Origin of the sequence: Chitinophaga sp. H8, assembly GCF_040567655.1 — a bacterium.
GTDB classification, from domain to species: Bacteria; Bacteroidota; Bacteroidia; order Chitinophagales; family Chitinophagaceae; genus Chitinophaga; species Chitinophaga defluvii.
This window is the reverse complement of sequence record NZ_JBEXAC010000002.1, coordinates 1499458-1614800: the sequence shown is the minus strand read 5'-3', so window position 1 is coordinate 1614800 and position 115343 is coordinate 1499458. Positions and strand designations below refer to the sequence as shown.

Genomic DNA, 115343 nt, shown 5'->3' with positions numbered 1-115343 from the left:
CAGGGCTTAAACCTGGAAGACCTGCTGTTTCGCTATGGCGTGCGGATCAACCAGGACCTGGTACAGGACCTGCAATGTGATATAGTACCGCTGGTAGTTGGGCATGTGGGCAACCAGCCACAGATCCAGCCAGTACCTTTCCCCTATTTTCCGTTGCTGGTTCCCACAGGAGCACATCCCATTGTTAAAAACCTGGACATGGTGCTCAGCCGCTTTACCAGCTCCATAGATACCATTAAAAGTGAAAATGTACATAAAACGATCCTCCTGACCACTTCCCGCAACAGCCGTACTGTAAAAACACCTGTGCAGATCAATTGGGATGTGGTGAAAGCAAGACCTAATCCCAGAGAGTTCCGGCAATCATTTATACCTACAGCCGTATTAATGGAAGGTAGTTTTACTTCCCTTTTCCGTAACCGGCTGGATCAGGCAGCCCAAAATGAAATACTGCGGTTATCGGGCCAGCCTTATAAAGCGGTGGCGGACACATCTAATAAGATGATTGTAGTGAGCGACGGGGAAGTCATTGCCAATGCTGTTTCCCGCAAGAATGGCCCATTGCAGATGGGAGTGAATGAATTTAACCAGGAGTTTGTATTTGCCAATAAAGAATTTTTCCTGAATTGTCTGGAATACCTGACCAATACCACCAGTATTATGGAAAGCCGCAATAAGGAACTTACCCTGCGTTTGCTGGATGCAGAAAAAGTAAAGCAGGAAAAAACCAAGTGGCAGGCTATCTGTTTCTTATTACCCATTGGCATCGTATTACTTTTTGCCATGATATTTCAATTTGTACGGCAGCGAAAATTTGGAAAGTAAGCCATAGGCCTGCCTCAAAAACCTTATCTTTGCCCCTCACCAAATCCTGACGGATTCATGATAACTGCGCAGTGGACGTATGCTACCCCCGGCATTGTGACCGTATCGGCACTGGTTTCATGCCTGAATGTAGCTGCAGAAGATCCGCCAAATGTACCCCTGAAACTGGCCGATGCTACGTTGCCCGCTTTTTTTAACAAAAAAGAAAGCATTCCCATAGACGCAAAAAACTGAAAAAGCGTTCATTAATATTTTGGTGACCAGCCAACTAATTATTCAAATCTGAGAAAAGTGTATAACGCAGAAAGTATCAACAAAATCCTGAAAGGAGAATTGTTGCAACAGACCGGATTTCCTGAAATAGAACATCTTTTATTGGATAGCCGGAAAATGAGTTTTCCGGAAACATCCCTGTTTATACCGTTGGTAAGCGCACGCCGTAATGCTCATCAGTACATGGAAGAACTGTATCGCAAAGGAGTGAGTAACTTTGTGGTAAGTGAACAGATTGCCCTGGAAAATTTCCCTAAAGCCAATATCATACTGGTAAAAGACACCTTGCAGGCATTACATGCCCTGGTGGCATATCATCGCCAGCAATTCCACATTCCGGTTATAGGTATTACGGGCAGTAATGGTAAGACCATTATTAAAGAATGGCTTTATCAGCTGCTGGAAAAAGATTATAATATTGTTCGCAGCCCTAAAAGCTACAATTCACAGATCGGTGTGCCGCTGTCTGTTTGGCAAATGAAGCCGGAGCATCAGCTGGCTATCTTTGAAGCCGGCATTTCCCAGCCTGGTGAGATGGTGAACCTGGAAAAGATCATCCGCCCCAATATTGGCATTTTTACCAATATTGGTGAGGCCCACAATGAAGGCTTCCTTAATATCCGTCAAAAAATAAATGAAAAACTGGTACTGTTTGCCAAAAGCGAACTGCTGATTTACTGTAAGGACTATCTTGTATTAAACGAATGTGTCCTTACCTTTCATGCCCAGTTTGGCAAAAAAGATAATCAGGAAGGGCACCAATTGCTCTCCTGGTCCAGGAAAACAGATGCAGACCTCCGTATTACCACCGTTGAGAAGGGAGACACTCATACCAGCATTGAGGCTTTATACAAACAAGCACATACTTTATCTATCCGCATTCCATTTGTAGACGAGGGCTCTATTGAAAATGCGATTCACTGCTGGGCTATTATGCTTCACCTGGGGATGGAAGCAACCGTGATTCAGCAACGGATGGAGTTGCTGAGCAACATTGCTATGCGCCTGGAGCTAAAACAGGGTATTAATAACTGCTCTGTTATCAATGACAGCTATAGCCTGGATTTAGGCTCACTGACTATTGCGCTCGACTTCTTACAGCAGCAGCAACAGCATCCCACCCGTACGGTGATCCTGAGTGATATTTTGCAAAGCGGTAAAGGAGAGGCCTCCCTGTATGAGGAGGTAGCCAGCCTTTTACAGAAGAAGGGGGTACAGAAGTTAATTGCCATCGGCAAAAATATTTCCCGTGAGAAAAAATGTTTTCAGCAGATCCCTGACCTGAAGACACAGTTTTTCAATACTACAGATGAATTCATTCAGCAGTTCAACTCTGCTGAATTCCAGCATGAAACCATCCTGGTGAAGGGTGCCCGCGTTTTTGAATTTGAACGTATAGGTAAACTGCTTGAACAAAAAGCGCATCAGACCATTCTTGAAATCAATCTGAGTGCCATCGCACATAATGTGCAGCAATACCAGGCATTGTTAAAACCGGGTACGCGGCTGATGGCCATGGTAAAAGCATTTTCCTATGGCAGTGGCAGCTTTGAAATTGCCAACCTGCTTCAATTCCATGGAGTGGATTACCTGGCGGTGGCGTATGCTGATGAAGGGGTAGAGCTAAGGAGAGCTGGCATCACCATGCCGATCATGGTCATGAACCCGGAGCCAAGCACCTTTGATGCCATCCTGCATTGGAACCTGGAGCCTGAAATTTATTCCATGCAGATCTTACTCCAGTTTGAAGAGGAAGTGAGTGCAGCAGGTAAAACGCAATTCCCCATCCACATTAAGCTGGATACAGGGATGCACCGGCTTGGCTTTGAGAAGAAACATATTCCTGAACTGGCAAAAATACTTACAGAAAATACCCTGCTGAAGGTGCAATCTATTTTCAGCCACCTGGCTGCCAGTGAGGATCCGGCAAAAGACAGCCTCACACAGCAACAGGGCCGTCTGTTTTTTGACATGAGCCATGAATTACAGAAAGCACTGGGCTATGCGGTGATCCGCCATATTTCCAATAGTGCTGCCATTGCGCGTCATCCTGATCTGCAGCTGGATATGGTAAGACTGGGGATTGGCATGTATGGCATTGATAGCAGCAAGGAAATGAAGGATAAGCTGCGTAATGTAAGTACACTAAAAACAACTATCGCACAGCTCAAACACCTGGAAGCAGGAGATACCGTAGGTTATGGAGCCACCTGGGAAGCCAAAGGTCCGGCTACCATCGCTACCGTTCGTATAGGCTATGCAGATGGCTATCCCCGCCGCCTGGCAAATGGAAAAGGTAAAATGCTGATACATGGAAAGCTGGCCCCTGTAGTAGGCGTTGTGGCCATGGATATGCTCATGCTGGACGTGACACATATTCCTGAAGCGATGGAAGGCGATGAGGTGATTGTATTTGGACAAGACTTATCCGTACACTTATTATCCACCTGGGCAGATACTATTCCCTATGAAATACTCACCGGCATATCCCAAAGGGTAAAGCGTGTCTATTTCCAGGAATAACCGGCTGGGGGCTACCAGAGAGGCATTATCCGGCTTTTGTTACAATATGTTAAAAGCAGATTACCAAAAGCTAAAACCTCGTTAATGGCTAGTTTCTTTCAAATAAACCATTATTTTTGACAAAATTTAAAAGACCTTGAAATATCGTCACGTAATACTGATCGTAGTACTGATTTTAGTGATAGACCAGGCTGTAAAGATCTGGGTGAAGACACATATGTACATGCAGCAGGAAATCCCTGTTTTTCCTAACTGGTTTTTTATTCATTTCATTGAGAATGAGGGGATGGCCTACGGTCTTAAGTTTGGTGGGGAATTTGGCAAGATCATACTTACCCTGTTCCGCCTAATAGCGGTAATAGTTGGTTTTGTATATATGAAGAAACTGATTGCTGAAAAGTACAGCCGGGGTTTGCTCATCTGTGGTTCCCTGATACTGGCGGGTGCGACAGGCAACCTGATAGACAGCATGTTTTATGGAATGATATTCAATGATAGCCTGGGATATAATGTTGCCCAGCTTTTCCCTAAAGAGGGTGGCTATGGAACCTTCCTGCATGGACGTGTGGTAGATATGCTCTATTTTCCCATCTACGAAGGCGTATTGCCCAAATGGATCCCGTTTAAGGGTGGAGACACTTTTATCTTTTTCAGGCCTGTATTTAATATTGCAGATGCTGCTATCTCTACAGGTGTCATTACCATTCTGCTGTTTCAAAAACGCTTTTTTGGCCGGCATATGGAACCTAAAGAATCTACGAATAGCATTGCAAGCGACACTGCAGCTTAATATTACTACTATACATTATTGCCGGGGCTGACCAAAAATGGTCAGCCCTTATTTATTCGGGCACTCCATTCCAGCCTCATAAATCATTGATTTTAAGCCTCTTTTATTCATCTACTGCTACATAGTTTCAGCATCCTGTTTGTCCTGGCCCTAATTAATCCCATCCATTACTTTGAAATAAAAGAATACCGTATTATATTTGTCTACTATTTCTATAGACTAATAGTATTATAGTATTAGTGTTACCAAATAAAATCAATATGCATAACGAGGAAATAGAACTCATAGAACGCGAAACAGCCAGTGTGGGTGCGCAGGAGGTACTGATAGACCTCGTTAATGAAGATAATAAGCAAAAGAAGGGTTTGTGGTTGCTCATCGGGTTACTGACCAGCATTACGCTGGCCGGATTATGGTATACTTATTATTACCATGTGCCGGAAGCTACACAAGGCCAGGTAAGTGCTTTTATCCAATCCGTTTTCACACAGGAACTTTTGTTTTACATCCTGGTGGGATTAGCTGCACAAACAGTAGATGGCGCATTAGGAATGGCTTATGGCGCCACTTCTTCTTCGCTCCTGTTGGGGCTGGGCATACCTCCTGCCATTACCAGTGCCAGTGTACATGTGGCAGAAGTATTTACTACCGGAGCTTCAGGCATTGCCCACTTCAAATTGGGGAACGTTAATAAAAAGCTCTTTCTCTACTTATTGATACCAGGTATGACGGGGGCTATTATCGGTGCTTATCTGTTGTCTAATAAAATAGATGGAGATGCTATCAAACCATATATCAGCGCTTACCTGATGATATTGGGCGTTATTGTTTTACGCAAGGCCTTTCAATCCAACAAGGCAAAAAGTAAAACCAAACGGTTGGGGCCGCTGGCATTCTTTGGTGGCTTCATGGATGCTATTGGTGGCGGTGGCTGGGGCCCTATTGTTACCTCTACTTTACTGAGCAAAGGCAGAACCGTTCATTATACCATCGGTTCTGTAAATGCAGCAGAGTTTTTTATTACCATAGCCAGTGCCAGTACCTTTCTGGTATTTACGGGGGTTGACAGCTGGCAGGTGATCATAGGCCTGATCATTGGCGGTGTAATAGCAGCCCCATTTGCAGCGATACTCGTGCGGAAGTTAAAACGTAAGCCTATTATGATCATTGTAGGCTTGCTGGTCATCCTCATGAGCTTACGGAATATCATTTCCACCTTTTTCTGATAACAGCAAATGACTATAATGCAAAAGCGGCTGGTACAATATGTACCAGCCGCTTTTGCATAGTAATATTTTCATCATGCTGTTACTTCATTCAGGAGCTGTTTTCCATTTATAAAACTGCTGATATTGCCCAGCGTAGTATCTGCAATCTGTGTCAATGCCTCCTGTGTAAAGAATCCCTGATGCGCAGTAATTAATACATTGGGAAAGGTCATCAGTCTGGAAATAATATCATCCAGAATAATACTACCGGAGTGATCATGAAAAAACAGCTGCTCTTCCTGCTCATACACATCAATTCCGAGGGCACCGATATGACCGTTTTTAAGTCCTTCTATCACTGCTTTTGTATCAATCAATGCCCCTCTGCTGGTATTGATCAAGGTGGCCCCACGCTTCATCGTAGCAATAGTAGCTGCATTGATCAGGTGGTGAGTGGCATCCATCAGCGGGCAATGTAGGGAGATGATATCACTGTTTGCCAGCAGGGTATCTACTGCAACATACGCTACTCCTGCGGCGACCAATGACGGATCACTTTTCACATCATAGGCCAGTACCTTACAACCAAATCCCAGCATGATTTTACAAAACACTGCCCCAATATTTCCTGTACCTATCACACCTACTGTTTTCTGGTAGAGGTCAAATCCCTCCAGTCCGTTGAGCGTAAAATTATTATCACGTATACGGCTATTGGCTTTGCATATTTTCCTGTTTAATGCCAACAACAGGGTTATTGCATGTTCTGCTACCGCATGCGGTGAATAGGCCGGCACTCTCACGACTTTGATGCCCAATGCAGCAGCTGTTTTCAGGTCTACATTATTAAAGCCTGCGCAACGAAGCGCAATCAGCTTCACGCCTTTTTTATGAAGCAGCTGTAATACGGCTGCATTCACCTGGTCATTCACAAATACACACACAATGGTTTCATCCTTTACCAATGCGGTGTTATCCTCATTTAGGGGATATTCGAGGAAGCGCAGCTCGTAATTATGTGACTGATTGGAGGCGGTAAAATAGCGCTGGTCGTAGGGCTGGGCACTATAGAAAAGTATCTTCATACGGGGTAGCGTTGACAGGTTATAAAAGAGGCTGTCCCAGATGTGCGGAACAGCCTTTGCTGGTATCTTGTTTATGATAAATGCTTATTTAATTTCACCTACCATTTTGCTTGGATCTACCCATGCATCAAACTCTTCCGGCGTAACATATCCCAGTTTCACCGCCATTTCTTTCAGGGTAGTACCTTCCTTGTGTGCCTTCTGGGCAATTTCTGCTGCTTTGTAGTAACCAATATGCGTGTTCAGTGCAGTTACCAGCATCAGGGAATTGTCCACATGTTTTTTGATATTGGCAGTAATAGGCTCTAATCCTTCTGCACATTTATCGTTAAAGCTAACACAGCCATCACCGATCAGTCTGGCAGAGTGCAGGAAATTGTAGATCATAACCGGCTTAAATACATTCAGTTCAAAATGCCCGTTTGCACCACCAACACTGATAGCTACATCGTTGCCCATTACCTGCGCCGCAATCATGGTAAGCGCTTCACATTGGGTGGGGTTTACTTTACCTGGCATGATAGAGGAGCCTGGTTCATTATCCGGAATATGTAATTCTCCGATACCTGAACGTGGGCCTGAGCTAAGCATGCGGATGTCGTTGGCTATTTTCATGAGGCTCACCGCTACTGTTTTCAGTGCCCCGTGTGTTTCTACAATCGCATCGTGTGCTGCCAGTGCTTCAAATTTATTTTCGGCAGTTGCAAATGGCAGGCCTGTTAATGCAGCGATATGTTTAGCTACATTTTCAGCATATCCCTTAGGCGTATTGATACCGGTACCTACGGCAGTACCACCCAGGGCCAATTCGCTCAGGTGTGCCAGAGTATTATTGATAGCACGCAAACCGTGATCCAGTTGAGATACATATCCGCTCAGCTCCTGTCCTACCGTAAGCGGGGTAGCATCCATAAAATGTGTACGGCCGATTTTTACCACATGCATAAATGCAGCCGCCTTTTTAGCTAATGTATCCCGCAGTTTTTTGATACCGGGAATGGTTGTTTCCACCAGCATTTTATAAGCAGCGATGTGCATAGCAGTAGGAAACGTATCATTGGATGATTGTGATTTATTCACGTCATCATTAGGGTGGATCACTTTATCTTTATCGGTCAGCTGACCTCCATTGAGCACATGAGCGCGGTAAGCCACTACTTCATTCACGTTCATGTTGGATTGGGTACCTGAGCCCGTCTGCCATACTACCAATGGAAATTCGTTATCCAGTTTACCTTCCAGTATTTCATCACACACTTTACCGATCAGGTCAGCCTTTTCTTTAGGCAACACCCCTGCATCCAGGTTAGTCAGTGCAGCCGCCTTTTTCAGGTAGGCAAAAGCACGGATAATTTCCTTAGGCATCCGGTTAATATCCTGCGCAATCCTGAAATTGTCAATGGAGCGCTGTGTTTGAGCACCATAGTACGCACTTGCAGGCACCTGCACTTCACCCATGGTATCTTTCTCTATTCTATGTTCCATATTCTTTGAACTTTTAAGACTACAAACCTACATATCAATTACGAAATATCAGCTACGAATTTCTGATATCCTCCTGTTATTCTCCGGTAAAGCGGGCGGGTCTTTTTTCAATAAAAGCGGCTGCACCTTCCTGCAGGTCTTTGGTAGCAAAGCAGGCTGCAAATTCGGCGATCTCTGTTTCATAACCATCCACGTCCTTATCCAGGGCAGCATTGGCACATTTTACCACGCGGGCTATTGCCAACGGGGCTTTCTTATGTATTTTCTGCAGCAGCGCTTTCGCTTTATCCAGGAGTTCCTCCTGTTTTACCACATGATTTACCAGCCCCCATGTTTGTGCTTCTTCTGCCGAGAGCATATCTCCCGTCATCATCAGTTCGATCGCTTTTCCTTTACCTACCAGCTGCGTTAAGCGCTGCGTACCTCCATATCCAGGGATCAGACCCAGGTTTACTTCCGGTTGTCCAAATCTGGCATTTTCACTGGCTATACGAAAATGGCAAGCCATTGCCAGTTCACATCCGCCACCCAGAGCAAAGCCGTTTACAGCTGCAATAAATGGTTTAGGACACTCTGCGATCCGCTGAAATATCACATGGCCTTTCTTGGCCAGGTCTGCCCCTTCGGCGGCCGACAGCTTTAAAAACTCCCCTATATCTGCACCTGCCACAAAGGCCTTATCCCCTGTACCTGTCAGTATTGCGCTTTTAATATCCTTCCTGGTATACACCTCATCTACCGCCAGCCCCAGTTCCTGCATCACTGTTTGATTCAGTGCATTCATCTTATCCGGCCTGTTAACAGCAATGATATAAACATCCTCAACAAGCTTTGTACTTAAAGTATGGTACATGATTTTCCGGTTTTGATTTATCCTCTAATTTAAGTGATAATCAAACGCTAACAAAAAAAGCAGGCCAGGCCTGCTTTTAACGGAATCATGTATCGGGGTGTATTAATATATTTCTACCTCTGTATGCTTTCCTTTTTTATCCTGGGTGGTGTTATATCTGAACCCATGCCTATGCCGTTTTCTGTCTTTGTAGTAATCCATCCTGCCAAAGTCGTAGCTCAGGGTAACAAAGAGCAGTTTGGCATCCAGTTGTTCATAGGGCTTTACTTTAGCTCCGCCCACTGTTTGTGAGAAATCATGGTTAAAGAAATCATTCAGGTAGTATTGTACTTTCAGGCCAAAGCCAGGGAAGGTTCTGATACCCGCGAAAACGGAGGGCATCAGTAAGGGGGTACGGTCGCTGAACCACTCATTAAACTTCTTTTTCTTCATACCATCCTGGAACTGTTTTTCCTTATAGTTAAATGCGAGGTCGCATTCAGCACCGCCAAAGAAAAAGAAGCGGCCTTTTTTCACATCGCCGATTTTAAATCCTACGGGAACGCCAAGGGTATATACCCGGCGCTTTAGTTTGATGGAATCATTTTCTTTGGTGATCAGTCCGATGTTCTTGATATTAATCCCTGTAAACAGGCCAAAGCTGTTTCCCAGGTCATAATTAAAATTGGTACCTACATTAAAAAAGACCGTAAACCGGGGAATATTACGGATATGGACATTGTTATCCTTTACATTGGCAAAGGAGAGCAGGCCACCATTTCCTCCCCAGGAGGTGTATATTCCTTTTTTGTGCTGGGGGTATTCGCCGAAGGTGTGTTTTATCCAGACGCGGCCGGGTTTTACGGTATCTTCCTGCTGTGCCCATAAGCACAGGGGGGCAAACAGGAGGGTAAGCAAAGCATGGGAAAGCTTACGTTTCATAAGTGTTATTTTTAGACGGTAGTTGATCTTATCAAGACTAAAGACGACCCGGCAGACAAAATGTTACGGCTGTATCCCTTCTTTTCTAAAAATTCCTGTTTGCAGCTACCCAGTCAGTGATATAACTGGCAATATCATGCGTATGGGTACCGGGCGGGAATAAGGTACCTACCCCCATTCCCTGCAATTCCTGCATATCTGTTTCCGGAATAATGCCGCCTCCGGTAAGCAGTACATCATTCATACCCTTTTCTTTCATGAGGGTAATAATTTTGGGGAATACTGTCATATGGGCGCCGGAAAGGATACTGACGCCGATGGCATCCACATCTTCCTGCAGCGCTGCGTTTACCACCATTTCAGGTGTCTGGCGCAGGCCGGTGTAAATCACTTCCATACCGGCATCGCGGAGGGCAGATGCAATAACTTTGGCGCCACGATCGTGACCGTCCAGTCCTACTTTAGCTACCAAAACGCGTACAGGGCGTTTTAATGGGTTGACCATACCATTCTGTTGTTAAGGTTGTAAATGTACGGAAATAGCTGTTAGCCACCCCCTAAAACCTAATAGCTGTTAGCTTCCAGCTATTTCTTACCTTTGTCGTCCTGAAAAACGTATTTTTTTTATGAGCGAAGAGAAACCTCTCAATTTTATAGAACAAATCATTGAAGAAGATGTAGCCAATGGGGTAAATGGCGGGCGGGTGCACACCCGGTTTCCACCCGAACCCAATGGTTATCTGCATATAGGCCATGCCAAATCCATTTGCCTGAACTTTGGCCTGGCCAATAAGTTCAATGGTAAAACCAACCTGCGCTTTGACGATACCAATCCGGTAACGGAGGATACAGAGTATGTAGACTCTATCAAGGCTGATATACGCTGGCTGGGGTTTGAGTGGGCTAATGAGCTGTATGCTTCTGATTATTTTGACCAATTATATGCCTTTGCCGTACAGCTGATAGAAAAAGGGCTGGCTTATGTGGAAGATGCTACTGCTGAAGAGATCGCCACCATGAAGGGTTCTCCTACCGTTCCGGGTAAGCCTACGCCTGCCCGCAGCCGTTCTGTAGCAGAGAACCTCGATCTGTTTGAGCGTATGCGCAAGGGCGAATTCCAGGACGGGGAAAAGGTGTTAAGGGCCAAGATGGACCTGGCATCTCCCAATATGCACCTGCGTGACCCGTTGATGTACCGCATTAAACATGCCCCTCATCACCGTACCGGTAACAAGTGGTGCATTTACCCTATGTATGATTTTGCGCACGGGCAAAGTGATAGTATTGAACAGATCACACACTCCGTATGTACACTGGAGTTTATACCTCACCGTCCGCTATACGACTGGTTCATTGAGCAATTGGGGATCTTCCCATCCCGTCAGTATGAATTTGCCCGCTTTAATCTTACCTATACGGTAATGAGCAAACGTAAGCTGAAACAACTGGTAGAAGAAGGTTTTGTAAATGGCTGGGATGACCCCCGTATGCCTACGCTCAGTGGATTACGCCGCCGTGGATATACTGCTACCAGCATACGTACGCTTTGCGAAGAACGTACCGGTGTACAGAAAAGGGATAATCTGATGATAGACCTGAGTCTGCTGGAATTCTGTATCCGGGAGGAACTGAATAAAACGGCCAACCGGGTAATGGCGGTACTGGATCCGGTAAAACTGGTGATCACCAACTATCCGGAAGGTAAGACCGAAGAACTGATCTCCGAAAATAATCCGGAAGATGCCAGTGCAGGTCATCGTACCCTCCCGTTCAGCAATACCCTGTATATAGAGCGGGAAGATTTTATGGAGAACCCACCTAAGAAGTTCTTCCGTTTAGGACCAGGTCTGATGGTGCGTTTGAAACATGCCTATATCGTTAAATGCGATAGCTTTGAAAAGGATGCCAACGGACAGGTAACTACTATTTATTGCAGTTATATTCCGGAGAGCAAGAGCAGTGCAGATACCAGTGGTATCAATGTAAAAGGCACCCTGCACTGGGTAAGCGTGGCACATGCTGCTACTGCCGAAGTGCGCTTATACGACCGGCTGTTTAAGGCGGAAAACCCCAGCAATGAAGAGGGCGATTTTAAAGCGTATATCAACCCTGACTCTTTGCATATAGTTGAGAAGGCTTACATTGAGCCGAGCCTGCTGCAAGCCAAGCCAGGTGACCGCTTCCAGTTCCTGCGCAAAGGATATTTCACGGTAGATCCGGATTCCAGCAATGATAAGATTGTATTTAACCGTACAGTTACCTTAAAGGATGCCTGGGCTAAGGAAACTTCCAAAGGAAGATAATAAAACCCAAAGGGGGTTCCATTGCTGGAACCCCCTTTGGGTTTTTAAGCTGTTAGCCTTTAGCTATTAGCTCTTAGCCTAATGCAGCGAATTAAGGTTATAAATGTATAAATGTGGCTGAGGGCACACAAAACCGTTACGTTATTCTGCGAATGCTTCCAGTCCTTTTTTAATGCGTTCTTGTGTTGCAGCCTTACCTAAGGTAGCAGCAATATCAAACACCGGGGGGCCAAACTTACCACCACATAACATGATGCGGAAGGGTAGCTGTAGCTCTCCCATCTTGATCCCTTTTTCAGCAGCCAGTGCTTTGAAGCTGGCTTCCAGTTCCACTGCGGTGAATGCGGACAAAGCATCCAGCTGCGCTCCCCATGCTGTGAAGAACTGTGCTTTCTCCGGTGTCCATTTAGGCTTCACGGCAGCTACATCATAGCTTTGCGGCTCCTCGAAGAAGAAGAACCCATGGTCCCAGATTTCGTTGATGAAATGACAACGTTCTTTCACCAGTCCTGCTACTGTAGCTACATAAGCCGGATCCGCCACAATATTTTTTTCCTGTAGTACCGGTAAGAACAACTGTGCCAGTGCATCATTGTCTTTCTTTACCAGGTATTGGTGATTGAACCATTTTGCTTTTTCAAAATCAAATTTGGCACCTGCTTTATGCACCCGTTCCATAGAGAATTTTTCCACCAGTTCATCCAGTGAAAATATTTCCTGTTCGGTACCATCGTTCCAGCCCAGTACTGCCAGCATATTGATGAACGCTTCCGGCAAAAATCCTATTTCCCGGAACCCCTTAGTTAATTCACCTGTTTTTGGATCTGCCCAGTTCATCGCATATACCGGGAAGCCTAAACGGTCTCCATCGCGTTTGCTCAGCTTTCCGTTACCATCCGGTTTTAAGATCAGCGGCAGATGCGCCCATTGGGGCATGTGAGCTTCCCATCCCAGGTATATCCACAATAAAATATGTACCGGCGCAGAGGGCAGCCATTCTTCCCCACGGAAAGCATGGGTGATCTTCATTAAATAATCATCTACCACTACAGCCAGGTGATAGGTAGGCATCCCATCCGCTTTCAGCAGCACTTTATCATCTACCATACCTGCATGGAAGGAAACATGCCCTCTTACCATATCCGTAAAAGCCACCTCTTCACCCACAGGCATCTTAATACGGATCACATGGGGGGTATTTTTGACCAGGAGTTCCTGTACTTCCGCATCAGGCATACTCAGGGAGTTGCGCATCTGCGCTCTTACCACATGGTTGTATTGGGGAGCAGGGTTTTCAGCCGACTTCAGCCTTTCCCGCATAGACTCCAGTTCTTCCGGTGTATCAAATGCGTAATAAGCATGGCCGGATGCTACCAGCTGTTCTGCATACTGGCGGTACAAAGGTTTTCGCTCACTTTGGCGGTAAGGACCATACGGTCCTCCTACATTCGGGCTTTCGTCCGGATTAAGGCCGCACCAACGCAAACACTCCATGATATATTCTTCCGCACCAGGTACGTAACGGGTTTGATCTGTATCTTCTATCCGCAGCACAAAATCACCTTTATGCTGTCTGGCAAACAAATAATTGAACAAAACGGTACGTACCCCTCCCAGGTGAAGACCTCCTGTAGGACTAGGTGCAAAACGTACTCTTACCTTTTTATCTTTCATAGGCGGCAAAGGTAAGAAAATTAGCTTTTAGCTGTGTGTGGAGCGCTGTAAGCCGTGAGAAGAGCTGAGAGCCATGAGCTACGAGCTTCGAGCCTCGAGCCTCGCAGGGCAGCAGACACAGCGGCTGTAAGCATCTTCGTCAATAAAGGTTTTTTACCTACCTTTATAAATGTCTTTTCCAAGCTAAAAGCTAAAAGCTAAAAGCTAAAAGCTAAAAGCTAAAAGCTAAAAGCTAAAAGCTAAACAGCCACTTATGTTCTATCTTACAAAAACGCCGGGTATCCTCAAAGCCATGTATAAAAGTTGTATCTGGAACTTTTCTCCGGCCAGCAATGCAGTATACCTGACATTTGATGACGGCCCTCATCCTACGGCTACTCCCTTTGTCCTGGAGCAATTAAAAAAGTATGAGGCAAAAGCCACCTTTTTTTGTATTGGTAAGAACGTAGTGGAATACCCTGAAATCTATCAGCAGATTTTGCAGGAGGGACATACCGTAGGCAATCATACACATAATCACCTGAACGGCTGGAAAACAAGTACTGATAAATATCTGGAAAACATAACCACCGCACAGCAATACATTCATTCACCTCTTTTCCGTCCGCCATATGGGCGGATCACGCCTTTCCAGATCAAACACCTGAAATCCAGCATGCCTGGTACTAAAATAATTATGTGGGATGTGCTGAGTGGTGATTTTGATCCGGGCATTACCGGTGATACCTGTGTACAGAATGTGGTATTCAAAATGCAACCGGGGTCCATTGTGGTGTTTCACGACAGTACCAAAGCATGGGACCGTCTGTCTTATGCACTGCCCAGGGTACTGGAATACTGCAAAAAACAAAAGCTGGAAATGCTGGCGATACCTTCCTGATTACATTATTTTTAAACAATAAGCCACCAGCATATTGCCAGTGGCTTATTTTATCAGCAGGTATAGACAGGTTAGGTTGAATCAGCTGAAATTATCTCGGTAGTTTTATCTCTTTGTGTTTATCGCCCACTGTAATGGAAGCCAGGCTATCGCATACCCCATTACCATAATCAATAATACCGGTACGGTTGTTCAGTTCTATTTTTGCCTGCCCTTTTTCTATCCAGGCGCAGCTGAGGCTTTTAATGAGCGGAGCTATCGTAGTCACCTTTGCAACATTACCATTAGGGTAAGAAAGTGTAGCCGTACCTTCTACGCTGTAAACACCTGCTTCCTCCCTTGTAATTGTTTTATCGCAGCTGTAGTTCCAGCTGATGGTATCTCTTGTTACCTTACCACCGGTGATGACAGTACTGTATTTAAATTTGCCGGCGGTACCGGAAAGATTCGTGATGCTGTCTATCCCTTCAATTTTAATATCATTCACTTTGTAGTTGTCTAACCGGATCACCACCTTAGCATTTTGCTGGGTCAAAGGGCTGGAAAGTTTTACCCATAGTATCCCGCTGCGTACCCGTCCATGATTATCCGCACAGGCAGTACCAAAGTCAATCTTTATCGTCTTAGGCCATACGTTGGGAGCCACATTATCAATCATGATGGAAGGAACGCATATGCCCGTTTCGGAAGTTCTGGCTTCCAGGCCTTCTGTTGCAATCACGCCGGCCGCTGTTTCAAACAGATCATTGTACAACGCATCGGACGCCCCTTCATGAGCGGCAGCAGCAATGGTGATATTATCCTGTTCGTCTATCACAGGCGCATCATCCCCATTATTATCTTTTTTGCAGGCAAAGAAAAGCGTGATTACTGCTATGCCCAGAATAGCAGCAGCAAGGACACGGTTAGTACTAAAGTAGCTTCTCATAGTATAGTTTTTTTTAGCAAATAGGTTTTTCTGACTTTACCTTTGCGGGAGGGCAAAGCCTTGGTATTATAATTTTTACAAATCTAATAAATTTTAACACTTTCAATAAAAATATTATGTATTGGATAGATACCCATGCTCATTTATACGGGGAAGAGTTTTCCGAGGACAGGGCAGCAATGGTAGAACGTGCGTTGGCAGCGGGTGTTGACAAAATATTCTTACCCAACATAGACCAGCAGGCCATTCCTGGCATGTTGGAGCTTGAAAACCAATACCCTGGGCATTGTTTTGCCATGATGGGGCTTCATCCCTGTTATGTCAAGGAAAATGTAGCTGAGGAAATGGCCACTGTAAAAGCGTGGCTGGCCAAGCGCCCCTTTCATGCCATCGGGGAAATAGGACTGGATTTTTACTGGGATACCACGTTCCGGGAGCAGCAATACGAAGCCTTCCGGGAGCAGTTACAGCTGGCCAAAACCTACCAGCTGCCGGTAGCCATTCATAGCCGGGAATCTACCCGCCAGTGTATAGATGAGGTAAAAGCGCTTCAGGATGGCAGTCTTACAGGGGTTTTTCATTGTTTTTCCGGAACATTGCAAGAAGCCCAGGAAGTTATTGACCTGGGTTTTTACCTGGGCATAGGCGGTGTAGTGACTTTCAAGAAGTCGGGGCTGGATAAAATTGTGGAGCAAATCCCCCTGGAACATATCCTACTGGAAACAGATGCACCTTATCTGGCCCCGGTTCCATACAGGGGAAAACGCAATGAAAGTGCCTATATCCCACTGGTGGGTGAAAAGGTGGCTGATATAAAAAATCTAAAAATTGCCGACGTAGCCGCTATTACAACAACCAATGCGCTCAAATTATTTAAAATGCTCTAAGTGTTTAGTAGATACCTTTGCAGGCAATTGGCACCAACAGAATGAGTAAGATTTTAATCATTTACACGGGCGGTACGGTAGGTATGATCTATGATGATAAGACTAAAGCGCTACGTCCGATAGGATTTAATGAGATCAGGAATAATTTACCGGAACTATACCGGATGGGAATTGACTTCTACGTATATGCGTTTAATCCTCCCATAGATTCGTCAGACATGCAACCGGAAATATGGGTAGAGCTGGCCAGTATCATTGAAGACCGGTACGACCGCTATGATGGATTTGTGATTCTTCATGGTTCTGATACCATGTCCTTTACGGCTTCTGCCCTCAGCTTTATGCTGGAAAACCTTTCCAAACCAGTTATTCTTACCGGCTCCCAGTTGCCTATTGGCAAGATACGGACGGATGCCAAGGAGAATATCATCACCGCAATGGAAATTGCTGCAACCCGTCATAACGGGACAGTAATGGTTCCGGAAGTATGTATTTACTTTGATTTTTCCCTGTTCCGTGGCAACCGCTCCAAGAAATACAATGCGGAAAAGTTTGAAGCCTTTTACTCCATGAACTATCCTGCGCTGGCAGAGGCCGGCATTGAAATAAAATATAAGAACCAGTATGTACTGCCTTCTCCGGAGCAGCCGCTGAAGGTGCATAAAGAACTGGAAACCAATGTTACTGTACTTAAAATATTCCCCGGTATTACCCGTAAAGCAGTAGAAGCCACCCTGGGTGTACCCGGTCTGAAAGGAGTGCTCCTGGAAACCTTTGGCAGTGGTAATACGACCACACAGTCCTGGTTTGTGGAAAGCCTCAAAAAAGTGATAGACAATGGGGCTATCATCGTAGACATCACCCAGTGCGATGGTGGATCTGTAGAACTAGGGAAATATGAAACCAGCCAGCACCTGCAAAAAATAGGTGTTATCAGCGGTCATGATATGACCTTTGAAGCAGCCATTACCAAACTCATGTTTGTACTTGGTCTGAACCTGCCGCTGGAAGAAACCAAACTGTTAATCGAAACTTCATTGAGGGGAGAACTGACGCCGGCTAATAGCTATTAATTATTAGCTGTTAGCCTTTAGCTATTAGCTTTTAGCCTAATGCAGCGAGTGATTGGCTTATATGTGTGGTAATAATAGCTATTAGACTTTAGCTGTTAGCTGTTAGCTGTTAGCTCAATGCAGCGGATGGTTCAATGATAGTTATATGCTAATGATCTGTTGCCTGTGTGGTAATTTTGCCCCACAGGATGGTTTTGTTAAACCCATTTCATAGCCTTTTATGCTCTATTCATACTCTATCTATGCTTTAACCATGCTTTAACTATGCTTTAACTATGCTTCAAGCATAGGGTGACTCGTCCTAAAATAGGTTTACACCCATGTTAAATAATCCGGATTAAAGTTTACATACCCGCTGCATTAGGCTAACAGCTAATAGCTAAAGGCTGACCGCTTTTTCCCCAGCGCAGGCTCCCATAAAAAAGAGGCCGACCATCACCGGCCAGCCTCCTGCATCACTCATTTTTCTTAGTTAGCGGTATCCCACCATACTCTGCTGGTTAGTTTATCACCACCAGGCACACTTTCACTTGCTTTTTTATAATTAACAGGGTTATCACTTGCTTCCGCCAGCGGATAGGTTAAACGGCGTGGTATTGTACCATTGGTTAGGTTGCCCGGATAAGCAACAGGGGTAAGTTGGGGGTAACCTGTTCTTCTCCAGTTATTCCAGGCCTCATATCCATTGAAGAGAGTAGCTGCCCAGAACTGTGTATTAATCATTTCCAGGCCCTTTGCCGCGTTATAAGGATGCGCTGCCAGGTAAGCCGCCGCCGCATTATCTTCCACCGCTGCATCCGCCCCAAAAACGCTGTATTGGGTAATCGCGGCTTTTACGCCATTATCGTAGTGTGTTTGGGCTGAACCGGCAATATTCCAGCGCTGAGCAGCATCTGCCAGCAACAATTCAGCTTCTGCGTAGGTAAGTGCCAGGGTAGGGGCGTCTAATTTCAGAAATGGAGGACTTACGAAAGAATAATCGTTCAACCCGGTAAAGCCAGGGGCATTCGTAATATTATTCGGTCCGCCCTGCTGATCATAACCATTAGGCATTCCCTTTTGGTTGGCAGGTGTTCTGTCGCCATTTCCTAATTGTGCTATCACCCCTAACCTGGGGTCATTGTTATTTTTGAGGAAATCTATATAGGTTTTAGAAAGCCTGGTGAAAGGTGCAATATCATTCAACCCGAACACAAGGCTAAAGCGGTTTACGGTAACACGACCACCGGAAGCATCGTGTTTCACCAGTGCATTATCGCTGTTATCCTGCATGGTTTTGCCAACTACCTTTTTCACATACTCCTGCGCAGTAGCTGGCGCCACTTTTGTGAGGCGCATTGCCGTACGTAACAAGAGCGTATTGCCAAAGCGTTTCCACTTTTCTACATCTCCGTTGTAATACAGATCTCCCGGAGGCTTATCTCCTGCCGGATCCAGCGCGTTCGTTGCTTCTTCGATTTCTTTCAGCAGGTCGGCATATATTTTTGACTGCTCATCATATACCGGGAAATACACCTGGGAATAAAGGCCGAGACCCGCATTAAAGTAAGGAACATCCCCATATTGGTCTGTAATACGCTGCAGGATCATAGCGCGCATGATGCGTGCCATCTGATACAGATTTTTATACTTCTCCTTTCCTTCGGTAAATTTCACTACTTCCACAATAGGGTTTACCTGTTCTATATAAGCCCCCGACACCGCCGTACCCCAATAAGCCGCAGTAAATCCTTCATTCTGTACATATTTATCACCCGGCCAGTTTGCCACCGTAGAAGTGAGTTGCTGCATCATACTGGAAGATACCCCCAGATTGGACCGCCACACTTCATACCCATTATCCCTGCTACCCGTATAGGTAAGCTGTGCAGACGTAAACAAGAAGTTAGGATCATAGTTAGCGGGCGTATAGCTGGATGGATTGGTGTTTATTTCCAGAAAATCTTTGGTACATCCTGCCAATAGTAATCCACCTGCCAGGCAGATTGCTGTATATTTTTTAGCTAAAAGTTTTTTCATCTTCATTTCAGTTTTTTTAATGCTTGTACACTTAGAATTTAACATTCAGGTTAAAACCAAAACTCCGTACAGGCGGTACGCCACCTAGTTCAAGGCCCTGGGCCACATTGGAATAAGCAGCTTCCGGATCGATATTATCTGTTTTCCGCATCAGTAAAAACAGATTACGGCCCACTGCGCTCAATGTAAGTCCCTGTATTACGTTGTTAAACATCTTAGCCGGGAAGCTATATCCCAGGGTGATCTGACGCAATTTGACAAAGCTGGCATCGTGTACAAAAAGTGCAGAAACATTATTGGACAGATCGCGGTAATAGGTTTGTGCCGTAGCATTAGAAGTGCCGTAAGTTTTCTCTCTGCCTTCCAATGTAGCCTTATGCAATCCAAACTGGTAGCCATAAAAATCCGTACCGGAAAATATTTTGCCCCCAAACTTTCCATCTATCAGCACTGATAAATTGAAGCGTTTATAAGAAAATTCATTGTTCCATCCACCTGTCCATTTATGATAACCGGATCCAAAGCTCTTCAGCTCCCCCTTTACCGGAGCGCCATTTGAATTCACTTCCAGTTTTCCAGAGGCATCATATTTATAGTCGTATGCCCTGATCTGATTTACGGGCAGGCCTACGATATTGCTCAAATTTGCATTGTCGGTTCTGGAACCCGCCACTGCTAAATCTGTTTGCCCTGCTGCCAGTGCTATTACTTTGTTGTTATTAATAGATCCATTGAGGGAGGTCGTCCATCGGAAGTTTTTACTTTCATAGGGGATACCTGTAATCAAGGCTTCAAACCCGGTGTTCCGGAGCTCACCAATATTCAGCACTACAAAAGCATATCCTGAAGTAACAGAAGCCGTTGACTGCACGATTTCATCCTTTGACTTTTTATCGTACCAGGTAAGGTCCAGTCCTAAGCGGTTGCCCAGGAAACGTACTTCTGTACCGATTTCGAGCTCGCTTGCTTTTGAAGGAAGCAATGTACCTGAAGGAATACTATTGTTGATAATACGGCCCAAAGCCTTTCCATTGATAGTATTAACAAAAGCATTGGCTTCGTTTTGCAGTCCTATACCGTAGTTCAGCAAGGTTTGATAAGGTTGTGTAGCAGCACCTACCACAGCATAACCTGCCCTTAATTTACCGAAGCTCAGCCAGGGAGCATTTACCAGTTCAGAAAACACCAGGGAGGTACTTACAGATGGATAAAACACATCCAGCTTATTGGAAGGAGCCATGGTAGAGAACCAGTCGTTACGGCCGGAAGCGTTCAGATAAAGGAATCCTTTATAGGCCAGTTCCAATGTACCATACACCGATTGTACTTCCTGGCGGGTAATGCTATAAGCGCTGCTTTGGTTTTTAGCATTAGAAATATCATAGGTAAAAGGGATATTCATATTAGCACCTCCCAGGGCGGTATTTTCCAGACTTACTTTCTGAAGGTTAGCACCCAGTGTAGGCGTGATAGTAAGATCGTTCTTTACTTTTACCGTCATACCGATTAAACCGTCTACGTTTGTTTCAGAGAAGTTGATATTCCCTTCTGTTACAGATCCATTGGGCAGATAAGCGGTACCACTTGGTACGATGAAAGTATTCCGATTGTTGTACTGATCCCTTCCCGCGCGGGCCTGCATAAAGAAGCCATTATCAAAAGTATATCTCAGACTGGCCGATCCGATAAACCGGTTACGGTTTGTATTATTGACAAACTTTTCTGCTGCAAACCAGGGGTTGGTAGCATAGGAGTTATTAGTAAAGCTCAATTCATTACCATTAGGTTGGTAGCCGGGTTTCAGCGTATTTACATCCAGGGTAGTAGGCAGGAACATTACCTGAAAACTGGAGTTACCCGGACCATCATTGAGGATGGGGCGGTTCTTTGTATCTTCCACAATGTAGTTTACCCGTGCATCTACCTGGAGTCGTTTGGTAATATTGTAATTCGCAGATACGTTAAACGTTTTGCGTTTTAAACCTGCATTAGGAATGACGGCATCGTTCTTCAGATCACTGGCTGAAAAGCGGAAGCCACCATTGTCTAATCCTTTTGAAAAGGAAATCGTGTTAGTAAAGGAGCCGCCGTTGCGGTAGAAGTTTTTCAGGTTATTCTTCTGTGCTACATAAGGCCGCTCTACCCCATCAAACTGTACTACTTTAGACCCATCTATTTTAGCGCCCCAGCTGTTATTCCCTACATTAAAAGCATTGGATCCGCTGGTGGGCTTATTTCCATTGGCACCATTGCCATATTCATACTGCCAGTCCGTAACGTTCATTACCTGCTCTACCACATAGTTGGAGTTAAATTCAATAGTACCTTTGCCGCTGCCGCTCTTGGTGGTAATTAGTATAACACCTGCTTTTGCGCGGGAGCCATACAGTGCGGAAGCCGCAGCACCTTTTAACACAGAGATAGATTCTATATCGTCCGGGTTCAGGTTGCCGATACCATCGCCCAGGTCGGTAGCATTAGACCACATACTGGTAATTGCAGTGCTCTGGTTGCTCATCGGCACCCCGTTAACCACATACAAAGGCTGGTTGGAGCCATTCAGGCTGGACACTCCACGAATGAGTACATTGGTAGAAGCACCCGGACCACCCGCTACCGCATTTACATTCACCCCTGCTACTTTACCTACCAGTGCATTTGCAACGTTTCCCTCACGGGCCTGCGTCAGTTCGCTTCCTTTTACTTCCGAAACGGAGTAGCCCAACGCTTTACGCTCTTTACGTATGCCCAGTGCCGTTACCACTACCTCGTTCAGGGCCTTGGTATCTTCGTCCAGGACTATTACAAATTGTATTTTTCCGCCGATCACCACTTCTTTACTAAGGTATCCGGTATAGGAAATCACCAGTACATCTCCCGGAGCAGCGTTGATCGTAAAGTTGCCATTTGCATTAGCGGTAACACCAATGGTGCTTCCTTTAATTTTAACGGTTGCACCTGGCAATGCCTGTCCCTGTGCATCCGTGATCCGGCCTTTCACTTCAATAGGTGCATGGAAAGGAGCCAACTTAATCCCCTTCTTATTTTTAGGCGCAATAGCTATAATACCATCAATAATCCGGAAGTTGAGTGCCGTTTGCTCGGACACTTCATTGAGCAGGTCGGTCAGTTCCCATTCCTTTTCCTGGATGGTCACTCTTTTGGAAGCATCAATATCTTCCCGGTTGTATATAAATTTGAAGGACGTAACAGATTCAATCCGCTCAAATGTTTGCATTACTTTAGCATCATTAAATCCTATTCTCAATACCTGTGTAGCGTGTGCCTTCAGGGTAGGTATCAATAATGCAATAAGGAGCATTACCAATGACCATCGTTTTATCTTTTGATAAAATGGTAGAGGTGTGATATTCATAAAGCTGGAATTTAATAAAGTACAAAATTTAGAACATAAGGATCACGGCATAAACATTAATCAATGTCATGAAAAAGGGTATTATCAGTAAAAGGTATTGTGCTTATTTTTCCGGAAAAATTATCTGAACATTTTGGTCAATCAATCGGTATTCAAACTTATGTATAAAGCTGAGCGCTTCTAATATATTCTTCAGGCTTTTATTTTTAAATTCTCCGGTAAAGTGTTTGCTGACAGCAGGCATGTTTTTCACTTCTATTTTCACGCCATACCAGTCTTCCAGTTTCATAACAATCTCATCAAATCTGGCATCCCGGAAAGTCAGTTCATCATGTTGCCACATAATGGCATCCTCAATTTTAAAATCTTTCTTTCTGATCAGCTCATTCGCTGCTTTTTTGCTGACCATGATCTGTTGTCCCGGATCCAGGTAAACGATATCTACCTGTTGTCCTGGCTGTCTGGGAGCACATTGCACTTTCACTTTACCCGTTACCAGGGATACTTTAATTTCTGATTCATGCTGATAGTAGCGAACCATAAACGAGGTACCCAGTGCAGTAGTAATTACATCTCCACATTTCACTGTAAAGGGTATGTCTTCATTCTTCGCCACATCAAAAAAAGCTTCTCCGTCTAAGATGATGGTACGGTTCTTTTTGTTGTAGCCGGCCGCCATTTTCACCTGGCTATTCGCATTAAATGTTACGATGGTCCCGTCAGGAAGGGTGATAGTACTTTTATTACCAACACTGCCTGCATCCTGTTGTTGTGATACAACAACCTTATCCTGACGGGGGCTACCGGAGAAAAACCATATTCCTGACACTATAATAATCAAAGCTACTGCCGCTGCATACCGCATTAACGGACGCAGGAAAAACTTTTTGCCGGCAGGTTTATATATTGGAACAACGTGTGAAATACCTTGTGTATGCGCATTAAACAATGCCTTGAAAGCACTTAGCTCTCCTTTATATTTTTCCTGGTTACCTACCTGCTCTACAATTGAAGCAAACATCTTTTTTGCTGCCAGCACCTTTTCTGTTGCCGCTGGATTATCTTTTATCCAATTTTCCCAGAACTGCACGTCCTGCTCATTATTGCCAAGGCAGTAATGAAGGAACGATTCATCCGTTAAAAAATCTTCAGGCTGATAATGCTCGTAAGCCATGCTTTTATTGCTTTACTATTACTAAGAGAATGGGGTATTTCATTTTTACCCGTTTTTTTCAAAATTTATTTTTAGCACTGGTATATTATACTATAGCCCCCTGCAGCACAAGATAAAAAACCACAGGATCTCTCCTTTCAGGGTTTTCAGTGCTTCATGTAGTTTATTATAGATAGTACGCATGCTCAGGGCAGTTCTGTCGGCTATTTCCTCATAGCTCAATCCTTCATAGTATTTAAGCGTGATCAGTTCCCGCTGCCTTTTCGGGAGGTTGTCTATCGCCTTTTTTACGCGGAGTTGTCTTTCCAGTTGTGACTGATCTTCAATAATATATTCCTGGCGGGAAGGCTCACACAGGTTTTCATCCAGGGTAAGTGATGTTGTTTTCCGGTGTACTTTAAGGTCATAAATCAATTTGCGCCGGAATGATACTATAATATAGGCTTTTAGATGTTCGGGAGGCTGCAGGCTGTCTCTTTTATCCCAGAGGTATAAAAAAAACTGGTTGATGGTATCTTTTACCAGGTCTTCATCCGGTGTAATGGCCAGGCCGTTTCTGCGCAGGTCGTCATACAGGAGCTCATAAATGGTAAATAATGCCCCGGCATCTCCATTTTTAAAATCTTCCCAGAGAATGCTTTCATTGCTGTTCATTGGCACGAAGGGTAAGTAACTTTGGGTTTATCCGACAGGTCCGGAATTGGATAGCGGTTTGCTAAAGATAACAAAAACTCTATATGTTATATAAAGTATAGGCTTTAAGCTGCCTTGTAGCACAAAATAGTTAAAATCAGTTTGTTTTTTGGTAGTTTCTATAAAAGTTATATCTTTGCCACCCTGAAATTAAAGCTCAACTATCCGGAAAGGTGCAGGAGTGGTTGAACTGGCTCGCCTGGAAAGCGGGTATACCGCAAGGTATCAAGGGTTCGAATCCCTTCCTTTCCGCAAAAGGGGTAAAACATCGTCAAGATGGTTTGCCCCTTTTTCTTTTTTCATATGATCATTCCCCTATAGTCAGCACATTATTGAACCGTTTAAAACATCCTTTATGATCGACGCTGCCATCCAAAGACTGGAATATTTATGCGATGTAATCCCTCCGCTTTTAACCGCCATAGATGAGTCAACATTCTCGCACAAACCTTCTCCTGCCAAATGGAGTAAGAAGGAAATCATCGGACACCTGATAGACAGTGCTACCAATAATCATCATCGTTTTATCAGAGCGCAATTTGAAGAAACGCCAACGATTGTATATGATCAGAACAAATGGAATACGTATGGCTTTTACCAACAGATCAGCGGTACTCAGATTATTGCGTTCTGGACATTGTACAATAAACAACTGGCACAACTGATGCGGCATATACCAACAGAAAGTTTACAACGGTACTGCAGGACTAATGATCAACCATTGACACTGGCATTTTTAATCAATGATTATGTGGTACATCTGGAACATCACCTGAAGCAGGTGGTTGATTATTAATATTTAAGGTCACGCAACTTCAGTGCGTATCGAAACTGCACATTTGTTATTGTAAACTATAATTAATTAAACAATTAAATTAGTTTGTAATGACAATTGAAAAAGTGGCTGACCTGAAAATGACACCCGGTACGGCGGACAAGGAAATTTGCCATCTTCTGGGCTACTATAACCGGGATGATGGCGGTGGAGGAGATTTTTACTGGGATCAATTATCCACAGAAACTTCCAACGATGGTACTATCTTTAGTGTTACTTCCCCTGTAACCAACCCTGGCAGATGGAAAAGAATTTTTAATGCGCCTATTGATATTAAATGGTTTGGGCTGATGGGCGATCCGGCACAACCGGCTACCACTACCACACCTGTTTTTCAAAGGTGTTTGAATGCAGCCGGAGCATTGAAGATACCTATCCGGATTATCGGTGGAACCTATAATATATCTTCGGTAACTATCCCTGACAATACTACTTTGCTCGGAAGTGGTACCCCCCTGATCTATTCTATAGACCAGGGATTAAACCTCAGCAATGCTGATAATGTAAGCATCGACAGGCTTACTTTTAAAGGAGAAATGGCTTCTACCCAAACGAAGTGCCTCTCTGGCAGTAATATCTCCAATCTCATTGTCGAGAATTGTGAATTTTTATCAGGTATTATTGGTGTACTGATCGAGAATGTAACCAATGGTATCATCAGGAACTGTATAGCCCATGATTTCCAGTTACAGCCATTCCAGGTATCAGGCGCCAATATATTCAGGTATGAAAGTAATACCTCCTACAATAATGGTTCAGATGGTTTGAAATTAGCGGGTACAAAGGCTGATACTCCTCCTAATCTACATAAGGATATTATTGTGTGCAATAACATCTGCTATAACAATGGAAGGGATGGATTTGATATTGCCGGCAACATGGTTGAAAACCTGGAAGTATACGGAAACATCTTTTACAACAACATAGAACGAGGGATAGACTGCAAACTGGTTTACCAGGGCGGGTATATGAAGAATGTAACGATCCGGGACAACCTACTGTTTGACAACGAAAATACTGGTATTAACTGTCAGATTGATGTAACGTCTGTTACTGATAACAATGTTTCTATAAGAGATAATACTATTATCAGGGCCTCGATTGCAGGTACAAGCTATATCGGTCTTAATATATCAAGATTTGGAATCAACACTACAGTGTTTGGCAATCACATCAAAGGATATGGTACCGGCATTCAGATAAGAGATACCAGCGATTGTTTAGTACGTAACAATTATATTGAAGATGCCTATTCTTATGGTATTTGGCTACGTACAATTGCGCTTACCACTCCCGTATCCGGGAACATCATAGACAGTAACAGTATCCATGCAAGAGGTACTGCAGCCATCGCTATTGAAGATGCTTTAATCACACAAACTATCATTAAAAACAATACGCTTTCTATTAGTTCCACTAACAAGAAGCTGTCTGACAAAGGTACCGGAACGGTAATATTCAACAACCAGACAGGGAGCTCTTCCTCCATCCCTACCGTTAATGGTACAAAGGGGGATATTATTTATAATAATGCTCCAGATGAAGGAGAACCTATTGGATGGGTATGTGTGGACAGTACTAGTGCCGGGAAATGGAAAGAATTTGGATTAATAGGATTTCCTTCCGGAGTAGTAGATACCAGTAAGGTAGGAGTACAGGCAGCTACCGGTGCCGATCTGAACACCATTACATACGATCAATGGGGATTATATGCCGGTGGCGGTACTATCGCTAATACCCCTCCGGTATCATCCGCATCCTGGTGGGTTTTCACTCAAAAACAAAATACTAATAATAGCCGGATACAGATTGCCTATCCTTACAAATCTGCTGCCGTAGGTATCTGGTACAGGCAATATGATGATTCTTCCACTTCATGGACTCCATGGCGTCAATTGCTGGATACTTTACAGAAAGGGTCGGCTAATGGCGTGGCCACATTAGATGCCAACGCTAAATTGCCCATATCCCAATTACCTGCATTAGTATTCACCAGTAAATCCGCAATGGCAAGCGCAAATAATGAATTGTTTGTAGATAGCGCCGATAATAAATTGAAATTTAAAGATACTACCGGCGCTGTACATCAGCTGTATGTGTAATTTGGCTACTTAATCAAGAGGATTGGTAACCCCTTAAATAATTGGTAAGAAAAAAGTGACATTAAAACAAAAGAGCAGTGAATATTCACTGCTCTTTGTTTTAATATAAAATAACTTCAGAAGGCTACTCATGCGGTTTCATCATCCGTAGCAGCACCCGGGGCATTACTTTTCACTGAGGCGATACCGTTATCACGGCCACCTGCAGATTCATACATTTCACTGGTTCCAATCACCTGGCCATTACTGGCTTTCAGATTGAAATAATGTTTGTTATTACTGGATACTTTTTTTTCGTACCGTTCATCTTTCTGAGAATTGTCTTTTACGGATTCAATGCCATTCTGGCAATTAGCTTTTGAAGTATATCCTTCACTAACAAGGATCACCTCTCCATTACCAGCTTTTAATTTGAACCGGAACTCTCCGTTAGCGCTTTTAGTAATTACAAATTTTCCCATGAGAAGTTGTTTTTGGTAATTGAAAGATAACAAAAAAATATATTTGTCGCAAGTATAAGTCCGTTAAACATCCGGCAAATACAAAATGAATGAAATGGATAACATTCCATTCCATGATATGCACCGTCCATTGCTAATAATAAGTAAACGTAACTTTAATACTTACCCTGGGGTCTGTTTCCTTTTCATTATATGCCAGGCCGATCAGTTTTCCCTGCCGGAAAAAATGGCTGGTACGGCTTCTGTAATGGGTAAGATCTATCTGATCCGGGCTGATCTGTTCAATAGCCAGTTCAACTGATGACGTTTCTCCCATCCCTTTGCTGGTACGTTTAAATGGTAGTTGATAACTATCATTGTTATAGCAGGTTTTACTAAGCCGTTCCGGATTGTAAGGCGGATAGGTTACTACACAGTGGTCCTCTATTTTGCTGATAGTGCTGCTCAGCATTTTATCGCCATACCTATTGAGATAATATCCATCGGTAATACCATAACTACCTGTATTTAAAAATAATCTGTCGCTCAGCTGATACCGCTCTATCTCTCTTTCATTGGTTAAGATGACCGTATCTCCGGCATAGTTAACCCAGGTATGATTCTCTCCTCTGCTGATCTTTCTGGGCATATCCTGTTCGTAGGTGATTACCGTTTCACTTTCTTTTTCTCCTCTGGATATTTCGTAAAATTTCACCAGCTGTCCCTTTGCATTGTATTCAAAGGTAAACTGGTATTTAAATTCTTCTGCAGCCCCTGTGAATGTTTTTACTCCCGACAAGTTGAGAAATATGGCAGGGTTCAGCAATTCCAGTCCAATACTAATCTGGTCATATAGCAGGGCCTGTATGTTTTTCCGGACAGCATCTGATGGCTTATATACTTGCTTATATCTGATCACAGCAAGAGAATCCTCCATAAACTTTGCGATGTAAGATGATTGTTTATGCACACCCAGACGAGCCGACAGCTGTTCGGTCAGCATAATGTTGCCGTCTATTTCTACTGCCTTATCTTCAGGATTACCTGACCAGTAAACCAGCCCGCGGTAATCTTCCAGCTGGTCCCGGAAATCAAATTGCTGTTGCTGTTTATTGGGGATCTTCAGCAGCATATTATTAAACAGTAATTGTACATCATATTGCCCGCCCCATTGTGTTTTCAGTTCTGCATACTCCCGTTTGGGCACCTCTAACAGGAATGGCTGCTTTTTCATTTCCCGGAATCGTTGTTCCGATTCGCTATAATTATTATGGATATCCAGGAAGTATATTACAGGATGTTGAAGCGTTGCCGTCAAACTATCGCAGGTTTTACAGATACGCTTCGCCTCCTTGTCGCGATTAACATAACCAGTAGGCGCCTGTGCCTGGAGACGGACGCCTGTATAAAATAATAGCACAAATGCAATAGCCCATCTCTTGTAACCGGGTCTTTTTTTGCTGGGAATGCACAGTTGGTGCAATTGCTTGTTAACTAATGGATTCAACATGGTTTATCAGATTTTTCAGGATTGAAATTGAGTAAAGTTAATCTGTAAATCAAACTTTTATGTATATTCGGCGCAAGATATTACTAAAAAGGCGCATCTATTCGAACCGTATGATCAATTTAGCAGCAGTAAATAACGCAGGTAGCAATAACATCTCCTTACAGCCAACATTACTACGCTTTATAGTTAAAAATAACACTCCTATAGATTATTTCCAGCTCGACACTGCCATTATCGGTATGGACAAGTTTGAGGTGGAGACCTTAAATATAGCATTGAATGCGGGAGAACAAATCAATGCAGCGCAACATTTTCAGACAATAGATCACCAACGCACAGAAACAATTGTATTCAATCTGCCTGTAGGTGTTGGCAAAACAACTACAGGCTATCAGCTCGCTAAAAAATATCAGCAGGATGGCTATTATGTAATCATCTGCAGTGCCAATACAGCACTGGCCCAAAAAGACCACCAGGAACTCAGCAAACATTTCAGCACACAGGAACTCAGCAGTTTCAGCCATATTCAGGCAAATGACAGCACCGACCTCTTCCATCATCAGCTGGCAACAGCAGGTGTAAAGGCTCCGGTGCAAATCATGACGATCAACTGTCTGCTGCAAAACCCTGGTGAAGATATTTACGAACAGGCATTTCACCATAGCAGCTACCTCGATAATCTGCTGCAAACCATCACTAATACCAATAAGAAAGTAGTTTTCTTTTTTGATGAAATACATGAATCTGTAATTCATTTTAAAAACGAACTACTCCCTTATTTAATGAAATGGCGCCATGTAACACACAAATGCTACATTGCTTCGGCCACACATTCTCCGGCATCTATTCCTGTAATCAGGTATATTGCTTATCTCACCAATAAGCGGATAAAGATTTATGATAGCCCACGGATAAAGGCCAATACACAGGCAAGTCTTCATCTGCATATTTCCACAGAACAATATAACAGCAAAAGACTCTTTCCTTTAAATAGAATAGCGACTTTAATTCAAAGCTATAACAGCCGGAAAATTAATATCCTGGTAGGACATAAAGCATTGGCCAAAGCACTGACGAATGAACGTAATCAGCAAAACAGGCTTATTGGGAAGATCCTGGGACTACAGCCCAATATCTGTATAGATGAAACCGCCAATATCTTCAATGAGCAGGAACATAATATCGGTACCAATTTTAAATCCGGTATCAATATAGAAGACCGCAGATCAGTACTCATCATTGTACTGCCCATCGTTTCAGCCAACAAAAATGATCATTACGGCATTTTCAACGATGGTGCAGCTGCTATTATCCAGGCCATCGCAAGGATCAGAAAAGGAGGAGAAATCCATATTTTCATGTATGCTCCCGAAACGATCATTGCACTGGCAACACAATTGGAAAGCCTGGATGATAAACTGTATGAAGGAAAGGCAGGTGTTTCGCCCATGAAATTCAATGAGGCCTATGCAAAAGTGAAAGCCCTCTACGAAAATGAAGCAGCCAGACTGGACCCTCAGATTACCTTCCTGAATGAACTGGCACATGATACTCCTGCACTGAAATATCATTACCCTACTTTTCAGGAATACCTGCTGGACAAAAGCCAGGGTATCCTCATGGAAAACTATGAGAGCCTGGGCAAAGGGTTATCTGCTTTTGTGCTTTGGGCAAGTATTAATAATCAGTTCACCAATGCTACTCTCCGGACCATTGAGCTGATCTCCAAAAACTTCCAGCATGTAGAGTTGCAGCCGGATAATATTTACCAGACGCTTTTCCATCTGCTTACGGATGAGCAACGGGTAGACCTGGCACAACAACCTTTTAAGACTGCCTTTGAAAATGTGATCACCTATATTCAAAAAAGCAAGCGCATTATTGCCAGGGAAAGGAATGAAATAGAAGAAGCCATTTATACCAACCGGTTCTTCTATGAAGGGAAAAGCATCAATATCTCCGCCCTGAGGAAAATAGCGCCCTTTAATCTGGCAATCATTACCATTATCTATTACCTGAAACAAGGAGAACATAAAGAGATCTCAAAAGAAGAATACCTGAATACCTGTATTGCTAATATTGACCATGCTAGCGGCGAAGATCCTGAATTAACAACAGCTTATTCCCGGTTCAGGGAAATGAAAGAACTGTTCCTCGTTCATTTCGAGCAAAACATGGTTACCAATCGCAGTAATGAAAAAATCATCCATCAGGGATATTACACGAACCTCCCCGACAGCTTTATCCTGGAAGCCATTGAGGTGATCAATCTGTTAAAACGTACAGACGCCTACCTTAATTGTCCCTATAGTTTCTTCCAGGATAAAAAACAGCAGCTGAATGCCGAAAATATTGCAGAAGCCAAGAGAATTATTGCTACAGAGTTTGAAAGAAACTTTACCTCTATTAAAAGGATCAGCGAAAATAAAAGAACGCATAATGGGGAGGTGAAAAAGTACTATCTGATTACCATACCCATTGTAAAAGATTATCAGCTACCCAATACAATATTTCTGTAATCGGAATAGCCATTCGCCACAGTATACCCGCAATGTATTACCTTCTTCAAAAGATGATGTATCTTGTAAGGAATACGATGGGTTATGCCAAATAAAAGTAAATCCCCCCATATATTAAACACCTCCACCAATCTGTTGGGGTTCTGCCTGATTGTACTTACCTCTATTAAAGTGGCAGGATTTAACCATGCTACGATGATTGATGACTGTACCGGAATAGCTGCTTTATTGCTGATGGCCAGCTGTCTGCTGTCTTTTCTTTCTATGAAATCAAAGAGTGAAAAACGCAGTGAGACCATTGAAGTAATAGCAGATTATATATTTCTTTTCGCCCTGATATGCGTAAGCATCACGATTGTATTCGTATCTTTCAATCTTATTAAATAACCGTACCTCCCATTTGAACATTTTATTGGTTTGCTTAATTTTATCAAAAAATAGCCTTATAACTATTGTCCATTAGTCCCATTCATAATGAATCAATATTACTGGCCCGGGTAGCCCACGGAGATGAGAAAGCCTTCACAGAACTTTTTCATGCTTACCACCACCAGCTGGGCGAATTTGTAATGTTGCTCACCGCGTCTAATGAAATGACTGCGGAAATTGTACAGGATGTATTTCTGAAGGTATGGATGAACAGACAGGAATTGGCTACGGTAGATAAATTCACCGCTTATTTGTTTATCCTCACCCGCAATTACACCCTTAACTGTTTACGTAAACTAGCCAATGATCGCAAGAAACAGGTGCAATACGGACAATATGTAACCACCACAGCAGCCACAGAGCCACAACCGGTCAATACTGATTATTTCACCCTGGTTGACAGCGCCATTGCTCAATTGCCCCCACAACAACAACAGGTATACCTGCTAAGCCGCCGTGACGGGCTGAAGCACGTCGAGATCGCCACTCAAATGGGCATTTCCCGGGAAACGGTCAAAAAATATATCCAACTGGCAGTAAAGTCTGTAGGCGACTTTATAAAAAAAGCGGGTAAATCCAGTCTGACAGGGCTTTTTCTTCTTTTCCTATAAAAAATAGAAATTTTCTTTTCTCCCAATACCCCCTTTTTCTCATTTACTGTGTCTTTATCGCAGCAACACTATCTGATAGTAAACTGTATTTTATAATGCTCAACCAAAGACTCACCGGGTTATTCCATAAGTATGTAGATAAGACGGCCACTCCGGCAGAAAGAGAGGCGTTTTTCCAGTTATTGGCGCAGGCGAGCGAGGAAGAGATTAAAGCCCTTACAGAAGAAGCCTGGGAGGAATTTACGCCTCAGCAAACTCCCTTTGAGCCTGCTCAAAGTGAAGCCATGCTGCAAAACATCCTGCATACCCAAGCCATTACAACAAGTATAAACAAACCTTCCCGTTACCGTCTTTTGATAGCAGCTGCCACTATAGGAGCTATCCTGCTCGTAGGAGGGGCCTGGTTAATCAATACTAAAAAGCAGCCTGCTCAGGTAGCTGTTATTGCACAAAGCCAGCTGAAGAATGACATTGCCCCCGGAGGTAATAAAGCACAGCTGACCCTTGCAGACGGCACAAAAATAACGCTGGATAGTAATTATAACGGAACATTAGCCAAACAGGGCAATACCAGCATCCTGCTCAATAATGGAGCGCTTGCCTATAAAGGTGTACCCTCCTCCAATGCCACAGTGCATTTTAATACCCTTACCACCCCTAATGGCGGCCAGTACCATGTAACACTACCTGATGGCACCGGTGTATGGCTCAATGCAGCCAGCTCGCTCAAATATCCTACTGCCTTTACCGGCACCCAAAGGATGGTATCCCTTACCGGTGAAGCCTATTTTGAAGTAGCACAAAATGCCTCCGCTCCTTTTATAGTAAATGCAGGTGATGCGACTGTACAGGTGCTGGGAACACATTTTAATATCAATGCCTACAGTAATGAAAAAACGATGCGCACAACGCTGCTGGAAGGTGCCATCAAAGTGATAAAGCAGCAAAATGAAGTACTACTGACGCCGGGGCAGCAAACCCAGATAAATGAGGCTACCGGAAAATTCAACGTAAAAACAGTAGATACAGAAGACGTAATTGCCTGGAAAAATGAGCAGTTTGCATTTGCCAATATGGATATACCTGCTGTAATGCGACAGATCAGCCGTTGGTATAACGTAACAATTGTATTTGCAGGGAAGCCCCCTACCGGGGAAATAAATGGTAAGATTTCCCGTAACTATAATATTTCGCAAGTGCTTAAAATGCTGGAATATACTGCTGGCATTAAGTATAGTGTGGAAGGACAACAGGTTACTATCTATTAATAGTGAAAGTCATTATACCGGCCTATTTCAATCCATTTTGTTACCCCTGATAAATAGCGAAGTCAGCCAGGAGATTACGCCCCATCAAAAGAGGCAATTAGTCAACCAATAATATTATTCAACCTTAAAATCTGTTGCTTATAAGAGATTAACTACCCGAGCTATTACAACAAAAAAAACCGGCGATGTTGGCGCATCTCCGGTCAAAGGGCAATCAATATTGTCGCGTAAACACCTATTTTCTTACCCAAAATCAAATGTATGATTTTTACTGCTTGGTACCAAAACAAGTGCGGTACCCCCTTTTTATCAACTAAAACATGGATGGTTGTGAAATTGTCTGTAGTATTCCTGCTAGTTGGTGCTCTGCACGTTAGCGCTGCAGCCTTTTCTCAAAAGGTAACGCTAAGTGGTCAACACCTCACCCTAGAACAGGTATTTAAAAAGATAGAAAAACAAACCGGTTATTTATTCCTCTACAAAAAAGAAGTATTGGAGATGGCTACCCCTTTAAGCATCAACATAAAGGAAGCGCCACTGAACGATGCTTTATCGGTAATATTCAGGGAGCAACCGCTGAATTATACCGTTATGGAAAAAAATATCCTGGTAAAGTTGAAATCAACGGAAAATGATCCACCCTTTCTGGCCATCGCAGACACTACTGCACCAAAAGCAATTACAGGCACTGTAAAAGACGTCAAAGGTGCTCCCATCCCCGGCGTGAGCGTAAGGGTAAAAGGTAAAACAACCGGCGCCATCACCGATGCAAATGGCTATTTTAAAATAAACAATATTGCAGCCGATGCCGTACTGCTTATTCAGGCATTGGGATATATTCCATCAGAGTCTAAAGCAGATGGCAAAACAGATCTTAAAGTAACCCTGCAGGAAGACCAGACCAAACTCAGCGAAATTGTTGTAACAGGTTTCGGTGAAGAACGTAAAAGACGTAATCTTGGTTATGCCGTAACGGAAGTAAAAGGTGAAGAAATCACCAAAACCAATGCGGTAAATCCTATTGCAGCCTTACAAGGACTTGTACCTGGTTTACAGGTAACACCCGGCAATGGTGGCCCTCAGGCAACGCCTCGCTTCCTTATCAGGGGAAGTTCTTCCCTCGATCCATTCAAAAATACGCCTCTCATAGTGGTAGATGGTATTACTATGGACGACCAGGTAGTATTACCTAACAGGGGTGGTGAGCAGGACTTTGGAAATATACTTAAAGATATCAACCCGGATGACATTGCTTCTATTTCTGTACTCAAAGGTGGTGCAGTAACCGCATTGTATGGCAACCGCGCTGCCAACGGGGTTATTATGATTACCACCAAGAAGGGGTATTCCAAAAAAGGATTGGGCGTAAGCTTCAGCCATACCCAATCTTATGAAAAGCCTTATGCTACCATCGCTTTTCAAAACCGTTTCGGATCAGGTACCAGTACAGATGATTTTGTAAAAGGAAGTGACGGCGTGCTGGAAATCAACCCCAACACATACGGATATGGATTTGGTCCTGAAATGACTGGTCAGTTGGTGCGGGATATCAATGGTCAAATGATTCACAACCTTCCTTCCAAAGTAGTAGACCTTTATCGTACCGGTAAATATATCAATACCAACGTAAGTGTAGAAGGTGGTAATGAGGTAACAACTTTCCGCTTCTCCTATTCCAACAACAGCAGCTCCGGTACCACTCCCAGGAATGATTTCAAGCGTAACAGCTTCAATCTGCGCGCTACACACCGCTTATCCAAAGCCATACTATTGGATGGTAATGTTACCTATGTTCGCAGTAATGCATACAATCCCAATTATGCCAGCGGGGATAATAACATGATCTACAATCTGTCATTTGGATTGCCACGTAACTACAATGCCAGCTATTGGAGCACACATTATATTGATTCTGCCAACGGAGGGATTAACAAAGCCGATCCTACCGGCAATTCCAGCATCTGGTTTACACTTAATGAAGACAATCAGCGCCAGATAGAAGACAACTTCCGTGGAGGATTGAACACCAAAGTGAATTTCACACCATGGTTATCCTTTGAAAGCAGCACCAGTGTAAACCTTTATTCTACTTCCCTGGATAGAACCAAAAGAGGCCGTGACCCAGGCTTTACAGGTGGGGAATACTCTTCCAATCTCAGCAGGGTATTGCAAACACGGTTGAAGGGTAATTTCAATGTCAATAAACAGATCAATGCTTTTGACCTCTTTTTCCAGGTAGGTGCAGAATTAAATAATTCAGAAAGTAAATCCACCTATGCAGCTACGAGAGGAGGGCTTAAACAACCTGGTGTATACCGCCTGTCTAATTCGGTTGATGTGCCTTATACATCAGAAGGCAAGCCTAATAAATACCAGACCGCTTCCGGTTTCTTCCAGGGAAGCATCTCCTGGAAAGATATGCTGACGCTGAATATCTATGGCAGAAATGACTGGAACTCTACCTTACTGTATCCGGATACACACGGAGATTATTCCTACTTCTATCCTGGTGCGGATCTCGCATGGGTGTATTCCGATGCATTTAAACTGCCGGAAGTAATCACCTTTGGTAAGCTAAGGCTCTCTTATATTATCGCAGGTAATGGTACCGGTGTATACACCACCAATACAGGTGCATACACTGCTATAGACGATTACCGTCCCCGTACCGGCAGTACTGTACCACGATACGACTTTGACTCCAAAACCCTGGGCAACCTCAATCTCATTCCTGAAAGGAGTTTTAAAACAGAGATAGGTACAGAGTTAAAAATGTTCCAGAACAGATTAGGACTGGACCTTACCTATTACAAACAGAATACCAAACAACAGATTATCGGATTGGCAGTTCCACGGGAATCAGGTGTAGAGAATGCATTGATCAATGGTGGTAATGTACAGAACCAGGGTATAGAATTAGCATTGTATGGTTCTCCTGTAAAAGGTAACAACTTCTCCTGGGACAGTTATTTCAACTATACCCGTAACCGTAGCAAGATCATAGACCTTGCCCCAGGCGTTACAGTAGTGGGATTGGAATCAGAAGATGGCATCAGAACAGTGGCCAGAGTTGGTGGTGAATATGGTACGATGGTAGCTGGTTATGGCTATGCCCGTTATCAGGCTAAAGACGCAAATGGTAAGCCTGTCGCCAGCGCACTTAATGGCAAACCTGTATTGCAGGCAAATGGCGTATTCCTCCGTGCTTCCAATGACGCAGATGCTGTAGAAAAAGAAGCGATACTCGGTTCCTCTGTACCTAAATTCATGGGAAGCTGGAGAAATGACTTTCACTACAAATCCTTCACTTTCTCCTTCATGCTGGATGCCAAATTTGGTGGATGGGTATATTCCAACAGCTACAACTATGGCTCACAACTGGGCATGATGGAAAACACTTTATTTGGCCGTACCAAAGATCTGGGAGGTATAGAATTTGTAGATGCGCAGGGAGTTACCCGTACAGACGGGATACTACCAGATGGCGTGTTTGCAGATGGCAGCGTAAGACAAGGGCTGGATGGACAGAATTACAATGTAGGAGGTATGACGTATAAAGAAGCCTATGAAAAAGGGATCGTACGGCCACAGCGCGCGTATGCCTACTATTATAATGCCTTCAGCTGGTTTGCCGGTATCAGGGAAAGATCTGCACATGAGTCTTCCTGGGTAAGCCTGCGGAGTGTATCACTGACTTATGATTTGCCAGGAGCATGGGCTAATAAGGCAAGAATGAATGGCTTAAGGTTAACGATAGGCGGCAGGAACCTGGCCTATCTGTATAACAGCCTGCCTGATAATCTGAATCCGGAAGATTATGTTTCCAGTGGTTCCGGTGCTGCTTTCCTGGGTGGAGGAACTCCATTCTCCCGCACCATGTACTTTACACTTAATGCAAGTTTCTAACCTGCTGGTAAAGTAACCTGATGATTGTAGTTGATCTAAAAAAATTAAGTATGAAAGTAAAAAATTATCTCAAAATAGTACCACCATACTCCATTGCCATACTGGCGCTGGGCATGTTCTCCATGTCCTGCAACAGGGAAAAGCTGGCAGAATACAATACCAATCCTGATCTCATTCTAAACGTATCGCCTAAACCGATATTAACGACTGCTATCGTAAAAATGCACGATAATAGCGGTGAGGCCTTCTGGGATAATATCCGTGGCATTTCTAACTGGACTCAGCAATTTGTGCGGAAGAATGGTAACAGTGTCAGCTTTGCCAGTAGCGCCAACAATACCAACGGCCGGTATGGTACATTCTATAATGGAGTAGGCCCCTTGCTGATAGATGCCCAGAAAAGAATAGAACTGATGCCAGCGGGTGAAAAAGAGAAATATGCATATATCCATGCCATTCCATCCATACTAAAGGTATACTATGCCTGGTATGTATCTGATGTTAATGGCAGCCTTGCATATATTGATGGCTTATCGGCACGCAATGGCGGCACTTTCTCACCTGCCTATCAGTCGCAGCAGGAGCTGTATGATATCTTTGATAAAGAGCTAAAAGCAGCAGTTACGGTCTTAAAAACACAGCAACCAGCAGTACAGGAAATGCTGGGCAGCCATGACCTCTATTTCGATGGCAACGATGCATCTATTCAAAAATGGATTAAAGCCGCCAATTCACTTCGTTTAAAAATAGCCATGCGCCTGACCAAGCGCGATCCCGAAAAAACAAAAGCCATTGCTGCTGAAGTACTGGCAGATAATGTAGGGGTGATCAGCTCACTGGAAGAAGAATGGTTATTTAAGGCTGGGCCATCCTTTACAGCAGATGGCAACTGGAATCCTTATCCTGACAATGGTTTTTCCGGTGAAAAAAATGTGATTGATTTCTTATGGAACACCCAGGATCCAAGACTACGGCTGTTCTTCCGTAAGAATAGCTGGACAAAAGCAAACTTTGATCTGGCAAAGGCGCAAGGCAAAATAGGTGCTAATGCTAAATGGGATCCCCGTCAGTATTATGGACAATATGCCAGCCCCGATGCGAATAAAGATGAAGATAAAAAGCGCTTTTTTGAAAGTGTAACCATCAAAGACGGTGGCAAAGATGTGGTAATTGATACCATCTCTCCTTTACAGCAGCGGTTGTTCCAGGCAGAATATAATGGCGGAAAAGGGTTTACCACCTTCCACGTCATTACCTATGCGGATGTATGCTTTATGCGTGCAGAACTGGCTGCCCGGAAGCTCACCAACGAATCTGCTGAAGATTGGTATTACAAAGGAATAGACGCTTCCATCAGGTCTTACAATGATATTGCAAATGTTGCGCAATTAGAAGAATATGAAGCTGTAGCAGGCAATGAGATCGCCACTTATATCCAGCAACCAGGTATTAAATTTAATCCTGCAAAAGCATTGGAACAAATCGTGATACAGCAGTATCTCAACTACTTCAAGTTACCTAATGAAGCATGGGCACTTATCAAAAGAACTGGTATGCCTAACGCCAATACTATCATGCCACTGGAAGTATTAAAAGGTGATGGACAATTACTGGAGATACCACGCAGATATGTAATCAATTATCCACTGGCGGGAGATCTGAACTTCACTAACAGAACACAGGCTATTGATGATATGCGGAAGGATCCGGATTTTGGATTACCCTCCGATATCTTTGGCAGGGTATGGTGGGATAAAAAGTAATATTTTCCATTAAAACAGGAGGTTTGAGCAGGTATTACTGTAGCTCAAACCTCCTGTATATCAGACATCATGCAATTCATAAAAAGCATCATCGTCACACTCCTCATTGTATTGCCAGGCTGCTTTACCATGTATGCCCAGGAGGTCACGTTCAATAAAGACATTGCCCCACTGATACATCGCAGCTGCACACCATGTCACCGCCCAGGTGAGTCAGGCCCCTTCTCCCTGATTACCTATGAAGATGTTGCCAAAAGGGCGAGCTTTATTAAGACAGTCACCCGCAACCGGTATATGCCTCCCTGGAAGCCCGATGTACATGACACCTTATTTATTAACAACAGAAAATTATCCGAAAAGGAGATTCAGGTAATCGCTACCTGGGTGAACAATAAAATGCCCCGTGGAGAAAACAGAAAAAATACAACCATCCCCATTCCTTCATTTAATACAGGTACCCAATACAACCGCCTTCCGGACCTGGTACTGAAAATGCAACGGCCTTTCCTGATAAAAGGGGATAATATGGAGCGCTTTATTGTATTTAAGATCCCTTATGAACTCCCCGATTCTGCCAACGTTGAGGCAGTTGAATTTATATCCGCCAACAAAAAGCTCGTACACCATGCCAATTTCGCCATTTGTGCTGCCCCTGAAAAGGAAGATATTCATGCAGGGGATGATTTCATTAATGTAACAGAAGATGATCGCAGTAAATACATACAATATGATGCCTTCCAAAAAAACATGGTCTATTATGGTGGATGGATTCCGGGCGCTGCTTACGAATCCTATCCAAAAGGTATGGGTTGGGTGATGCCCAGGAAAGGAGTAATCTTATTAACCATGCATTATGCACCTCAGGGAAAGGAGGAGCAAGATATTAGCGGACTGAATCTGTTTTTCACCAAATCAACTATCAAACGTAAGATCAACCTTATCAGTATCGGATCTGGTGGAATAGGGGAGAAGGATATAGATCCTTACTTTTTTATACCTGCCGAAAAGATAAAAACCTTTCAGGTAAAGGTAGTCACTCCGGGAATGGATCAATCAGTACTTTACGTTTGGCCGCATATGCATCTGCTGGGCAAAAAATTCAGGGCTTACGCCGTAAGCCCCAAAGGAGATACCATACAACTTGTTACTATCCCCGAATGGGACTTTAACTGGCAGGAGCTTTACCGGTTCAAACACCTGGTCAAAATACCGCAAGGCTCAGTGCTAACGGTAGAAGGCTCCTATGATAATACCAGCAATAACCCTAATAATCCATTTCATCCGCCACAAACCATCTATTCAAGTGGTGACATGAAGAGTACCGATGAAATGCTGACACTGGTAATGCTGACTTTTCCCTATCAAAAAGGAGATGAGACATTGGAGTTAGTACAACCATAAAGTAGTATTGGTTATACCTATCATGGATTAATCAAAAATCATTTATAAAACAGCCCACCGGGGCTATATAAGCTGTTTCTACTAACCCTCCATGGATTGTTTGCGCAATAGCATTATCCAGATAATGCATACTGGCTGTGCGACGCTTTTTCCCCAGGCCGGTTGCCCAATCATCAATGCTTCCCCTGTAAATCAGCTTTCCCTCAAAATTCAACAATACTACTTCCGGTGTTACCGTTGCCTCCAGGTAAGTGCTTATACGTTTGTCCTTATCAGCACAAACCGGAAACCTGATTCCATAATTCTGTTGATACTTTCGAATCACGCTCTTGGAATAACTTTTTCCCGGTACAATCCCCATAAACATTACCTGTGACGCATAACGCTGTGACAATTCATTCAGAACCGGGCCATAGTTTTTACACAAAGGACATTCCGGCGATAAAAAAACAAATACATACAAATAAGCAGTATCCGCTTTAGTCTTCTTTGTTTTTAATGAGGGCAAAAGATCTTGTAATTTACGATGGCTATATTCTCTCCCCGTTTGGGCTATGGCAGTTCCATTAAGTAGTATTACCAGTATGACTGTCAGCCACTTTATATATTTAGGTTGGAAGGTCATGTATAACAAAAATAATGAGTTAATTTTAAGATGCTCATTAAAAAACATGCCAATGAAATTTCCGGCAATTACCGGCATTATCGACCGGAGGATTTTAGTCAACTTCATAGCTGACCCTACAGCAATTGCAAAAATATTGCCACCTCCTTTTAAGCCAAAACTATTTAATGGTAACGCTATTGCAGGGATTTGCCTGATCCGCCTGAAAAGAGTACGGCCTCAGCAATTGCCCGCCTTTCTGGGAATTTCATCAGAAAATGGTGCGCATCGCATAGCAGTAGAATGGATGGAAGATAATATCTTAAAAGAAGGAGTATATATCCCAAGAAGAGATACTTCTTCCTGGTTTAATCACTTTGTGGGCGGCCGGGTATTTCCAGGTAAACACATGCTTGCAAAATTTGATGTCCGGGAGTCCGGTAATTCTTACAAAGTAGCCTTTAAGAGTAGCGATAATATCTCCCTCCAGGTAGAAGGCAGGACAACAGATAATTTTTCTCCTACCTCTGTATTTGAAAACCTGGGAACTGCTTCGCGGTTCTTTGAACGTGGTGCAATTGGTTATTCTCCCAACGGTAATAAATATGATGGCCTGGAATTAAGAACCCATAATTGGAAAGTAACCCCACTTGATGTATCTCATGTACAATCCAGCTTCTTTGAAAATGAAATACTTTTTCCAAAGGGAGCAGTGCAATTTGACCATGCACTTTTAATGAGAGATATACAACATGAATGGCATACAGCGACAGATATTTGCCAGACATCATAAACGGCAGATTCCTTACACCCTACCCCAAATTCATTTTATCAGAAAAAATCAAAATAACTTTTCTATTTTAGAGTTTGGACCGGTAAAATTTAAAAGACATTTTCTTTTTAATCAATAATTGTTATTTTAACACTTGATATTCAGACAATTGTCAGGACATACTACGTTATAAGCACTTGTTAGATTTCCAGACTCCTGACCCACATTACATCAATAGCAACTATTTTAAAAGGATTTAATGGCATTGCCTATGTCTGCTTTGCAGGATATAAATACTTTATATAATAAAATTTGCTGCAATAATGATCTAGCTGCTTATAAAAAGCTATTTACGTTATTGGAAAATCCGCTGATTGCCTTTCTCAAAAACTGGGTTGGCTCTGAAGTTATAGCAGAGGAATTATATTCTGATCTGTTTATTAAAATATGGGTAAAGCGCAACACTTTGCCGGCCACCGCATCTCCGCTTAGCTATATCTATACAATGGCTAAAAACCTTGCACTTGATTTTCAGAAAAAACAACGTATCGAGAACAGTATAGACTTCAATAATACAGACCACCTGTTTATCCGTGACCAGGGCCCAACGCCGGAAGAAAAGGTTATTTCCAAAGAGATGGTCCGGAAAATTGAATTTGCTGTGAATGAGCTACCGGACAGATGCAAGCTCATTTTTAAGCTGATTAAGGAAGACGGCCTTAAATACAAGGAAGTCGCTACTCTGCTGGGCATTTCTGTAAATACAGTAGAAGTCCAAATGGGCATCGCACTTAAAAAGGTGGCTGCCTCCGTTAAATTCAATACCACGCTATCTTAATCCCCATAACTGCGCTGCTATCTTTTCCTGTTTTTGCTATCAGAATGCCTGTAAATAAAAAAAATTCCTTCCCGCTTAATGGTAAATCCAATTTTGCACCGTCTATAGGTATAGTTTAAGGGCGGAACATTCATGAATAACCAGGAAACACTCTTTTATAAGCTGCTTTTCAGGAAGTTTAATGGTGAAATTACTGAAGAGGAAACAGCACAACTCACAGATATGCTAAAAACATATCCGGAGTTGTCTGAGGCCTTTGTAACTGTACAGTGGTTGTGGGAACAATCTGTTGTCAACTCAGCCAGCAGAACTCCGGAACAATCAAACAAGTTATTGGAACGCCACCTGAAAAGACTACAGGAAGCAGACCAGGAGCAAACCCCGAACTATCAGCATGAAAATGACCTGGAAGAAGCCACCTCCGAATCCCCAAAGAGGTTCTGGACCGGCGTATTAATGGGGGGTATCACCTTGTGCCTGATCATTATATCCATATTTATATATAAAAGCCGTAATACCGGTAATTATGGGCTACAGGAGCCACCCAATATAGTAATAACAAAACCTGGTTCAAGAACCAAACTGCTTTTGCCGGATGGTACTACTGTTTGGCTCAATGCGAGCAGTAAACTCTCCTATAATAATGATTTTCTTAAAAAAGGACGTCATGTGCACCTGGATGGGGAAGCTTACTTTGATGTAGCTCCTAATGCTGATCAGCCATTTATGATCACCACAGATGCTATGAATGTAAAAGTATTAGGAACTGCCTTTAACCTACGGGCTTATGCTGGCGACAAAGAAGCAGAAGCCGTTTTGATTACCGGGAAAATTGAAGTACAGGTAACCAGAAGGCCCGAAGAACGTTATTTGCTACGCCCATTTGAAAAGATTGCTGTAGTCGATAAAAAAAATACCCTCGTCAATGATATTAGTCTGAAAAAAACAGAGAAATCACTTGTTATATCTAATATCAATTTCTGTGATAAAGACAGTACCATAGCTGAAACCGCATGGGTTGACAACAAACTTGTTTTTAACGGAGAAAACTTGTCCGATCTCGCTACCAGAATGGAGCGCTGGTTTGGTACCCGCATTACCGTAAAGGACAGCAGCCTGCAGAACTTCAGGGTGAGTGGCTCCTTCAAAAATGAATCACTGGAAGATGCCCTGAAAGCACTCAGCCTGATTACCGGTTGTAAATACAAACTGGAAGATCATCACGTAACGCTGCAATACTAAAATAAAAACACAGAGAAAATCCATAGATATCCAGGCAGGAAAATCCTTAACATTCATTCTTTAAACCACGTTTATGATTAGACACAACAACGTAATTTAAAAAAAACGGGAAATGTAGGGCATTTCCCGCAAAAGAACCAAAATCTCGCGTTGCTGGTAACTACTAATTACCAGGCAGGGCTCTTTTTTTCACATCCAAACCAAATGTATGAAAAATTTTGACTTGTTGAAGGTCAGGCAATCCCATGCCTGGCAATCAATACTACTGCGTATGAAATTAACGACCTTCCTGATGCTGTATGCCTTCCTGCAGGTTTCTGCCAATGGTTATTCACAGGACAGCAGGATCACCGTAAAACAAGAAAACAAAAGCATTAAAGCGCTCTTTAAAAAAATAGAACAAAAAACCAGCTACCGGTTTATCTATCAGGATGATGCTTCTTCATTGGAAAAACCTATCAGTATTAATGTAGCAGACAAACCTGTTTCTGAAGTACTTACCATGGCATTAAGCAATACTGGCTTCGGCTTTAAATTGATGACAGATGATCTGATTGCCATCGTACCCAAAGGAAATAAGGTGCAGGAAATTACCATCAAAGGTAAAGTAACAGATAATACTGCACAGGCCATTATCGGAGCTACCATAAAAATTGATGGTACTTCTAAAGGAACTACTACAGATGTAAATGGAGATTTTACACTGTCTGTTCCGGAAGGAGCCACCATCATTATTACAGCAATTGGATATGCAGCTCAAAGCATCGTCATTAAGGATAAATCGCCTTTAAACATCGTTCTTCAGCCAGATACAAAAGGGTTAAGCGAAGTAGTGGTAGTTGGATATGGAGAACAGCGCAGAGAAGCGGTAACAGGATCTGTTGCCACCATAAAAGGAGCCGATCTGATGAAATCACCTGCTGTCAATGTTTCTAATTCAATAGCAGGCCGTATGCAAGGAGTTACTGCTATGCAAAAGACCGGTGAGCCCGGAGCAGACGGCTCTACACTCCGCATACGTGGCTCCAATACCCTGGGCAACAATGATCCGCTGGTGGTGATTGATGGGGTAGCTGCCCGTACCGGAGGGCTCGAAAGATTAAATCCTGCTGATATTGAAAGTATGTCTGTTTTGAAGGATGCTTCTGCTGCTATTTATGGTGCCCGTGCTGCAAATGGGGTTATCCTGGTTACAACCAAACGTGGTAAAAGCGGGAAAGCACAACTATCCTATTCTTTTAATCAGGGATGGGCACAAGCTACACACATTCCGGAAATGGCCAATGCGCAACAATATGCCGAAATCAGGAATGAACTCAGCATGTATAAAAATGTAGGCGGTAAAGAATGGGGAGATGCATGGAATGCCTATAAACAATCCGGCAGCTATACCTCTCCTGTTACCGGCAACAAGTGGACACCTCCCTTCAGTAAAGAAGATATACAGCAATACCAGGATGGGTCTGATCCATGGGGCCACCCCAATACCGATTGGTACGATGCGGCATTTAAAAAGTGGTCGCCCCAATCTTCTCATAATGTACAACTCTCCGGTGGTTCTGAATCACTCCGTTACCTTACCTCATTTGGCTACCAGTCGCAGGATGGTTATTATAAATCTTCTGCTACAGGCTATGATCAATACAGCCTCCGTATTAACCTGGATGGCAAAGTCAATAAATACGTAAATGTAAGTGTAGATATGAATGGCAGGCAGGAGAACCGTAATTACCCCACCAGAAGTGCCAGTAGTATCTTTAGAATGCTCATGCGTGGTAAGCCTACAGAACCAGCTTTCTGGCCTTCCGGACAAGCCGGGCCCGATATCGAATATGGTGATAACCCTGTAGTGATTACTACTGACCAAACAGGATACAGCAAGGACAGAAGATATTATCTGCAAACAACAGCACGGCTGGATATCACCATTCCATGGGTAGAAGGCCTGAAACTTAGCGGAAGCATGGCGTTTGACAAATACATCAAACGTACCAAAGACTGGCAAACACCCTGGTTCCTGTACACCTGGAATAAAGAAGACCCTTTTGAAGCGGATGGGAAAACACATAAGCTGATTAAAAGTCCAAGAGGGCCTGCCCAGCCAACTTTAAAACAGGAAGATGAAGACCAGGCAAACAAATTATTGCGTGGCCTCCTTACCTACGATCGCACCTTTGGCAGTCATACCGTAAATCTCGTATTTGGTGCCGAAAGGGAAACCGTAGGCAACGACAAATTCAATGCCTCCCGGAAATACTTCTTCTCTTCTTCCATCGATCAGATGTTTGCAGGTGGCGATAGAGAAAAAGATAATGGCGGAAGCGCCTGGAACCGTGCACGTCTTAACTACTTCGGACGTGCGGCCTACAACTATAAAGAAAAATACCTGGCCGAATTTGTATGGCGTGTGGATGGTTCTTATATGTTTCCCGCTAATACCCGATTTGGATTTTTCCCAGGTATCATGGCCGGATGGAGAATATCCGAAGAAAATTTCTGGAAAGAAAATGTACCGATTGTAAATTATCTTAAACTAAGGGGTTCCTGGGGACAATTAGGTAATGATCAGATCTATTACGATGACAATAATGACGGAGAACTAACCCTTCAGGAATATCAATACTATGCCACCTATCAATTAGGCAGCTACATTTTTGACAATCAGGTAGTAAAATCATTATTCGAACCTCGCGTACCCAATCCACTTGTTACATGGGAAGTAGCCAATAATTACAATATTGGTCTTGACGGACAATTACTCAATGGTAAAATATATTTTGAACTGGACGCCTTCCTCAATCAACGCTCCCATATTTTATGGAGAAGAAATGCATCTGTTCCGCAAACGACCGGCATGACTCTCCCTGCCGAAAATATTGGCAAGGTAGAAAACAGAGGATGGGAATTCAAAGTAGGATATACCGGACAATCCAATGATTTCAGATATGATATCAGCGTAAACGGCGGCGTTGCAAAGAATAAGATCAAATTCTGGGATGAGGCTCCCGGTGCGCCCGAATGGCAGAAATCTACCGGACATCCTATGAAAACAGATAACTACTATCAATATGATGGGGTATTTAAAGATTGGGAGGATGTTAATAAGAATACGCTCAATTATAGTGCACTCACCAACAACCTTCGTCCTGGCGATATGAAATACAAAGACATCAATGGAGATGGAAAAATAGATGGAGATGATAAAGTCAGAAATGATAAAAGTATAGAACCCACTTTTACAGGCGGTGTAAACCTGAACTTACAGTATAAGGACTTCGACCTCTCTATACTGGTACAAGGCGCAACTGGCGGAGCACTGCCAGTAAATACCGAATCAGGCGAGATAGGCAATTTCACCAAAGATTATTACGATCACCGCTGGAGCCCTGATAACCCCAGCAGTGTTCATCCCCGTGTGAGCGACAGAAACGATATGTATTGGTCTACCGGCAATACTTACTGGCTCAGGAATACCAACTATGTAAGGTTGAAAAATCTGGAGTTGGGTTACAATCTGTCAGATGTGGTAAAAAAGAAAATAGGTATTGCCGGCTTAAGAGTTTATGTCAACTGTCTTAACCTTTTTACCATAGACAACCTGAAAATTCTGGACCCTGAATCTATTAACGGAAACGGCCAATACTACCCGCAGTCCAGAGTGATCAATGCCGGTGCTACCTTAAATTTTTAAAGTTTACAGTTATGAAGTATACACTCAAAAATATATCAATAGGAATATCATTGCTTTGTGGCGTAACTTTTACTGCATGCAATACCGACTTCCTGAATACAAAGCCACTCAGTGAGGTGCCGGGTATCGATGTATGGAAAGATGCCAATCTTGCAGAGGCTTTTTTAAATGAAATATATAATGGGTTGGGAAATGGTGGATTCACAGAAGTAATGCTCTCCTCTGCTACAGATGAATCTATGTTTATTCATGGTTATAATATGAATAAAATGGTGGAGTCAAGTATCAGCGCTACAGATGGTGCATTCGTAACAGAACGCAGTCAGTTCAAATGGGACCAGATGTACAAAAGGATCAGGGCCTGTAATGTTTTCTTTTTAAACATTGATCAAACACCATTCGATAATGCAGCACTTAAGGATCGCCTGAAAGGAGAAGCATTCTTTCTACGGGGCTACTTCTATCATCAGCTGGTACGTGCTTTCGGAGGTGTGCCATTAATCACCCAAACCTATGCATTAGGTGAATCCGATTATACCGTAGCCAGGAATACCTTTGAAGAATGTGTTGCTTTTATCGAAAAGGATTGCGATAGTGCAGCATACTATCTGAAAGGTAAACAGGAAATAAAGGGACGTACCACTGAAGGTGCTGCGCTTGCCTTAAAGTCAAGAATACTGCTATATGCTGCCAGCGATCTTCATGATGTACCTACTGCTAAAGCCAAATCTACTGATATTGCAGGTTATGGCCATCCCGAGTTGCTGGGCTATGTAAGCGGCGACAGGAAAGCACGCTGGTTAAAAGCTAAAAATGCAGCTAAAGCTGTGATGAACCTAAGCCGTTACAGTATTCAAAGTCCCTCTCCCGGCTCTCAGACCGAAGCTGCGGAGAACTACCAGAATATGTTTCTGAAAGACAATACAGAAACTATCTTTTCCCGGTATTTTGTTAATGAAAAAAGCGAAGACGGAGGACAGATAGGAAAGTTCAATGGCCTGAACGGATATCATAACTGGGCAGGTAATGTGCCTATTCAAAGCATGATAGATGATTATGAAATGAACGATGGCACCCCTTTCAGCTGGAGTAATCCTGCTCATAAAGCAGCCCCCTACCAAAACAGAGACCCCCGTTTTTATGCGACCATTTTATATGATGGGGCTAACTGGCGTAAAAGGCCCAGTGATGTTACGGCAAAGGACCCTGCTAATCAGGTACAAACCGGTACCTATGAAGTAACTGATGCCAGCAACAAAGTAGTACCTGTTAAAGGCCTGGATACACGTTCCAGCCCTATTGAAGACTGGAATGGCACTTTTACAGGATATTATCTGAAAAAATTCATCGATCCTGCTGTGGATGCACAATATTTTAATCAGCAGGTACCCTATCCTTTTTTCCGTTATACTGAAATTGTATTTAATTACATAGAAGCTTGTATTGAGCTGGGAGAAGATCCGGAGGCCCGTACCTGGTTAAATAAAATTCGTGCACGTGCAGCCATGCCCGACATTACAGTGTCAGGAAATGCATTAAAGGCAAGGTATCAGCAGGAACGGCATATTGAAATGGCTTTTGAAGATCACCGGTTTTATGATGTAAGACGTTGGATGACTGCTCCGGAAACGATCGGAAGACCACTCAATGGTATTGTGATTACGGCCAAACTAAAAGCAGGGAAAACAGCTTCTATTTACAGATATGATACTAACCTGTATGATTACACTTATCTGCCGGTAGTATTAGCAGCAGAAACCCGTAAATGGTTAGATAAAATGTATTTCATGCCTATTATGCGCGATGAAATAAACAGAAATAATAAATTATTGCAGAATCCGGCTTATTAGCATAATCATTCCGGCCCCTTCATCCAATGTGATGGGACTGGCTAAGGCCCTCTTTCCATGAGGGTTTTAGCCAGTCCCTTTTTAGTGATGAGCTGCAAGCAGTAAATACTGTGTAACAATTTCCTGTAAACGCGAATAAGCAATCGGCTTTACGAGATACTCATCCACCCCGTTATGATACCCCTCATGCTGCTGGTCGGTAAATGCATCTGCAGATACAACAATTACAGGTATGTCCTGTAATACCGGTGTATTCCGGATCCTTTTTATCACCTCTTTACCATGCATGCCCGGCATTTGCATGTCCATGATGATCAGATCTGGTAATAATGTATGCGCAAGTGCAAGGCCATCAAGACCATTATCAGCCTCATACACCTCAATCCCCATTCCGCTTATAAACCGACTCATCATCACCAGATTCATTTCATTATCTTCCATGATCAACACCTTTTTATCAGGTGGAACAGCCAATGCTTTGTTTGAGGTAACCTTCTTCCCGTTTTCCCGTACTTTATCATGACTGATCTGTAATGGCAATGCTACGAGGAAAGTGGTTCCCCTATCCGCTCCGTTTTTCACGGTAATGGAGCCCCCCATGCTTACTACCAGCCTTCGGGAAATAGACAACCCCAATCCGGTACCTCCATGCTGATAAAATACCATCTTATTAGCCTGTTCAAATGGTTCAAAGATCAGGTCCAGTTTATTGTCCGGAATCCCTTCTCCCTGATCCGTGACGCTCAAATATAAGCGGGCATCTCCTGCAGCTCCATCTTGCTCGCAATAACAATGTAATTGCACCGTCTCATTTCTGGGCGAAAATTTAATCGCATTAGAAATAAGATTGTTTAATACCTGCGTCATATGCGGACGATCGCCCACAATACGGGCAGGTAATCCTTCTTCCATAGTCAGCTGCACCTTTACTGATTTTACTTCTCCTACCACCTTATAGATATCCGTCACCTCATTCAGCCAATCAGGCAGGGAAAAAGCCAGTAAAATGATCTCTTCATTCTTACCTGCTTCTATACGGGACATCTCCAGGTTGTTATTCACCATTTCCAGCAAGCCGAGGCCTATGCTATGCATACTTTCCAACAGCTTCTTCTCGCCGGATAATGTACTGCCCTGCTGGGTCTGTTCTTTGCGGAGCACATGAATAATCCCCAATAAGGCATTCAGCGGATTTCTTATCTCATGGCTGATATCCCGTAAAAAAACGGTCTTAGCATTATTCGCTTTTTCTGCTGCATCTTTTGCTTTCAACAATGCCAGCTGGGCATCCTTTAATATCGCTACATTTCTTTGCAGCTCTTCTTCCTTGAAGCGCAACTGTACATTCTTATTATTAATACTGCTAAGCGTCAGTTCCAGCTCCATTGATTTCTTAACAATAATTGCCGTACGCTCCAGCACCTCTCTTTCCAACTCCTTATTATACTCTTCCAGTTTAGTATTCATTTGGTCCAGCTGCTGTTTCTGTTCCGATATGGCAACCTTTTGCTGCTCCAGGGTATCATTACGTTCACTCACCACATTAAGAAGAGAAGCTATATTAGACTGGTAAAAACCAATAATCAATGCATTCAGCAGCAATACTACCCCCATGATCAGCCAACGGAAAATATATTGTACCTCAGCTGTAAGTGGAAAAGGTAAAACTACCCCATAGCGGTTATTCAATTCCAGCAATAATAAACTGACAACCGGCAGGGCAAGACAAACTATGCGCAGATAATATTCCTCGCTGTTACAGATCAACAAGGGAACTGCTATCAATAATAAACCCAATAACTGCACTTCTGTAGCCTCTCCCAATATAGGGCCATAATAAAGGATCACTGTACAGAATACAAGTTGCAGCAACAATTTGGCACTACTAAACTTCTGGTGCCCGTTTAATACAAAAATGACAAAGAGAAAACCCACACACAGTAATAATGCCGGATATAATATCCAGGGCTCTTTACTAATGAAATAAAATACAACACCATAGAGTGTTACCAGACAGGAAGTAAAAAAACTAAAGATATTAACAATCCTAACCTGCCGCGCCACAGCAGTTTGCGTATCTGCGGTAATCCCTGTTTCCTGTATGGTATTTAACCAGGCTATTTTCATGAATGACAATATCAGTGGGGTAATAATAAATACTGATAAAAACACAGTTAATAAATCAGGCCATTATCACCTGTCTCATACACATGGAAAGTGTATCGAAAATAGGAAAAAAAAGCGTTGGAAACTAATATGTGCGGGAGTTATGTAAAAAAATATCTCTCTATAAAACTGGGTGGTCAACCACCATTTCAAATAGATAAAAATATCATTTTATTGAAAATAATAACGCAACACAATTTGTCCATTTTATCAATAAAATATTTTCGTAGGCGCCTGTGAGTTAAAAAATAATCTTACTGACTACGGGTTACTGTTTTGAAAACAAACACCCCTGATTGGAAATAATAGGTTTCATAAAGCGTTGACAGGGGTATAAAAAACAAAAGAGCCTGATAAAAAGCAGGCTCTTTAAAGTTACCCATTAATGCACTACGTTTATCGATTTGTTGCTCAAAATAGTATTTCGGGATGCCATATTTGTTAATGACTTGTTAACGGCTTGTTTTATTCCAGCTTACACATAAAAAAAGAGCCAGATAAAAATCAAGCTCTTTTACCCATGTTAACCATTAAAGACACAACAATTTTTGATTTTTGATTCCCTTGATCCTTAACGCTGTAAAATATTTTATAGAAAAGTGAATACTAAATGGATTGGATAAGATGAAGACAGATTTATAAGTAAGTACTGATAAAATCCAGGCTATAACTATTTACTCAGGCAGTGTAACACTAATATCCGGAGAAGGCTCCTTAGTTTATTATCATTTCATTAACCTTTCAAACCGAAGATAATGTGATTCTACATTTCAATTTGCTAATCAAACGTTAACGCAACGGAATTTAATTATCCACAATTCGAACAATTCACAAAAGGCAGTGCCACAAAAGCATTCCTTTTATCCCAAGCCTTTTTTCAGCAACAAAATGGTACTAAGTATTTCTTCCCTGCTATGATTCGCTATTAAGTTAATGCAGTTTTGGGGGCTTTAGCGTTAAGCGGTTGTTAACCTGATACTCCGCTGGTAAAAGAATATAGCCGGAAACAACATACTTGCATAAAAAAACAGGCCCCCGCAAAAAATTGCAGGGGCTTACCATTTAACCTATATTCTGTACTGTAGCATTTTTATAAAAACTTACCGAATCACTGTACTCCTTCACTATTAAAAATCAACACTTTACAGGATCCTCAAGATTTTTTCTACTTACATAGACAACTTTTAAGGCGTTAAGTTTAATGTGGTTAAAGATTTTTTTCTATTATTTTATAAACCAATCGGTTGCAAATATAAATATCACTATTGTTTGCCTCATCACCAGCTTTACTTTGAGCACCGTTTCCTGTTTTTTCCTGAAAAAAATAGTAGGAGTGCCACTAATCTTACCCATATTTGCAGTGCCTATCACCCGAAACCGGCATTAATATGAATCGCATTGACAGGCTTACCGCCATTCTCATCCATTTGCAAAGCAAAAAAATTGTAAAGGCCGCTGAAGTAGCAGACAGGTTCAATATCAGCCTGCGTACCGTTTACCGCGATGTTAAGGCTTTGCAGGAGGCAGGGGTGCCGATAGGTGCAGAAGCTGGTACTGGTTACTACATTGTAGAAGGCTATCACTTGCCTCCGGTTATGTTCAGCAAAGAAGAGGCTGCCGCCCTCCTGACCGGTGAAAAGCTGATGGAGCAATTCAGTGACCAGTCCAATAAAAAGCTGTTCAGCAATGCCATGCATAAAATACGGTCTGTTCTCCGGGGTACGGAGAAAGACTTCCTGGAATCGCTCGAAGAAAATATTGCCGTGATCCGGCGCTATCGCCCTCCATATGCAGAAGAATTTCCAGACCGCTTCCTGAGCGATATCCAACAGGCACTGGCTGGCCAACGATTGATGCAAATGGAGTATTTCTCCTATCACCGGGAAGAAGTCACCAAAAGAGAGGTGGAACCAGTAGGAATTTTTCACTCAGGAGGCAACTGGCATCTGATTGCCTGGTGTAAACTACGGAAGGATTACCGCGATTTCCGGGTAGACCGTATCAAAAAAACCTCCCTGCAGACAGCTACCTTTGATAAAAGTAAACACCTCAGCCTACAGGACTATATCGCGAAAACAGAAGCCGCTCATGAAAAAACACAATTGATCAAACTAGCTTTCCATCCCGATAAGGTAAAATATTTCAACGAACAGAAATTCTACTTCGGCCATGTATCAGAAGAGGTAATAGATGGTAAAGTGGTGATGAGCTTTCTCCAGGGCTCCGTGGAAAGTTTTGGCAAATGGCTGCTCATGTGGGGCAATAACGTGGAAATAGTATATCCTGCCGAACTCAAAACCCATATGCAGCAACTGGCTGCTGAACTAAGGGATCACTATCTGTAATCTCCTGTATTTCATAAAATTGACAAAAAAAATTACGCTTCCATACTACTGACATAGGGCTGTCACTACCCCCTCGTTTCTTTGTATTAAGAATCAGTTTCACCCTTAAATCCGGTATATGAAAGAGAATATCAATTGTTATTTGTTTGTTTATAATGAGTACTCCGACTGGGAGCCTGCCCTGATTACTTATGCCCTTACCACTTTCACAACGGTAAAAGTCATTACCTTTTCTGTAGATGGCCAGCCAGTTACTTCCGGAGGTGGTATCCGGATTCAACCCCAGCTGGCACTTGCTGATGTACGCCCTGGTGCGCATGACCTGCTGCTCCTTCCTGGTGGAGAACCGATGGAAAAGGGGGCCAACAAAGAGATATTACCTCTTGTAAAGTCACATATCCAGGCACAAAAACCACTGGCTGCCATCTGTGGGGCTACTGTTTTCCTGGCCGAACATGGTTTTCTGGATAATGTCAAACATACCAGTAATGACCTGGGGCTGTTAAAAATGCTGCTCCCTGAGTATAAAGGTGCACCTAACTACATCGCTGCTCCCAGTGTTACCGATCAGCATATTATCACCGCACCAGGTACCGCTATGGTAGCATTTACCAAAGCTATCCTGGAAGAATTACAGCTGCTGCAGAATGAAAAACTGACTTTCTGGTTGCAATTTTTCCTGAAAGAAGGAGCTCCCCAGATACAGACAGTACCTCCTATGAACTTCTTCTACCGCAGCTATCAGACCGACTTTGCAGGACTGGTTCCACTGATACGTACCGTAGCACGGGATATATTCCGGGAAGCGATTGCCAACGACCTCGAAATCGTAGGTCCTCAACACTGGCATTATCATAATGTAACCGGGCAACCAGGCAATATCTTTACCCTCGAAATTGGTGTGCCTGTAACTACTGTAAAGGAAGTACCTGCACCTTATGGCTGCCGTACACTGCCTGCCTTTAACTGTGTAAGTATACAACATCCTGGGGCCTGGGCAAATATGGGTCAGACATATCACCAGTTGATCAACGGGATTATGACAGCGGGAGTCCAGATGTCCGGAAGCAACCGGGAACAATACATTCACTGCGACTTCGAAAATCCGGATGCCAATATTACCAATATACAGATAGGCATTTTGTAGTAATAACATCATTTAGCTCAATGATTACGCATGAAAACGCATATCGTATTGCCATGGTTGTTAGTACTGGGACTTTCGCTGGAATATGGGAAAGCCACCGATCAGCCTTCCTTACATCTGGAAGTAGAAAATGTAAAGAAAAGCTACCAGGTATGGTTGGCTAAAGGGATCCACTTTACCAAACCTCCTTATAAGATCACTACAGGATGGGCTGCAGAGTTGAAAGACCCTGCCGGCAATATCATTAAGATCACAGACTGCATTAAAGATTAGATAAACCACTTTATGTTCTTTATACACCTGCCGGCATATTGCTGGCAGGAAATATCACACTGTTTAGTATGGAAAAGACCGATCTCACAAAATCACTGAAAAGCTACTATACTGCTGCTCCGATACCACAATTACTTACGGTGGCAAAGGGCACTTTTATTAAGATCCCCGGACAAGGCGATCCCAATGAAAAGCCTTTTGAAGAGCGGGTCCAGGCTTTGTACACCACTGCTTATGGCATTAAAAACCTTTGCAAGCTACAGAGCCGGGATTTTACCGTTTGCAAGCTGGAAGGCCTTTGGTGGGTGGAGGATGAACGCTGGTGGCAGCATGGTATCATCAATCCGCAAAGTATCCCTAAAAGCGAATGGCGATGGGAAGTAATGATACGCATGCCTGCCTATGTTACCGATACCCATTTCAGGGAAGCAATCGCCAAAGCCATTGAAAAGAAAAAAATGGACCTGCTACAGGAAGTAACCATTGAACAATGGGAAGAAGGAAAATGTGTACAGGTCATGCATACAGGTCCATATGCCACAGAAGCATTTACCTTAGGATTGATGCATGATTTTATTGAACAGCAGGGACTGACCGCAACCGGACGGCACCATGAAATCTACTTATCCGATCCCAGAAAAGCAGCACCGGAGAAAATGAAAACTATTCTGCGGCAGCCGGTAAAGTAAAATCGTATACCATGAGCTCCAATGCAAAATTCAAAATCGTGTACCTGTTACAACCCAGGAGCAGCCCTTTTATCCTGGGAAAGAAATTCGCTCACCCTAAAAACGCAACAAACATGCAGGCATTGCCATCTCTTGTGGAGGAATATATCGCTTTACTAAAAGCATTTAAATACAGCGACGCGCTGGACCAGTTTTATGATGAAAACCTGGTAAAACATGAAAATGAAGATGCCCCGACAATAGGGCTGGCAGCACATAGGGCAGAGGTGGAACAGTTCTTTAATACCACCTCACATCACCATGCTACCGTGAAAAATGTCATCATAAGTGATGATGTGTCCGTAATAGAATGGTATTATGAATTTGACCATAAGAAGTTTGGTCATCTGAAACTAAATCAGGTATCTGTACAGCGGTGGAAAAACGGGAAGATTATCCACGAAAGGCATCATTACAACAGGTAGGCTGACCTATTCCTTACCTTCTCCAAGGCCAAGGATTTCAATAGCCTGAGAAGCAGCAATCTGACTGGCATCTTTTTTATTGAAGGCTTTACCACTGCAAATCAACTGGCCATCTACTACAGCACCTACTGTAAAGATGCGGCGGCCATTATCCATTTGCTCTTCCAGCAATTCAAACTCCAGTACTTTGCCGTTTTTATTGGCCCATCCATAAAGTTTGTTCTTGTGGTTCATTTCCACACTTTCCAGTAGCTCCATATCTATATAAGGCAGGATAATGCGCTTATATACAAATTGCTGTGTTCTGTTATAGCCCCGGTCCAGGTATACAGCACCTACCAGTGCTTCCAGTGTGTTGCCGAATATCTGGCTTATTTTGAGAAAGCTGTTGTATTTATCGTAGATCGTCAGTTTGCGAAGGCCCATTTTAATGGCAATATCATTCAGCTGTTGCCGGTTTACGATCTTAGACCGCATTTCAGTTAAATAACCTTCTGTTTTATAGGGGTATTTTTTAAAGAGGTAATCTCCCACAATGGCGCCCAGGATGGCATCACCCAGGTATTCCAGCCGTTCATTGCTTTCCAGGAATTTCTCCTTGCTGGAACGGTGGCTCAGGGCTACTTCATACAAAGAGAAGTTACCAGGCGCAAACCCCAGTAAATTGTAAAGGTCTTTGTATAGTTGCCTTTTTTTGGATACGAAACGATATAAAAAACCTGGCAGTAATTTCACACAATCAAGGAACAAATTTTTTGAAAATAACAGAAGCGTTATGGCCACCAAAACCAAAAGTATTGGTTAAAGCAGCTCTTACCTCTCTTTGTTGTGCGGTGTTAAAGGTAAAGTTTAATTTTGGGTCAAGCTGAGGATCATCCGTAAAATGGTTAATTGTAGGAGGAACTATGCCGTTCATAATAGACATAATAACTGCAACAGACTCTATGGCCCCGGCAGCACCCAATAAATGCCCCGTCATGGATTTGGTGGAGCTGATGTTCAGTTTATAAGCATGTTCACCAAAAACATGCTGAATGGCCCTTACCTCGGCCACATCACCCAATGGCGTGGATGTACCATGCACATTGATGTAGTCAATATCATCTGTTTGTAAACCGGCATCCAGTAATGCCTGCCGCATCACATTCATGGCACCTAATCCCTCCGGATGGGGGGCCGTAATATGATGTGCGTCAGCGGTAGCACCACCACCTGCCAGCTCTACCAGAATGTTTGCTCCCCGGGCTGTAGCGTGCTCATAGGATTCCAGCACGATAGCCGCCGCTCCTTCTCCCATCACAAAGCCATCTCTGTCAAGGTCGAAAGGACGTGAAGCCGTTTTAGGATCATCATTCCGTTCTGATAAGGCTTTCATAGCGTTAAATCCTCCTACGCAAGGCTCATTGATCACATTTTCCGAACCTCCGGTAATGATCATGTCTGCTTTGCCATAGCGGATATTGTACATCGCCTCAATAATAGCATTGGTAGCAGATGCACAGGCAGATACCACAGAAAAATTAGGCCCGCGGAATCCATTACGCATAGAAATATACCCTGCCGCTATATCTAATATCAGCCGGGTAATCAAAAAAGGACTGAACCTCGGGGTTCCGTCTCCTTTATAAAAATCTTTCAGCTCGTTACTGAAGTTGATCATACCACCCACGCCTGTACCCCATATCACTCCCACACGATCAGCATTGATCGTATTTTTGTCTATACCGGCATGCAGTATAGCCTCATCGGAAGCGATAACAGCGGTTTGCGTAAAGGGGTCCATTTTACGGGCCTCCTTTTTGTCCAGGTAGTTAGTTGGATCAAAATTCTTCAGTTCACAAGCAAAACGGGTTTTGAACTTGGAAGCGTCAAATTGTTTGATGAAATCTGCGCCAGATACACCGTTCGTCAATCCCTGCCAGTAATCCTGTGCGGAATTGCCGACCGGTGTAAGAGCGCCTAAACCTGTAACGACTACTCGTCTTGGTTGCATTAAAACAATTCTGATTAGTAGGATTATTTTACATGTTCTTCCAGGTAAGCTACTGCCTGGCCAACAGTGGTAATAGTTTCAGCTTGTTCGTCGGGAATAGAGATGTTGAATTCTTTTTCAAATTCCATAATCAGTTCTACCGTATCCAAAGAGTCAGCGCCTAAGTCGTTGGTAAAGCTGGCTTCAGGAGTTACCTCGGCTTCGTCAACGCCCAATTTGTCAATGATGATCTTTTTAACTCTTGATGCAATGTCTGACATAATTTTAAGTGTTTTTGGTTTAAAACTTGACTGCAAAAATATAATTTTTATTGAATTGCCAACAGCATGGCGAAATTTTAACAGGTGTTCTCACCTGCTAATCCCGCCAAACACAGTACCCGTAAGCTATTTTAATATTGTTAACAAAGCATCTTACCCCACCATTTCACCTCCCTTAAGCTAATAAATGGAAAAAATCAACACCCTTGTCAGCCAAATCTCTTAATTTGGGTGGAAAGGTAGTAAAATCAGGGTATAAAATGCTACAACACCGAAATAAACCATTTAACAGCCTTTTTCACCACTGGTGTACCCCCTTAACGCTAATTAACACTATAACCGCACATCCACCTCCCGCATTTACTAAATTTGCCCTGCTTATGGAATAGAAAGTTACTTTACAATTGCATATGTAAGCTTTTGAGCTTTGAACTTTAAATCAGGATACACAAGCTTCGGGCCAATTCCTCTTAAAGCTCATCACTAACAACTGCACTGAACAGTAAATGATAAAACGGCCCTGCCAAAACCCGGGACGTATCACCTGAAAGCTTATAACATCCGTAAAACCGTACTTAATTATAATTAATCAACAACATGGCCAGCAGTAAAAAGACATTATGGACACTAGTTATATTGGCAGTAGCAGCTATTGTTATCTTCCTGGTGTATAAAAAGGTAGCCGGCGGTAAAAAAGCCCAGGCGCCTGCACCTCAAAGTGCCCCTGGCCCTAAATCAGTGCTGGCAGATGCCTTTATAGTGAAAAGTGCCCCACTGGACGAAGTCATCGAAGCCAGTGGTACCCTCCAGAGTAATGAAGAAGTGGAAGTAAAAGCCGAAATATCCGGCCGTATTACCCACCTCTACTTTAAAGAAGGTACCAACGTTGCCAAAGGTACCCTCCTCGTTAAAATTTATGACGAAGACCTGAAAGCACAGCTGCAAAAGCTCAAACTTCAGCAGCAATTGGCTAAAACCACCCTCGAAAGACAGGAAAACCTCCTTAAAATAAACGGTATCAGCCAGCAGGATGTAGACGTAACCCGCAATCAGGTGAGTGCATACGGTGCAGATATGGAATACACGCAAACACAACTGCAAAAAACCGAACTGCGCGCGCCCTTCAGCGGAAAACTGGGCCTGCGTAATGTGAGTGAAGGGGCCATCATCTCTCCAACCGTAGTGCTGACCACCCTCCAGCAGATCGATCCGCTGAAAATAGACTTCGCTGTACCCGAAAAATACCGCAATGTGATTAAACTGCACGACCAGGTGACCTTTAAGGTATCTGGTGACAAAAATGATTACAAAGGCAGTATCTATGCCATCGATCCTAAAATTGACCTGGCTACCAGAACGGTGAAAATAAGGGCCATTGTGCCCAATTCCGGCAACAAACTGTTTCCAGGGTCCTTTGCCAAAGTAGTCATCACCTTAAAGGATATGCCGGATGCTATCATGATTCCTACTCAGGCAGTCATCCCCGGTACCCGCGATAAAAAAGTCATTATCGCCAACCAGGGTAAAGCCAAATTTGTAATCGTGGAAACAGGGATCCGTAACGAAACCAATGTACAGATCACTTCCGGCTTAAATGTAGGTGATACCGTTATCACTACCGGTATCATGCAACTTAAACCCGGTATGATCCTGAAATACAATTCGGTGAACTAAACGGCTGCCAGGAGCTGTACCTGTAACCGTACTATCTGGTTCCGGATCACTTGTTATACCGGCCCACTCCTGACAGACTGATCATTATTGGCTATTCGTCTTTTCAAATTCTTTAAAATGAGTTTACCTTCCATATCGCTCAAACGGCCCGTACTGGCAATTGTGATGAACATCATCATCGTGATCTTTGGTGTTGTGGGCTTTACCTTTTTAGGGGTAAGGGATTTTCCCGCCATCGACCCGCCCATCGTAAATGTGCGGACCTCTTACGCAGGGGCCAACTCCGATATCATTGAAACCCAGATTACCGAACCACTGGAAAAAGCCATCAATGGTATCGCGGGTATCAAAAATATCTCTTCCAGCAGCAGCCAGGGGAGTAGTAATATTACCGTGGAATTTGAACTGGGAGAAGACCTCGAAGCGGCTACCAACGACGTGCGGGATAAAGTATCCCAGGCACAACGTACCCTGCCGCCCGACCTCGATGCTCCGCCGGTAGTATCCAAACAGGATGCTAACTCTGATGCTATCATCTCCATGACGGTGCAAAGTAATACCCGCAACCAGCTGGAAGTAACAGAGTTTGGTACCAACGTACTGCTCGAAAAACTGCAAACAATACCCGGCGTAAGTGCTATTCAGATATGGGGAGAAAAGAAATATGCCATGCGCATCTGGATGGACCCGGCCAAATTATCTGCCTTCAGCCTTACGCCCTCTGATGTACAGGCTGCTCTCGTCCGGGAAAACGTAGAACTGCCCTCCGGAAAAATTGCCGGTAATGCCACAGAACTCACCGTACGTACTTTTGGCCGCCTGGTAGGGGAAGAAGAGTTCAATAACCTTATCATCAAAACCGTCAACGGTAGCGAAATTCATATCCGCGATATTGGCCAGGCCGTACTGGGGCCCGAAAACGAAGAAACCATCCTGAAAGAATCCGGGGTACCTATGATTGCACTGGCACTGATCCCACAACCGGGATCCAACTACGTGGCTATTGCAGACGAATTCTATAAACGCTTTGAACAACTGAAAAAAGATATCCCCCAGGACTTTAAGGTGGATATTGCTATGGATAATACCCGCTTCATCAAACAATCTATCGAAGAAGTGGAAGAAACACTGATCATCGCCTTAACACTTGTTATCCTGATCATCTATCTCTTTTTCCGCGACTGGCTCATGGCTTTCCGCCCATTGATAGATATTCCGGTATCCCTGATCGGTGCATTCTTTATAATGTATATGTGCGGCTTTACTATCAATATCCTTACCCTGCTGGCTATTGTACTGGCTACTGGTCTTGTGGTGGATGATGGTATTGTGGTAACGGAAAACATCTATAAAAAGATAGAGGCAGGTATGCCACGTATGAAGGCAGCCAGGGAAGGCTCCGAAGAAATCTTCTTTGCGGTAATCGCTACCTCTATTACGCTGGCTTTCGTATTCCTTCCCATCATCTTCCTGAAAGGGTTTGTAGGACAGCTGTTCCGCGAATTTGGTATCGTGGTGGCCGGTGCCGTACTGATTTCTGCTTTTGTGTCGTTAACACTGACGCCGGTACTGAACGTAAAACTGGGACGTAAAACACATACCCACTCCTGGCTGTATGAAAAAACGGAACCTTTCTTCCGCTGGATGGAAGATGGGTATAAAAACTCCCTGCAACATTTCATGAAGGTACGTTGGGTAGCCTCCGTAGTGATCGCTATCTGTCTGGCCATGATCTTCTTCCTGTTCAAATCATTGCCGTCAGAACTGGCGCCGCTGGAAGACCGCAGCACTTTCCGCCTGTCTGTTACGGCTCCGGAAGGTACTTCCTTTGATTATATGGACCATTATGTGGACCAGCTCACCCAATTCATGCAGGACTCTATCCCCGAAAAGAAAATCATACTCAGCGTAACCGCTCCGGGCTTTAGTGGTGGTGGTGCGGTAAATAGCGCTTTTGCCAACGTAATGCTCAAAGATCCGCACGATCGTACCCGCTCCCAGAAGGATATCGTGAATATGGTGAACCGCAATATGTACCGCTTTCCGGAAGGACGCGTATTTGCCATTGAGCAGCAAACCATCCAGGTAGGCCGCCGTAGCGGGCTTCCCGTGGCATTTGTACTTCAGCATATCAACTTCGACAGCCTGGCGGCGGTACTGCCCCGCTTTCTGGAAGAGGCCAATAATAACCCCGTTTTCCAGGGCGTAGACGTGGATCTGAAGTTTAATAAACCGGAACTGCGTATTCATATTAACCGCGCCAAGGCCAGTGAACTGGGCGTATCTGTAAATGATATCTCCTCTACGCTGCAACTGGCATTGAGTAATCTAAGATATGGCTACTTTATCCGGAATGGGAAACAATACCAGGTTATGGGACAGGTATTCCGCGGTAACCGCGATAAACCTATGGACCTGCAAAATCTCTATGTGCGCAATTCCAGAGGAGAAGCCATACAGCTGGATAACCTGGTTACCATCCAGGAAGAAACCAGCCCTCCCATCATCTATCACTTCAACCGGTATAAATCAGCTACCATCTCTGCCAGTCTTGCTCCAGGCAAAACGGTAGGGGATGGTATCAACGCCATGTACGGCATCTTTAATAAACTGAAGCAAGACCAGGTAATAGATGATTCCTTCTCTACTGCACTAACCGGTTCCTCCCGCGATTTTGCAGAAAGCGGCTCTAATACCATGTTTGCATTGGTACTGGCACTGGTACTCATTTACCTCGTACTGGCGGCACAGTTTGAAAGCTGGATCGACCCGCTGATCATCATGCTTACCGTACCACTGGCTTTTGCCGGGGCATTGCTCTCACTCTGGATCTTTAACCAGACCTGGAACATATTTTCACAGATAGGCGTAATTATGCTCATAGGGCTGGTTACCAAAAACGGGATCCTCATCGTGGAGTTTGCCAACCAGAAAAGGGAAGAAGGAATGGATAAGCTCAGCGCAGCAGTAGAAGCTTCTTCTATGCGCTTACGCCCCATTCTGATGACCAGTCTGGCCATGGCGCTGGGGGCATTGCCAATTGCTTTATCACTTGGTGCTGCGGCTACCAGTCGTATCCCCCTGGGTATTGTAATCGTGGGTGGTATCATCTTCTCGCTGATACTCACCCTGTTCGTAATTCCTGCAATGTATTCCTTCCTTTCCCGTAAAAGACATATATCTGAAGAGGAAGAAGAAGATAACATGATGACGCAGGGTAAAATGGAAGAGGCGGCAACAGCACATGCCTGATAACAAACCTGGACTATTACACCTTTTGCAAAGTATTTACAAGACAACTGATTAAAATGAAGTGGATCAATATAGCAATAACGTGCATATTCTTAATGGGGGGCGTAGCCAGCACCTCCGCGCAGCAAAAAATGCTTACACTGGAACAGGCACTGGATCTCACCTTGAATAACAACTTTGATATACGCCTGGCCAAAAATACCGCAGATGTAGCGGCGAATGACTATGCATACGCCAACTTTGCTTTTGCGCCCCGCCTCAATGCTACGGCTTCCAAACTATGGACCAATACGCATACCAAACAGGAATTTGCCAATGGTAATAAACGCGATACCTCCGGTATTAAAGGCAATAACCTGGCGGCTGGCCTCAACCTGAGCTGGACATTATTTGACGGGCTACGCATGTTTGCTACCCGCGAAAAACTGGAAATGATCCGCGCCCTGGGCGAAACAGGGGTAAAAAATCAGGTGGTGAATACCGTGGCTGAAGTAATCGGTGGCTACTATAATATTGTACAAGGCAAACAACAACTCCGGTCTATCGCAGAACAAATGTCTATTTCTGAAGAAAGAGTAAAACTCTCAGATGCGAAATTTCAGACCGGACTGGGACCTAAAACAGACCTCTTGCAAGCTAAAGTAGATTACAATGCACAAAAGGCGGCATTCCTCCGCCAGCAAACGGTGATCGAACAGTCGAAAGCTATACTGAACCAACTGATGGGGGTTACACCTAATAATACCTCGTATGATGTACAGGACTCTATTCCCTTCAATACCGCGCTTTCCTATGCAGAATTACAGCAAAGTATCCCCACAGGGAATACCGCACTGAAAATGGCACAACAAAACCTGGACGTATCCCGCCTGGCACTGAAAGAAGTACGTGGCGACCAGTTTCCGGTGATCTCTTTTAATTCCAACTATAATTTTACCCGTAATAATTCCAATGCGGCTACCAACTCCTTTAGCCCGGTATTTAATCAGAATGGTACTATTAACTACGGCTTTGCAGCTACCATTCCCATCTTTAACGGACTGAATGTAAGAAGGCAGATAAAAGATGCCAAGCTGAATATCGCCTGGCAACAACTATCCCTAGATAACGAAAGAGCTAAAGTAGATCTCTCCCTGGGCAACGCTTTTAAAGATTATGAATACTTTAAAAAAGCATTTGCACTGGAAGAAGAAAACCTGGACCTTGCTAAAGAAAACGTGATGGTAGCGCTGGAAAGATTCCGTCAGGGAGTGTCTACCACGCTGGAGTTAAAAGAAGCACAACAAAGCCTGGAAGATGCGAATAACCGTATTATCCAGGCACGGTATAATACCAAGCTGGCAGAAACAGAACTATTAAGATTAAAGGGAGACCTGCTGAAATAAGCCGGTGCATTATTACCGGCTGGTATGTGTACTGTCTTCTTTACGGAGGATCCCCTTGGATTGCTGATACTCCTCAAAGGTTCGCTTGATATAAAGCAAAAAGTCATATTCATTGGCTTCCTGTGCAAACTGACTGCTGGGGCGATACTTAAGCATGAAAGAATCCAGTTCCGCACCATCCAGTTTTGTCATACGGGCCACTACTTCTGGTGAATAACGGTAATCTATATACTTCTCCTTTTCCCAATACACCAGTTGCTCATGAAACTGTTCTTTTCTTTTACGGGCCTTACTGGGTACCAGGTAGGATAAGGCGGTGATAGGATTGGCAGGCAATGTTTTTAATACATCTACTGCCCCTGGCTTCTTATAATTAAAGTATTTTCCATACTCATCCCGCAGCGCAGCAGAGTCCCGCTGATAATTACGGCCCTTAACATTCACCTCCTGCAATCCGAATATCCGCTTGGTCAATGATACATTGATCGTAGCCGACATAGCCGGTGCCAGTACCTCTTTCCGCATATAACTCAACATGGAAAACTCCAGTGTATCACCTGGCATAGCTTCAATATAAAAACGCCCGCTTTCACTACTCAGCGTACCAGTGTTATTTCTCTTATTGATAATTGTTACTGCTGGCAACCCGGTTTTAGTATCTTCATCGGTTACCATACCTGCTACACGCACCTGCGCATAACCAGTCTGATGGCCAATATACAGGAAAAATGACAGTGCTCCGATATAGATAAGTAGGCGATTCATTAACATAGCGATCCTTCAAATTTAAGTTTCAAGCCGCAAATAAAAAGTTAAAATACACATACCCATGCTGTTTTATAGCTTAACATGCTGAAAAGATGGCATTTAAACATTTAGATTATCTTTGGTTAACGTACTAATAATATGCCACAAAAAATCATATTCGCTACACAGCGCTATCAATATCTGAAAGACCGCATTTTGTCCATCAGCGTTCCCTCCTGGGAAAATGGCGTAATAGAGATCCGCGATTTTCCTGACGGCGAGCACTATCACCGCATCCGCAGCAATGTGAGCAACAAGGAAGTGGTATTGATAGGTGGCACTATTGACGATAAAGAAACGCTGGAATTATTTGATATTGCCCATGGATGTATACAAAATGGGGCATTGGCGCTCAGTATTGTAATCCCTTTTTTTGGCTACTCTACAATGGAAAGGGCTGTAAAATATGGAGAGATCGTAAAAGCAAAAACACGTGCACTCCTGTTTTCCTCCCTGCCCGGTACTGCCAGCGGCAATAAAGTGATCATGATAGACCTTCATGTGGATGGGATCACTTATTACTTTGAAAGCGGGATACGTCCGGTACACCTGTATGGTAAAACCTTCGTGAAAGAAGCTGCACTGGAACTGGCAAAAGGAAAACCATTTGTGCTGGCCAGTACAGATGCCGGCCGCGCAAAGTGGGTAGAATCCCTGGCTAATGACCTCCACGTACCCGCGGCTTTTGTATTCAAACGCCGTCTTTCCGGAGAAGAAACTGCTATCACAGCTATCAGTGCGGATGTACAGGACAAACAAGTGATCATTTATGATGATATGATCCGCACCGGTGGTTCCCTTCTCCATGCAGCAGCAGCCTATCTCCAGGCCGGTGCCAGCGAAATAGCCGTAATCACCACACATGGCATCTTTGCCGGAAATGGATTTAATAAAATCAAGGACAGCGGTCTGATCACCAAAATTATCTGCACAGATACCCACCCTGCTGCGCTTACCATTCAGGATGATATGCTTGTGGTGAAATCTGTCGATAAACTGATCCTGGATTATTTCGATACCCTGCAATACCCAAAGTAGTACACCCTTGCAATGCTATTACCTGCCGGCCGCCACTGCTACCTGCCCGCATAATCTATAACATCCTCAGCACCAGGATGGCGATGAAAGGGGACAGGCATTCCCATCTTCCTGCCTGAACGAGGACTGCCTCCCCAGGGTATTTCTCTGATTCCTGCCAGCAAGCCTGTATTGGCAAGATGTTTGTGTTGTTTTCTCCAAGGGTAATATTGCCGGAATGCTATTTTAAACCGTTTTCCAAAGGATAACCTATAGTAGCTGATATCGTTTAAAATTTTTACATGCTGAATTTTCGTATGATCGAGTACGGTAGTTGTGAGTACCACGAAATGGTACAGTTGAGAGACATTGTATTACGTAAACCACTGGGGTTAACTTTTACTACGGAATATCTGCAAAAGGAAATCAACGATCTGTTAATTGGCTGTTTCGAAACAGATGGTACACAAACCATCCTGAGGGGCTGTTGTATACTTACACCGCTGGATGAAACTACGGTACAGTTGCGGCAAATGGCCGTATCACCTGTGCTACAGGGCAAGGGAATAGGCCGGGATATTATTGCATTTGCGGAACAGCAGGCCATCACCAATGGATTTAACAGGCTGGTAATGCATGCCCGCAAAGAGGCCACCGGATTTTATCAAAAGCTGGGATATGAAATCTATGGCCAGGAATTCATGGAAGTGGGCATCGCTCATTATGAAATGAAAAAGCTGTTAACCGCCACCAGCTAACATCCAGCTATCGTTACCCGTTTCAAAACCAGGCCCTTACTGGTAATTTGCTGTAACTAATTTTCGTTTTCTCAAAAAAAATAGCATCAACACCCCATTGTAGAGGGCGTTTTGATTGTATTATCATATAGACGTAAGTGTATTAACTATGGTAATAGGCAGTGATCGCGAACTTACTGCCTAAAATTTGTAACCTAATCTTGAGATGATCATGAGAAACCATGTACTAGCCTGGTTAGGGCTGTGCTGTGCCTTTTCCTGCCTGTCAAACAGCAGTAACGCCAGTACCCCCGCCAACCCATCCCTCTTCCTGCCAGCTTTAAGTGATAAGGAAAGCCAGTTAAACAACTGGTCAGCTGCCAGCCTGCAGCAGGACACGACTGTAAAACCTGCTACTGCCACTCCTGTAGTGATTAAACCTGCCAGTGGCAATAAAGATACAACGGTACCTGCAGCGCAAAAAACCACCGCTGCTCCGGTAATCATCAAACCCGCCTCCGGAGATGCTTCCGGTAAAGCCAAACAGGATACTACGCCCGCTGCACGCCCGGATACCTCCGCTAAACCGGCACAGGACACCAGCGCTAAACCTAAAAACGATACTGCCCTGATCCTGCCTCCTGACTCCGCCAGCCTGAAACAGGATATCGGCAAATTTGCGCTGAAAGGCCTGGTGAAAGATCCTGGCGGTACACCTGTCCCTGGTGCCATGGTAAAAAATAAAACGACCAAAGAAACCGTGCCTACTGATGTAGACGGCAAATTCTCCATCAAAGCCGGTATGCGGGACACCATCCTGATCGCAGCGCCTACCTTTAGCGAGCAGGCTATAGTAGTGGAAAACAGAGAACCACTGACAATAGACCTGGCAAGTGCCAATGCTACCAAAAAAACACTGTCGGAAGTAGTAGTAACAGCCCTCGGTATTAAAAAGAATACCCGCTCCGTGGGCTATGCCATACAGGAAGTAAGTGGTAATGCGGTGCAGGAAGCCAAGGAAACCAACTTCGTGAATTCCCTGTCCGGTAAAGTGGCCGGATTACAGGTAAACACGAATACCGGTTCCATGGGAGGATCTTCTAAAGTAACTATCAGGGGTACCAAATCCATCCTGGGTAATAATAATGCCCTGTTTGTGGTGGATGGAGTGCCTATTATCAATAACTCTACCAACAGTGCCGGCCAGCAAACCGGTGGTGGTGGATATGACTACGGTAGTCCTATCCAGGATCTCAACCCCGAAGATATGTCCTCCATTTCCGTATTGAAAGGGGCTGCTGCTACCGCACTCTATGGTAGCCGGGGTGCCAACGGGGTAGTACTCATCTCTACCAAAAAAGGCCCCGATACAGAAAAGGGCCTGGGTATCACCTACAGTATCAATGCACAAATGGACCAGGTGGCCGTATTACCCAAATACCAGAACCAATATGGTGGTGGATACAGCACCGCATTTGATACCCTCTATTATAATCAACATCCGGAAGGATTCCTCAACGAACAAAGCGCCACTTACGACGATAATAACGGTAAGGGCAGATACGATCTGATGCCGCAATATTATGCGGATGAATCCTGGGGACCTAAACTGGATGGCAAACTTGTACGCCATTACTGGTCATGGGATAAGGGTAAAAACAATCCGAATTTTGGACAAACAGCGCCCTGGTCTGCACATCCCAACAATGTGAAGGATTTCTACAAAACAGGGTTTACCCTCACTAACAATATCTCCATGAGCGGCTCCAATGACAATGGCTCCTTCCGCCTGTCATATGGCAACATGAAACAAAATTTCGTATTACCCAATGCCGACCTGGGTCGTAATAATGTTTCCTTCAACGGTAACTACCGTCTCGCCAAAAACCTGAATGCAGTAGCGGGCATCAATTATAGTATACTCAAAGCCAATGCTCGTCCAGGTACAGGCTTCACCGGTCCAAATGCTACGTTGCAGTTTACCATGTTTGGACAACGCCAGCTGGATAATGAAATGCAAAAACGTTATGCCTACGCAGACGGGTCACAGCTCACCTGGAACCGTAAAGCCTGGAATGACCCTACGGTAAACTTCAGTAATGGTCCCTACTGGAACCGCTACATGGACTACGAAACGGATAGCCGTACCCGTACCTATGGCTTTGCTGGACTGGACTATGAAGTATCCGACTGGCTGAACTTAAGTGGCCGGGTATTCATGGACGACTATAGCACCCTGGAAGAAGAAAGAACAGCACAGGACTACCTCCTGGGCGCTTATATCAAACGTGTACGCAGCTCCAGGGAAATGAACTACCAGTTTACGGCTAATGCCAAAAAGAATTTTGGCGAAGACTTTTTATTCAACGCTAGCCTGGGTGGTAATGTGATGCACCGGAAATGGTCTACCACCGGCGGTAGTACTGTAGGCGGTCTGATCGTTCCGGGTACTTATAACCTGAACAACTCCCTGCAAACAGCGATTCCTATCGATGAGTATTTTGAAAAACAAATCAACTCCGCTTTCGCTACGGCTTCATTAGGATATAAGAACCTCTTGTTCCTGGACCTTACCGGCCGTTCCGACTGGAGCTCTACCATTGCTAAAAACAATAACCCTTATTTCTATCCATCTGCTTCCCTCTCTTTCGTGTTCTCTGATCTGCTGAAGGAATGGAAATGGCTGGAATTTGGTAAACTCAGAGGTAGTGTAGCTGCAGTAGGTAATGATACCGATCCTTATAAGATCTACGACTCTTATAACTTCCTGCAACCTTTTGGCAGCAACCCACTCACTACCGTTCCTGATGCAAGAAACAATATTGCATTGAAAGCAGAACGTACCAATGAATATGAAGTGGGTACAGAGTTGAAGTTCCTGGATAATCATATAGGCTTAGACGTTGCATACTATAATCGTACTACCAAAGACCAGATCATTGCATTGCCGGTACCTGCACCCACAGGCTACACAGCCATACTGGTAAATGGAGGTAGTGTACAAAACCAGGGTTTTGAAATAGGACTAAGCTTAAATCCCATCAGGCTTAAAAATGGTTTCCGCTGGGATATCAACGCCAACCTGGCCCGCAATCGCAACAAGCTGCTGAACATGAATATTGATCAGTATGAAAAAGCACTGGATGCAATCACACTGGGTACAGACCGCCGTACCAATAAAGTATCCATCACTGCCCAGGTAGGAGAATCACTGGGTACCATCATGGGTACAGACTATGTATATGATAATAATGGCAACAGAGTGGTAGGAGCGGATGGTTTCTACAAGGTAACAGACAAGGTAGTGAAGATTGGTAATGTAAACCCTGACTTTATAGGAGGTATTACCAACAGCTTCAGCTATAAAGGTATCTATCTGTCAGCACTGGTAGACTTCCAGCAGGGGGGCGACTTCTTCTCCTATACTAACCTGTACGGTAACCGGTCAGGGTTATTATATACTTCTGCTGAAAACGGTATCCGCGAAAACGGAATCATCGTACCAGGTGTAACAGAAGATGGTAAGCCTAATACTACTTCTATTGCAGCACGTCCACACTTTGATCAGAATGGTGGTAACCGCATCAGTAAAGCCAATCTGTATGATGCCAGCTACATCTATCTGCGTGAGGTAAAATTAGGATACAATATTCCGGAATCGGTATATAAAAAGATAGGCGCTCAAACGGCCCGCCTATCCTTATACGGCCGTAACCTTTGGCTGATAAAATCCAATGCACCTAATGTGGATCCGTCCAATATTACCAACTCTGATGGTAATGTACAAGGCCTGGAAGGTGGTGCCTTACCATCATTGCGCTCTTTTGGTGTTAACCTGAATATTTCATTCTAATCCGGAGCAATCCTGATGCAAAATATAACTGACATGAACAAACGACTTTTTAAATATAGCAGCATTATCTTACTACTTGGATTGGTGTTTGCCGGCTGTAAAGACCTGGAAGATATGAATCATGATCCCACCAAGGCCAATAGCACCCCCACATCAACATTGCTGAGCAATGCAGAAAAAAGCGCCATGGACTTTCTCTACAACGGGTTACAAAATGGCCGCATAGGGATGCCTTATGCGCAATATTGGGCAGCCAATGATAAAGCCAATGACAGCCGTTATCTCCTGGATGAAGGCATTAATAATTCCTTATGGAATTCCTTTTATGCCAATACGCTGCGCGACCTGGAAGAAATTATCCGGCTCAATAGATCACATACAGCACAGGAAGAAACAGCTAATCAGATTGCAATCGCTTCTATCCTGAAAGTATGGATATATCAGATCCTGACAGACTGCTATGGTAATATTCCTTTTAAATCTACCATGCAGGTAGCCACTAACATCACGCCTGAATATGATGATGCTAAAACAATCTATACGGCGTTAATAGATACTCTGCAAAACCAGGTAAAACTGCTGAATGTAGCACAACCTTCCTTTAAATCCGGTGATATTATTTATGGAGGAGATGTAGCCAAATGGAAAAAACTGGGTAGCACCCTGCTGTTAAGAATGGCGATACGTATGGTAGATGCAGACCAGGCCAAAGCCAAAAGTATCATTGAAGCCAATTACATGAATGCGATCAGCAGCAATGATGATAACGCTGTATTTCAATACCTGAATACAGCACCTAACAAGTTTCCATACAATGATTCTGAAAGAGGGTTGACAGAATTTTTTGTAAGTGGCACACTGGTAGATTATATGAAGAGTGTAAGTGATCCGCGGTTGCCAATATTTGCCCGGCTCCCTGCAGATGCCAGTATCACAGATTATGTAGGCATGCCTTATGGTACAGATGCTGCTAATCCCAATAGAAAAGGGCAGGATAAATATTCTATCCCCGGCAAAAGAATATACGCTGCTGATATGCAGGGTATCCTGGTTACCTACCCTGAAGTAGCCTTTATACTGGCCGAAGCTGCAGCCCGTGGGTTTAGCGTGGGGGGTGATGCGGCAACACATTACAAAAATGGGGTAACCGCTTCGTTAAACTATTGGGGGATCACTGACCAGCCTGCTGTTGATAATTACCTGACCAAGGTACCTTATAACGCAGCTGACTGGAGAAACGTGATCGGCTCGCAAAAATGGCTGGCATTATACCCGCAAGGTTTCCAGGGATGGTTTGAACGTACCCGCCTGCACTTCAAAAAACCTGGCGGAGCGGATCTCTTTATTGCACCTGTGGACCCCTCTCTTGATCAGAATGTAACAGTAGTTCCTTACCGCCTTACTTATCCGGTGAGTGAACAGCAGCAAAATAAAGCCAATTATGATGCGGCATCACAGGCTATAGGTGGTGATACCAAAGGCACCAAACTATGGTGGAATAAGTTTTAACACGCAACAACCATACACACAAAGGCCCGTTTCAAGCTATCATGGCTGAGCGGGCCTTTTGCTTTACCCTACTTTTTGTTGTAATAAATGACCGAAACGTCTCTTTTCTGCTTCTGATTCAAAAGCACTAGTGGGAATAAGAAAGAAGGATTTTTTATCCTTATAAAGGAAAAAAAAGGTTTTGGTTTCTACCACGCGGGAAAAATTATTCCAGCTGATAGAACGCTGGTATTCACTACGGCCTGTAGAAATAACCATCCCTTCCTCTGAATATTGGAGTTGTATATTATCCTTGAAGGTGGCTGCTTTGTTATAGGTGGAAATGGGCAACATGTACCAGAATACCAGTACCAGCAGTACCACCATGATAGCGATTCCTGTTAATGCCTGTGGTGTTACTAAATGAAATACATACCCGCCAAGGGTAGCTAAGAGTAAGATAATAAGGGTGTTACGGAAAACTTTTATTTCGCCCCGTTGCATAAAATGATGGCGCAATGCATTTAATACTTCCTCCTTGTTATAACTGAACTCTAAATGCATTATGGCCTGGCATACATTTTATCTGGTTACTGAAATGGACATAGGATTTTCCATGTCATCGCGCACAGTAACGGGTGCGTCTTTCTTACGATTGGACAAAGAACGTTTTACATTGCTGAGGTCGTCTTCGCTCAATCCAGGGAAATTTTTCTTTACAAACAGAAAGTACTGCTGCAGGGTTTTAGCTTCTACTTTAAATGGAAATACCAGCTCCTTACCACCGCCTTTCAGAAAATCGTTGGTATTGATCTTGGTTTCATTTTGCAGATACCATTTGTATAAATCAACTATAGCTTTTTCCAGCTCTCCTTCGTCTACTTTTTCAACCTCACGTGGCAACATCCATACAAACTCCTCTACCTTAGTGGGCTTGGAATTATTCTTAGGATTATTCCGATGATCGGCATTGTCACCACCTTTTTCACCACTTTTAGGTCCCTTCTCATCATGATTGGGATCTATAATTATTGTGCTGGCGTAGGCTGAAGCAGCTGTGGCTATGATAACCATCAGAAGAAACAACAGCTTTTTCATAAGGTGTAAAATTTTCAAGTCTAAAAATACAAAATAGAAATTACAAATCCCAAAAAACAAAATTCTCGAGCTATCCCGCTGTTCCTCCTCATTTACCACTTGCACATGGCTATCACCGTTTGAAAAGCTTTTAATTTTAGCTGTGAGCCATTGGCTGTGAGCTTTTAGCAGAGGAGAGCTACGAGCCCTGAGCTGTAAGCTGTGAGCAAAATGCAGCGGAGAATATTGTATCATAAGATTGATTTAATACATTTTAAAAATTATTAAAATATACCATATCAATAAACGCAGGTAAAACCTTTCTGAAGTAGTCCGTATCTTGAGCAGCTGCTGTTATGCTACTACCTTAAGCATAGTAAAAGCGTTCTGAAGGTATAGCCGGTCAGCCCCTTGAAGCATGCTTGAAGCATAGTTAAAGCATGGTTAAAGCATGGTTAAAGCATAGATAGAGTATGAATAGAGCATAAAAGGCTATGAAATGGGTTTAACAAAACCATTCTGTGGGGCAAAATTACCACACAGACAACAGATCATTAGCATATAACTATCATTGAACCATCCGCTGCATTGAGCTAAAAGCTAATAGCTAAAGGCTAACAGCTCTCTTCCGCTGCATTAAGCTAAAAGCTGACAGTCAATGGCTAACAGCTGTTATTTTTGCAATTAATAACATTTACGCATATGAAACCTGCTTTTATGAACTGGAGTAGTGGCAAAGACGCTTGTTTTGCGCTTTGGCAATTGCAGCAACAACGGGAATACGATATCCGTTACCTGTTTACCACCCTGAATGCGGCACATAAGCGGGTATCTATGCATGGTGTCCGGGAATCACTGCTCGACGAACAGGCCCGGCAAATTGGTATTCCCCTGAAAAAGGCATTTTTGAACGAACATGCTGCTATGGAGGAATACAATGACCTGATGCGGCAACAGATGGCCGGCATGCTGGCCGAGGATATCCGTTATGCGGTATTTGGGGACATTTTCCTGGAAGACCTGAAACAATACCGGGAAAAGCAATTGGCACAGGCTGGTTTGCAAGGAATATTTCCTTTATGGCAGCAAAACACGCGTGAATTAGCTGAAAATATAGTATCTGCCGGATTTAAAGCGATTATAGTATGTGTAAATACCCGTCACCTGGATGAAAGTTTTGTAGGCCGGATCATAGACGCCGGCTTTCTGCGCGATTTACCTCCCCATGTAGATCCCTGTGGCGAAAATGGAGAATTCCATTCTTTTGTTTTTGATGGCCCCTTATTTAAAGCTCCGGTAAAATTTATACCAGGCGAAACAGTAGAACGCACCTATCCCGCCATCAATACCTCCCAGAAGGGGGAAACCTCACAAAAAGCACCTGCCACCTGGGATCACCGATTCTATTTTAAAGAATTGCTGGAAGTGTGATACTCCTGAAAATCCCCTCACTGACTCGCAGCGCGTTATTCCCCATTTGAATCCCCGCACCTGAAAATCCCCCCATTAGCTCGTAGCTCGTGGCTCGCAGCTCAAAGCTTTTATCCCTCCACCTGGATAACTGCCCCTAAAAAAACAAAAGCAATGGCGAACCATTGCTTTCGAGAGTCATTTACAGTGCATGATGAATCATGCGGTGTAGGAATATTTGGTTTTTCATAGGACAGTAACCATAATAAAAATTAATACAATAACAAATATAATAAAATTATATAATGACGATAATCATTTATTAAATATTCGAAATACTTAAAATAAGTGCCGGTAAATTGAAAAAGATGAAAAAAGGAACGTTTTTTTAGAAAATAATTAAACCACCCGGAAAAAAGAGGTAGGCAGCCAGGTAAATGGAGCTAAAAAACAGGGGTATTAAACCAACTTGCTAAAAAAAGTAAGGGCACCTAGAAAGGCGCCCTAAATTTGTTACTATCCTATGAAAACCCTATTTGAATACAAATGTAAGGGCACGTTATTTTTCTTTGAAATTTTAGAGGCACAATAACAAATCATTAACAAGAGTATCAATTGATTAACGCAAATGCCGCAACGGCAAAAACGCAATCAGGAATGATATTATTATCAGCTACAACCCATGCTGTTACCACAGTTCAGGCATTTATAACAAGTGCCGGAACGTACAGTAATATGACCACAAGTGTTGCAGGCTGGTGCATCACTTTGCATACTACGCATGTAATCCTGTGTACTATTTTCACTGTTATGCGCTGCAACCGGTTGTTGTTTCACTGGCTTGGAAGCCGCGCTGGTATTACCTCCTGTCAAAACTGTTACACGTACGTTTGATAACGTTGGCTTGATAACTTCTTCATCTTCCTCCTCTTCTCCGGTATTACCAGGTGCATCCAATATATGCACCAGATCAGTGCGGCCCAAGTATTCATATCCCAGCACCCTGAAAATATAATCAATTAACGATGTGGCAGATTTAATGTTAGGATGATCCACCATACCGGCAGGCTCAAAGCGTGTAAACACAAATTTGTCTACAAATTCACTGAGTGGCACCCCATACTGTAATCCTACAGACACTGCGATGGCAAAGCAGTTCATCAAACTGCGCAAAGTAGATCCTTCTTTTGCCAGGTCAATAAATATTTCTCCCAGTGTACCATCATTGTATTCTCCCGTACGCAGGAAAATTGCTTGTCCGCCTACCTTCGCTTTTTGTGTAAAGCCGCCGCGCTTGGCAGGTAAACTCTTTCTTTCCACAATGCGCGACAACTGCCGCATTAAAGTAGTATCCGGACTGGCCAGCATACGCTTGTTCACTTCTTCCAGCAATTCATCAATGGTCAGCTCATTCAGGTCAATAATCTGGGTTTGCTCTGTAGCAGCAGCCTCTGTACTGGCATCTGCTTTTTTCTTTTTATCACTCTTATTACTCAGCGGCTGGCTCAGTTTGGAACCATCACGGTACAGTGCACACGCTTTTAATCCCAATTCCCAGCTCAATTTATAGGCATCTGCAATTTCTTCTACTGTAGCCTCATTAGGCAGGTTGATCGTTTTGGAGATAGCACCGGAAATAAATGGCTGTGTAGCTGCCATCATGCGGATATGACCATGTGCGTGGATATAACGTTCTCCTTTCTTACCGCATTTATTAGCACAGTCAAATACAGGCAGGTGCTCTTCTTTCAGGTAAGGGGCGCCTTCTACCGTCATAGTACCACATACATAATCATTGGCGGCATCCATCTGATCGTCGCTGAAGCCCAATGCATGGAGTAAACTGAATTCCATGCTGAAGTATTGCTCCGGCTGGAAGCCCAGACGTTGCAAACACTCTTCCCCTAATGTATATACGTTAAATACAAAAGAAATATCAAAGGAAGAGGCTACTGCAGCATCCAGCTTTTTCAGCTCTTCTGCAATAAATCCTTTTTCGCTCAGCGTCTGATGATTAATATAAGGCGCTCCTGCAAAGCTGCCGGTTCCTTTGGCATAATCCACAATTGCTTTCATCTCATGCGCATTGTACCCCAGGTTCTTTAATGCAGTAGGGATACTCTGGTTGATGATCTTGAAATAACCACCTCCGGAAAGTTTCTTAAACTTCACCAGCGCAAAGTCAGGTTCTACACCGGTAGTATCACAATCCATTACCAGACCGATAGTGCCGGTAGGTGCAATTACCGTTGCCTGCGCATTACGGTAACCATGTTTTTCACCCATTTTAACCGCATCATCCCATGCTTTGGTGGCTGCCTTGAGCAAATAATCCGGGCAATAGCGGGCATTAATACCCTGTGGTTTTATTTCGATCCCCTCGTAGGCTTCTGCGGCATCATAAGCTGCAGCCCGGTGATTACGCATCACCCGCAGCATATCTTCCTTATTATCTGCGTACCGTGGGAAAGCTCCCAGATGTGCTGCCATCTCTGCAGAGGTCTTATAGGCTACACCGGTCATAATGGCGGTAATAGCACCTGCTATCCCTCTTGCTTCTTCACTGTCATAAGCAATACCGCTTACCATCAGCATAGAACCCAGGTTCGCAAACCCAAGGCCCAGTGTACGGTATTCATAGCTCAGCTGTGCTACTTCTTTTGAAGGGAACTGTGCCATCAGTACAGATACTTCCAGTACAACGGTCCACAGGCGAACGGTATACTCAAAGCCGCTCACATCAAAAGAATTATCTTCTTCCCGGAAAAACTGCCGCAGGTTCACAGATGCCAGATTACAGGCGGTATTGTCCAGGAACATATACTCCGAACAAGGATTGGAGGCATTGATACGCCCGCCCTGTGGGCAGGTATGCCACTCATTAATAGTAGTATCATATTGGGTACCCGGATCTGCACAACGCCAGGCTGCGTAGGAAATCTGATCCCACAATTCTTTCGCCTTTACCGTTTTCATGGTTTTACCATTAGTACGGGCTTTCAGTTCCCATTCGCCGTCTTCTTCCAGGCGATGGAAGAAACTGTTAGGAATACGAACGGAATTATTGGAGTTCTGACCAGATACGGTGCGATAAGCTTCCCCTTCATAGTCGGATGAATAACCTGCTGCGATGAGAGCACCTACTTTCTTTTCCTCTTCTACCTTCCAGTTAATAAAGTCCATCACTTCCGGATGGTCCAGGTCCAGGCATACCATTTTAGCAGCCCGGCGGGTAGTACCACCTGATTTAATAGCGCCTGCTGCGCGGTCCCCGATTTTCAGGAAACTCATCAATCCACTGGAAGTGCCGCCACCACTCAGCTTTTCACCTTCCCCGCGGATATGGGAGAAGTTGGTACCAACGCCCGATCCGTATTTGAAGATGCGCGCTTCCCGCATCCAAAGGTCCATAATACCACCATCGTTTACCAGGTCATCATTTACACTTAATATAAAACAGGCATGTGGTTGCGGACGTTCATAGGCCGAAGTAGATTTTTCCAGCTGGCCGCTTTTGGGGTCTACATAGTAGTGCCCCTGTGGCTTCCCTTTAATGCCATAACTCTCGTACAATCCCGAATTGAACCATTGTGGGGAATTAGGTACACAGGCCTGGTTCAGCATACAATAAGACAACTCCTCATAAAATACCTGTGCATCTTTTGCAGAAGCAAAATAATTATATCGTTCTCCCCATGCTCTCCAACAATTGGCCATCCGGTGCACCACCTGTTTTACGGAAGTTTCTCTTCCAAGAGAACCATCTTCCTGGGGTACGCCGGCTTTCCGGAAATATTTTTGGGCAAGTATATCTGTGGCTATCTGCGACCATGCTTTAGGCACCTCCACATTGTTCATCTCAAACACCACATCCCCTCCCGGATTACGGATCACCGACGAACGTAACTCATATTCAAATTGCTCATAAGGACTAACACCTTCTTTAGTAAACTGGCGGGAAAATGCGAGGCCGCCTTGCTTATTGACTGGATTTTTCATGCCCAAGATTTTTCGAGGATTAGACAAAAAGATTTAATTGCGGGTGTGGCCACTAAAGTAAAATTTTATACGTCTGTTGTACCACTTTTATTATACACAGTTTGTGGATAATTGCGCAAACATTTCAGGAGAACGGGTATGAAAATTGAACTAACAAAATGAGGCAAAAAAGGAGCCATTGGCCCCCTTCATAGTTATTAAATAACCGTGTCATATAACAAGGTCAATATCATGGAATTCACGAATGAAAAATGGATCACATGCATATTTATTTAACAATGTGACTTATTACCAAAAAATTTATACATTTGCGACAACCGGAACAATGCAAATTAATGTATAAAAAAATATACAATTCCATTATCGAAAGAAAGGCAAAAGGTGTAAAATCATTCGCAGTTCTGATTGATCCGGACAAGGTAACACCTGCTGGAATCGTTGATGTGGCCGCAAAATGCACTGCTGCCAAGGTGGATTACATCTTTTTGGGAGGGAGTCTTGTGATTACCCAACATCTGGATGAATGTGTGCAACAACTGAAAAGCTGTTGTGACATTCCTGTTATATTATTTCCCGGAAGCCCCTCACAGGTTTCCCCTTTTGCAGATTCCCTGCTCTACCTGTCACTCATTTCCGGCAGAAATCCGGAATTACTGATCGGTCAGCATGTGGTATCTGCTGCGGTAGTGAAAAAAAGCGGTCTGGAAGTGATTTCTACCGGTTATATGGTGATAGACGGTGGTGCCCCTACTACTGTATCTTATATTAGTAATGCTTCTCCCATTCCTGCGGATAAAGACGATATCGCACTTTGTACGGCCATGGCAGGCGAAATGCTGGGTATGAAAGTGATTTTTATGGATGCCGGCAGTGGTGCCCGTAAACCCATTACTGAAAGCATGATCAGCCGGGTATCCAGCATGGTGGAAATACCTATTATCGTAGGGGGAGGAATCAAAGATGCTGAAAAAGCTTACCTCAATTGTAAAGCCGGAGCCGATATCATTGTAGTTGGCAACGCGATTGAAAAAGACCTTTCTCTGATCAAGGAGATCGCAGACGCGGTACATTCTGTACCCGTTAATGCATAATTCAGTGACTTACCAGAGCCATTTTCCCCATTTTACCTGCTGAAAATGGCAGGGGAGGTGATTTCTAAGGATATTTCTGTACAGATACCTTTTCGTTTGTGGTTAGCCATAAACTCACTGCTTACGGCTAACCATCTCAATATCAGCCCCTTACAGGCTCATCATTTCCTTGAACTTAACGGCCTGCCGGCGACTTACCTCAATCTTTTCTCCACCTCTCATCTCCAGTAATAATCCGCCATTAAAGTACGTATCAATTTTTTCAATCATCCGTAGATTGACAATATGCTTGCGGTTGGCCCGGAAAAAAGTCCTTTCATCCAGTCTTTCTTCCAGTGCATTGAGTGACTTCAGAATCAATGGTTTATTCCCCTCAAAATACACCCGTGCATAATTGCCCACACTTTCAAACAGGCGGATTTCCTGCAATTTTACAAACCAGCAGCGATCACCGTCCTTTACAAACACCTGGTCCATTTCCGACAAAGTGGTACGCATGCCCCCGGCTGCTGCCAGCCGCTCCTTTTCGTCCTGCTGATGCAATTTGTGAATCGCATCTGCCAGCCGCTTAGGTTCAATAGGCTTTAACAGGTAATCCAGCGCATTATACTCAAATGCCTTCAACGCATATTCATCATATGCAGTGGTGAAAATTACCTGCGGTGTTTTTTCCAGTTCTGCAAGCAGGTCAAATCCCGTTTTATCCGGCATCTGAATATCCAGGAAAAGCAAGTCAGGATGTAAAGTCTCGATTTTCTCAATACCATCCTTGGCATTCACCGCTTCACCTACTATCACAATCTCCGGATGGTCTGCCAGTAGTTTTTTCAGTTCACTCCGGGCAAGGCGCTCATCATCTATTATCAATGCTTTTTTCATTGGCAATGTGAAGTTTGGTTGATGATAAATTTATTTTTACGATTATTTTTCATGATTATGTCCACGGTGCTCTTCCGGTTTGCGCTTAAAACAGCGGCATCAATACTTTTGCCTCCACTGTTTGCTCATTCATATTATGAATATCAAAAGATGCCCGCTTACCAAATAACAAGCTCAAACGTTGGCGGGTACTCTGTAATCCAAATCCATCCTCATTCATGTGCTCTCCGATCTGACCGGTATTTTCAATGGTAATTTCGTGCTGTAATTCTTTCATCCGCGAGGTAATCCTGACCACCCCTCCGTTTACCTGCCGCGAAATACCATGTTTAATGGCATTTTCCACCAATGTTTGTAACATCATTGGCGGAATAGGCAATCCCAGCGTATCCTGTTCTATATCATACTGTACTTTTAAACGCTCCTCAAACCGGATATGTTCTAAAGCCAGGTAATCCTTTACAATGTTTAACTCATTTTCCAGACTCACCATTTCTACCTTTTCTGCCTGCATGGAGCTACGCAGGATGTTGGACAGCTCTGTAATAGCGGTACGCGCACGCTGCGGATTTTCATCCACCAACGCCCGTATACTGTTCAATGCATTAAAGATAAAATGTGGGTTCAGCTGCGACTTAATCGTTTTCAGCTCCAACTCCTTTACAGTAGACTCCAGCTTGAGCTTATCCACCTCTGTATTCTGATTCCGGGCGATGTAGTGCCAGATGAAGTAAATGAGCCACCAGATCCCGGATAGCAGGGAAGTACTCATAATTTCCAGCACTGACCTTTCCGAAAGGGTCTTCTTCCCACCGGGCTCCCGTAGCAGATTCGTAATAGAAGCAGACCCCAGGTATAGGATAATCCCCGTACTTAATACCAACGCCAGAAACAACAACACCTGCTTCTCAAAACTAAATAATAACCAGTTGTGTGTGTTGATGATTCCACGGAGCAAATGTGTAGAAACGATCCCGACAGCTATGAAAATCAATAGGTTTACAATCAGCAGCCCACTCAATTTACCTTCTATAGCATAGGAAAAGTAAATAGTTCCACCAAAATATGCCATCCACCCCATTGCCTGACACCACCAATATTTTGATATATGTTTAAACATTCATCTTAAATTAGGAAACTTCTGCTATAATTCAAAAATACCATATGGCCCTGCCCGTCTGAACGTAAATGTTATCAATGGTGCTAAAGACCGGATAAATGGAAAGATAGGAAATAGCCGGAGGTTTTTGACGGGTGCCCCAAACCATCAGATTCACTTAAATATGTTAATTTTTCCTGTTTTAACAAGGCATAAGCTGCCTGGTATCAGCTGATAGCCAAAAGCCAATCGTTAAAAAACCAGCTATTTAATAATTATGCAGTATTTTTGACCATTAAAACCCTGAGCCAGATATGAATATTACGGCAGGTCAATTGTTGGGCCAGATAGCATACCCCTCCGATTTGCGCAAACTGAGCAAAGAGCAACTACACCAGGTGTGTGAAGAACTGCGGCAGTACATTATTGATGTAGTGAGTGTACATGGCGGTCATTTCGCTGCCAGCCTGGGTGTGATAGAGCTGACGGTGGCATTACATTATGTGTTCAATACACCTTATGACCAGTTGGTATGGGATGTAGGCCACCAGGCCTATGGCCATAAAATATTGACGGGCCGTAGGGAGGCTTTTCCAACCAACCGTAAATACAAAGGGCTTAGCGGCTTCCCTAAAAGGGATGAAAGCCCCTATGATACTTTTGGCGTAGGGCATTCCTCTACTTCTATCTCTGCGGCACTGGGGATGGCCATGGCCTCCCACTATAAAGGAGAATTTGACCGGCAGCATATTGCTGTGATCGGTGATGGCGCCATGACAGCCGGTATGGCCTTCGAAGCACTTAACCATGCTGGTGTGGCCAATGCCAATGTGCTGATTATCCTGAACGATAACTGCATGTCTATTGATCCCAATGTAGGTGCACTGAAAGAATATCTTACCGATATTACCACATCGCCTACTTATAATAAGATCCGGGACGATGTATGGCACCTCCTCGGCAAATTGCCCGTAGGCAAACGGTTTACCAGAGAAATGGCCTCCAAGCTGGAAGCCAGCCTGAAAGGGGTGGTATCCCGCTCCAGCAACCTGTTTGAAGCACTTAAACTGCGCTATTTTGGCCCTATAGATGGCCATAATATCACCAAACTGACAGATACCCTCCAGGATCTGAAAGACATTCCAGGCCCTAAACTGCTGCATATCGTTACCACCAAAGGTAAAGGCTATGCACTGGCAGAAAAGGATCAGACCACCTGGCATGCACCAGGGCTGTTTGACAAAATCACCGGCGAAATATTCAAAAAGCAGGTGGAAAAACCTCAGCCTCCAAAATATCAGGACGTATTCGGACATACCATCATTGAACTGGCTGAACAGAACGACAAGATAATGGGGATCACCCCCGCCATGCCTTCCGGTTCTTCCCTGAAATTCATGATGGAAAAAATGCCCGACCGCGCTTTTGATGTGGGTATTTGCGAACAACATGCCGTGACCCTTTCGGCCGGACTGGCTACCCAGGGTATGCGCGTGTTCTGCACCATTTACTCTTCCTTCATGCAGCGGGCTTTTGACCAGGCAGTACATGATGTAGCTATCCAGCAACTGCCGGTAGTTTTTTGCCTGGACCGGGCAGGACTGGTAGGAGAGGACGGCCCTACCCACCACGGTGCATATGATATCGCTTACATGCGCAGCATTCCGAATGTAATTGTGAGTGCTCCGATGAATGAGGAAGAATTACGCAACCTCATGTATACAGCCCAGCTGCCTTCCAACCAACAACCTTTTGTGATCAGATACCCAAGGGGACAAGGTGTAATGCCCGAATGGCGTACGCCCTTCCGTGAAATAAAGCCCGGTACCGGTCGTAAAATACGGGATGGAAAAGATGTGGCTATCCTCTCTTTCGGACATCCGGGCAACTTTGTCGTGGAAGCCTGCAAAGAACTGGCTAATGATGACCTGCAACCTGCGCATTATGATATGCGTTTTACCAAACCGCTGGATGAAGCAATGCTGCACGAAGTGTTCAGCAAATTCAACAAAGTGATCACGGTAGAAGACGGGGCTGTTCAGGGTGGATTCGGTAGTGCTGTACTCGAATTTATGGCAGCACATAACTATACTGCGCAAATAAAAATGCTGGGTATTCCTGACAGGATCATTGAACATGGTAAACCGGAAGAACTGTACCGCGAATGTGGTTACGATGCTGCCGGTATTGCTCGTACTGCCAGGGAAATGCTCAAAAGTAAAATAACTGTAATCGCATAAAAATACCGCGCACTTATAAAAGGAACGCCTGACACGGAACGCGTCAGGCGTTCCTTTTATAAGCCTAATCATTTGTATATAATATAATGGCTGATCTGTTTCTTCAACTAAGGATAATAAAAGTTATTAAGGAAGCGCCTGGTACGCTCACTTATCAACTGGAAAACACTACTGCACAACCAGTCGTTTACCAGCCAGGACAATTCCTGACTTTCGTAATACAACTGCACGGCACTGAATACCGCCGTTCCTATTCTTTCAGCTCTACCCCCGGTATTGATCCATATATGTCTGTGACAGTACGTGAAAAGGAAAACGGGGAAATATCCCGGCATATCCTGCGTACCTGGAAAGCAGGCGATATCATTACCACCCTGCTGCCAAGTGGCCGGTTTACGCTGGATAATATTGCCCGTCAACCAAGGGACATATTCCTCTTTGCTGCCGGTAGCGGTATCACCCCCTTGTTTTCCCTGCTAAAACACCTGCTGTATCGTGAGCCCACTGCACAGATTATACTCGTTTACAGCAGTACGGATATCGCAAGAACTATCTTTTACGAACAGATACAGCAACTGCAAGAAAAATTTGGCGCACAGCTTACCTGTCTTTACTATTTCAGTAATGAACCCCTGCCTTCCAACCCATACCGCCGCCTCAGCAATATTTTGCTGGAGCCAATGGTCCGGGCACAAATGCAGCATAACCCGGCAGATGCGCAATTCTTCCTTTGCGGCCCACCAGATTATATGCGTATGATCACACTTACGCTGATCTTCATGGGCTTCACACAAGAACAACTGCATAAGGAAAACTTTGTGGTAAATACAGATGCCAGAATTGCTAAAACCCCTGTTCCGAAAGACAGTACCCCCAGACAGGTACGTATTCATTTCCATCAGCAGGAACACCTGTTACATATTCCTGGTAACCAGAATATCCTTAGCAGTGCACAGCAGCAAGGTCTTGCACTACCTTACAGCTGTAAAGGTGGGGTATGCGGTTCCTGTACTGCCAAATGCACGGAAGGAAAGGTATGGATGGCAGTAAATGAAGTACTAACCGACAAGGAAATAACCCAGGGATTTATTCTTACCTGTGTAGGCTATGTAACCAGTGAGCAGGCTACTATTGAATTGTAATTAATCATAATGCACATATTATTATCAATCATTACAGCATAAAGTTATTTGTCCATTTTTGTTTTTTAACCTAAATTCTGCAAAATTGTAGCAATGCGCCATACCCCATTGAGGATCACCTATATCTGTCTGTTATTTGCAGCAATATGGGTGAGCGGGCACTACTCAATACGGCAGATGGCCCATATTAGCCCAGATTCCAACTACCGCCTGCCCGTTGTTATCTTTGATATAGCATTTATCATTATCTCCATACTCCTCATTTACCTGCTGTTTCAGAAAACCTACAGATACCGGCAATATGAACAATTGTTTAAGCACCATCCTATTCCAATATGGATATACGAAAAGAGTACTTTAAAGTTCCTGTCCGTTAATCAGGCTGCTATAGATAAATACGGATATAGTAAAAAGGAGTTCTTAAATCTTACTATCACAGATATCAGGGACGAAACGGAGATAGCACAACTGATGGAAAATATCCGGCTAAAATGTGATGGCGTAGAATACCGGGGTAAATGGAAACACCGCAAAAAGAACGGAGAAAATTTTTATGTAGAGATATACGCGCATTCCGGTAAATACTATGGTAAGGAAGTGCGCATTATTATGGCCAAAGATATTGATGCACAGATACAAGCAAACCGGAGGACAAAAGAACTGCAGGCACTGCAGCAACAGGAAATAAATAAACTTTCCCTGGTAGCAAGTAAAACAAAAAATGCAGTGCTTATTACTAATGCCTACCAGGAAATAGAATGGGTGAATGAAGGCTTTATTGCCCAGTTTGGATTTACAATGGAAGAAATACTGGGTAAAAGACCCCGGCACTTTTTATTGGGAGATCATGCAGATGCATCTACACTCAGTGGAATAGAAGAGCTGATGCAAAAGAAAGAAGCCTTTACAAGTGAGCTGCTTACTTATCATAAAAACGGGCACCCCTTCTGGGTAAGGGTAGATGTATCTCCTGTGCTCAATGAAAAAAATGAAATTGAAAAATTTGTAGCCATCATCACGGATGTTACAGAACGTAAAAAGTTTGTACACCAGCTGGAAGAGCAAAACCAGGCGCTGCGCCAGATAGCCTGGATTATTTCGCATGAGGTAAGAAGACCGGTGGTATCTATTCTGAGTATTACAGATCTGTTTGACAAGAGTAATACAGACAAGGCATTAAACGGCCAACTGATGGACTGGCTAAAGATATCCACCACACAACTGGACGAAATCATCCACAAAATAGACCACCGGGTAAAGCAGCTTGAGTAATGCTTTACCACAATCCTGCTACTTTACCCACCCAATTACTGGCAGGCAGGTATAAAGTGATTAAAATCCGTTTTCAGCTCTTCAAAAAGTTTCTGGAATGTTTCCATACGTTCCTGCAGCGTATCATAATCATCTACAGGACGATCATCATGAATCACGTGTAGCTGGCCGTTTGCTGAAATCTTTTTGGAGGATTGTTTAAGGTCGTGGTACATTTCATCCGCTACTTCGGCCTGGCGGATAAACCGGTTCTGGAAGTGTTCCACCTGGGCCATTATGGTAGCGTTGGTTTTACTGAATGCGAGCTGAGCTAACCTTTCCCGCATCATTTGCAGATCTTCTCTTACTGTATTTACTTCGGTTTTCCAGGTATTTATCTGCTCCTGCAGATCTGAAGTTTGTGTTGGACTCTCCATGGTGTTATGATTTTGCAGTTTAATGATGATCAATAGTGATATCCATCATTGCCAGGCTAAATCTTCCCTATCCATTGTTGCAATCTCGTTTGAAGTACTATCGTTATTCTAAGTTACAATCTTTTTTAATGCTGCCCGCACTACCAATTTTTGCCCTTATTTCCCTGTTCCTGCTATATATCTGCAAAATTCGGGAAAGTGCTGCATCGCCTCTATAATCCCTCCTGCACCCGCAATATTTGCCTGCATAACATGTGATTTACCTGCAGTATATGCCAGCAACTCCGGCTCTGCCGCTCCTACAACTACACCTTTATAACCAGCATCATAGAGGGTACTGTCATTCATCGTATCGCCTGCCACCAATATACTATCTGCCGGATAATCAATCAATTGTATTAACTGCTTCAAGGTAGCTCCCTTATTCACTCCTTTAGGTAATACATCCAAGTATTTTCCGGCAGATTGTACTACATCGCATGACAATGCTGTGGCTACTGCCCTCACTGCATTCACATCTGTAGAAGCATCATAGAAAAAAGAACAGCGATGCTGCTGATATACCTCCTGGTACCGTAGCCCCGCAATATCCTTCATGCTTTCCCGCACCCGGTCTCCTCCGGGCCAGATAGCAGCTATATTCATCTGTACTGCAGTTACAGGCTCCAATGTGTTGCCATGCAAAATAGTACCTCCCACATCACAAATAATATATTCCGGATGTGGGATTACACCTTCATTCAATAAGGCAGTTACACTTTCAACTCCCCGGCCTGTTACAAATACCAATCTTATCTGCTCCTGCTCTCTGATAAGGCTGTACAGGCAATGCCTGTCTTCTTCACTTCCGCCTAAAAAAGTACCATCCAGGTCTGTAGCTAATAGCATCATTTTATAACGATCTTCTGTTTACTTGAATAATGATCTGCCTGTCACTTAATTTTCAACTGCCTGCACAATCTTTATTTTATCCTGCAGGTGCAACGTTTGTGCTGGATTACCAAAGCTAATAGCATTTTTTTCAAATGCCTCACAGATGCCCAGATACACCGCCTGCTGCACATCCATATACTTGTTGTAATCACCTGTCAATACAATATATACCCCTTCAAAAGCATAATTGGAAGGGCCTATACCAGAAAAATGTATCCTGTCAAACCGGGCTTTGTCTTTCTGCTGTTCAATCACCGTACGCACCATACCAGGTATAGCAGCCAGTTTTTCCCGTGGCGTATGATAGGGAACGGTAAAGTTAAACACAATACGTCTGCGCTCCATACGCTTGTAATTATGTACACGGGAATTGGTCAGGTCTGTATTGGAAAACACCAGTTGTTCTCCTCCCAGGCTTCTTAAGCGGGTGGTCTTAATGCCTATATACTCCACTGTTCCCAGCTTATCCTGCACAATAATAAAATCACCAATTTCGAAAGGACGGTCAAAAAATATAACAAAGTAACTAAACAGATCCCCCAGGATAGTTTGTGCCGCCAGGGCTATAGCAATACCTCCGATCCCCAATCCTGCTACCAATGCTGTCACATCCACGCCCCAGTTGTCCAGCAAAAACAAAATACCCAATACCCATATTACAGCCGATATAATCAGCATAATCCCTGTAACCTGCCTGCCTTTTTCTTCCCCGTTTTCCTTCTTCGACAAATAACTGGTAAGCAGAAACCGTAAGGTGGCAGTAATAACACGTACTATAAAATAAGTAACCGCGATAGAAAAAACTATATCTACCGCTTTATTTAGTTTAGCCGTTAGCGTTAAATTACTGATTGCAGCATAAAAAGCACCTACATACAGTAATGGCAAAAGTGAACGTTCTACACCATTAATCAGAAAATCATCAATCTTTCCCTGCGTTGAAGCCGCCCATACCTTTAATCTTTGTAATAAGATACGTTTGAACAATAAAATAATCAGCATACAAAATATAAATATGCCTCCCGCTATCATGTACGCTTGTACGGTGTTGCCCAAATAGTTTTGCTGTAATATTTCCATCATCATCCGTTTTTTGTATGAATACAAAAGATCAGCCATTATGGCTGATCTCGTGTAAAAAGTATGTTATCTTATTATGATGCAGGTACGTATAGCACTACCACACTGCGTTTACTCATATATATAAGTGAAGAATCATATTATGATAGATTCATAGGTACATCTATCAACAAAAACTCTGCCGGTTTTAACACAGTGACATCAATTTTTTCAAAATCAGAGAGCCCGATGGCATCTCTTTTAGTGAGTATTTCATCACCTACCTGCAATTCTCCATCCAACAAAAACAGGTAACTTCCCTGGTCTTTCATCTTAGGTGTAAGACTTAATTTTTCACCTGCATCAAATTTACCTAAAGAGAACCAGGCATCCTGATTAATCCACAACACACCGCTATCCTGCTCCGGAGATACCACTACCTGCAGTTTATTATTACGATCTGCAGGATTAAAAGCTTGTTGCTGATAACGGGGAGTAATATCCCGCAGTTTAGGGAATACCCATATTTGCAGGAAATTGACAGGCTCCGTTTTAGATGCATTATATTCAGAGTGCTGAATACCGCTACCCGCACTCATGATCTGTACATCATGCTGATGAATAATCTCATTGCGGCCGGTAGAATCCTTGTGCTCCAGCTCTCCTCTTAATGGAATAGATACAATTTCCATATTATCATGCGGGTGCGCGCCAAAGCCCATACCACCCTTTACCACATCATCATTCAGTACACGCAATGCACCAAAATGAATACGCTCAGGGTTATAATACCCCGCAAAACTAAATGTATGATAGCTTTGTAACCAGTTGTGATTAGCATATCCGCGGCTATCTGCACGGTGAATTACTTTTTTCATATTGCACTCCTTGTTATTTTATTGTTTGTTACACAAAGTTCGTATAACAAGCCGTGCATATCAATGGATCGAATGTAAAAAAGGATGGACTAATTTTAGCTAACCAGCGCTGCTTCCATCGTGATGTTGGTATTCAACAGCTTTGATATCGGACAATTAGCCTTAGCATCTGCTGCCATTTCAGCAAATTTAGCGCTGTCCAATCCTGGTACACTTGCCTTTACAACCAGGTGACTTTCTGTAATAGCACCATTCTCAAAAGTAATAGTGCAGCTGGTGTCAATGTTACCAGGTGTAAGACCCGCAGCACTGATTACAAAGCTCAGTTTCATGGTAAAACAACCCGCATGTGCGGCAGCAATTAATTCTTCCGGATTAGTACCGGCACCATCTTCAAAGCGGCTGGTAAAAGAATAAGGGGTATTACTTAACACGCCCGTTTGTGTACTAACGGTTCCTTTACCTTCTTTACCGGTTCCCTGCCAGTTGGCAGATGCAGATCTTTTCATGCTTAATTATTTTGAAATGTGAAAAATGGATTGCGGATAATGAAAGTACTATTTTTTTCCTGGATGTGCTATACCTATTCTATCTGACAGTTTCGCTTTAACAATAAGTTCATGTATTGTAATAAAAAAGCCGGACAATATATATTGTCCGGCTTTACATCCTCCTGGCAGTTTCCTGCTTCACCTTAACTAAAGCGTACAAAAACCTATTTCTTCTCCTCTATGCTAAAAATTACACCTATCTTTTGTTTTCATGCTTTCACGTTGCCAGGTCCCACTGTTACCCTTTTATCTTCACCTTACGGCATCTCATAAGCCGTCAGACCCGTTTATTATTGTTTCACCAATTGTACACTGGCTAGTAATTTCACTTCATCACTCAGTACAATACCACCGGTTTCAGTAGTAGCAGTAAACGTTAAACCAAAGTCCTTACGATTAATCTTACCACTCAGTTCAAAACCAGCCTTGGTTTGTCCATAAGGATCTACCATCGTACCGCCGTATTCCACACTTAGTTCAACAGTACGTGTATGATCACGGATAGTAAGATCACCAATCAGTTTATAGTTTTCTTCATCCAGCTTCTTTACTTCCTTAGAAACAAAGGTCAGCTTAGGATATTGCGCTGCAGCAAAGAAATCATCAGCTTTCAGGTGCTGGTCACGTTGTTCATTTTTAGTAGAAATGCTATCTACATCAGCACTGAAGCTGATATTAGCATTTGAAAAATCATCACCGGCAGTTTGCATAGTACCATCAAAACTGCTGAACTGGCCGGTTACGGTAGTGATCATCAGGTGTTTTACCTTAAATAATACATCACTGTGTGAAGGATCAATTTTCCAGGTTGTCATTTTTTATTAGTTTATTAGTTAAGTGAATGTTTTTTTATTTTATATATCCCATTCTGCCTTCATTATAATCATTGATAGCAGCAGTAATTTCTTCCTGTGTATTCATCACAAAAGGACCATAAGAAAATATAGGCTCATCAATCGCCTCGCCATTCAGTACCAGTAAAGTTGTATCAGATATGGCCGTTACCGTTACATGATCACCATCAGTATCAAACAAAACCATCTCTATTGATCCAACAGTATGTGTATTGTTGAAGCTGGCTTTTCCATGGGTAACTACTATACCGGTATTGTATTTATCCGGCAAAGGAAGCGTAACACTTTGTCCAGCTTTAAGCTGCACATCCCACAGGTTTACTGGCGAGAAAGTACTTGCAGGGCCTTTATTGCCATTAAAATCACCAGCAATTACCCTTACATGGCTTCCTTCTCCGATACTCACCACAGGAATCTGATCCTTTAACAGGGTTTGATACCCTGGTTTAGACATTTTGTGCGCGCTCGGCAGATTTACCCACAGCTGGGCCATTTCTATAGTGCCTCCTTTTCTACTAAATGCTTCTGTATGTTTTTCTTCATGTACAATACCGGAAGCTGCGGTCATCCATTGCACATCACCAGCTGATATAGTTCCGGAATTACCGGCAGAGTCCCGGTGTGTCAGTTCCCCCTGGTATACTACAGTCACCGTTTCAAAACCACGATGAGGGTGTTGATCTACCCCACGAGGCCGGGTAACTGGTGGAAAGTAAGCCGGAGCCGCATAATCCAGTAAAAAGAACGGACTTAACCTTTTTCCCAGCCTGTTACCATTAGGGAAAAGATTCTGTACCCGGAATCCATCACCTACCAGATGAGGACTGGGTGCTTTAAATACCTCTTTTACTTGTTTTATGTTGTTTTTCATGTGTTATCCTCCTGATTACAACACAAAATTACATGTTACAACATCTAAATGGAATGGATAAAACATAGTAAGTGATGGACTATTTTTTGTGGTTTTATACCCCTGTACGGGAAAGCTCCTTAAATTCAGAAGGGCTTTGATTTGTGTATTTCTTAAAAAAGCGGCTAAAATAGTGGGGATCATCAAATCCGAGGTCGTAAGCTATTTCTTTAGCGGAAAGGTCTGTATTAAATAAGTAACGCTGGGCTTCCAGTATGATCCGGTTGCGGATATGTTCTCCTGCTGTAATGCCGGACAATTGTTTACTGATTTCATTCAATAGTACCGGCTTGATGTGTAGCAGATCAGCATAATCAGAAACATTCTTCAGTTCCTTATATTTTTCTTCTATCAGATTCTTAAACCTGAGAAATATAGAGCTGTTATGGGCTACATGCTGTTCAGGGGTGATGATAACACTGTTGCCTTTAATACGGGATGCCAGTACCAGGAAATACCTTAGTAATCCATGTACGGCTGTTTCGTAATCAGGTTCGCGTAATGCCAGCTCTTTCATCATCATTATCACCAATGCTTCAAAATCCTTTTCCTGTTCACTATCCAGGGTAATGACACTGCTGAACTGGTTATTAAAGAACAAGCCGGAGTTAATACCCGATACCTGCGACTGGTCTTTCAGGCACATAAATGCATCCTGAAAAGCGATCATATAACCTTCCACCTTTTCGCTGAAGGTCATTTTATGTACTTGCCCCGGGGCGAGGAAAAACAGGGTATTCTTTTTCACCTCGTGCGTAACCGTATCAATGGTATGCACCAGTTTCCCCTTTTTGATCCAATAAATAGTGTAAAAATCGTGCCGGTGGGGAGCAGTATTACATTCGAAGAAGTCTTCTCCCAGTTCGCAAAGGCCGGATACCACAAAACCGGGAGCAGCATGTGCATATGCCGGTAAGGATACCATTTCTATATGGTTACGTTTATCTGCCATCAAACACGCCTGCTACTTCTTCCTCCCTTTCAGAAGGGTCTATATAATCAATAATAAAATTATTTCTGCCTTCTCCTACCATGATACCTAAATACTTCATCTGAACCAACTCCAGCATACTCAGGAAGAGAAAAATGGCATGTACCCGGTCTTTACAATGGTCAAATATCTTTTCAAAGGCCAGGGTCTTTTCTTCCCTTGCCAGGTCAATCATGTATTCACGTGCTCCTTCCATGGTATAGTCGTATTTGTACACCACGTGCTGGGGCTTATTATCCCGCTCTTTCATCCGCTGCATCACCTTTTCAAAGGTTTTGGTCAGCTTAAACAAGGTAAGGGTCTGTACTTCTGTTCCCTCGCTGGTCACTTCCCCGATAATGGTAAGTTCCCGTGCAATATTCCCCCTTTTTATCTGGAGCATCCGTTCCGCCTCTTTTTCGGCAAGTTCTGCTGCGGCCTGTTTGTAGCGCTTATATTCCAGAATCTTATCTATCAGTTCCAGACGGGGATCTATTTCATTACCCTGCTCATCCACTTCCTTACGCGGTATCAGCATTTTAGCCTTAATACGCATCAACGTGGATACAAACAGGATAAACTCACTAGCCAGTTCTATATTCAGGGATTCTATATGGTGTATATAATCCAGGAAATCGTTGGTAATGGTAGTGATGGGAATGTTGTAGATATCCAGTTCGTCGCGTTCTATAAAAAACAGCAACAGGTCAAAAGGACCTTCAAACTGCGGTAATGTTATTTTGTATATCGGCTGTTGTTCGCTCACTGATTAAGTAGATTAGGATTATTTAAGCTGGCATCACCAACTATACCAAAAATAAGCAAATTCCCAGTAATCAGAAGGATACTGTAAGCCCTACGCCGATTACCTGCTTTATTTGCAGCCGGGGCCCCAGTACACCTGTTTTTTTATTCTCAAACACCTTCACATTATCATCATAGATCATATCTACAGAAACATTGGCAGAAATGTATTTATTTACCTTCAGTGCCAGCGCATTAGTCCAGTATACATTGATATTCTGCGGATTATGCTTATAATCGGAAAACAGGTCCAACCTGGTTTTATAGTTAATATTCTGGGCCACCTGTTTATTCCAGTTCAAGGAAAGATAAGCACCTATTTCTGTTTTTACAGTCCGCCCTGTATCTACGCCATAGCTGCCAATAGACGACAGGTATTTATCCATCACCAGCACCAGGCGGGCTGTAACAGGTGATATAAACAGGGAAAACTCGTTATTGGGCTTAAAATCCATACCAGGGGATGCCAGGGCATAGGCAGGAGAAAAAAAGCGGGATACAAGAGAGGGTAATGTATCAGTTTCATATAAATAACCATCCGAAAACTGGGTACGCAAGTTAAGCAGCCCGCTCAGATACCAGCTTTTCCCTATGTCATAACCATATTTGCTGGTAAAATCTATACGGTCATCGCTTTTACGCCCCCCTAAACTTGTTGTATTTACATATCCATAAGCCAGGTCCAGGATATTATCCCAGGCATTCCGCCCTTCTTTATAAAAAGAATAAGCAGTAAGGCCGGAAGAGATAGAGAAGGAGAACCGATCTCCTCCCGCAGCCCAGTTAGTAAGCGAGCCCTGGTTAATCATCACGTTTAACGCCACTCCTTTCCGCCAATATACCTGAATGGTATCGCCATCCTTATTCAGTTTCTTCCGGGCTTCTTTTAGTTTATTGCCCACTTCTTCACGGGAGGTTTTCATCCACCCGCTTTGTCTTAGCCAGTCATCCTGTGCATGTGCCATCTGTATAACACACAAACAACAAATAACCGATAAAACAATTTTTTTCATCAACATACTTTTCATGATTGTCCCGTTAACAACAAACCCTGTTTCCACTATGCTTAATAGGGAATGATCATTTCATGGATAGGAAGGGAGGTAGTCAGGGTCGGGCAACAGACCTGTAAAATACACTTACGGCTGTGACACAGGGTTGATGTGTACACAGCCGTAAACAGGTGATGCTATATTTTTATGCTGTCAGCTGACAGCTGTTATTGCGATGGGAAGATTCAGCAGAGTACTGATTACTCTTAACATGATTCCGTTTGCTTCCAAAAATATCAATCAACCAGTTTATCTAAAATGTGGCCGAAAAGCCTACCCCAATTACCTGTTTCATTTGTAGTCGCGGCCCCAATACACCCGTTTTAGTGTTTTCAAACACTTTTACGTCATCATCATAAATCATATCAACGGACACATTGGCAGAAATGTATTTATTTACCTTCAATGCCAGTACGTTCGTCCAGAAAACATCTATATTCTGGGGATTATGAAGATAGTCTGAATACAAATCCAATCTTGTCTTGTAGGTAATATTTTTGGCAATGGTTTTATTCCAGTTAGCCGATAAATACGCACCAAACTCAGACTTCACATGTTTACCGGTATCTACACCATAACTACCTTTGGCAGCAAGATAATCATCCATTACAACTACCCAACGGCCAGCAACCGGTGACAAAAATAAGGAAAACTCATCATTAGGTTTGTAATCAAGACCAGGAGACAGCAAAATGTAAGCAGGTGAAAAGAAGCGGGAAACCAGGTCAGGCACAGTATCTGCAGGATACAGATAACCATCTGTGAATTGAGTACGTATGTTGAACAACGCACTCAGATACCAGTTTTTACCTATGTCATACCCATACTTACTGGTAAAATCTATACGGTCATCGCTCTTACGGCCGCCCAGGCTGGTGGTGTTTACATAGCCATAGGCCAGATCCAGCACATTGTCCCAGGTGTTCTTCCCTTTTTTATAGAAGGCAAATGCGGTAAAATTGGATCCTAATGAAAACGAAAACTTATCACCACCCGCAGCCCAATTATTCAAAGAGCCCTGGTTAATATTTATATTAATGGTGGCACCTTTTTTCCACCTGTAATTTGTGGTATCATTAGCGTCCTTCTTGATTTTTCCGGCCATTTCCTCTCTCGACTTTTTTGTCCAGTCGTTTTGCGCCTGCACCATACCAATAGCCATTAAACAACAGGCAATGGATAAAGTGATTTTTTTCATCCGTATATGTTTTAACGTAATAGATTAAATACAAATATAACCTTCCCCTTCTCTTTATTAAAGGAGATAACAATATTATTACTGTTGTGGTTTACTTTGATTTTAAAGTATCGCGTATTTCCATCAGTAATTTTTCCTGTGTAGTAGGCTCTGGAGGTGCAGCCGGGGCTTCGGTTTTGCTGCGGGAAAGCCGATTCATAAATTTAACCAGCAGGAAGATACAGAAAGCAATAATGATGAAATCAAAAACGCTCTGGATAAATGCACCATAAGCAAATGCGGGGGCGCCGGCTTCTTTTGCTTTTGCCAGCGAGGGGAAATCCGTTCCTTTACTGTCATTCAACAGGATAAACTTATCTGTAAAGTTTACGCCTCCCGTGAAAACACCAATAATAGGCATCAGAATGTTTTCGACCAGTGAGGTAACAATCTTGCCAAAAGCAGCACCAATGATCACACCCACAGCCAGATCCATTACATTGCCTTTCATGGCAAATTCCTTGAATTCTTTTAAGAATGACATACTTAAAGATTTATTGGTTAGAATTTAAGTGAACGAAAATAGTTATTCCTGTGAACAGCTTTATAATTTATTCTTGTATTATTTTGGTAAAGCGGGATACTTCATCTTCAATTCTTTCAATGCATCCCGCAATGTTTTGGCAATTATATACTCTTTAAACCAGTTGTTATCTGACGGCACAATGATCCATGGAATGCGGTTACACTCCTGAAAAACATCTTCATAAGCCTCCATATACTTCTTCCACAGCTTGGCTTCTGCAAGATCCTTATCATTGTATTTCCACATCTTACGGGGATCTTCAGTGCGTTCAGTTAACCGTTGTAACTGCGCTTCTTTGGATATATGTAGGTAAAACTTGAGCACCACAGTATTGTTATCCGCTAATAACCTTTCAAAGTCATTGATAGACCTCATTCGTTGCCGTACTGTTTTTTCATCTATCCATTTATGTACTCTTTGAATCAGCACATCTTCATAATGAGAACGGTTAAAGATCTGAATCATTCCCTTTGCCGGCACATGCTGATGAATACGCCACAGGAAATCGTGACTGGCTTCTTCTGCCGTAGGTGCTTTAAAGGGCTGTACTTTTACCCCTAATGGATTTAAAGGGCTGAATACGTTCCGGATGGCGCCATCTTTCCCGCTGGCATCCATACCTTGTAAAACTACCAGTACACTCCATTTATGCTCTGCATACAGGAGGTTTTGCAATTCATCCAGTTCTTTTAGTATTTCTGTGGTAGCGGCTTTTATGACCTCTTTATCGAACTTTTTGGGGGCTTCTGTGCTTATCCCCGACAATCTCTTTTTACTCATAACAATAAATGCTTATCATTAAATTTAACAAATACAACGCTATCTTGTTGTACCTGACTATTAATCTTTTTGCAGGAGTGCCGGCATATATGCACCTTTGCTGTGCCAAATACACAAATTTTGAACCAGCGTTTCATTTATTGGGGCATCTTCCTGCTGCTTTCCCTCACCTGGGGCAGCTCATTTATACTCATGAAAATCGGGATGGAAGGACTCTCTTCCTATCAGGTAGCCAGCTTACGTCTTGTTGCTGCGGCTGCGTGCTTACTGCCCTTCTTCTTTAAGTATATCCGGCAAACGCCCCTTAACAAAATTCCCCTGATCATTCTTTCGGGGATTCTGGGCAATGGCATCCCGGCCTATCTTTTTTGCGTGGCAGAAACAAAAATAGACAGCTCCCTGGCAGGCATCCTGAATGCATTAACACCATTAATGGTATTACTTTCGGGTGCAGCACTTTTCGGTACGGCGGTTAAAAAACAGCAACTGGTAGGCGTGGGGCTGGGACTGCTGGGTGTAGTTTGTTTGTTTGCTTCCAAAGGCATCAGTGCCGACAATCATTGGCAATATGGCCTGCTGGTAGTATTAGCGACTATTTGTTATGGGGTGAATATCAGTATGGTACACCTGTACCTTAAAGGCTTCAGCTCGCTGCACCTGGGCTCCATTGCGTTGTTCTTCTGCGGCTTGTTTGCCCTGCCGGTATTATTCTACAGCGGGTTCTTCCACTTATTCTCCGGGCCTCAGGCTCCCTGGATGTCGCTTGGTGCGAGTATGGTCCTGGGTATTATGGGAACTGCTGTTGCTGCCGTACTCTTTTATATGCTGATCAAGCGGGCGGGCTCCATCTTTGCCTCTATGGTGGCTTATGCCTTGCCTGTGGTAGCAATAGGCTGGGGATTGCTGGCTGGTGAAATCATCACCTGGATGCAGGTATTATGTATGGGGGCTATATTAGGTGGTGTATATCTGGCCAATCGTAAGCCTGATGCAAAATAAAAGCCCCCTGCAGATAGCAGAGGGCGCTTAACTTATAACTTCAGCGGCACTTAAATGGCCATGATTTCTTTATCTTTTGCTTCGCAATGCTTGTCTATCAATGCGATATGTTTATCTGTCAGTTGCTGAACATCTGCTTCTGCATCTTTAGCAGTATCTTCACTCAAGCCGTCTTTTTGTAATTTCTTGATACTTTCGATCGCTTCCCGGCGAATATTCCGGATCGCCACTTTCGCTTGTTCTCCTTCTCCGTTTACACGCTTTACCAGCTCTTTTCTTCTTTCTTCAGTCAATGGAGGCAGGAACATACGGATGATAATGCCATCGTTTTGAGGGTTAATACCCAGGTTTGCTGCAATAATAGCCCGCTCAATAGGCTGTAGCATATTCTTTTCCCATGGCTGTATGGTCAAAGTACGGGCGTCTACTACACTGATATTGGCTACCTGGCTCAATAAAGTAGGGGCACCATAATAATCAACGGTAATACCATCCAGGATCTGCGGATTGGCCTTACCTGCTCTTATCTTTGTTAACTCCAGTTCCAGGTGTCCAATGGCCTTTTTCATCAGGTCCGCAGTATCATCCATTATTAGTGTAAGATCATCTTGCATAACATAAAATAGTTAAGTGCGTGCAAACCTACATGATTTCTTTTAATCGTCAAAGTATGAAAGGGACAGCGCGTTCAACATATGCTGTTAAACGTATTGCTGTGCTTGCAGCATAATATGGAGGTATTACTTATCCTGTAAAATGCCGTCCGGATTAACCCGCAGTATTTTAGGAGCAGTAGGGATTACTACTGGTGGTGTTACAGATGATGGTACAACCGAAGGCTGCGTGGCAGGGAGTGGTGCACTTTTCCTTTTCTTTGCCAGGTATAACATACCTGTAAAAGCAAGGGCAGAGGTTACTACTAAAGCCAATAACCAATTGGTTCCCAGTCCCTGAAGTGCAAATGCAGCCACAATATAAATGGTATTTACAGATACAGATACGAGGGTAACCTGTTTATGATTGAGCTTTAATTCCAGCAAATAATGGTGAATGTGATTCCGGTCTGCAGAAAAAGGCGATCTTCCTTTAAATATACGGATAGCAAATACCCGCATAGTATCGAATAAGGGCACAATCAGAATGGCAAAAGCTACTGCCGGTACTGCATTTACAGGCATTACACTGGCAGGATTACCGGCTACATTAATAAATTTAACTACCAGGATCGCATTTACAAGGCCCACCAGTAATGAACCTGTATCCCCCATAAAAATACGTGCGGGAGAAATATTATAGATCAGGAAAGCTGCCAGGCCTCCGGCGAGGGCAAACCCCATTACTGCATAAACCAAATCTCCGATATGCAGGAAATAAGCTCCTAACACAGCGCTTACCAGCATACCAATACTTCCGGCTTGTCCATCCACACCATCTATCAGATTGAATGCATTGATTACCACCAGGAAAGTAAAATAGGTGAGCATCAGGCTGAAATGAGGGGGTAAGGTTTGGATACCCAGGAAACCATACATGCTTACAATCTGCAGGTTACCCAGATAAATCACTGCAAACGAGGCCATTAGCTGGCCAATGAGCTTCTTAAGAGGGGATAAACCTACTAAGTCGTCCTTCATCCCTACCATAAAGATAATGAAGAAGGCAGCAATCATATATTGCAATGGGGAGTTAGCCAGCGCTGGTACACAAACCGCTGCTGAAACTAAAAAACCTGAAAAAAAGCCAATGCCGCCTAAGGTAGGCACCCGTGACTTGTGTGATTTTCGTTCGTCCGGTTCGTCGTATAAATGTTTTAATTCCGCTACTCTAATTAGTATGGGAATTGCAAAATAGGTCACAACAAAACTTAGGACGGTAGCAATTAATACATTCTCCATCGGTGGGGCTTAATGTTGCAAAGATATTAATTTCAATCAAATGTGTATAATTAAAATGTAAAACACTGTAATTTTTAATACCCGTAAATACTAAAAACTTAAAAATCAGCTAGAAGTATTGGTTATTTCTATTAGTTTTGCGGCACTAAAAAGATCAACTATCATGCCACAGCTGAAAGATATAGCTACTCAAATCAGAAGAGACATCGTACGCATGGTACATGGCGTTCAAAGCGGTCACCCAGGCGGCTCTTTGGGTTGTGCGGATTATTTTACCGCACTTTTCTTTAAAGTGATGAAACACAACCCCGGACACTTTGATATGGATGGAAAAAACGAAGATCTGTTCTTCCTGTCCAACGGGCACATTTCCCCCGTATATTATAGTGCATTGGCCCGTTCTGGCTATTTTCCGGTTACCGAACTGAGCACTTTCCGCATATTAAACTCCCGTTTACAGGGACACCCCACCACCCATGAACACCTGCCAGGTATCCGTATTGCCTCCGGTTCGCTCGGACAAGGTATGAGTGTGGCCATTGGTGCAGCCTTAACTAAAAAACTCAATAACGATAAAAGCCTCGTATTTTCCCTGCATGGTGACGGCGAACTGGAAGAAGGCCAGATATGGGAATCCGTAATATTTGCCCCACACCATAAAGTAGATAACCTTATCATTACGGTTGACTGGAACGGCCAGCAAATTGACGGTACCACCGAAGATGTAGCCGGACTGGGCGATCTGGAATCCAAATTTGCCGCCTTCGGATGGCAGGTGCTCCACATGAATGGTAATGATATGGATGATGTAGTGGCTACCCTGGAAAAGGCCAAAAGCATGACCGGTCAGGGCAAACCTATTGCCATCTTAATGAAAACAGCCATGGGTGCAGGGGTTGATTTTATGGAAGGCTCCCACGAATGGCATGGTATCGCCCCCAACGACGACCAATTGGCTAAAGCCCTGGCGCAATTACCTGAAACACTGGGGGACTATTAAAAAAGCGCTGTTAGCTATTGGCTATTAGCAGTTAGCCACCCAATATTATATTAATAACACCTTATTGTTTATAATATAAACTAAAATAAAAATGCCGGTTGGAAGTACCAACCGGCATTTTTATGATTAATTATCTATAACACACTACAAAGCAAAGTACTTCCACAAACAAAACACAGGAGGCTAATAGCTAATAGCTAACAGCCCCCTTTACGTTGCCTTCAGCTCTATCCCCAATGCTGCCGCCCTTCTTGCCGGGAACCAGCTGGCGGCGAGTGCTATTACCAATATCGTAACACAAATCAGCACAAAGTCTACCCCATGCATATTCACCGGATAAGCATCCACTAGAAAGGAAGACCCTTCCAGCCTGATCAATCCAAATTTTTCCTGCAATACACAAAAAGTAACCCCCAGCACAAATCCTATAAAAGTACCCAAACCTGCTATTACCAACCCCTCTGCCAGAAAAATCTTCAGAATAAGGCTGTCACGCGCACCCATTGCCTTCAGGATGGTAATATCCTTCTGCTTTTCTATCACCAGCATAGAAAGAGAACCTATCATATTAAAAGCCAATAAGATAAGGATGAAGCTTAAGATGATATATACGGCCCATTTCTCCGTTTGCATAATAGCATAAAGCGACTGGTTTTGCTCATACCGGGTTTGTACCTTAAAGTCTTTGCCCAACAATTGCTGCAACCGCTGCTTCAACTGCTGCTCATCTGTACCGGGCTTGGCTGATATCTCCAATGCCGACATCTCTCCGGGCTGCATCGCGAGTAACTGCCGCATAAAGTCAATATGCGTGATCACATACTTACTGTTAAACTCCTGCTGGATAGCAAACGTGCCTGTAGGATACAACACACCACTATTCAATGCCTGTTCAGGGGTAATAAATGTACTAACATCTCTCCTGGGCAGATAAACAGTTACCGGTACCAGACTACGCTCTACATCCACACCCAACGCAGATTCCAGTTCTAGCCCCAGGATAGCCCTATAGGCCACCTCATCACCGGTATCAAACCGCCCCCTCACCATCTTGTCCTTTACTCCGGCTACATGATTGTAATTGCTGTCTACCCCCTTTAGAATGGCAATAGTAGGCTCATCTCCATATCTTAAAATAGCCTTTTCTTCTACTACGTCCGACATATAAGCTACTCCTGGTACCTGTGCAATGCTTTTCAGCTGACTATCTGTTAACAACATGGTTTTACCCACGGCTGGTGCTACTTTGATAGTTGGATAAAAAGAAGAATACAGGGATTTTACCAGCCCTTCAAAACCATTGAATACGCTTAAAATAACAATGAGCGCCCCGGCGCCCACTGCAATAGCCACTACACTTACCCATGCTATAATATTAATAGCATTGGTAGATTTTTTTGCGCTGAAATAACGGGAAGCAAATTGCCAAACCATATTTACTTATTGTCCTTATTGGGGTCTTCTTCCTTGATGCGCTTGAATAATTCTTCCATCTTGAACACATAATCAAGGGTATCATCCAGGAAAAAGGCCAGTTCCGGCACACGACGCAATTGTTTGCCTACCCTGTTGCCCAGCTCTTTCTTGATCTCCCCCGTTCTGTCCTTTATTTTCTCCAGCATTTCACTGGGCGCTTTGATCTGGAACATGCTCAGGTAAACCCTGGCCTCCAATAGGTCTGGTGTCATTTTTATAGATGCTATGGAAATCATCCCCCCATCCACTATATTAAACCCAATGCGCAGAAAAATATCACTTAATTCCTTCTGCAATAATTGCGCTATCTGCTTTTGTCTTTTAGTTTCCTGCATGTAATTGTTTTTAATCTCTAAGCCTTAGGCTCATATGCGCAAAATTAACCATTTCCGGGCAACAATAATCCCAAATAAAGCTTACTGGCATAATTGTGCTAAATTTGCCAGCTAATATACAAGCTGCTATTAAAGTTAATGGAATGAAGACGTTTAAACGACTATTGGAATATGCCACCCCGTTACATCATTATATCCCGGAATATATCATCTATACCATTTTAGCAATTATCCTGGGCATGGCTAACTTCAGCATGCTGATCCCACTATTGGATATGCTCTTTGGTAAAGTAAAAACGGAAGATGTGGTGACCGCCTTACCTGCGTTTTCTTTATCAGTAAATTATTTTGCAGACAGCTTTAAATTTTACTTTCATCAGTTTATCAATACAAGAGGAGCATTTTACGGACTGGTGTTTGTATGTGCGATCATTGCTACATGTACCCTGATGGCCAACCTGTTCCGCTACCTCAGCGCAAGAGTAGTAGTAAGGTTACGTATGACTATACTGGAACGCCTGCGCAATGCCCTATATGCACGGCTTACCCATCAGTCACTTTCCTTTTATCATAGCAGGCAAAAAGGAGATATCCTGTCTACTATGACTAATGATGTACAGGAAATAGAAAACTCCGTAGTCACTTCCGTTCAGGTGCTCCTGCGGGATCCGTTTATTATTCTTGCCTACTTCGGTGCTTTATTCTACCTGTCGCCCAGCCTTACTTTATTTACAATTATATTCTTTCCCATCTCTGGTTTCTTCATCTCTCATATTTCTAAAAAACTGAAACAAAAGGGATATTATAGCCAGGAGATGCTGGGCAAGATCCTGAATGTATCTGAAGAGTCAGTAGGTGGTATCCGTATCATCCAGGCATTCAGCGGAGAAGGATTCATGCAGCGGAAATTTGCGGAGATCAACCGCAAATTTGCCAGAATAAGTAAATCCATGTTCAACCAACGGGAACTTGCATCTCCCGTTTCCGAAATACTCGGTGTACTCGTGATAGTTGTACTGGTAATGTATGGTGGTAGCCTTGTATTGAAAAATGTAGATAATAATGAGGGCATGCTTACCGGCTCTGTGTTTATGACCTACCTCGTATTTTATTCACAGATCTTACAACCTGCTAAAAATATTTCCAGCGCAGTTACTACTTTACAAAGAGGACTCGTGGCAGGTGAACGTATCTTTAATATGATGGACGTCCCTATCACCATCACAGAAAAACCAGCTGCTAAATCAGTACATGATTTTAATGATGCAGTCATGTATGAAAATGTATCATTTAAATATGACCAACAGTACGTCCTGAAAAACATCCACCTTCCGGTACGCAAAGGACAGATGATTGCACTGGTGGGAAAAAGCGGTTCCGGTAAATCTACCATGGCAGATCTTCTTCCCCGTTTCTATGATGTAGTGGAAGGGAGTATTCGTATAGATGGTACAGATATACGGGATCTTAAACTGAATGATCTCCGCGACCTCATGGGCATCGTGTCGCAGGATGCCATTCTGTTCAATGATACCATTTTTAACAATATCGCTTTCGGACAGCCGGATGCCGACAGGGAAGCCGTAATACAAGCTGCAAAAATTGCCAATGCACACGAATTTATTACGCAGATGGAAAATGGTTATGATACCAATATTGGTGATCGTGGCTTAAAGCTAAGTGGCGGACAACGTCAACGCCTCACCATCGCCAGGGCAGTATTTAAAAATCCTCCTATTCTCATCCTCGATGAAGCTACTTCTGCGTTAGATACCGAATCAGAACAACTGGTACAATCTGCATTGGATAAACTGATGCAAAACCGCACTTCTATTGTAATCGCACACCGCTTAAGCACGATACAACATGCCACTGAAATCATCGTAATGGATCAGGGCGAAATAAAGGAAAGGGGTACACATGATACACTCCTGGGTATGAATGGTATATATAAGAAACTGGTGGAAATGCAGGAATTTAAATAGGTTATTGGCAGTTGGTATTTAGCTTTTTGCTGATAACCAACTGCCGGTCATGCCCCTCCTGACATCCACATATGCTCCATTCTGATAAATAATTGTTATCTTTAATCGTACACACAACTAAAAAACCACTTCACTGCTAGTAGTTGATTCATCCGCTTCAATAGCTCATCGCTAAACCCCAACAACTAATAGCTGTCAACTAATTGTTGGTACCGTTTTTGTGCCGGTATTCCGCACAAGCGAACTATGCTCCTGTAGCACTTTAGAGCCATTTCTATTTTTATTCACCTTTAAAACAAGCTATTAGGCCTATGATTTCTATTGTTATTCCGGTCTTGAATGAAGGAAGTACCATACGTCAGGTAATAAAAACAGTAAAAAAAACTTCACATAAAGTGGAGATCATCGTGGTGGATGACAATTCCAATGATAACTCCGTAGAAGAAGCGCTACTGGAAAATGCAAGAGTGATTACCAGCAGCCAGCGCGGTAAAGGCGTTTCTATGCGGGAAGGATTAATGGCTGCAAAAAATGATATTGTAGTTTATGTAGATGGTGATATCCTCACTTATCCTGAAAATATTATTGATCTGCTCACCGAACCCATCATCAATGGCAAAGCCGACTTTGTAAAATCTTACTTTGAACGACAAGCTGGCAGAGTAACCCAACTGGTGGCAAAACCATTATTGAGTATTTTATTTCCCGATCTGGCGCATTTTCAGCAACCACTAAGTGGTATGATAGCAGCACGCAAATCACTGCTCTCACAAATACAGTTTGAAAATGATTATGGGGTGGATATCGGGTTGCTTATCGATATGCATATTATGGGAGCGCAGATTGTAGAAGTCAACATAGGGAAACTGGAAAATGCCATGCAAACCTGGGAACAACTCAGCAAAATGTCGCGCGAAGTGTCACGTACCATTCTCCGCAAAGCAGAAAATATTCCACAGGAAAACCTGGAAACACTTGGCAATATCAATATGATCCGGGAGCAAATGGAATATGCTATCCTGGAATCTATCGACAAACTGCAAAAGCTGGTCATCTTCGATCTGGATCATACCATCTTTACCCAAAATTATATACAGCTGGCGGCAGCGGCTTTCGATAAGGAAGCCAGCCTGGAACAGGTAGAAGAACATTTCTCTGATCCTATTACCCGTCTGGAGCACACCGCGGCCCTTTTCCAGGAACGTAATCTGGCCGAGCTGCTGGAAGTGGCCGATGCGATCCCTGTAGTTTCGGATATTAAGGCAGTAATACGTGAATTGAAAAAAAGGGGGTATGCCTGTGGTATTATCACAGATGGATTTGAATGTGTAGCCAATCACGTTAAAAATAAACTGGGGATGGATTTCGCATTTGCGAATAAACTCCATTTATTTAATAGTGTGGCCACCGGTGAAATAACGATTCCTGAATATTTTTTACAGGAAGATGCAGATCAGGGTACTCCGCCTGTTTACCGTAAAAGCAATCTGTTGAACTATATCACAGAGAAATACCACATCAATAAACAGAATATTATTTATGTGGGTGGTGGTATCAATGACATGCCATTACTCAACGAAGCAGGTATAGGTGTAGCATATTGTCCACAGTTCATACACCCCACTGTAGAAAAAGTGGCAGACAAAATCATAACAGGTCCCGGACTTACGGCCTTATTAAAAATTGCACAGGCCAGTCCCGCAAAATTCTCTTTACGCCTGCCTGCTATCAGCAAACAACAAGCGAAACGTATTGGCATTGGCAGTCTGGTATGTCTGGCCTCTGCCGGGTTGGTATATCTGGCAGTAAAACAGGTGAAAAAAGCCAGACAGGCTGGTTAATAAGATCTATACATATCAAAAGAAAAAGGCCGGGAGACTTCCGGCCTTTTTTATATACTGATAGTATGTTTTGTATTATTTGCTTTTCGCCAGTTTGGCCTCAATGCTCAGGGTAGCATGTGGTACCGCCCTTAAACGCGCTTTATCTATGAGCTTACCGGTTACCCGGCAGATACCATAGGTTTTATTCTCAATACGCATCATGGCTTTTTCAAGATGGTCGATGAACTGGATCTGGCGGCTGGCCATCTGGTTCAACTGCTCTCTTTCCTGAGAACCACTACCATCTTCCATGCTCATGTACTTATTTTCTGTATCATCAGTACCGGCCTCATCTTTACGGGTAATCAATCCCTGCAGATAGATCAGTTCCTTTTTGGCTGCTTCCAGCTTCTTGGTGATCAGCTCTCTAAACTCCTGCAATTCAGTATCACTATAGCGGAAAATGGGCCCTGTAGGAGGCTCCGGCTGGTCCAGCACAGATTTCGTAAACTCAGGCTGGTAAGTTACCAGTGTAGTAGCTTTACCGCTTTTCTTCTCAGGTTTGTCAGCTTTAACAGGTTTTTCTACCTTTTCTGCTTTTTCTACCGCTGCTTTCTTAGGGGCTTCCTTTTCTTTAGCAACTTTTTCCTTATCTGTTTTCTTAACTGCCATTGTTTTAAGTTCTTTTTCTTCTGACTTAGAAATTAATGGTTTCACTGTTTCAGCGGGAACACTTTTTGTTACCACCTTCTGCTTTACAGCAGGTACCTTTGCCGCTACGGTTTTTACGGGCACCGCAGCCTTCTTAACCGTTGCTTTCTTAGCCTGAACGGGCTCCTTCTTGGATACTGGCTTCTTGGCAGATGCCACTGTTTTCTTTACTGCTGCTTTTTTGACCACGGCGCTCTTCGCTGCTGGCTTCGTCACTTTTGGCACTGCTTTCTTTGCAGCCGCCTTCTTAGGGGCGGGTGCGGCTTTTTTTCCGGTGGCTGGTTTAGCAGCTTTCTTTACAGTCGTTGCCTTCTTTGCCACAGTCTTTTTAGCCGGAGCTGCCTTTTGGGTCGTTTTGCTAGCAACTTTCTTTTTGGTTGCCATGGGGAATTAGCTTTTTTTGTTAACTAATACTTTGAATGTTAAGTCATTAACCTCTATTTCCGTGCCATCCTGTAATTGCGGCACTACTTCCAAACTGTCTGCCAAAATTTCCGTGCAAATATAGTCATTATAGTTAATAATCGCCGTTTTCAGTGCGTCTACCTCCGCTACCGTTACTGCTATCCGGTCTGTCAACTCAAATCCACTGTCTTTTCTGATCTTTTGTATCCGGTTTACCAATTCACGGGCATTACCCTCATCCTGCAACTGGGGGGTAATGGTAATATCCAGCGCTACAGTTAAAGCGCCTTTATTAGCAACTGTCCATCCCGGAATGTCTTCGGAAATAATCTCCACATCAGATAGCTGTATGGGCAAATGCTCATTGTCAATCAACAGGTTATAGTGCCCATCACGCTCAATAGTAGCAATATCAGCATCGGTGAATGTACCGATGGCGGCCGCTACGGCTTTCATTTTGGCCCCCATTTTTCCGCCAAGCGACTTATAATTCGGCTTAATCTTTTTCTTGATGAAGCCTTCCGTTTCGGTAAGGTAATCAATACCTTTCACATTTACCTCACTTTTTATCAAATGCGCCACTTTTTCTACCTGTTCCTGCATATGTGCGTTTAATACAGGAATCAGAATCTTTTCCAGGGGTTGCCTTACTTTGATATTCACTTTTTTCCGGAGCGATAATACCAGCGAAGAAATATCCTGCGCCAATTGCATTCTTTCTTCCAGATCCACATCTATGGCGCCTGCTGCAACTACCGGAAAATCAGTATGATGTATAGAAGTAACCTTAAAACGCCCGGATACTGCATTCAGATTATTAAACAACCAATCTGTAAAGAATGGGGAAACGGGGGCCATCAACTGGGCTACCTTTTCCAAACATTCATACAGGGTTTGATATGCACTGATCTTATCCTGTCCATATTCTCCCTTCCAGAACCGGCGGCGGCAAAGACGTACGTACCAGTTACTAAGATGCTCATCCACAAACCGTTGTACTGCCCGGCCTGCCTGTGTAGGCTCAAAATCATCAAAGCTGGCTCCCACATCTTTCACCAGCGTATTTAATACGGAAATGATCCAACGGTCAATCTCCGGCCTTTCCTCCAACGGAATATACGCTTCCCGGAACGTGAAATTGTCCAGGTTGGCATACATCGCAAAGAAATTATAAGTATTGTAAAGGGTGCCAAACAGCTTGCGCTGGGTTTCCTTGATCCCCTCCACATCAAATTTCATACTGTCCCAGGGCGAGGCATTGGTAATCAGATACCAGCGGGTAGCATCTGCACCAAACTGATCAATGGTTTCAAATGGGTTTACCACATTACCCAAACGCTTACTCATCTTATTCCCATTCTTATCCAATACTAAGCCATTGGATACCACCGCTTTATAGGCTACACTGTCAAACAGCATCACCCCCAGGGCGTGCAGGGTATAAAACCAACCACGGGTCTGATCCACGCCTTCTGCAATGAAATCGGCAGGGAAAGCCTGCCCTTTATCCAGCAACTCTTTATTTTCAAAAGGATAATGCCATTGCGCAAAAGGCATAGCACCACTGTCAAACCATACGTCTATCAGATCCGGCTCTCTGCGCATGGGTTTACCACTGTCGCTCACCAGGATAATATCATCTACATAAGGTTTATGCAAATCCAGGATGCCTTCATGCAGGTAATGCTTGTTTACATCACCGCCCAATACTTCATTGGCCTTGCGGATGGCTGCATTTAATTCTGCTATACTGCCGATACAAACCTCTTCTGTACCATCTTCCGTACGCCAGATAGGTAACGGAGTACCCCAGTAGCGGCTGCGGCTCAGGTTCCAGTCTACCATGTTCTCCAGCCAATTGCCAAAACGGCCGGTACCGGTAAAGGAAGGCTTCCAGTTAATGGTCTTGTTCAGTTCCACCATCCGGTCTTTCATAGCCGTGGTCTTAATAAACCAGGCATCCAGGGGATAGTATAAAACCGGCTTATCTGTTCGCCAGCAATGCGGATAACTATGTTCGTACTTTTCTACTTTAAAGGCCCGGTTCTCCTTTTTGAGCTTTACTGCAATATCAACATCTACATCCTTATACTCCGGATCGTCTTTATAATTTTTTACATATCTGCCGGCAAATTCGCCCGCACCATCTACAAATTTACCTGCCCGGTCTACCAGGGTCAGGATGCCGATGCCATACTTCTTGCCTACCCGGTTATCATCTGCACCAAAGGCAGGGGCGGTATGCACGATACCGGTACCATCTTCAGTGGTAACAAAATCGCCGATGATTACGCGGAAGGGATCTCCTTCTTCCGGCTGTGCAAATGGCAACAATTGCTCATAGCGGATATTTTCCAGCTGGCTGCCTTTAAAAGCAGTGATGATCTCCCAAGGGAGCAGTTTATCCCCTTCTTTGTAGGCATCAAAATCACCATTTTCTCCCTCCGCCTTAAAGTATTTGCCCAGCAGGTCTTTTGCCAGGATTACAAATATGGGCAGGTGCGTATAGGGGTTAAATGTGCGTACCAGTACATATTCAATATTGGCCCCTACGGTAAGCCCCAGGTTGGACGGTAATGTCCACGGGGTAGTGGTCCAGGCCAGGAAAAATACCTGGTCTGTGCCGGCTGCATCAAAAAGGAACTGCGACTTGTCGGATGCCAGTGCCTTGAACATGGCTACCACGGTAGTGTCTTTTACATCCTTATAGGTGCCTGGCTGATTCAGTTCATGAGAGCTGAGGCCGGTGCCGGCAGCAGGAGAATAAGGCTGAATACTGACACTCTTGTATAAAAGTCCTTTTTTATACAAAGTCTGTAAGCTCCACCATAAACTTTCTATATACTTATTGTCAAAGGTGATGTAAGGATCTTTCAGGTCTACCCAATAACCCATTTTACGGGTCAGGTCATCCCAGGTATCTTTGTATTTTAATACTTCCTTGCGGCAGGTATCATTGTATTCTGCAATAGATATTTTTTTCCCAATGTCTTCTTTGGTGATGCCCAGCATTTTCTCTACGCCTAATTCCACCGGCAACCCATGGGTATCCCATCCGCCTTTCCGCTTTACCTGAAAACCAGCCATTGTTTTATACCGGCATACCAGGTCTTTCAGCGTACGGGAAATCACATGGTGAATACCAGGTAAGCCATTAGCGCTGGGAGGGCCTTCATAAAACACAAAAGGGGTAGCGCCATCACGCACTTCCACACTTTTCTCAAATGCCTGCTGCTGCTCCCATTGCTGCAGCATATCTTTTTCTATCTGTGGTAAATTCAGCTGATTATATTCCTGATACTTGCTGGACATAAAACAATTCTCCGCCCTTTGATGTTATTTAGACAATAATTGATTAAAATTGTGCAAAGTTAAGAAAATACACTGGCACCGAAAGACCAAATGTTTTACTAAAAGCCCGCCTTGCAATAATTTTTTTCAAGATTTTTTAGTAAATTACAATAAAGTGTATTTATTTTGCGTTTTTGGCATTGTTTTAGATTCATTGCTGGGAGATAGAAAAACCTAATTAATTATTTAACCCAACGGATAAACCATATCTGAGTATGAAAAAGTTGACGTTAATATTTTGTGCGGTATTGATAACTTCCGGCATAACATTTGCACAACACAAAAAATCAGGAAAATCATCGAAGCATACTACTGCGAAAAAGATAGAAGCACCAGCTCCTGTTAAGGATGCGTTTCAACAAAATTTCGCAGGTACCACTGATGCTAAATGGACAAAAACAAGTTCCGGCAATTGGTTGGCAAGCTTTTTGAATGAGAATGTGAAGACAATCGCAGAGTATAACGCAGACGGTAGCTGGATTGCCACCAGAAGCGAATACACCGCAGAGAATATTCCGGAATCGGTGGCTGGTACACTGAAAACAAAATACCCGGAAGCCACCATAAAAGATGGTTGGAAAATTCAAAGAGCAGATGTAGCTGCTTACTACAAAGTAAATATTCAGTCTAATGGTACAGACAAGGCAGTGTTGCTGAATGACGCAGGTACCGTCACTGAATAGCATTAATTACGTATTTCATAGGTATAGGGATAAATAGGACAGACCCTGCTCTTTTGGGCGGGGTTTTCTTTTTTTAGCTGCTAGCTGTTGGCTATTAGCCTTTAGCCATTATGTTATGTTATAATAAGTGAGTGGGGACCGATATTAAACCCACCTAATATGACACCTACCTTTCCCTATGCTTGAAGCATAGTTAAAGCATAGTTAAAGCATGGTTAAAGCATAGATAGAGTATGAATAGAGCATAAAAGGCTATGAAATGGGTTGAACAAAACCATCCTGTGGGGCAAAATTACCACACAGACAACAGATCATTAGGATATAACTATCATTGAACCATCCGCTGCATTGAGCTAAAAGCTAACTACTAAAAGCTAACAGCTTTCATCCGCTGCATTAAGCTAAAAGCTAACTGCTAATAGCTAAAAGCTTAATACAAAAAGCCGCTCCCTCTATCAGGAAACGGCTTTATGAAATAAGGTGAAAAACTTACCCGGCATCTTTTGCACTTAAGGGTCAAATGGTGTTTGATAAGATGCAATTATTAACTTATGGCTTTACTACTGGATGCCTGGTAAGTCTTCCCCCTTTCGGTCAAATCTATAAGGAAGCTTATAAGTGAAGAACAGGATAGAAATCCTTGTATCGTGATACAAAGAAACAGCTATATTCTGCGATACATTTATGTATTCGGGAAAAGAAATGATCAAAGTGGGAAAAAGCAGTAAATCACATTGAAAAGCCCGTATGCAGGCAGGTATTGCCTTATCGTAACAGCAACTCACAGGGTTTTAAACCTGTATGCTTCTTAAAGGCAGTAGAAAAGTGGGAAATACAGGAATATCCCATCAGCATGGCCACTTCTGATACAGACATGCCTTTTTCGTATAGCAGGCCTTTCGCCTTCTCCATTCTCTCTTTCTGGAAATAATCATAGATCGTGGTACCATACATGGCTTTAAAGCCCTTCTTCAGGTAACACTCATTCATGGCTATACGGCGGGCCAGATCACGTATGGTGATAGGGGCATCCAGCTGCTCTAGTAAAATGGCTCTTGCCTTTTCAATCTTTTCCCGGTCTTCCAGCTGTGTCAGGAAGCGGCAACCATACCGCTCATCCGGATCATTCTGGATAAACTGGTCAGAACTGAAAAGCAATAATTCCAGTGCTTTACTCTGGAGGAAAATATTTTTCAGCAT

General features: G+C 43.4%; 89 protein-coding genes and 1 tRNA gene (2 of these 90 only partly in view). 46 read left to right on the top strand and 44 right to left on the bottom strand.

Going from position 1 to position 115343, the window contains the following annotated elements; translation table 11 throughout:
• The 5 genes from gldG to ABR189_RS20415 all read left to right on the top strand — a co-directional run.
• Positions 1 to 825, top strand: partial view of a gliding motility-associated ABC transporter substrate-binding protein GldG gene (gene gldG / locus ABR189_RS20435; protein ID WP_354662331.1) — the final stretch only. 894 nt of this gene lie to the left of the window's left edge; only the last 825 of its 1719 coding nucleotides appear in the window; its start codon lies beyond the left edge, outside the window; it ends in the stop codon at positions 823 to 825.
• A gap of 57 nt (positions 826 to 882) precedes the next feature.
• A complete protein-coding gene (locus ABR189_RS20430) occupies positions 883 to 1059 on the top strand; it encodes a hypothetical protein (protein ID WP_354662330.1) in 177 nt (58 codons plus the stop codon).
• A gap of 57 nt (positions 1060 to 1116) precedes the next feature.
• Positions 1117 to 3621, top strand: a complete 2505-nt coding sequence (locus ABR189_RS20425) for a bifunctional UDP-N-acetylmuramoyl-tripeptide:D-alanyl-D-alanine ligase/alanine racemase (RefSeq protein WP_354662329.1) — start codon at positions 1117 to 1119, stop codon at positions 3619 to 3621.
• A 136-nt stretch (positions 3622 to 3757) separates the two neighbouring features.
• On the top strand, positions 3758 to 4411 hold the full coding sequence (locus ABR189_RS20420) for a lipoprotein signal peptidase (protein WP_354662328.1): 654 nt from the start codon (positions 3758 to 3760) through the stop codon (positions 4409 to 4411).
• Between the two features lie 260 nt (positions 4412 to 4671).
• A complete protein-coding gene (locus tag ABR189_RS20415) occupies positions 4672 to 5637 on the top strand; it encodes a sulfite exporter TauE/SafE family protein (RefSeq protein WP_354662327.1) in 966 nt (321 codons plus the stop codon).
• 74 nt (positions 5638 to 5711) lie between these two features.
• On the opposite strand, the gene ABR189_RS20410 is transcribed toward ABR189_RS20415, so the two are convergent.
• The 5 genes from ABR189_RS20410 to ABR189_RS20390 all read right to left on the bottom strand — a co-directional run bounded on the left by ABR189_RS20410 (position 5712) and on the right by ABR189_RS20390 (position 10468).
• Positions 5712 to 6704 carry a 2-hydroxyacid dehydrogenase gene (locus ABR189_RS20410; RefSeq protein WP_354662326.1) on the bottom strand — a complete coding sequence of 331 codons (993 nt, stop codon included), beginning with the start codon at positions 6702 to 6704 and terminating at the stop codon, positions 5712 to 5714.
• An 84-nt stretch (positions 6705 to 6788) separates the two neighbouring features.
• Entirely contained in the window at positions 6789 to 8189 is a 1401-nt protein-coding gene (gene fumC / locus ABR189_RS20405; RefSeq protein WP_354662325.1) for a class II fumarate hydratase, read from the bottom strand.
• Between the two features lie 76 nt (positions 8190 to 8265).
• A complete protein-coding gene (locus tag ABR189_RS20400) occupies positions 8266 to 9042 on the bottom strand; it encodes an enoyl-CoA hydratase/isomerase family protein (RefSeq protein WP_354662324.1) in 777 nt (258 codons plus the stop codon).
• A gap of 102 nt (positions 9043 to 9144) precedes the next feature.
• Entirely contained in the window at positions 9145 to 9963 is an 819-nt protein-coding gene (locus ABR189_RS20395) for an outer membrane beta-barrel protein (RefSeq protein ID WP_354662323.1), read from the bottom strand.
• Between the two features lie 85 nt (positions 9964 to 10048).
• Positions 10049 to 10468 carry a cobalamin B12-binding domain-containing protein gene (locus ABR189_RS20390; RefSeq protein ID WP_354662322.1) on the bottom strand — a complete coding sequence of 140 codons (420 nt, stop codon included), beginning with the start codon at positions 10466 to 10468 and terminating at the stop codon, positions 10049 to 10051.
• A 121-nt stretch (positions 10469 to 10589) separates the two neighbouring features.
• On the opposite strand from ABR189_RS20390, the gene ABR189_RS20385 reads away from it, so the two are divergent.
• The gene (locus ABR189_RS20385; RefSeq protein WP_354662321.1) at positions 10590 to 12266 is read left to right on the top strand and encodes a glutamine--tRNA ligase/YqeY domain fusion protein; all 1677 of its coding nucleotides are present in this window, start codon (positions 10590 to 10592) and stop codon (positions 12264 to 12266) included.
• A gap of 141 nt (positions 12267 to 12407) precedes the next feature.
• Here ABR189_RS20385 and gltX read toward each other — a convergent pair whose 3' ends face one another.
• Entirely contained in the window at positions 12408 to 13940 is a 1533-nt protein-coding gene (gene gltX / locus ABR189_RS20380; protein WP_354662320.1) for a glutamate--tRNA ligase, read from the bottom strand.
• 253 nt (positions 13941 to 14193) lie between these two features.
• On the opposite strand from gltX, the gene ABR189_RS20375 reads away from it, so the two are divergent.
• Positions 14194 to 14820: a polysaccharide deacetylase family protein gene (locus ABR189_RS20375; RefSeq protein WP_354662319.1), complete on the top strand. Its 627-nt coding sequence runs from the start codon at positions 14194 to 14196 to the stop codon at positions 14818 to 14820.
• Positions 14821 to 14911: 91 nt separating this feature from the next.
• Here ABR189_RS20375 and ABR189_RS20370 read toward each other — a convergent pair whose 3' ends face one another.
• Positions 14912 to 15748: a hypothetical protein gene (locus tag ABR189_RS20370; RefSeq protein ID WP_354662318.1), complete on the bottom strand. Its 837-nt coding sequence runs from the start codon at positions 15746 to 15748 to the stop codon at positions 14912 to 14914.
• Between the two features lie 116 nt (positions 15749 to 15864).
• On the opposite strand from ABR189_RS20370, the gene ABR189_RS20365 reads away from it, so the two are divergent.
• Both ABR189_RS20365 and ABR189_RS20360 read left to right on the top strand, forming a co-directional pair.
• Entirely contained in the window at positions 15865 to 16635 is a 771-nt protein-coding gene (locus ABR189_RS20365; protein ID WP_354662317.1) for a TatD family hydrolase, read from the top strand.
• Between the two features lie 41 nt (positions 16636 to 16676).
• Entirely contained in the window at positions 16677 to 17708 is a 1032-nt protein-coding gene (locus ABR189_RS20360) for an asparaginase (RefSeq protein WP_354662316.1), read from the top strand.
• Positions 17709 to 18176: 468 nt separating this feature from the next.
• Here the strand turns inward: ABR189_RS20360 and ABR189_RS20355 are convergent, their stop codons facing one another.
• From ABR189_RS20355 to ABR189_RS20340, 4 genes are all read right to left on the bottom strand, one after another.
• Positions 18177 to 19727, bottom strand: a complete 1551-nt coding sequence (locus ABR189_RS20355; RefSeq protein WP_354662315.1) for a SusD/RagB family nutrient-binding outer membrane lipoprotein — start codon at positions 19725 to 19727, stop codon at positions 18177 to 18179.
• 31 nt (positions 19728 to 19758) lie between these two features.
• Positions 19759 to 23103 carry a SusC/RagA family TonB-linked outer membrane protein gene (locus ABR189_RS20350; RefSeq protein ID WP_354662314.1) on the bottom strand — a complete coding sequence of 1115 codons (3345 nt, stop codon included), beginning with the start codon at positions 23101 to 23103 and terminating at the stop codon, positions 19759 to 19761.
• A gap of 103 nt (positions 23104 to 23206) precedes the next feature.
• Entirely contained in the window at positions 23207 to 24277 is a 1071-nt protein-coding gene (locus tag ABR189_RS20345; protein ID WP_354662313.1) for a FecR family protein, read from the bottom strand.
• A 90-nt stretch (positions 24278 to 24367) separates the two neighbouring features.
• Positions 24368 to 24931: an RNA polymerase sigma factor gene (locus ABR189_RS20340; protein ID WP_354662312.1), complete on the bottom strand. Its 564-nt coding sequence runs from the start codon at positions 24929 to 24931 to the stop codon at positions 24368 to 24370.
• 206 nt (positions 24932 to 25137) lie between these two features.
• On the opposite strand from ABR189_RS20340, the gene ABR189_RS20335 reads away from it, so the two are divergent.
• From ABR189_RS20335 to ABR189_RS20325, 3 genes are all read left to right on the top strand, one after another.
• A tRNA-Ser gene (locus ABR189_RS20335) sits at positions 25138 to 25222 on the top strand.
• A gap of 103 nt (positions 25223 to 25325) precedes the next feature.
• Positions 25326 to 25766 (top strand): DinB family protein, encoded by a 441-nt coding sequence (locus tag ABR189_RS20330; protein WP_354662311.1) that lies wholly within the window; start codon positions 25326 to 25328, stop codon positions 25764 to 25766.
• An 89-nt stretch (positions 25767 to 25855) separates the two neighbouring features.
• Positions 25856 to 27907: a right-handed parallel beta-helix repeat-containing protein gene (locus ABR189_RS20325; RefSeq protein ID WP_354662310.1), complete on the top strand. Its 2052-nt coding sequence runs from the start codon at positions 25856 to 25858 to the stop codon at positions 27905 to 27907.
• Positions 27908 to 28035: 128 nt separating this feature from the next.
• Here ABR189_RS20325 and ABR189_RS20320 read toward each other — a convergent pair whose 3' ends face one another.
• Positions 28036 to 28368 carry a YegP family protein gene (locus ABR189_RS20320; protein WP_354662309.1) on the bottom strand — a complete coding sequence of 111 codons (333 nt, stop codon included), beginning with the start codon at positions 28366 to 28368 and terminating at the stop codon, positions 28036 to 28038.
• A 133-nt stretch (positions 28369 to 28501) separates the two neighbouring features.
• Positions 28502 to 29857 (bottom strand): hypothetical protein, encoded by a 1356-nt coding sequence (locus ABR189_RS20315; protein ID WP_354662308.1) that lies wholly within the window; start codon positions 29855 to 29857, stop codon positions 28502 to 28504.
• A 110-nt stretch (positions 29858 to 29967) separates the two neighbouring features.
• Between ABR189_RS20315 and ABR189_RS20310 the strand changes: the two genes are divergently transcribed.
• The 7 genes from ABR189_RS20310 to ABR189_RS20280 all read left to right on the top strand — a co-directional run bounded on the left by ABR189_RS20310 (position 29968) and on the right by ABR189_RS20280 (position 41754).
• Positions 29968 to 32376 (top strand): DEAD/DEAH box helicase family protein, encoded by a 2409-nt coding sequence (locus tag ABR189_RS20310; RefSeq protein ID WP_354662307.1) that lies wholly within the window; start codon positions 29968 to 29970, stop codon positions 32374 to 32376.
• A gap of 84 nt (positions 32377 to 32460) precedes the next feature.
• Positions 32461 to 32763 carry a hypothetical protein gene (locus ABR189_RS20305; protein ID WP_354662306.1) on the top strand — a complete coding sequence of 101 codons (303 nt, stop codon included), beginning with the start codon at positions 32461 to 32463 and terminating at the stop codon, positions 32761 to 32763.
• 65 nt (positions 32764 to 32828) lie between these two features.
• The gene (locus tag ABR189_RS20300) at positions 32829 to 33416 is read left to right on the top strand and encodes an RNA polymerase sigma factor (protein ID WP_354662305.1); all 588 of its coding nucleotides are present in this window, start codon (positions 32829 to 32831) and stop codon (positions 33414 to 33416) included.
• Between the two features lie 95 nt (positions 33417 to 33511).
• A complete protein-coding gene (locus tag ABR189_RS20295) occupies positions 33512 to 34684 on the top strand; it encodes a FecR family protein (RefSeq protein WP_354662304.1) in 1173 nt (390 codons plus the stop codon).
• A gap of 330 nt (positions 34685 to 35014) precedes the next feature.
• On the top strand, positions 35015 to 38590 hold the full coding sequence (locus ABR189_RS20290) for a SusC/RagA family TonB-linked outer membrane protein (RefSeq protein ID WP_354662303.1): 3576 nt from the start codon (positions 35015 to 35017) through the stop codon (positions 38588 to 38590).
• Positions 38591 to 38640: 50 nt separating this feature from the next.
• A complete protein-coding gene (locus tag ABR189_RS20285) occupies positions 38641 to 40353 on the top strand; it encodes a SusD/RagB family nutrient-binding outer membrane lipoprotein (RefSeq protein WP_354662302.1) in 1713 nt (570 codons plus the stop codon).
• 69 nt (positions 40354 to 40422) lie between these two features.
• Positions 40423 to 41754 (top strand): c-type cytochrome, encoded by a 1332-nt coding sequence (locus ABR189_RS20280; RefSeq protein WP_354662301.1) that lies wholly within the window; start codon positions 40423 to 40425, stop codon positions 41752 to 41754.
• A gap of 31 nt (positions 41755 to 41785) precedes the next feature.
• Here ABR189_RS20280 and ABR189_RS20275 read toward each other — a convergent pair whose 3' ends face one another.
• Positions 41786 to 42379, bottom strand: coding sequence for a redoxin domain-containing protein (locus ABR189_RS20275; protein WP_354662300.1), 594 nt, complete (start codon positions 42377 to 42379; stop codon positions 41786 to 41788).
• A gap of 52 nt (positions 42380 to 42431) precedes the next feature.
• Here ABR189_RS20275 and ABR189_RS20270 point away from each other — a divergent pair, with 52 nt between their 5' ends.
• From ABR189_RS20270 to ABR189_RS20250, 5 genes are all read left to right on the top strand, one after another.
• Entirely contained in the window at positions 42432 to 43151 is a 720-nt protein-coding gene (locus ABR189_RS20270; RefSeq protein WP_354662299.1) for a DUF2071 domain-containing protein, read from the top strand.
• 238 nt (positions 43152 to 43389) lie between these two features.
• Positions 43390 to 43968: an RNA polymerase sigma-70 factor gene (locus ABR189_RS20265; RefSeq protein ID WP_354662298.1), complete on the top strand. Its 579-nt coding sequence runs from the start codon at positions 43390 to 43392 to the stop codon at positions 43966 to 43968.
• Between the two features lie 132 nt (positions 43969 to 44100).
• The gene (locus ABR189_RS20260) at positions 44101 to 45210 is read left to right on the top strand and encodes a FecR family protein (RefSeq protein WP_354662297.1); all 1110 of its coding nucleotides are present in this window, start codon (positions 44101 to 44103) and stop codon (positions 45208 to 45210) included.
• A 208-nt stretch (positions 45211 to 45418) separates the two neighbouring features.
• Complete coding sequence (locus ABR189_RS20255) at positions 45419 to 48901, top strand: TonB-dependent receptor (RefSeq protein ID WP_354662296.1); 3483 nt, start codon at positions 45419 to 45421, stop codon at positions 48899 to 48901.
• Positions 48902 to 48912: 11 nt separating this feature from the next.
• Positions 48913 to 50751 carry a RagB/SusD family nutrient uptake outer membrane protein gene (locus ABR189_RS20250; RefSeq protein ID WP_354662295.1) on the top strand — a complete coding sequence of 613 codons (1839 nt, stop codon included), beginning with the start codon at positions 48913 to 48915 and terminating at the stop codon, positions 50749 to 50751.
• Between the two features lie 81 nt (positions 50752 to 50832).
• Here the strand turns inward: ABR189_RS20250 and ABR189_RS20245 are convergent, their stop codons facing one another.
• Positions 50833 to 52878 (bottom strand): ATP-binding response regulator, encoded by a 2046-nt coding sequence (locus ABR189_RS20245; protein ID WP_354662294.1) that lies wholly within the window; start codon positions 52876 to 52878, stop codon positions 50833 to 50835.
• Positions 52879 to 54305: 1427 nt separating this feature from the next.
• On the opposite strand from ABR189_RS20245, the gene ABR189_RS20240 reads away from it, so the two are divergent.
• The 5 genes from ABR189_RS20240 to ABR189_RS20220 all read left to right on the top strand — a co-directional run bounded on the left by ABR189_RS20240 (position 54306) and on the right by ABR189_RS20220 (position 57835).
• A complete protein-coding gene (locus ABR189_RS20240) occupies positions 54306 to 55262 on the top strand; it encodes a helix-turn-helix transcriptional regulator (RefSeq protein WP_354662293.1) in 957 nt (318 codons plus the stop codon).
• A gap of 118 nt (positions 55263 to 55380) precedes the next feature.
• Positions 55381 to 56409: a DJ-1/PfpI family protein gene (locus tag ABR189_RS20235; protein WP_354662292.1), complete on the top strand. Its 1029-nt coding sequence runs from the start codon at positions 55381 to 55383 to the stop codon at positions 56407 to 56409.
• 30 nt (positions 56410 to 56439) lie between these two features.
• The gene (locus ABR189_RS20230) at positions 56440 to 56682 is read left to right on the top strand and encodes a VOC family protein (protein WP_354662291.1); all 243 of its coding nucleotides are present in this window, start codon (positions 56440 to 56442) and stop codon (positions 56680 to 56682) included.
• 68 nt (positions 56683 to 56750) lie between these two features.
• Complete coding sequence (locus ABR189_RS20225; RefSeq protein WP_354662290.1) at positions 56751 to 57371, top strand: GyrI-like domain-containing protein; 621 nt, start codon at positions 56751 to 56753, stop codon at positions 57369 to 57371.
• A gap of 11 nt (positions 57372 to 57382) precedes the next feature.
• Positions 57383 to 57835, top strand: coding sequence for an ester cyclase (locus ABR189_RS20220; protein ID WP_354662289.1), 453 nt, complete (start codon positions 57383 to 57385; stop codon positions 57833 to 57835).
• Positions 57836 to 57841: 6 nt separating this feature from the next.
• Here ABR189_RS20220 and rnc read toward each other — a convergent pair whose 3' ends face one another.
• The 3 genes from rnc to ABR189_RS20205 are packed head-to-tail and all read right to left on the bottom strand — an operon-like array spanning position 57842 to position 60088.
• Entirely contained in the window at positions 57842 to 58570 is a 729-nt protein-coding gene (gene rnc, locus ABR189_RS20215) for a ribonuclease III (protein WP_354662288.1), read from the bottom strand.
• Positions 58571 to 58574: 4 nt separating this feature from the next.
• Positions 58575 to 59828, bottom strand: coding sequence for a beta-ketoacyl-ACP synthase II (fabF, locus tag ABR189_RS20210; RefSeq protein WP_354662287.1), 1254 nt, complete (start codon positions 59826 to 59828; stop codon positions 58575 to 58577).
• A gap of 23 nt (positions 59829 to 59851) precedes the next feature.
• On the bottom strand, positions 59852 to 60088 hold the full coding sequence (locus ABR189_RS20205; RefSeq protein ID WP_012788038.1) for an acyl carrier protein: 237 nt from the start codon (positions 60086 to 60088) through the stop codon (positions 59852 to 59854).
• A 597-nt stretch (positions 60089 to 60685) separates the two neighbouring features.
• Here ABR189_RS20205 and ABR189_RS20200 point away from each other — a divergent pair.
• From ABR189_RS20200 to ABR189_RS20190, 3 genes are all read left to right on the top strand, one after another.
• Positions 60686 to 61762: an efflux RND transporter periplasmic adaptor subunit gene (locus tag ABR189_RS20200; protein WP_354662286.1), complete on the top strand. Its 1077-nt coding sequence runs from the start codon at positions 60686 to 60688 to the stop codon at positions 61760 to 61762.
• A gap of 117 nt (positions 61763 to 61879) precedes the next feature.
• On the top strand, positions 61880 to 65014 hold the full coding sequence (locus tag ABR189_RS20195; protein WP_354662285.1) for an efflux RND transporter permease subunit: 3135 nt from the start codon (positions 61880 to 61882) through the stop codon (positions 65012 to 65014).
• A gap of 56 nt (positions 65015 to 65070) precedes the next feature.
• Positions 65071 to 66399, top strand: coding sequence for a TolC family protein (locus tag ABR189_RS20190; RefSeq protein ID WP_354662284.1), 1329 nt, complete (start codon positions 65071 to 65073; stop codon positions 66397 to 66399).
• A gap of 12 nt (positions 66400 to 66411) precedes the next feature.
• On the opposite strand, the gene ABR189_RS20185 is transcribed toward ABR189_RS20190, so the two are convergent.
• Positions 66412 to 67170, bottom strand: a complete 759-nt coding sequence (locus ABR189_RS20185) for a carboxypeptidase-like regulatory domain-containing protein (protein ID WP_354662283.1) — start codon at positions 67168 to 67170, stop codon at positions 66412 to 66414.
• A 135-nt stretch (positions 67171 to 67305) separates the two neighbouring features.
• On the opposite strand from ABR189_RS20185, the gene prs reads away from it, so the two are divergent.
• The 4 genes from prs (at position 67306) to ABR189_RS20165 (ending at position 74322) form a co-directional block, all read left to right on the top strand.
• Positions 67306 to 68244 (top strand): ribose-phosphate diphosphokinase, encoded by a 939-nt coding sequence (gene prs / locus ABR189_RS20180; RefSeq protein ID WP_354662282.1) that lies wholly within the window; start codon positions 67306 to 67308, stop codon positions 68242 to 68244.
• 281 nt (positions 68245 to 68525) lie between these two features.
• Complete coding sequence (locus ABR189_RS20175; RefSeq protein ID WP_354662281.1) at positions 68526 to 68981, top strand: GNAT family N-acetyltransferase; 456 nt, start codon at positions 68526 to 68528, stop codon at positions 68979 to 68981.
• A gap of 211 nt (positions 68982 to 69192) precedes the next feature.
• Positions 69193 to 72813 (top strand): SusC/RagA family TonB-linked outer membrane protein, encoded by a 3621-nt coding sequence (locus ABR189_RS20170; protein WP_354662280.1) that lies wholly within the window; start codon positions 69193 to 69195, stop codon positions 72811 to 72813.
• A gap of 33 nt (positions 72814 to 72846) precedes the next feature.
• Positions 72847 to 74322, top strand: coding sequence for a SusD/RagB family nutrient-binding outer membrane lipoprotein (locus tag ABR189_RS20165; protein WP_354662279.1), 1476 nt, complete (start codon positions 72847 to 72849; stop codon positions 74320 to 74322).
• A 63-nt stretch (positions 74323 to 74385) separates the two neighbouring features.
• Here ABR189_RS20165 and ABR189_RS20160 read toward each other — a convergent pair whose 3' ends face one another.
• Together ABR189_RS20160 and ABR189_RS20155 are read right to left on the bottom strand one after the other, a co-directional pair.
• Positions 74386 to 74865 (bottom strand): YcxB family protein, encoded by a 480-nt coding sequence (locus ABR189_RS20160; protein ID WP_354662278.1) that lies wholly within the window; start codon positions 74863 to 74865, stop codon positions 74386 to 74388.
• 18 nt (positions 74866 to 74883) lie between these two features.
• Complete coding sequence (locus ABR189_RS20155) at positions 74884 to 75399, bottom strand: hypothetical protein (protein WP_354662277.1); 516 nt, start codon at positions 75397 to 75399, stop codon at positions 74884 to 74886.
• A gap of 681 nt (positions 75400 to 76080) precedes the next feature.
• Here ABR189_RS20155 and ABR189_RS20150 point away from each other — a divergent pair.
• The gene (locus ABR189_RS20150) at positions 76081 to 76809 is read left to right on the top strand and encodes a Dph6-related ATP pyrophosphatase (RefSeq protein WP_354662276.1); all 729 of its coding nucleotides are present in this window, start codon (positions 76081 to 76083) and stop codon (positions 76807 to 76809) included.
• Positions 76810 to 77457: 648 nt separating this feature from the next.
• On the opposite strand, the gene ABR189_RS20145 is transcribed toward ABR189_RS20150, so the two are convergent.
• Positions 77458 to 80787 (bottom strand): vitamin B12-dependent ribonucleotide reductase, encoded by a 3330-nt coding sequence (locus ABR189_RS20145; RefSeq protein ID WP_354662275.1) that lies wholly within the window; start codon positions 80785 to 80787, stop codon positions 77458 to 77460.
• A 335-nt stretch (positions 80788 to 81122) separates the two neighbouring features.
• Between ABR189_RS20145 and ABR189_RS20140 the strand changes: the two genes are divergently transcribed.
• A complete protein-coding gene (locus ABR189_RS20140; RefSeq protein ID WP_354662274.1) occupies positions 81123 to 81878 on the top strand; it encodes a phosphoglycerol geranylgeranyltransferase in 756 nt (251 codons plus the stop codon).
• A 150-nt stretch (positions 81879 to 82028) separates the two neighbouring features.
• On the opposite strand, the gene ABR189_RS20135 is transcribed toward ABR189_RS20140, so the two are convergent.
• Positions 82029 to 82757 (bottom strand): LytR/AlgR family response regulator transcription factor, encoded by a 729-nt coding sequence (locus ABR189_RS20135; protein WP_354662273.1) that lies wholly within the window; start codon positions 82755 to 82757, stop codon positions 82029 to 82031.
• A gap of 85 nt (positions 82758 to 82842) precedes the next feature.
• Positions 82843 to 83877, bottom strand: coding sequence for a sensor histidine kinase (locus ABR189_RS20130; protein ID WP_354662272.1), 1035 nt, complete (start codon positions 83875 to 83877; stop codon positions 82843 to 82845).
• A 293-nt stretch (positions 83878 to 84170) separates the two neighbouring features.
• Between ABR189_RS20130 and dxs the strand changes: the two genes are divergently transcribed.
• The 3 genes from dxs (at position 84171) to ABR189_RS20115 (ending at position 88510) form a co-directional block, all read left to right on the top strand.
• A complete protein-coding gene (dxs, locus tag ABR189_RS20125) occupies positions 84171 to 86096 on the top strand; it encodes a 1-deoxy-D-xylulose-5-phosphate synthase (protein WP_354662271.1) in 1926 nt (641 codons plus the stop codon).
• A gap of 86 nt (positions 86097 to 86182) precedes the next feature.
• A complete protein-coding gene (locus ABR189_RS20120; RefSeq protein WP_354662270.1) occupies positions 86183 to 87238 on the top strand; it encodes a flavin reductase family protein in 1056 nt (351 codons plus the stop codon).
• Between the two features lie 93 nt (positions 87239 to 87331).
• The gene (locus ABR189_RS20115) at positions 87332 to 88510 is read left to right on the top strand and encodes a PAS domain S-box protein (protein WP_354662269.1); all 1179 of its coding nucleotides are present in this window, start codon (positions 87332 to 87334) and stop codon (positions 88508 to 88510) included.
• Between the two features lie 35 nt (positions 88511 to 88545).
• On the opposite strand, the gene ABR189_RS20110 is transcribed toward ABR189_RS20115, so the two are convergent.
• The 13 genes from ABR189_RS20110 to ABR189_RS20050 all read right to left on the bottom strand — a co-directional run bounded on the left by ABR189_RS20110 (position 88546) and on the right by ABR189_RS20050 (position 99480).
• The gene (locus ABR189_RS20110; protein WP_354662268.1) at positions 88546 to 88926 is read right to left on the bottom strand and encodes a hypothetical protein; all 381 of its coding nucleotides are present in this window, start codon (positions 88924 to 88926) and stop codon (positions 88546 to 88548) included.
• 156 nt (positions 88927 to 89082) lie between these two features.
• Positions 89083 to 89817, bottom strand: coding sequence for an HAD family hydrolase (locus tag ABR189_RS20105; RefSeq protein ID WP_354662267.1), 735 nt, complete (start codon positions 89815 to 89817; stop codon positions 89083 to 89085).
• A 45-nt stretch (positions 89818 to 89862) separates the two neighbouring features.
• A complete protein-coding gene (locus ABR189_RS20100; RefSeq protein WP_354662266.1) occupies positions 89863 to 90942 on the bottom strand; it encodes a mechanosensitive ion channel family protein in 1080 nt (359 codons plus the stop codon).
• Between the two features lie 137 nt (positions 90943 to 91079).
• Positions 91080 to 91796: a pirin family protein gene (locus tag ABR189_RS20095; protein WP_354662265.1), complete on the bottom strand. Its 717-nt coding sequence runs from the start codon at positions 91794 to 91796 to the stop codon at positions 91080 to 91082.
• Positions 91797 to 91891: 95 nt separating this feature from the next.
• Complete coding sequence (locus ABR189_RS20090; RefSeq protein ID WP_354662264.1) at positions 91892 to 92305, bottom strand: OsmC family protein; 414 nt, start codon at positions 92303 to 92305, stop codon at positions 91892 to 91894.
• Positions 92306 to 92637: 332 nt separating this feature from the next.
• Positions 92638 to 93162, bottom strand: a complete 525-nt coding sequence (locus ABR189_RS20085) for a YceI family protein (protein ID WP_354662263.1) — start codon at positions 93160 to 93162, stop codon at positions 92638 to 92640.
• A gap of 34 nt (positions 93163 to 93196) precedes the next feature.
• A complete protein-coding gene (locus ABR189_RS20080; protein WP_354662262.1) occupies positions 93197 to 94072 on the bottom strand; it encodes a pirin family protein in 876 nt (291 codons plus the stop codon).
• A 94-nt stretch (positions 94073 to 94166) separates the two neighbouring features.
• Complete coding sequence (locus ABR189_RS20075; RefSeq protein WP_354662261.1) at positions 94167 to 95063, bottom strand: helix-turn-helix domain-containing protein; 897 nt, start codon at positions 95061 to 95063, stop codon at positions 94167 to 94169.
• Positions 95053 to 95847 carry a segregation and condensation protein A gene (locus ABR189_RS20070; protein ID WP_354662260.1) on the bottom strand — a complete coding sequence of 265 codons (795 nt, stop codon included), beginning with the start codon at positions 95845 to 95847 and terminating at the stop codon, positions 95053 to 95055. The genes ABR189_RS20075 and ABR189_RS20070 overlap by 11 nt, the downstream gene beginning before the upstream one ends.
• Before the next feature lie 70 nt (positions 95848 to 95917).
• The gene (locus tag ABR189_RS20065) at positions 95918 to 96913 is read right to left on the bottom strand and encodes a DUF3078 domain-containing protein (protein ID WP_354662259.1); all 996 of its coding nucleotides are present in this window, start codon (positions 96911 to 96913) and stop codon (positions 95918 to 95920) included.
• A 277-nt stretch (positions 96914 to 97190) separates the two neighbouring features.
• Complete coding sequence (locus tag ABR189_RS20060) at positions 97191 to 98135, bottom strand: DUF3078 domain-containing protein (RefSeq protein WP_354662258.1); 945 nt, start codon at positions 98133 to 98135, stop codon at positions 97191 to 97193.
• A gap of 91 nt (positions 98136 to 98226) precedes the next feature.
• Positions 98227 to 98658 (bottom strand): large conductance mechanosensitive channel protein MscL, encoded by a 432-nt coding sequence (mscL, locus tag ABR189_RS20055; RefSeq protein ID WP_354662257.1) that lies wholly within the window; start codon positions 98656 to 98658, stop codon positions 98227 to 98229.
• A gap of 78 nt (positions 98659 to 98736) precedes the next feature.
• Positions 98737 to 99480 (bottom strand): PPK2 family polyphosphate kinase, encoded by a 744-nt coding sequence (locus tag ABR189_RS20050; RefSeq protein WP_354662256.1) that lies wholly within the window; start codon positions 99478 to 99480, stop codon positions 98737 to 98739.
• A 120-nt stretch (positions 99481 to 99600) separates the two neighbouring features.
• On the opposite strand from ABR189_RS20050, the gene ABR189_RS20045 reads away from it, so the two are divergent.
• Positions 99601 to 100479 carry a DMT family transporter gene (locus tag ABR189_RS20045; protein WP_354662255.1) on the top strand — a complete coding sequence of 293 codons (879 nt, stop codon included), beginning with the start codon at positions 99601 to 99603 and terminating at the stop codon, positions 100477 to 100479.
• 50 nt (positions 100480 to 100529) lie between these two features.
• On the opposite strand, the gene frr is transcribed toward ABR189_RS20045, so the two are convergent.
• Both frr and ABR189_RS20035 read right to left on the bottom strand, forming a co-directional pair.
• A complete protein-coding gene (gene frr, locus ABR189_RS20040) occupies positions 100530 to 101093 on the bottom strand; it encodes a ribosome recycling factor (RefSeq protein ID WP_354662254.1) in 564 nt (187 codons plus the stop codon).
• A gap of 126 nt (positions 101094 to 101219) precedes the next feature.
• Complete coding sequence (locus ABR189_RS20035) at positions 101220 to 102374, bottom strand: glycosyltransferase family 4 protein (protein ID WP_354662253.1); 1155 nt, start codon at positions 102372 to 102374, stop codon at positions 101220 to 101222.
• Positions 102375 to 102537: 163 nt separating this feature from the next.
• Here ABR189_RS20035 and ABR189_RS20030 point away from each other — a divergent pair, with 163 nt between their 5' ends.
• Entirely contained in the window at positions 102538 to 103374 is an 837-nt protein-coding gene (locus tag ABR189_RS20030; RefSeq protein ID WP_354662252.1) for a transketolase, read from the top strand.
• A 210-nt stretch (positions 103375 to 103584) separates the two neighbouring features.
• Here ABR189_RS20030 and ABR189_RS20025 read toward each other — a convergent pair whose 3' ends face one another.
• Together ABR189_RS20025 and rbfA are read right to left on the bottom strand one after the other, a co-directional pair.
• Positions 103585 to 104808 carry an ABC transporter permease gene (locus ABR189_RS20025; RefSeq protein WP_354662251.1) on the bottom strand — a complete coding sequence of 408 codons (1224 nt, stop codon included), beginning with the start codon at positions 104806 to 104808 and terminating at the stop codon, positions 103585 to 103587.
• A 2-nt stretch (positions 104809 to 104810) separates the two neighbouring features.
• On the bottom strand, positions 104811 to 105185 hold the full coding sequence (gene rbfA, locus ABR189_RS20020; RefSeq protein ID WP_354662250.1) for a 30S ribosome-binding factor RbfA: 375 nt from the start codon (positions 105183 to 105185) through the stop codon (positions 104811 to 104813).
• A 143-nt stretch (positions 105186 to 105328) separates the two neighbouring features.
• Between rbfA and ABR189_RS20015 the strand changes: the two genes are divergently transcribed.
• Positions 105329 to 107170 (top strand): ABC transporter ATP-binding protein, encoded by a 1842-nt coding sequence (locus ABR189_RS20015; RefSeq protein ID WP_354662249.1) that lies wholly within the window; start codon positions 105329 to 105331, stop codon positions 107168 to 107170.
• 311 nt (positions 107171 to 107481) lie between these two features.
• On the top strand, positions 107482 to 109011 hold the full coding sequence (locus tag ABR189_RS20010; RefSeq protein WP_354662248.1) for an HAD-IB family phosphatase: 1530 nt from the start codon (positions 107482 to 107484) through the stop codon (positions 109009 to 109011).
• Between the two features lie 75 nt (positions 109012 to 109086).
• Here ABR189_RS20010 and ABR189_RS20005 read toward each other — a convergent pair whose 3' ends face one another.
• Positions 109087 to 110088 (bottom strand): TraR/DksA family transcriptional regulator, encoded by a 1002-nt coding sequence (locus ABR189_RS20005; protein WP_354662247.1) that lies wholly within the window; start codon positions 110086 to 110088, stop codon positions 109087 to 109089.
• 6 nt (positions 110089 to 110094) lie between these two features.
• Positions 110095 to 113421, bottom strand: coding sequence for an isoleucine--tRNA ligase (gene ileS, locus ABR189_RS20000; protein WP_354662246.1), 3327 nt, complete (start codon positions 113419 to 113421; stop codon positions 110095 to 110097).
• A 254-nt stretch (positions 113422 to 113675) separates the two neighbouring features.
• Between ileS and ABR189_RS19995 the strand changes: the two genes are divergently transcribed.
• Positions 113676 to 114143, top strand: coding sequence for a hypothetical protein (locus ABR189_RS19995; protein WP_354662245.1), 468 nt, complete (start codon positions 113676 to 113678; stop codon positions 114141 to 114143).
• A 765-nt stretch (positions 114144 to 114908) separates the two neighbouring features.
• On the opposite strand, the gene ABR189_RS19990 is transcribed toward ABR189_RS19995, so the two are convergent.
• Positions 114909 to 115343: the 3' end of a helix-turn-helix domain-containing protein gene (locus ABR189_RS19990; protein ID WP_354662244.1), read on the bottom strand. The gene runs 492 nt beyond the window's last position; the window shows 435 of its 927 coding nt (coding positions 493-927); its start codon lies beyond the right edge, outside the window; the stop codon is at positions 114909 to 114911.

Excerpts from the sequence above, each read along its gene's own strand:
- ABR189_RS20225 (WP_354662290.1), top strand. The coding sequence starts at position 56,751 with ATGGAAAAGACCGATCTCACAAAATCACTGAAAAGCTACTATACTGCT.
- gltX (WP_354662320.1), bottom strand. The coding sequence starts at position 13,940 with ATGAAAGATAAAAAGGTAAGAGTACGTTTTGCACCTAGTCCTACAGGA.
- ABR189_RS20075 (WP_354662261.1), bottom strand. The coding sequence starts at position 95,063 with ATGGCAGATAAACGTAACCATATAGAAATGGTATCCTTACCGGCATAT.
- ABR189_RS20110 (WP_354662268.1), bottom strand. The coding sequence starts at position 88,926 with ATGGAGAGTCCAACACAAACTTCAGATCTGCAGGAGCAGATAAATACC.
- ABR189_RS20120 (WP_354662270.1), top strand. The coding sequence starts at position 86,183 with ATGGCTGATCTGTTTCTTCAACTAAGGATAATAAAAGTTATTAAGGAA.
- ABR189_RS20175 (WP_354662281.1), top strand. The coding sequence starts at position 68,526 with ATGCTGAATTTTCGTATGATCGAGTACGGTAGTTGTGAGTACCACGAA.
- ABR189_RS20315 (WP_354662308.1), bottom strand. The coding sequence starts at position 29,857 with ATGTTGAATCCATTAGTTAACAAGCAATTGCACCAACTGTGCATTCCC.
- ABR189_RS20025 (WP_354662251.1), bottom strand. The coding sequence starts at position 104,808 with ATGGTTTGGCAATTTGCTTCCCGTTATTTCAGCGCAAAAAAATCTACC.
- ABR189_RS20100 (WP_354662266.1), bottom strand. The coding sequence starts at position 90,942 with ATGATGGAAATATTACAGCAAAACTATTTGGGCAACACCGTACAAGCG.
- ABR189_RS20090 (WP_354662264.1), bottom strand. The coding sequence starts at position 92,305 with ATGAAAAGATCTGCATCTGCCAACTGGCAGGGAACCGGTAAAGAAGGT.
- ABR189_RS20190 (WP_354662284.1), top strand. The coding sequence starts at position 65,071 with ATGAAGTGGATCAATATAGCAATAACGTGCATATTCTTAATGGGGGGC.
- ABR189_RS20330 (WP_354662311.1), top strand. The coding sequence starts at position 25,326 with ATGATCGACGCTGCCATCCAAAGACTGGAATATTTATGCGATGTAATC.
- ABR189_RS20340 (WP_354662312.1), bottom strand. The coding sequence starts at position 24,931 with ATGAACAGCAATGAAAGCATTCTCTGGGAAGATTTTAAAAATGGAGAT.
- ABR189_RS20235 (WP_354662292.1), top strand. The coding sequence starts at position 55,381 with ATGAAAGAGAATATCAATTGTTATTTGTTTGTTTATAATGAGTACTCC.
- ABR189_RS20010 (WP_354662248.1), top strand. The coding sequence starts at position 107,482 with ATGATTTCTATTGTTATTCCGGTCTTGAATGAAGGAAGTACCATACGT.
- ABR189_RS20130 (WP_354662272.1), bottom strand. The coding sequence starts at position 83,877 with ATGTTTAAACATATATCAAAATATTGGTGGTGTCAGGCAATGGGGTGG.
- ABR189_RS20050 (WP_354662256.1), bottom strand. The coding sequence starts at position 99,480 with ATGAGTAAAAAGAGATTGTCGGGGATAAGCACAGAAGCCCCCAAAAAG.
- ABR189_RS20410 (WP_354662326.1), bottom strand. The coding sequence starts at position 6,704 with ATGAAGATACTTTTCTATAGTGCCCAGCCCTACGACCAGCGCTATTTT.
- ABR189_RS20265 (WP_354662298.1), top strand. The coding sequence starts at position 43,390 with ATGGCATTGCCTATGTCTGCTTTGCAGGATATAAATACTTTATATAAT.
- ABR189_RS20275 (WP_354662300.1), bottom strand. The coding sequence starts at position 42,379 with ATGACCTTCCAACCTAAATATATAAAGTGGCTGACAGTCATACTGGTA.
- ABR189_RS20155 (WP_354662277.1), bottom strand. The coding sequence starts at position 75,399 with ATGAAAAAGCTGTTGTTTCTTCTGATGGTTATCATAGCCACAGCTGCT.
- ABR189_RS20400 (WP_354662324.1), bottom strand. The coding sequence starts at position 9,042 with ATGTACCATACTTTAAGTACAAAGCTTGTTGAGGATGTTTATATCATT.
- ABR189_RS20165 (WP_354662279.1), top strand. The coding sequence starts at position 72,847 with ATGAACAAACGACTTTTTAAATATAGCAGCATTATCTTACTACTTGGA.
- ABR189_RS20145 (WP_354662275.1), bottom strand. The coding sequence starts at position 80,787 with ATGAAAAATCCAGTCAATAAGCAAGGCGGCCTCGCATTTTCCCGCCAG.
- ABR189_RS20185 (WP_354662283.1), bottom strand. The coding sequence starts at position 67,170 with ATGTTAATGAATCGCCTACTTATCTATATCGGAGCACTGTCATTTTTC.
- ABR189_RS20320 (WP_354662309.1), bottom strand. The coding sequence starts at position 28,368 with ATGGGAAAATTTGTAATTACTAAAAGCGCTAACGGAGAGTTCCGGTTC.
- ABR189_RS20385 (WP_354662321.1), top strand. The coding sequence starts at position 10,590 with ATGAGCGAAGAGAAACCTCTCAATTTTATAGAACAAATCATTGAAGAA.
- ABR189_RS20170 (WP_354662280.1), top strand. The coding sequence starts at position 69,193 with ATGAGAAACCATGTACTAGCCTGGTTAGGGCTGTGCTGTGCCTTTTCC.
- ABR189_RS20345 (WP_354662313.1), bottom strand. The coding sequence starts at position 24,277 with ATGGCTTACGAGCATTATCAGCCTGAAGATTTTTTAACGGATGAATCG.
- prs (WP_354662282.1), top strand. The coding sequence starts at position 67,306 with ATGCCACAAAAAATCATATTCGCTACACAGCGCTATCAATATCTGAAA.
- ABR189_RS20415 (WP_354662327.1), top strand. The coding sequence starts at position 4,672 with ATGCATAACGAGGAAATAGAACTCATAGAACGCGAAACAGCCAGTGTG.
- ABR189_RS20305 (WP_354662306.1), top strand. The coding sequence starts at position 32,461 with ATGCCAAATAAAAGTAAATCCCCCCATATATTAAACACCTCCACCAAT.
- ABR189_RS20260 (WP_354662297.1), top strand. The coding sequence starts at position 44,101 with ATGAATAACCAGGAAACACTCTTTTATAAGCTGCTTTTCAGGAAGTTT.
- ABR189_RS20005 (WP_354662247.1), bottom strand. The coding sequence starts at position 110,088 with ATGGCAACCAAAAAGAAAGTTGCTAGCAAAACGACCCAAAAGGCAGCT.
- ABR189_RS20035 (WP_354662253.1), bottom strand. The coding sequence starts at position 102,374 with ATGGAGAATGTATTAATTGCTACCGTCCTAAGTTTTGTTGTGACCTAT.
- ABR189_RS20240 (WP_354662293.1), top strand. The coding sequence starts at position 54,306 with ATGAATCGCATTGACAGGCTTACCGCCATTCTCATCCATTTGCAAAGC.
- ABR189_RS20160 (WP_354662278.1), bottom strand. The coding sequence starts at position 74,865 with ATGCATTTAGAGTTCAGTTATAACAAGGAGGAAGTATTAAATGCATTG.
- frr (WP_354662254.1), bottom strand. The coding sequence starts at position 101,093 with ATGCAAGATGATCTTACACTAATAATGGATGATACTGCGGACCTGATG.
- ABR189_RS20080 (WP_354662262.1), bottom strand. The coding sequence starts at position 94,072 with ATGAAAAACAACATAAAACAAGTAAAAGAGGTATTTAAAGCACCCAGT.
- ABR189_RS20015 (WP_354662249.1), top strand. The coding sequence starts at position 105,329 with ATGAAGACGTTTAAACGACTATTGGAATATGCCACCCCGTTACATCAT.
- ABR189_RS19995 (WP_354662245.1), top strand. The coding sequence starts at position 113,676 with ATGAAAAAGTTGACGTTAATATTTTGTGCGGTATTGATAACTTCCGGC.
- dxs (WP_354662271.1), top strand. The coding sequence starts at position 84,171 with ATGAATATTACGGCAGGTCAATTGTTGGGCCAGATAGCATACCCCTCC.
- ABR189_RS20350 (WP_354662314.1), bottom strand. The coding sequence starts at position 23,103 with ATGAATATCACACCTCTACCATTTTATCAAAAGATAAAACGATGGTCA.
- ABR189_RS20390 (WP_354662322.1), bottom strand. The coding sequence starts at position 10,468 with ATGGTCAACCCATTAAAACGCCCTGTACGCGTTTTGGTAGCTAAAGTA.
- ABR189_RS20220 (WP_354662289.1), top strand. The coding sequence starts at position 57,383 with ATGAGCTCCAATGCAAAATTCAAAATCGTGTACCTGTTACAACCCAGG.
- ABR189_RS20030 (WP_354662252.1), top strand. The coding sequence starts at position 102,538 with ATGCCACAGCTGAAAGATATAGCTACTCAAATCAGAAGAGACATCGTA.
- ABR189_RS20325 (WP_354662310.1), top strand. The coding sequence starts at position 25,856 with ATGACAATTGAAAAAGTGGCTGACCTGAAAATGACACCCGGTACGGCG.
- fumC (WP_354662325.1), bottom strand. The coding sequence starts at position 8,189 with ATGGAACATAGAATAGAGAAAGATACCATGGGTGAAGTGCAGGTGCCT.
- ABR189_RS20205 (WP_012788038.1), bottom strand. The coding sequence starts at position 60,088 with ATGTCAGACATTGCATCAAGAGTTAAAAAGATCATCATTGACAAATTG.
- ABR189_RS20360 (WP_354662316.1), top strand. The coding sequence starts at position 16,677 with ATGAGTAAGATTTTAATCATTTACACGGGCGGTACGGTAGGTATGATC.
- mscL (WP_354662257.1), bottom strand. The coding sequence starts at position 98,658 with ATGTCATTCTTAAAAGAATTCAAGGAATTTGCCATGAAAGGCAATGTA.
- ABR189_RS20200 (WP_354662286.1), top strand. The coding sequence starts at position 60,686 with ATGGCCAGCAGTAAAAAGACATTATGGACACTAGTTATATTGGCAGTA.
- ileS (WP_354662246.1), bottom strand. The coding sequence starts at position 113,421 with ATGTCCAGCAAGTATCAGGAATATAATCAGCTGAATTTACCACAGATA.
- ABR189_RS20115 (WP_354662269.1), top strand. The coding sequence starts at position 87,332 with ATGCGCCATACCCCATTGAGGATCACCTATATCTGTCTGTTATTTGCA.
- ABR189_RS20150 (WP_354662276.1), top strand. The coding sequence starts at position 76,081 with ATGAAACCTGCTTTTATGAACTGGAGTAGTGGCAAAGACGCTTGTTTT.
- ABR189_RS20230 (WP_354662291.1), top strand. The coding sequence starts at position 56,440 with ATGAAAACGCATATCGTATTGCCATGGTTGTTAGTACTGGGACTTTCG.
- ABR189_RS20105 (WP_354662267.1), bottom strand. The coding sequence starts at position 89,817 with ATGATGCTATTAGCTACAGACCTGGATGGTACTTTTTTAGGCGGAAGT.
- ABR189_RS20255 (WP_354662296.1), top strand. The coding sequence starts at position 45,419 with ATGAAAAATTTTGACTTGTTGAAGGTCAGGCAATCCCATGCCTGGCAA.
- ABR189_RS20245 (WP_354662294.1), bottom strand. The coding sequence starts at position 52,878 with ATGAAAATAGCCTGGTTAAATACCATACAGGAAACAGGGATTACCGCA.
- ABR189_RS20310 (WP_354662307.1), top strand. The coding sequence starts at position 29,968 with ATGATCAATTTAGCAGCAGTAAATAACGCAGGTAGCAATAACATCTCC.
- ABR189_RS20430 (WP_354662330.1), top strand. The coding sequence starts at position 883 with ATGATAACTGCGCAGTGGACGTATGCTACCCCCGGCATTGTGACCGTA.
- ABR189_RS20085 (WP_354662263.1), bottom strand. The coding sequence starts at position 93,162 with ATGACAACCTGGAAAATTGATCCTTCACACAGTGATGTATTATTTAAG.
- ABR189_RS20065 (WP_354662259.1), bottom strand. The coding sequence starts at position 96,913 with ATGAAAAGTATGTTGATGAAAAAAATTGTTTTATCGGTTATTTGTTGT.
- rbfA (WP_354662250.1), bottom strand. The coding sequence starts at position 105,185 with ATGCAGGAAACTAAAAGACAAAAGCAGATAGCGCAATTATTGCAGAAG.
- ABR189_RS20370 (WP_354662318.1), bottom strand. The coding sequence starts at position 15,748 with ATGAGAAGCTACTTTAGTACTAACCGTGTCCTTGCTGCTGCTATTCTG.
- ABR189_RS20295 (WP_354662304.1), top strand. The coding sequence starts at position 33,512 with ATGCTCAACCAAAGACTCACCGGGTTATTCCATAAGTATGTAGATAAG.
- ABR189_RS20280 (WP_354662301.1), top strand. The coding sequence starts at position 40,423 with ATGCAATTCATAAAAAGCATCATCGTCACACTCCTCATTGTATTGCCA.
- fabF (WP_354662287.1), bottom strand. The coding sequence starts at position 59,828 with ATGCAACCAAGACGAGTAGTCGTTACAGGTTTAGGCGCTCTTACACCG.
- ABR189_RS20270 (WP_354662299.1), top strand. The coding sequence starts at position 42,432 with ATGAAATTTCCGGCAATTACCGGCATTATCGACCGGAGGATTTTAGTC.
- ABR189_RS20375 (WP_354662319.1), top strand. The coding sequence starts at position 14,194 with ATGTTCTATCTTACAAAAACGCCGGGTATCCTCAAAGCCATGTATAAA.
- ABR189_RS20135 (WP_354662273.1), bottom strand. The coding sequence starts at position 82,757 with ATGAAAAAAGCATTGATAATAGATGATGAGCGCCTTGCCCGGAGTGAA.
- ABR189_RS20355 (WP_354662315.1), bottom strand. The coding sequence starts at position 19,727 with ATGAAAAAACTTTTAGCTAAAAAATATACAGCAATCTGCCTGGCAGGT.
- ABR189_RS20395 (WP_354662323.1), bottom strand. The coding sequence starts at position 9,963 with ATGAAACGTAAGCTTTCCCATGCTTTGCTTACCCTCCTGTTTGCCCCC.
- ABR189_RS20140 (WP_354662274.1), top strand. The coding sequence starts at position 81,123 with ATGTATAAAAAAATATACAATTCCATTATCGAAAGAAAGGCAAAAGGT.
- ABR189_RS20060 (WP_354662258.1), bottom strand. The coding sequence starts at position 98,135 with ATGAAAAAAATCACTTTATCCATTGCCTGTTGTTTAATGGCTATTGGT.
- ABR189_RS20285 (WP_354662302.1), top strand. The coding sequence starts at position 38,641 with ATGAAAGTAAAAAATTATCTCAAAATAGTACCACCATACTCCATTGCC.
- ABR189_RS20095 (WP_354662265.1), bottom strand. The coding sequence starts at position 91,796 with ATGAAAAAAGTAATTCACCGTGCAGATAGCCGCGGATATGCTAATCAC.
- ABR189_RS20250 (WP_354662295.1), top strand. The coding sequence starts at position 48,913 with ATGAAGTATACACTCAAAAATATATCAATAGGAATATCATTGCTTTGT.
- ABR189_RS20195 (WP_354662285.1), top strand. The coding sequence starts at position 61,880 with ATGAGTTTACCTTCCATATCGCTCAAACGGCCCGTACTGGCAATTGTG.
- ABR189_RS20365 (WP_354662317.1), top strand. The coding sequence starts at position 15,865 with ATGTATTGGATAGATACCCATGCTCATTTATACGGGGAAGAGTTTTCC.